Raw genomic sequence first — 115,343 nt, 5'->3', positions numbered from 1 at the left:
CTGTTCTTCACGATCAGCGCCCTCGGCATCGGCGTCACCATGATTCCGCAGGCCATCTCGCTCTACGTGCTGAATCTGCGGGTGCCGCATGTGGATCCGGTGGTGCAGGCGGTCGCCAACTTCGTGTCCGGGCAGATCCTCGGCGTGCTGCTGGCGATGGCGTTCCGCTTCTGGGCGTTCCGCCGCTACGTCTTCCCGGACGACCTGCGCGAAGCCGAACTGCACAGCATCCAGGGCTGAGCTGTGTCCTCGGCGGCTGGTGCCGCGGGTTCTCGGCCGCCTAATGCCTGCGCTCGGCGTGCTCGAGCGCGGTGATCACCAGGTCGATGAACGCGTCCACTTCCTCGCGGGAGTACCCGCGGGTGCCCAGCCGGGTGTCGGTGAACCGGACGCCGCGCACGTCTTCCGAGGTCAGGCTGCCCGGGCCGTTGTGGGCCAGCGTCGCAGCGACCAGATCGAGGAACGCGTCGACCTCTTCCTCGTGGTAGCCGCGCCTGCCGACCGCCGACTGGCTGAACCGCATGCGGTGCACGTCGTCGGGAGTGAGCATCTCCGCGACGTCGTCGCCGAGCCGGGCCGCGGGCACCGGGGCGCCGCCCTTCTGGCGGTATTCGAGCTCGGTCCTGACCCGGTCGAGGAAGTCGTCGACCTGATCGGCCTGATAGCCGCGGCCGCCGAAACGCGGTGCGCCGAAGTGCACGTGACGAATGTCGTCGGCGGTGAGGGCGCCCTGGCCGTCGAGGGTGGCCGAGACCAGTTCCAGGAACGCGTCGACCTCGTCCGCGTGGTAGCCGCGATGTCCCAGGGTCGGCATGGCGAAGTGGGTGCGGCTCACGTCGTCGGGCGTCACAGCGGTCATTGTGTCAGGATTGCCCTTCTATCCCACGGGTTTTCGTCATCGCGCAGCAACTCGAACGCCCTCGATGAACAGCCGCCGTACCGCGTGACTGTACACCGCCAGCAGCGCCGGATCCGGGGTTCGCATGCCGTGCACGATGCCGGCCACCACCATCCCCATCGCCGCTTTCGCTGTCGTGGCGGTATCCAGGTCAGGGCGCAGATAACCCAGTCGGACACCGTGGTCCAGATAGCCGGAGATGACGATCTCGGTGCTGTCGACCAGACCGAACACCCGGGCGGTGAGCTCGTCGTCTATGCCGGTCGCGTGGAACAGCAGCAACTGCGGTACCCGTGGGTCCTCGAGCAGCACGCGGTTGAGCGCGTCGCCGATCCGATCCAGCAGTTCGGCGTACTCGTCGAGGGTGGTCGCGGTCTCGGGGCTCAGCTCGTTCTCCAGTGAGGTGAAGATGCGGCTGGTGATGTCGTCGATGACGTGGTCGATGATGTCGCGTTTGTTGGCGAAGTACCGGTAGAAGGTGCCGTGGCCGATGCCGAGGCGCACGGCGATGTCGGCGATGCCGGTGGCGTGATAGCCCTTGTCGGAAAAGCAGTCGAACGCGGTATCGATGATCTCCTTGCGCAATTCGGCTTTGCGCTGTTCGACGCGGGCGGATGGCTTCGTCACCTCGCCGATGTTACTGTCGCCGCAAGCGGAATGATGTGTCATTCTGTAACAGACACCTGATGTATGTGGAGGTTCGGCGTGGCACCTCAGTTGGACGCGGTCGTGGTCGGGGCGGGATTCGGCGGCATCGGCGCCGCCATCGAGCTCGACCGGCTCGGACTGCATGATTTCGTCATCCTCGAGCGTGAGGACGACCTCGGCGGTACCTGGCATGTGAACCGGTATCCCGGCCTCGCGGTCGACATCGCCTCTGTTACCTACTCCTACTCCTTCGAGCCGAATCCGCACTGGACCCGGCTGTTCGCCCCCGGCGCCGAGCTCAAGAAGTACGCCGAGCACGTCGCCGACAAGTACGACCTGCGCAGGCGGATGCGGTTCGGCACCACAGTCGACGGCGCGCGCTGGGACGAGGACAACCAGCAGTGGGTGGTCTCGATCGCCGGCGGGGAGACCGTCACGGCGCGCTACCTGCTCGCGGCGACGGGGTTCCTGTCCCAGCCCTACACTCCGCCGTTCCCCGGCATCGAGTCCTTCGCCGGCAAGATCATCCACACCACCGACTGGGACGCCGGCTACGACCTGACCGGGCGCAAGGCCGCCATCATCGGCACCGGGGCCACCGCGGTCCAGCTCGTGCCCGAGGTGGCCAAGAAGGTCGACGCGCTGACCGTCTTCCAGCGCACGCCCATCTGGGTGGTGCCCAAGGTCGACGCCCCGATTCCCGGCGTCGTCCAGGAGATGTTCGCCAAGGTGCCGCTGACCCAGAAGGCGGCCCGGCTGGTCAACACGGGCATGCTCGAGGCGCTGATGGTCGTCGGCGTGCTGCACTACGCGCAGGCCAAGCCGCTGAACAAGGCGGCCGCCGCGCTGGCCAAGGCGCACCTGTTCGCGCAGGTACGCGACAAGGACACCAGGGCCAAACTCACCCCGCACTACGACTTCGGCTGCAAGCGCCCGACCTTCTCCAACCAGTACTTCAAGACGTTCAACGAACCGCACGTGCGGCTGGAGACGAACTCGATCGACCACGTCGAACCCGACGGCATCGTCACCGCGGACGGGCACAAGACCGAGATCGACACCCTGCTGCTTGCCACCGGCTTCAACCTGTGGGACGTGAACTTCCCGGCCATCGAGATCGTCGGCCGCGACGGGGTGAACCTCGGAAAGTTCTGGCGCGACAACCGTTTCCAGGCCTACGAGGGCATCACCGTGCCCAAGTTCCCCAACTTCCTGAGCCTCAACAGCCCCTACTCCTACAGCGGGCTGTCGTACTTCACCACCATCGAGGCGCAGATGAAGCACATGGGCAGGCTGTTCACCGAGCTGTTCCGGCGCGGGGAGCGGACCTTCGAGGTCACCGAGCGGGCCAACGCCGAGTTCCTGGACCGGGTCACCGGCAAGCTGGGCAGCTCGGTCTTCTACGGCGGTGACTGCGCCACCGCGCGCAGCTACTACTTCAACCAGCACGGTGAAGCGGCGCTGCTGCGCCCGACCAGCACCGCCAACGCGCACCGCGAGGCGGTCACCTTCCCCCTCGACGACTACACCTACGGCCGCGCCTGAGCGGCCACAGCGCACTGCCCGGCCCCGGATCGCGTCACCGCGGACCGGGGCCGTTTTCCCGCGCGCGTCGGTGTCCGGTGTGTCGCCGCGGCCGGGAACTGGCAGACTGTCAGGCGTACTTGCACGTCCACCACTGACTAGGGACTGACTTCGACGATGGACTTCCTGTTTCCGCTGCTGATCCTCGCCCTGCTCGTGCCGATGTTCTTCGGTATCCGCAAACAGAAGCGGGAGGCCGAGAAGGTCTCGAGCATGCAGGAGGGTCTGAAGGTCGGTGACCAGGTCATCACCACGTCGGGCCTGTACGGCACCGTCGTAGACCTCGACGACACCACCGTCGACCTGGAGATCGCCGAGGAGGTCGTGACTACCTGGCTGCGTCAGGCGATCCGTGAGGTGCGTGCCGAGGAGCAGGCGGCCGAGGAGACCACCGCCGCGACCGACGCCCCCGTCGAGGAGTCCGCGGATCAGACCGAGACCCGGCTGACCAAGGACTGATCACTCCCGTCATCGCCGGGTGCGCGCGCTCCGCGTCGCGCACCCGGCGCGGGCACTGCCGTGCCCACCGTTCCGACCTCGACTTCCGCCTAGGAGATGACCTGCTGTGCCACCTTCCCAGGGATCGGCGCATCCGTTCCGGCTGCTCGGCGTCTACGCCGCGCTGCTGGCCGTGATCTACGCGCTGGTGTTCTTCACCGGTGATCATTCCCCCACGCCCAAGCTCGGTATCGACCTGCAGGGCGGCACCCGCGTCACCCTGACCGCGCGCACCCCCGACGGCAGCAGGCCGAGCCAGGACAGCCTGAAGAAGGCCCAGGAGATCATCGAGAACCGGGTCAACGGTCTCGGCGTCTCCGGCTCCGAAGTGGTCATCGACGGCGACAACATCGTCATCACGGTGCCCGGCGAGGACAGCCAGCAGGCCCGCGCGCTGGCCACCACCGCCAAGCTCTACATCCGTCCCGTGCTGGCGGCCACTCAGCCGCAGGCCGGTGGCGCCCAGGTGCCCCCGACCCAGCCCGGCGCACCGCAGACCCCGGCGACGGATACCCCCGCGCCCGCTGAGACCACCGCTCCCGCGGCAGGCGAGCCGACCACCCCGGCCCCGCAGTCGCGGGTGTTCCCGGCGCAGGCACCGCCGACGCCGACCCCGGCTCCCGGTGGCGGCAGCATCCAGCAGCAGCAGGCCAAGGAGATCGCCGACGCCAAGGCGCTGCGGCAGAGCACCGATCAGGCCGTGCAGCAGGTCGCCGTGGCGAGCATGGACTGCACCAAGCCCGACCCGCTGGCAGGCAACGACGACCCGGCGCTGCCGCTGGTCACCTGCTCGCAGGACGGCACCGAGGTGTTCCTGCTCGGCCCCAGCCGCATCGATGGCCAGGAGATCGCCGACGCGACCTCCGGCCTGAACGCTCAGCAGGCCCGGCACGAGGTGAACCTGGAGTTCAAGTCCGCCGGTGCCGACGCCTGGTCCGATCTGACCGGTGAATACGTCTACAAGCGGGTCGCGTTCGTGCTCGACTCGAAGGTGGTCAGCGCCCCGCAGGTGCAGCAGGGTCCGCAGCTGGGCGGGCGCACCTCGATCTCGGGCAGCTTCACCGCCGACAGCGCGGCCGAGCTGGCCAACACGCTGAAGTACGGTTCGCTGCCGCTGTCGTTCCAGACCTCGGAAGCCGAGACCGTCTCGGCCACCCTCGGCCTGTCCTCGCTCAAGGCGGGTCTGCTGGCAGGCGCGGTCGGCCTGATCGCGGTGCTGCTGTACTGCCTGCTGGTGTACCGGATGCTCGGTCTGCTGGCCGGGTTCTCGCTGCTCGCCGCCGGTGCCGCCGTCTACGGCATCATCGTGCTGCTCGGGCGCTGGATCGGCTTCACCCTCGATCTGGCCGGTATCGCCGGTCTGATCATCGGTATCGGCCTCACCGCCGACTCGTTCGTCGTGTTCTTCGAACGCATCAAGGACGAGATGCGCGAGGGCCGCAGCTTCCGCTCGGCGGTGCCGCGCGGCTGGGCAAGGGCGCAGCGCACCAACCTGTCCGGTAAGACCGTCAGCCTGATCGCCTCGGTCGTGCTGTACCTGCTCGCCGCCGGTCAGGTGAAGGGCTTCGCCTTCACCCTCGGTATCACCACCGTCCTCGACGTGATCGTGCTCTACCTGGTCACCGCACCGCTGATGATGCTCGCCGCGCGCTCGCCGTTCTGGGCGAAGCCGTCGGTGAACGGTCTCGGCTCGGTGCAGCAGATCGCCAGGGAACGCGGTGCCGGCCAGGCTCGGCCGAAGGAGATGTCACGATGAGCAACACCCATCCCACCGCGGAATCGGTGTACCTGGACAAGGCCGAGCCGTCGCAGGGCCCGAAGCACGGGTTCTTCGAACGTCTCTACACCGGCACCGGCGGATTCCGGATCGTCAACCGGCGCAAGTTCTTCTACGCCCTGTCCGCGGCGATGCTGCTGATCTCGCTGCTCAGCATCGCCGTGCGCGGCTTCACCCTCGGCATCGACTTCGAGGGCGGCTCGCGCATCCAGATCCCCGCGGCCGACAACGTCAGCACCCAGCAGGTGGAAGACGTCTACGCCGAGACGCTGGGCCACGGACCGGTGACGGTGCAGAAGGTCGGTTCCGGCGCGGCCGCCACCATCCAGGTGCGCTCGGAGACCCTCGACGCGACCCAGACCGAGCAGGTCCAGACCGCGCTGTTCGAGGCGTTCCAGCCCAAGGACTCCAACGGTGAGATCAGCCGCAACGCCATCAGCATCGCCGAGATCAGCGAGACCTGGGGCGGGCAGATCACCCAGAAGGCCTTGATCGCGCTGGTGGTGTTCGTCGCGCTGACGATGATCTACATCGCGATCCGCTTCGAACGGGACATGTCGATCGCGGCGATCGTGTCGCTGTTCTTCAACCTGATCGTCACGGCGGGCATCTATTCGCTGGTCGGTTTCGAGGTGACGCCGGCCGCGGTGATCGGTCTGCTCACGATTCTGGGTTACGTGCTCTACGACAATGTCGTCGTCTTCGACAAGGTCGAGGAGAACACCCGCGGCGTGCTGCATCTGAACAAACGCACCTATGCCGAACAGGCGAACCTCGCCGCCAACCAGACCCTGATGCGCTCGATCAGCACGACCGTCATCGGCATCCTGCCGATCATCGGCATGCTGGTGATCGCGGTGTGGCTGCTCGGCGTCGGCACGCTGAAGGACCTCGCGCTGGTGCAGCTGGTCGGCATGATCGTCGGTGCCTACTCCTCGATCTTCCTCGCCGTCCCGGTGCTGGTGTCGATCAAGGAACGCTGGGGTCCGGTGGCCGCGCACACCAAGAAGGTGCTCGCCAAGCGGGCCGGCGGCGGGGTGGGCCCCCGGGTGCCGGTGGCCGCAGGCGCCACCCGTGGCCCGCGACCGACCGACGCGTCGGCGCCGCGTCCGGGCGCGCGGCCCAGCGGGAAGCGGCACAAACGAAGGAACTGACGGCGACAGCAGGGGGTCTCATCATGCGACGCGGCACGATTCGACTGATCACCGTGCTGGCCACGGCGGCCGTCACCAGCGGCTTGGTGGCCGGATGCTCGAGCAAGAACCAGGTGCCCTCCATCGGGTACGCCGTCGACGCGGCGGTCGCCAGCTACAACGGCGGTAGCACGCTCGGGGCGAGCAGCGGCGCCGCCGCGGTGTTCGGGCGGGTGCTGACCGGGTTCTTCTACACCGGACCCGACGGTCAGCAGGTCGCCGACACCGACGCGGGCACCGCGAAGGAAGTGCCGGGCGAGACGCAGACCGTGCAGTACCGGCTGAACCCGGACGGGGTGTACTCCGACGGGGTGCAGACCTCCTGCGACGATCTGGTGCTGGCCTGGTCGGCGCGCTCGGGCCGGTTCACCCGCCCGGGCGACCGCGGCCCGGTCCCGCTGTTCGACGCGGCGAGCACCGCGGGCTACGCCGATATCGAGCGGGTCGACTGCCAGCCGGGCTCCAAGGACGCCACCGTGGTGTTCCGCCCCGGCAGGCACTACCTGCCCTGGCGGACCCTGTTCACCGCGGCCGAGCTCATGCCCGCGCACGTGGTGGCGCAGGCGGTGGGCGTGCCGAACGTGGTGAACGCGCTGCAGACCGGTGACGGGGCCGTGCTCGGCCGGATCGCCGACTTCTGGAACTCCGGCTGGGCGATGAAACCGGGTGGGCTCGACCTCACCAAGTTCCCGTCCTCGGGGCCGTACCGGATCGAATCCTTCAGCGCGAAGGACGGTTTGGTGCTCGTCGCCAACGAGAAGTGGTGGGGGAGCGCGCCGGAGACCAGTCGGATCGTGGTGTGGCCCAAGGGCACCGACTATGCCGCCAAGGCGAAGGAGAACGCGCTCGGCGTGGTCGACCTGGGCGCCGGGTCGGTCTCGGACCTGAAGCTCGACGGTTTCGAGGAGCAGACGATCGCGAGCCGCAGCGCCGAGCAGCTCGTGCTCGCCACCGGCGGCGTCTTCGGGCCGCCGGAGGTGCGCCGCGCGTTCGCTCAGTGTGTGCCGCGGCAGGCGCTGTTCGACACGCTGGGCAAGGCGGGGGAGGTCCCGCAGAGCGGTCTCGGCGCAGGGCCGTTGAACGCCCATGTGGTGCAGCAGGATTCGCTGTACTACCCGGCGGTGATCGGCGCCGCCGACCGGTACCGGGGCACCGATATCCCGGCGGCCACCGCGACCCTGGCCTCGGCGCGCGCCGCGCAGCCGACCGTGCGGATCGGTTACCTGGCGCCGGATGCGCGCCGGGCCAAGACGGTGGCGATGATCGCCGAATCCTGCCGTGGTGCGGGCATCAGTGTGGTCGACGCGGGCGCACCGGACTTCAGCCCTGCCCGGCTGTCCGAGGGTGCGGTCGACGCGGTGCTCGGCGGCACCGCCGCAGTTCCCGGGCCTGCCGGATCGACCACCGGCGTCGCGGCGTTCGCGGCGTTGCGGACCGGTAGCGGCCTCGATGTCGGTGGCTTTGCTAATGGTCGCTACGATGCGATCACCGATCAGCTTGCGGGAGAGACCAACTCGACCGTGACGCTGAACCTGCTGACCGAGGCCGAGAACCTGCTGTGGGCGCAGCTGCCGAGCATTCCGTTGTTCGCGACGCCGCGCACCATCGCCTTCGGCAACGGCATGCAGAACGGGATCGCCGGGCCGACGCAGGCCGGTACCGGCTGGAACATGGATCGCTGGGTGTTGCAGCGATGAGTAGTAGTGGCAGTCACGCGGGGCGTGACCGTGACGGAGAGGTGTCGATGAGCAAGCACGCGGTGGTCGAATCCGACGACCAGGTCAGTGAGCGGACCAGCAGGGCCGCCGACGCGGTGTCGCGGCTGACCCGCTGGCACGACGACTTCCCCACGCCGGGTGTGCGTTTCGCCGATCTGACCCCGGTGTTCGCCGATGCCGAGGGCTTCCGGGCGGTCATCGACTGCTTCGCCGCCGTGGCACCTGAGGCCGATGTCGTCGCCGGTGTCGACGCGCGTGGCTTCCTGCTCGGTGCGGGTGTGGCCGCGACGCTGGGCACCGGCGTGCTCGCCATCCGCAAGGGCGGCAAGCTGCCCCCGCCGGTGGTGTCACGCGAGTACCAGCTCGAATACGGTTCCGCCGCACTGGAGATCCCGGCCGACGGTGTCGAGCTCGAGGGCAAGCGCATCCTGCTGCTCGACGACGTGCTCGCCACCGGCGGCACCCTCGCCGCCGCGGCCGCGCTGTTCAAGGAAGTCGGCGCCGAGGTGGTCGCGGCCGCCGTCGTGCTGGAACTCGAGTTCCTGAAGGGCCGCGAGCACCAGGGCGATTACCCGCTGACGTCCATCGTCAAGCTGTAGGCCTCAGCGGGGTGCCCGCCACATCGGCCACAGCGGCGGCCCGTCGGGAATGCGGAGCTCACCGGTGACGGTGAAGCCGAAGCGTTCGTACAGCGGGACGTTGTCGGGGTTGCTGGATTCGAGGTAGGCGGCGGCGCCCTCGGCATCGATGCGGGCGAGTCGCGAGCGCAGCAGGGCGCTGCCGTACCCGGCGCCACGGGCTTCGGGGGTGGTGCCGAGCATCGCCAGGTACCAGTGCGGGTCCTTCGGGTGGTGGTGTTTGATCAGGTCACCGACGGTCTTACCGGCCTGTACTCGCCGCCCGAACGCACGGATCAGCCCGGGCATGACGCGCAGGTCGGTGGCGATAGTGCTCTGCCAGCGGTTCGGCGGGGTCCACATCGCCACCCCGGCGACTGTCCCGTCCTCGTGCAGCGCCAGATCGGACGCGTCGAGCGGGAAGAAGACGTGCCGTGCCACCGCCCGGAAGAACCGGGGGAGTCCGGCGGCTCGCCTGCGCTCGTCCGGCAGGATCCAGCTCATCACCGGGTCGTGCCGGAAGGCCGCGCCGAGCGCGTCGGCGGCTGCCCGCACGTCACCCCGCTCGGCGGCACGTACTCGCTTCGGCTCCGACATCACAGTCCTCCGGCTTCACTGGTACGGCCATCGACGAGGGCCCGGTGCCCAGGTTAGCGTTCCACTCCGACAGGACCGGCGCTCACGACCACCGGTAGCGGACCGGTCCGAGCTGCCCGCCGCGCACGGTCGCCCGGCAGATCTGTTCCTTCAGCAGGGCGGCGCCGCCATGGGTGAGCACCAGCTGGGGGAGCGGACGGTCGGTGAAGTCGGTGAACTGGACGAGCGCGTTCTTGCGGCCCAGACTCACCGCCTGGCCGATGTACCTGCGGCGCAACGGTTTCGGTGAAAGTCCGGCGCGCAGCCGCAGGACCGTCTCGGCGGCGTGGATACCGGACGGGATGGCGGCCTGACAGCTCATGCGCAGCGGGTCGGCGCCGAGGGCGACACCGTCACCCGCCCCGACGATCGCCGGAGATGTTGTGCTGAGCAAGGTTTCGTCGACCAGCAGTGCGCCGGATCCGTCGACCTCCATGCCGCTGCCACGGGCGAGATCCGACGGGGCGAAGGCGGTGGTGGTGACGGCGAGATCGGTGGACAGCACCGTGCCGTCGGTCAGGGCGATCTTGCGGTCGCCGATCTCGGCGACCGCGACCTGTTCGACGACGGTGACGCCCAGTTCCGCCAGCGCGATGCGCAGCAGTACCCGCGCCGCGGCGGACAGGCTGTGGCCCAGCTCGCCGGTCACCAGATGCACACGCGCCGAACCGTTCTCGGCCAGCTCGGCCGCGACTTCGATCCCGGTGAGCCCGCCGCCGACGACGGTGACCACCGCACCGGATGGCAGCGCACGCAAGCGGTGCCGGGCTCGCTCGGCTTCGGTCCAGGTACCGAGGGAGACCGCGTGCTCGGCGGCCCCGCGGATATCGTGGGCGTCGGAATGGCTGCCCGGCGTGTAGACGAGGTGGCCGTAGGACAGTTCGCGCCCGGAACCGGTGTGTACCACGTGGTTTCGCTCGTCGATCACCGACACGGTGTCGATGGTCAGGTGCACGCGGGTGGGCAGGACCGCGCGCAGTGGCCGCCGCGCCGGATGGTTGCCGGCGACGTACTGGTGCAGCCGGATGCGCTCTACGAAATAGGGGCTCGGGTTCACCATCGTGACACGGACACCGTCGACAGCGGCCAGTCGTTTCGCGGCGCTGATCCCGGCGTAGCCCGCGCCGACGATGACGACGTCAGCGCTCATGTCCCTCCCCTTGTTCGCGATCGTCTTCCACGATTAGTGAGCCGCACCGCCCTCCCGGCCTTCGGGTGAGCGGGCTCACGGCGCCCTAAAAAAGGGGGTGGCGCGACGGTGCGCCCGAGTGTTATCAATGGATGGTCTTGTTCCCGGCGATCGGAGTCACGCGTTGATTTCTTGAGGTAGCGCTCCCGGACGGTCCGCATTCTGCGCACCGTGTTTTCCGTCGCACCTCCAGGGGATCCGCATGACCTCTCTTTCCTTTTCCGATCTCACCTTCCACTGGCCGGACGGCACCGTCGTGTTCGACGGCCTCGACGCCGTCGTCGGCCCCGGCCAGATCGGCCTCGTCGGCAGCAACGGCGCGGGCAAGTCCACCTTGATGCGGTTGATCACCGGTGCGTTGCGCCCGCTGCGCGGGTCGATCACGGCGCCGGGACGGATCGGCTATCTGCGCCAGGACCTGGGCATGCAGGCCGGGCAGCGGGTCGAGACGGTGCTCGGCATCGCCGAGGTGCGCGCCGCGCTGCACCGCATCGAAGGCGGCGTCGGCGAGCCCGAGGACTTCGACACCGTCGGCGTGCAGTGGCAGATCGAGGACGAGGCGATCGCCCTGCTCGGCAAGCTCGGCCTCGACTACGTCGCCGGTTCCGTCGCCGACCTGGACCGCACGCTCGACACCCTCTCCGGTGGCGAAACCGTGCTGCTCGGGCTCGTCGCGGAACTCCTGCGCGAACCCGATGTGCTGCTGCTCGACGAGCCGACCAACAATCTGGACGCGGTCGCGCGCGCCCGGCTCTACGAGGTGATCCGGCAGTTCGCCGGCACCGTCGTCGTGGTCAGCCACGACCGGGAACTACTGGATCGGATGGCCGGCATCGCCGAGCTGCGGGGCGGCGAGATCCGTTCGTTCGGCGGCAATTTCAGCGACTACGAACGGATCATCGACCAGGAGCAGGAGGCGGCGCGGGCGGCCGTGCGTGATGCGCGCAGCGATGTGCGCAAGCAGGCGCGCGAACTGGTCGACGCGCGGATCAAACTGGATCGCAGGCAGCGGTTCGCGCAGAAGATGCAGGACAACAAGCGGGTGCCGAAGATCGTGGCTGGACTGCGCAAGAACGCCGCCGAGGTGTCGGCGGGCAAACTGCGCACCTCGCACATCGAGAAGCTGGACACCGCGCGCGAAACCCTCGACCACGCCGCGGAATTGGTGCGCGCGGATCGCGAGATCAGGATCGAGTTGCCCGGCACCCGGCTGTATCCGGGCCAGGATGTCGTCACGCTCGAGCAGGCGCGGCTGTCCAACGGTCCGGTGGTGGATCTGCGGGTGAGCGGACCGGAGCGGATCGCGCTCACCGGCCGCAACGGTGCGGGCAAGACGACGTTGCTGCGCCGGATCGTGGCGGAGCAGCCGAAGGTGGCGTGGCGGCTGCTGCCGCAGCGGCTCGACGTATTCGACGAGCAGCGCAGCGTGTTCGAGAACGTGGCGGCGGCCGCACCACATGCCACTGCCGAGCAGATCCGGGGTCAGTTGGCGCGCTTCCTGTTTCGTGGTGGCGATGCGGATATCGCGGCCTCGGCGCTGTCCGGCGGAGAGCGGTTGCGGGCGGCACTGGCGACGTTGTTGCTGGCCGAACCCGCGCCGAAGCTGCTGATGCTCGACGAGCCGACCAACAACCTCGACCTGCCCAGTCTGGCGCATCTGACTCAGGCGCTGGCGAGCTTCGAGGGCGCGTTGATCGTGGTCAGCCACGATGCGCGGTTCCTCGACGACATCGGGGTGACGCGCACCCTCGAGCTCACTCCCGACGGGCTGGTCGAGTAGGACCCTGGAATCCGGCGGCCCGGCGCACGATCGCCGGGTAGCGGAGCATGGTGGGGCCCAGCCACAGCGCGACCGCGGTGATCGCGAGCCACGGCCGCAGGTGCGGGCGCAGGCGCTGGATCCGGCCGTCGGGGGCGAGGTCGAGCACCATCGCCTCGGTCATCCGGAACGGGCCGAGTCTGGCCTCGCCCAACAGGATTCGGGTGTCGTCCGAGCCGATGGTGTCGGTCCACCGCAGGTCGTTGATCGCGCGGTAGACGAGGGTCAGCAGTGGGGCGAGGTCGGCGCGGCCGCGGAACACGAGCCGTCCCGAGACCGGTGAGAAGAGCTCGGCGTCCTCGGTGAGTGTGTCCAGCAGTGCGGGGATGTCGTTGTCGGCGGTGGCGCGCCGGAATCGGGCGACGGTATCGGTGTCCTGCTCGCCTGCGAGTATGTCGGTCATATTCGCGTCCCTTCCCTTCGGACGGATTTCCGGACGAACCGACCGTATCCAGCTGTCTTGCAAAAAGCAATGGACTAGGATGGGCGACATGGCCAAAGTGGAACTCGCCGATATCGCGTGCTCGATCGCTCGCACGGTAGGCATCGTGGGGGAGCGCTGGACCCCGCTGATCCTGCGCGACCTGTTCCTGGGCATCACCCGTTTCGAGGACCTGCGCCGCGACCTCGGCATCGCCTCCAACGTCCTGACCGACCGGCTCCGCACCCTCCGCGAGCACGAGATCGTGGAAACCCGCGTGTATCAGGACAACCCGGTCCGCACCGAGTACATCCTCACCGCCCGCGGCCGCGACCTCTACCCGATCCTGACCATGCTCCTGGCTTGGGGCGACCGCTGGCTGTCCACCCCCGACGGCCCACCCCTGACCGTCGTCCACCGCACCTGCGACCACCCCACCGACGGCGTAGTCGTCTGCCGCCAGTGCGGCGACCCCATCACCGCCGACAACGTCACCTGGCACCCAGGCCCCGGCGGCCACCCCGGCCCCGGCGCAGCCCTCGTCGGCAACTACCTCACCCCCCTCCCGGATGGGCGGTAGCTACCTCCCGCGGTGGTCAGTCCAGAAGATCGGCAGCGCGGTTGACTTCGAGCGCCTTACGAAGCCAACGCTGCAGTTGATCGAGGTCATCGCAGCCGAGGATTCGTTCGCGGACCTCGGTGGGAACGGTGATACCGCGAGCGTCGAGCACCGTCAGCACGGACTTGGCCTCACCGCGAGCTTCCCCGCGGGCCTCGCCTTCCGCGAAGTACTTGCGGGCGAACTCGCTGCGGTATTCGTAACCTTGGAGCCCGGCGGCCATCAGTGCCTCCCACTCGGATCGCGCTGCGGCGGGCAGCGTCGACAGGATGAAGTCGTCGACAGGATGAAGTCATAGTACAGCGCGGCACGGTCGCCACCCAGGCTGCCGAGAGCCGCGAGCAGCGCCTTCCAGATCTCACGATGTTCGGGATGCTGCGCATGTGCCAGGGCGGACAGCACGGCCAGTTCGGGTAGATCCGCCGCCGCTTCGAGGTTGGTGACGACCGGAACGCCTGCCGGGTCCAGGACCAGCGGGCACAGTCCGACAGACGGGTTCCCGTAGCCGAGGTCGATGGGCTTCGCGGCCCATCGCGCGGTCCGGGCATCGGGGCACACGACCAGCAGTAGCGTCGGGCGGTGCAGGCGGGCTCGGAGCGAGGTGACATAGACCGGCCAGGACCAGCGCTTGTCCGGGTCCGGTCGCAGCTGTACCTCCACGACCACCGCCAGGATTCGCTCGCCGCCGCGATGAAAGGCAACTACGGCGTCGGCGTGGTACGCGGTCGGCGCCAGCACCGTGGCATCGCCCGGCACGGTGGTGATCGACTCGTATTCGGGTAGGGGGCAGCCCAATTCGGTGAGCAGCGGGGCGACGAGGGCCGGTTGCTGTTGGAAGAGATCGATCACCACTTCGTGCGAAGCCGATGGCATGTGCCAGAAGGTAGCCGACGGGACCGGCAATCGGCGAATCCGCTGGGGCTCTTGACGTTCGTTGTTTTAGTTGAATAGACTAAAACAACGAACGCGAGAGGGAGTGGTTCTGATGGGATATGGGCATTGGGATGACAGTGCTTATCGGGCGGGGAAGACGTTTCGGGCTCGGCAGGGGGTGGATGACTTCGGGTATACGGCGGAGATGCGGGAGCGGCCGTATGAGACGTGGTGTGCGCATCCGTTGCTGGATCCGTTCGGGGTGGGGGTGCGGGAGTGCCGGGATTCGGCCGAGCATGGGAACTCGTTGCCGGTGGCGGTGTTGTTCGACGTGACCGGGTCGATGGGGCGGGTGCCGCGGATCATGCAGGACAAGCTCGGGAAGTTGCACGGGCTGTTGAAGAGCAAGGGGTACGCGCAGGATCCGCAGGTGCTGTTCGGGGCGATCGGGGATGCCGATACCGATCGGGTGCCGTTGCAGGTGGGGCAGTTCGAGTCCGACAACCGGATGGACGAGCAGTTGCGGTCGATCCTGCTCGAAGGCGGCGGTGGCGGGCAGAAATCCGAAAGCTATGAGCTGGCTGCCTATTTCATGGCCGAGCACGTGGCGACCGATGCGTGGGACAAGCGCGGGAAGCGGGGGTATCTGTTCGTGATCGGTGACGAGCTGAACAAGCCGCGGCTGGCCGCCCGGCATATCCGGTCGGTCATCGGTGATCATGTGCGGCGCGATGTGTCGGTCGAGTCGATCTACCGCGAGCTCGCGCAGCGGTGGCACATCTACTACATCCTGCCGAATCAGTCGTCGTACTACCGGGATCCGGAGATCGCCGAGCACTGGCGCGGACTGCTCGGGCAGAACTTCCTGAAGCTCGACGATCCCGGCGCGGTGTGCGAGTTGATCGCGCTGACGATCGGGCTGGGGGAGGACCGGGTCGACGTCGACACCGGGCTGGCCGATCTGCGCGATGTCGGGTCGGTGGCCGAGGCCGACGCTGTCGGCAGGGCGCTGGGTGCGAAGGCCGCGCGCGATGTGCGGGCGCTGCCGCCCGGCCAGTGAGACACCAGAAGGGAAGGGGCGCTGCGATGTTCGGTGCCGGGCACATCGTCGTCGTCGACCTGGGATTCGGCGACGCGGGCAAGGGCGCGACTGTCGACTGGCTGTGCGCACCGGAGGCCGGCCTCGACGTGGCGGCGGTCGTGCGGTTCAACGGCGGTGCGCAGGCCGCGCACAATGTCGTCGCCGACGGCCGCCACCACACCTTCGCGCAATTCGGCGCGGGGACCTTCCATGGTGTGCCGACCCTGCTCTCGCGGCACATGCTGGTGGAACCGATCGCGCTCGCCGCCGAATCCGAGCAGCTGGCCGCGCTCGGCGTGCGCGATCCGCTGGGACTGCTCGCCGTCGACGGCCGCGCCCTGCTCACCACGCCGATCCACATCGCGGCGAACCGTGCCCGCGAGGACGCGAGGGGTTCCTCGCGGCACGGTTCCTGCGGTCGTGGCATCGGCGAAACGGCCTGGTATGCACTGGAACACGACGCGCCGACCGTCGCCGACTGCCGGACGCCCGTCGTCCTGCGCGCCAAGCTGGATCGGCTGGCCGCGCACTACGACGAGCTGATCGGGCCGAGCGCGCACGGCTACGAATCGATCGACGCCTTGATCGCGATGTACGGCGACTTCGCCAAGGCGGTGCGCATCACCGACGACGGTGAACTCGCGCGCGCCGCCGCGCGCGGCAGGCTGGTGTTCGAGGGTGCACAGGGCGTTCTCCTCGACGAATGGCGTGGATTCCACCCGCACACCACCTGGTCGACCGTCGAACCGCGCCATGCTCGCGCCATGGTCTCCGACATCGGCGGCACCGCAACGGTTCTGGGTGTCACCCGCACCTACATGACCCGGCACGGCGCGGGCCCGCTTCCGACCGAAGCGCCGCTCGGAAACCCGGAGCCGCACAACGGCACCGGCCCGTATCAGGGCGCGTTCCGGCAGGGCCACCTGGACCCGATCCTGTTGCGGTACGCGATCGAGGTCTGCGGTGGGATCGACGGGTTGGTCGTCAACCACCTCGACGTGCCCGGAACTCTGTGCGCCGCAGCGGCATACGAGACCGAGGCGGGCGTCGTCACCGACCTGATCCCGGGCCGATGGCGTGATCTCGAGCACCAGCAGCGGCTGACCGACCAGTTGTCCGAGGCGACCCCGATCGTCGAGCCGGTCCACGGTGACCCGGCGGACTGGCTCGCCGACCGCCTGCGCGTGCCGGTCGTGCTGACCGGCCACGGCCCGGATCGGCGTGACCGCGTCGTGCGTGATGAATCGGCGTTCGGTTCTGCTTCGACGCCTGCGCCGGTGGGCGCGGACGGCGGTATCGCGACTGCCGAACAGTCCGCATGAGTGAACGTGCGGTAGCGGGCCGCGAGGTGCGCGGGCAGGGGGCCCGCGCTGCGCACCGCGGGCACCGCAGCTTCGCATCCGGGGCGTGCTTGCGGCAGGATGGGATGACGTGGAGCAATCCGTTGTGTCGATCGATGTCGTGACGTTGCGGTGCTGGGATGCCGACAGCGGGGTGCGCATCGGGATCGCCGCGCGCGAGTTCGCACCGTTCACCGGTGAGCTCGCGTTGCCCGGTGTGCTGCTGGGGCGGGGTGAACGCCTGGCCGAGGCCGCCCGGCGGGCGGTGCACACCAAACTCGGCGTGCCGAGGGAGGCGATCGGCGCGGTCGGTCAGCTGGTCACCTTCGATGAGCCGCACCGTGATCCGCGCGGGCCGACGCTGTCGATCGCCATGTGGGCTGTCGTCGCCGAGCACGAAGGGCCCGCCGAGTGGGTCGGGTTCGACGAGGTCCCCCCGTTGGCGTTCGACCACAACCGCATCGTCGACACCAGCCGCGGGTTGCTCGCCGGGATGCTGTGGAAAGACCAGGCCCTCACCCGCGCACTCGCGGGCGAAGAGTTTCCCGCGACCCGCGCGGTCGACCTCAGCACCTCGTTGCACGGCACCCGCCCCGACCCGGCAAACCTCAACCGGACCCTCGCCGCGATCCCGGGTCTGGACCGCACCGGCGAACGGCGACGAGTGAAGGCCACCGGGCGTCCTGCCGTCGTGTGGGCGTTCAGCGACAACGAGGCATAGCCGCCGGCCGACGGTCGGCGGGCCGTTGTGTGGGCCTTCGGCGCGAGCGAGGCATAGCCCGACCGCCACCCGTGTTCGATGGCACTCGGCCGTGGTGAGTCGTCGCGCGGGCTAGGCCCGATCGGCGGGGAGGTCGTAGAGCGCGTAGGTGCGGCGCAGCACGGGGTACGAAACATTGCGCACGGGAACACCTCCCGTGGTCTGGCCGCACTCGCTCCCCGCGTGGGCGTGACCGTGCACCGCGAGCGTGGCGCGGCCCGCGTCGATCGCCTCGCCGATGGCGTGACAGCCCAGCCCGGGATAGATGGACGTGGGTTCGCCGGCGAGGGTGTCGACGATGGGGGAGAAGTGGGTGAGGGCGATCCGGGTTTCGCAGTCCAGGGTGTCGAGTGCCCGGCGGAGGCGCTGGGCGTCGATCGGGCCGCGGCGCATCCTGGCCCGATGCTCCGCCGACCCCGAGTCGGGATCGCCAGGGTGATCGGGGAATCCACCGGAACCGCCCATCACCCCGGCGATCCCGACCCGGTGCCCGCGCACCGTGAGCATCATCGAATCACCGTCCAGGACAATGACACCGGTTTCGGTGAGCCGCTGGGTGATCCATTCGCCGCGGTGCTCGTCGTGGTCGTGATTGCCCAGGACGGCGATCACCGGAACCGGTAGATCGGCGAGTTCGGCGCAGAGCAGCTCGGTGTCGGCTCGGGTACCGCCTTCGGTGAGATCGCCGGCCAGGAGCAACAGGTCGGCGTGGCGACCGAGTCGACGAAAGCCGGGCCGGAACTTGCCCGCGACGGCGGGTCGCATGTGCAGGTCGGCGGTGGCGGCGAGACGGATCGGCGCGATGTTCCCCACCTGCCAAGGCAGCCACAGCGGGGCGCGGCTGTCAATGCGATTCCGGCTCCACCAAGGGGGCGGGACAGCCCACCCTGAGGGTTCGGCGGGTGGCCCCTGAGGTCTCTTCCGGTGTGCGGCCGAGGAGCGCAGAGTAGTAGCTACGCCACCGACCTCCGAAGGAACCCACACTATGCACTCCAGCTACGTGCACCACGTCAGGCAGCAGTTTTCCCGGTATGCGGACACCCGTTCGTACATCTACCTGCGGGAATCCGGGCGGGACCTGGTGGAGGAGGTCGTCACCTACCGCGAGCTCGACCGCGATGGCAGGGCGTTTGCCCAGTGGTTGTCCGAGCGGCCCGAGTCGGCGCAGCCGGTGGTGTTGCTCTACCTCGACGGGATGGAGTTCCTGCGGGCCTTCCTCGGCTGCCTGTACGCCGGTGTCATCGCTGTCCCGGCGCCGTTGCCGCACGAGGAGCGGGCCGCGCAGCGGGTGGGCGGCATCATCGCCGACGCCGGGGCGCAGCTCGTGCTCACCACCTCCGACTTCGCCACGCTGGTCGCCGCCACCACCGACGCGACCGTCGTCGCGACCGATCAGCCGCTCGGCGACGCCGACGCCTGGCAGCTGCCCGACCTCGACCTGGGCACGATCGCCTTCCTGCAATACACCTCGGGATCGACGGGCACGCCCAAGGGCGTCGTCGTCACGCACCGCAATCTGCTGCACAACGAGGCGGCGATCGCCGCGGGCGGGCTGACCGCGGACTCGACCGGCGTCAGCTGGATCCCGCAATTCCACGACATGGGCCTGATCGGCATGCTGCTCGGTGCCGCCTACGCCGGCGCGAACCTGGTGTTCATGGCGCCGACGACGTTCATCAAGCACCCGGTGCGCTGGCTGCAGACCATCGACCGGTATCGGGCGACGTTCACCGGCGCCCCGAACTTCGCCTACGACCTGATCCTGCGCCGGGTCACCGACGAGCAGCTCGCCGAGCTCGACCTGAGCACCCTCGAGACCGCGCTGAGCGGCGCCGAGCCGGTGCGGGCCCGGACCCTCGACGCGGTCCTGGAAAGGTTCGCCCCTGCCGGGCTGCGCCCCACGGTGTTCCTGCCCGCCTACGGGCTGGCCGAGGTGACGCTGCTGGCCAGCGCCGCGACGATGGGCGCGCCGCTGGTGCGCTACGACCGGCCGGGCGATGCTCCGCTGGTCAGCTGCGGGCGCGCCGCCCGCGGCCTCGAGATCCGCATCGTCGACCCCGCGACCCGCGAGGAACTGCCCGACGGTGCCACCGGCGAGATCTGGGTGCGTGGGGACAGCGTCGCCGCCGGTTACTGGAACCGACCGGCCGAGACCCGCGAGGTCTTCGACGCCCACCTCGGCACGGAGGGCCCGTTCCTGCGGACCGGGGACCTCGGCCTGCTCCACGACGGCGAACTGTTCGTCGCGGGCCGCCTCAAGGACCTGCTGATCGTCAACGGCCGCAACGTCCATCCGACCGACGTCGAGGAACTCGTGCAGAACCTGCATCCCGGGCTGGCGGGCAACGCGGGTGCGGTGGTCTCGGTCGACGTGCTCGACCGGGAACGGCTCGTGGTGATGCAGGGCGTGAAACCGGACCTGCTCGGTGAGACCACGCTCGCCGAGCTGACCTCCGCGATCAAGATCGCCGTGGCCCGCGGATTCGATGTGCCCGCACCGAACGTCGTGCTCGTCGCCGCTCGATCCGCGCGCTCGGTGCACCGCACCACCAGCGGCAAAGTCCAGCGCGGCTCGATGCGCGAGGCGTTCCTCGCCGATCGCCTCGAACGGGTGCTGCACGAGGATCTCGAACCGGCGCTGAGCCGGGCACTGACCGTCTGATCGTCCCGTACCCAGCCAGGAGCCGACATGTTCCGCACTACCGCCCACACACCGACGACGATCCAGGACTGGCTCGTCGAGCGCGTCGCCGACTACCTCGACCGTGCCCCCCACCAGGTGGATCCGGCGACCCCGCTGGCCGAACTCGGGATGGACTCCGTCTCGGCGGTCTCGCTGTGCGGGGAGATCGAGGACCGCTGGTCCCGCGAGATCGACCCGACGCTGGTCTTCGACTATCCGACCGTCGCCGCCATCGCGACCTATCTCGCCGACGAGTTCGTTCCAGCGGCATGAGCGACATCGCGATCGTCGGTCTCGACTGCCGCTTCCCCAGGGCTGCCGATCCCGCCGCGCTGTGGCAGCTGCTGATCGAGGGCCGCGACGCGATCTCGGCGGTGCCTGCGAATCGCTGGCACGCCGAGGACTTCCACGACCCGGCGGGCAGCCCCGGCACCATCAATACCCACAGCGGCGGGTTCATCGACGACGCCGACGCCTTCGACCACGAGTTCTTCGGGATCACCCCGCACGAGGCCGAGGCGATGGACCCGCAACAGCGGCTGCTCCTGCAGGCGACCTGGCGCGCCTTCGAGGACGCGACCCTCGACCCCAGGGCCCAATCCGGTTCGCGCACCGGGGTGTACATCGGGGTGATGGCCAACGAGTGGGCCAACCTGCAGATGTCGGACTACGCCGCGATCACCCCGCAGCACGGCTCCGGTAACGGCTACTTCATGACCGCCAACCGGCTGTCCTACCAGCTCGACCTGAAGGGCCCGAGCCTGGCGGTCGACACGGCCTGCTCGTCGTCGCTGGTCGCGGTCCATCTCGCCTGCGCCGCACTGGCTTCCGGTGAATGTGATCAGGCCGTGGCCGGTGGCGTGAATCTGGTGCTCACCCCGGCGGTCGGGGTGTTCTACACCCAGGCGGGGCTGTCGGCGCCCGACGCGCGTTGTAAACCGTTCAGCGGCAACGCGGATGGGATCGTCCGGGGCGAAGGCGTGGCGGTGCTGGTGCTGCGTCGCCTGGCCGATGCGCAGGCGGCGGGCCTGCCGATCTACGCGGTGATCAAGGGCAGCGCGGTGAATTCGGACGGCCGCAGCAACGGCATCACCGCACCGAACCGGTGGGCGCAGCAGCAGGTGATCGGCGAGGCCTACCGCCGGGCCGGAGTCGAGGCGGGGGAGGTCGATTTCCTCGAGGCGCACGGCACCGGGACGGTGCTCGGCGACATGATCGAGGTCAAGGCGCTGGGTGGGCTGCACGGGCGCGAGCGCGCGAAGTTCTGCGGAATCGGTTCCATCAAAGGCAATCTGGGCCACACCGAGGGCGCGGCGGGTGTCGCCGGGATCATCAAGGTCGCGCTGAGCCTGCACCACGGCGTGGCAGCGCCGACCCGATTCGCCGACCAGGAGAATCCGCGGTTACAGCTGGAACGCAACGGGCTGCGCCTGCTCGCCGAACCGATGCCGCTCGACGGGCCGTCGCTGGCTGGAGTCAGCAGCTTCGGTATCGGCGGCACCAACGCGCACCTGGTGCTGGGTGGCGCGCCGGTGGCGGAGGATGCTCCGGCGGGTGGCGGCGGGGTGCTCACCGTGTCGGCTGACAATGCGAAAGGGCTGGAGCGCAACGTAGTTCGCCTGGCGCACATGCTGAACTCGGTGCCCGAGGATCGGTTCGCGCAGGTCTGCTGGACGAGCAATCGGGTGAAGTCGTCGGGTAGGCATCGGCTCGCGGTCGTCGCCGCCGATCCCGCGGAGGCGATCACGCGACTGCGCAACGGTGCGGAATCCGGTGTGGCGGGCCCGGTTCGGGTCGGCTGGATGTTCACGGGCCAGGGTTCGCAGTTCGCCGGAATGGCGCGGCCGCTGGATGCCGAGAGCGGGTCGTTCCACCGGGCGCTGCGGACTGTCGATGCGGCCATGACGGCGCACCTCGGCTCCTCGATCCGCGAGCTGCTGCTCGACGACACCGCCGCCGTCATCGATCGCACCGAACTGGCGCAGCCGGCGATCTTCGCCATGGAATACGCACTGGCACAGGCACTTGCCGACTCGGGGGTACGTCCGGCGTGGGTGATCGGGCACAGCATCGGGGAATTCACGGCGGCGGCCGTGGCCGGAGTCGTCGATCTCGAAGACGCCTGCCGTCTGGTCGTCGCCCGTGGCCGGTTGATGCAGCAATTGCCCGACGGCGGTGGGATGCTTGCGGTCCGTGCGACGCGCGCACAGCTCGCAGACCTGCTCGACGGCGAGCGCGACGTGGCCGTGGCGGCCGTGAACGGGCCCACCGATCTCGTGCTCTCCGGCGCCGCGACGGCGCTCGACCGGCTCCGGACGGTCCTGTCCGAGCGGCAGGTGGTCGCCAAGCCGCTCACCGTGTCGCACGCTTTCCACAGTCCGCTGATGGCGCCGATGCTGGAGAAGTTCGCGGTCGTCGCCCGGGAATGCACCTACCGGGCACCGGCTCTGCCGATCTACTCGACCGTGCGCGGGCGGCTGCTCGATCCGGCCGAGACGATGGACGCCGAGTACTGGGTCGAACATGTCGGTGCCACTGTGCTTTTCGGTGACGCACTGGCGGCGGCGGTCGAGGCCGATCCCACCCATGTCGTCGAGATCGGGCCGCGCCGGATGCTGACCCCGCTCGTCGGGCGGCTGCGCCCCGATCTGCTGCCGCGCTGCCTGACGCCGAGCCCGGGGCCCGGCGCGACCGGCCGCGAACTCGCGGAGACCGTCGCCGCGCTGCACCGCGACGGCCTCGACCCCGACTGGGACCACCTGTACGCCCCTGAACAGCGCGTCCGCCGTCGGCTGCCGGTCTACGACTTCTCGACCGAGCACCGCTTCTGGCTCGAACCGGCCACTCTCACCACACCTGCCACCCCGGCGGAGGACACCACCATGGACCAGATGATCGCGCTCTTCCGCGAACAGAACGCGCTGCTGGCGAGCATGGCGCCGGGCGCGACAGCGACCCGACCGCCCGGCGCCACCGGCTCCCTCGCGCCGGGGACAGCCACGACCCTCGCCTCGCCGCAGGCGGGTCCCGCGGTCGACCCCGCCGCGATCGCCGGCATCGTGCGCGCGGAGTGCGGCCGGGTCAGCGGGTACTCCGTCGACCGGCTTCGCGATACCGAAACCCTCACCGGCGAGCTCGGATTCGACTCGATGATGCTCTCGGACCTGTTCGGCGGCCTGATGCGCAAGCTGCCGGGACTGCAGGTCGACCCGTCCTGGCCGAGCGCAGCGACCACCCTCGGCGACGTCGTCGACTACGTCACCGGCCAGGTCGCCGGTACACCCGCTCCGGCCCCGGTCGTTCCCGGTCCCGCGCCGGCTCCCGAACCGGCGCCCGTGGCCGTCACGCCCGAGTACCGGATCGCCGACTTCCCCGAGGTGAAGGCGATCGAGGACCGGCTCGCCGGCGCGGTGACGCTGGGACTGGAGAACCCCTACTTCCTGGTCAACGACGGCGTCACCCGCGACACCTCGCTGATCGACGGCGTCCCGGTGGTGAATTTCTCCAGCTACAACTACCTGGGACTGTCCGGCCACCCGGCGGTCGTCGCGGCCGTGCAGGACTCCGTCGCCCGCTACGGCAGCTCCTGCTCGGCCAGCCGGGTGCTCTCCGGCGAGAAACCGGTCCACCGGGAGCTGGAGGCCGAACTGGCCGCGCTGCTGGGCACCGAGGACGCGATCGCGCTGGTCGGCGGCCACTCCACGAATGTCACCATCATCGGGCACCTCGTCGGTCCCGACGACCTGGTGATCCACGACAGCCTCGCCCACGACAGCATCCTGCAGGGCTGCGTGCTGTCGGGCGCCACGCGAAGGCCGTTCCCGCACAACGACCATGCCGCGCTCGACCGGCTGCTCGGCGAACTGCGCCCCCGCTACCGCCGGGTCCTGATTCTCATCGAGGGCGTCTACAGCCAGGACGGCGACATCCCCGACCTGCCCGCGATCATCGAGATCAAGAAGAAGCACCAGGCGCTGCTGATGATCGACGAGGCGCACAGCGTCGGCGTGCTCGGCGCGCACGGCGGCGGCATCGGCGAGTACTTCGACGTCGACCGCCGGGATGTCGAACTGTGGTCGGGCACCATGTCGAAGGCGCTGGCCGGATGCGGGGGATACGTGGCGGGCAGCGCGGAGCTGATCCGCTTCCTGAAGTACACGACACCCGGGTTCGTCTACAGCGTCGGCATGACGCCGATGAACGCCGCCGCCTCGGCGGAAGCGATCCGGCAGCTGCGGTCCGACGGCACAGCGCTGGAGCGGCTGCGGCACAACGCGCGCCTGTTCCTCGACCTGGCCCGCGCCGCCGGGATCGACACCGGCGACAGCCACGACACCCCGATCATCCCGTGCATCGTGGGCGATTCGCTCAAGACGCTGCGACTGTCGAACACGCTGCTGCGCCGTGGGATCAACGTCAATCCGATCATCTATCCCGCGGTGCCGGAAGACCTCGCGCGGCTGCGCTTCTTCGTCACCGCCTGCCACACCGAAGAACAGATCCGCGACACCGTCGCGATCCTCGCCGAAGAGCTCGCGACCACGAGCTAGCCTGCCGCCGTTGGCTTGTCGTTCAGCGGGGCAACCGGTGTGCGCGACACCGGTGAAACGTCGATGAACACCGTCGTGGCGGCCTCGCGGGGCCGTCCGCGCTCCCGCATCGTGAGGACATGCGCGAGCTGTCGGCCCCCGCGAAGGTCCTCGTGGCACTGGCCACCGCCCTGGTGACCATCCCGCTGCTGTGCTCGGCCGCCGGCTCCGACACCACCTTCGACGATCCGGGTGTCGCGATCGATCCGGCGGCCGCGTTCGGTGTTCCGCGCACCGGTGGCCCGGAGGCGAAGGTCGTCGTCATCGGGATCGACGGGCTGCTCTTCGACAAGGCCGACCGTACGCAGGCCCCGCGACTGCGGCACCTCGCCGCGCAAGGTCTGCTCTCGCTCGGCAGCATCACCGGGCATATCACCATCTCCGGGCCGTCATGGGCGAGTGTGCTGACCGGGGTGTGGGACACCGAACACGGCATCACCGGCAACGAGTTCGACGCGAGCCCGTTCCTGGCCCACCCCAGCGTCTTCACCCGGATCGAACGCGCCGACCCCACCCGGCACACCGTGTCGATCGGCACCTGGCACCAGATCGCGACCATCGCCGCGAGCGGTGACCGGCGCGCCGACGTCGCCCTCACCACCGCGCCCGACCCCCGCGACAGCGACGAGGCGCTCACCGACGCCACCACCGCGACCGAAGTGGTGGCCGCGATCGAGCGGACCGGGCCCGATCTGGTGTTCACCCACCTCGATCAGGTCGATCTGGCCGGCCATCAGCACGGTGGGGCATCGCGCGCCTATCTCGCCGCCATCCGCCGCGTCGACGTGCTGGTCGGGCAGATCGTCGCCGCCGTGGACCGCCGCGCCGCCGAGCATCCACGCGAACAGTGGACCGTGCTGGTCACCACCGATCACGGCCACCTGCCGACCGGCGGGCACGGTGGCCAGACACCCGCCGAGACGGCCAATTTCGTCATCGCCCGCGGCGCCGACTTCACCGCAGGCGCCACGACCAGCGCCTACACCCTGGTCGATATCACCCCGACCGTGCTCGACCTGCTCGGCGCCCCACCCGGCTGCCTCGACGGTCGCAGCCTGCGCACGCGGCAGGCACCGATCGACGAACGCTGATCGAACCGCAGGTCGGAGGCCGATTTCGGGCCGAGTCGGGACCGTCGCACGCCCGTGACCGCCGGGAATGGAACGCCTGGTCGGTGTGGGGACTAAAGTTGGTGGTCCGGGCGGTTGCAGCACTCGGCCGAAGGGTCCGAATGCAGCGTGAGAGGCGGTGGCATGACTCGACAACTCGGCGAGGCGAAGGTTGGGCAGGAGTCCACCGGCGCCCCGCGGACCGACGGTGCCCCGGCGACCCCCGAACCCGCCAAACAGTCCCCGACCGCGTCGGTGCCCAGCTCGGCATCGCGGCGCGTGCGGGCCAGGCTCGCGCGCCGGATGACCGGTCAGCGCGGCATCGCGGCGGTCAAGCCGGTCCTGGAACCGCTGGCCACCGTCCACCGGGAGTTGTACCCGAAGGCCAATCTGGCGCTGCTGCAGCGCGCCTTCGACGTCGCCGACGAACGGCACGCCAAGCAGTTCCGCAAGTCGGGCGACCCGTATATCACCCACCCGCTGGCGGTCGCCAACATCCTCGCCGAGCTCGGCATGGACACCACCACGCTGGTCGCCGCCCTGCTGCACGACACCGTCGAGGACACCGGCTACTCGCTCGAGCAGCTCAAAGAGGAGTTCGGGCAGGAAGTCGCCCACCTCGTCGACGGCGTCACCAAGCTCGACAAGGTCAACCTCGGCGCGGCCGCCGAAGCCGAGACCATCCGCAAGATGATCATCGCCATGGCGCGGGACCCGCGCGTGCTGGTGATCAAGGTCGCCGACCGGCTGCACAACATGCGCACCATGCGCTTCCTGCCGCCGGAGAAGCAGGCCAAGAAGGCCAAAGAAACTCTCGAGGTGATCGCGCCGCTGGCGCATCGCCTCGGTATGGCCACGGTCAAATGGGAGCTCGAGGACCTCGCCTTCGCGATCCTGCACCCCAAGAAGTACGACGAGATCGTGCGCCTGGTCGCCGACCGCGCGCCCTCGCGCGACACCTACCTGGCCAAGGTGCGCGCCGAGATCGTCAACACCCTCGCCGCCTCGCGCATCAACGCGATCGTCGAAGGCAGGCCCAAGCACTACTGGTCGATCTACCAGAAGATGATCGTCAAGGGTAAGGACTTCGACGACATCCACGATCTGGTCGGCATGCGCATCCTGTGCGACGAGGTCCGCGACTGCTACGCCGCCGTCGGCGTCGTGCACTCGCTGTGGCAGCCGATGGCCGGCCGGTTCAAGGACTACATCGCGCAACCGCGCTACGGCGTCTACCAGTCGCTGCACACCACCGTCGTCGGCCCCGACGGCAAGCCGCTGGAGGTGCAGATTCGCACCCAGGACATGCACCGCACCGCCGAGTTCGGCATCGCCGCGCACTGGCGCTACAAGGAGACCAAGGGCAAGCACTCCGGTGATGCCGCCGAGGTCGACGACATGGCCTGGATGCGCCAGCTGCTCGACTGGCAGCGGGAAGCGGCCGACCCGGCCGAGTTCCTCGAATCGCTGCGCTTCGACCTGAAATCGCCGGAGATCTTCGTGTTCACGCCCAAGGGCGACGTGATCACGCTGCCGCAGAAGTCGACCCCGGTCGACTTCGCCTACGCCGTGCACACCGAGGTCGGGCACAAGTGCATCGGCGCCAGGGTCAACGGCAGGCTCGTCGCGCTGGAACGGCAGCTCGAGAACGGCGAAGTCGTCGAGGTGTTCACCTCCAAGGCGCAGAACGCCGGACCCAGCCGCGACTGGCAGAACTTCGTCGTCTCGCCACGCGCGAAGGCCAAAATTCGCCAGTGGTTTGCCAAGGAACGGCGCGAGGAAGCGCTCGAAAGCGGCAAAGAGCAGATCTCCAAGGAGGTCCGCCGGGTCGGGCTGCCGCTGCAGCGGTTGATGAGCGTCGACGCCATGACCGCGGTCGCGCACGAGCTGCACTACTCCGACATCTCCGCGCTCTACACCGCCGTCGGCGAGCACCAGGTGTCCGCGCACCATGTGGTGCAGCGGCTCATGGCCCAGCTCGGTGGCATCGGTGACGTGGAGAACGAGCTCGCCGAACGGTCGACCCCGTCGACGACCCCGAGCAGGCAGCGGGTCACCGGCGACGCCGGCGTGCTCATTCCCGGCGCCTCGGGCACGGTGGCGAAGCTGGCCAAATGCTGCACGCCGGTGCCGGGCGACGAGATCATGGGCTTCGTGACCCGCGGTGGCGCGGTGAGCGTGCACCGCACCGACTGCACCAATGCCGGATCGTTGCAGTCACAGGCCGAACGGATCATCGACGTCGAGTGGGCGCCGTCGCCGTCGTCGGTGTTCCTGGTCGCCATCCAGATCGAGGCCCTGGATCGCACCCGGTTGCTGTCGGATGTCACCAAGGTGCTGGCCGACGAGAAGGTCAACATCCTGTCCGCGTCGGTGGCCACCCACGGCGACCGGGTGGCGATCAGCAAGTTCACCTTCGAGATGGGCGATCCGAAGCATCTGGGCCACCTGCTCAACGTCGTGCGCAATGTCGAAGGCGTGTACGACGTCTACCGGGTGACCTCCGCCGCCTGACCCCGAAATTCCGGCCCGGGCACCCTCGTTCGCAAGGGTGCCCGGGCCTTTTTCCGCGCCTGCCCGATCGCCAGAAGATTGCTGAGACAACGGGGTTTGCCGGGGGCAGTGAAAGGGCCACTTTGGGCAGCGGTTGGGGGTCCCGGAATCTGTTACGGTTTACTGCGTTTCAACGCTCCACTGGTCAGCCGAAACGGACTGTGATGCGGATCGATATGGCTCGGTGCACGACACGACTCACGGCGACGATGATCGCGTTCGCCGTCGCTTCGGTGACGGCATCGACAGGCGTCGCCGCCGCCGACGAGGGTGCGCCCGCCGCTCCTTCCACGCAGGTGTCGATCTCGGCGTGTCCGGCACTGTACGCCTTGGGGATTCAGGGCACAGGCGAATCGTCACCAGACGCGGCGCCGAGTACCGACACCGGCATGCTGTCCACGGTGTTCCGGCCGCTGCTGGCCAAAGCCGCGGAGCCGGGACTCGTCGACCGGGCCTACGTGCCCTACGAGGCAGGATTCGGTGGCGCGGTGCCGGGTGGGGCGGTGCCCTACACGGAATCGGTCGACGGTGGACTCGAACGACTGCGGTCGATGACCACCCAGGTGCTCCAGCGCTGCCCGAACTCGCGGGTCGCGGTGGTCGGGTATTCCCAAGGCGCCCACGTGGCCTCGCTGTTCGCCCAGGAAGTGGGGTCGGGGCGGGGCTCGGTGCCCGCGGACAAGATCGCCGCGGTCGCCCTGTTCGCCGACCCGACCCGTAGTGCGAACGCGCCGCTGTTCCCCGGCGCGCCCGACCGGACGACGCCGACGGCGGCGCCGGGAACCTCCGGCGACACGCTCGACGACGTCGCCGCGGTCCGGCAGGCCGTCGCGCCCGGTGGCGGCCTCGGCACCCAGACCGACCAGGCCGCCGACTTCGGCAAGCTCACCGGGCGCGTCGCAAGTTTCTGCGCGACGGGTGATCTCGCGTGCGACGCGCCGCAGGGCGCGCCGATCCTGCGCGCGGTGACCAACCTGGTCAGCCAGGTGAAACTCTCCGGCGGCGACCCGATCGGATCGCTGGTCTCGATCGCGCAGGCACTGGCGTTCACGTCCATCAAGACCGCGTCGACCGTGGTCAACGAAGACATCTCCGGCAGCACGCTCGCGGATCTGTCGCTCTCGCCGAAGAAGTCGATCTCCCAGCGCCTGGCCGACGCCTCCGACCCGCGCAGCCAACTCGACGTGAACGCCGCCTTCCAGGCGCTGCTGAAGGTCGGCATGATCGGCCTCAACGCGGTCACCACGGTCGTGAAGACGGTGCTGAACCCGGCGAGCATCACCGAATTGGCCACGGCGACACTGTCGAATCCGCTGGCCGGGCTGACTCTGCTCGGCACCAAACTCGTGGGGGCTGTACCGCAGCTGGTGCCGCCGACCACCGGAGTCAGGCTCGTCAACGAGGCGTACACGGCCGTGCAGCAGAACATCACCGACAACTCCGAACTCCTCGACGTCACCACCTGGGTGCGCTACTGGGACTCGGTGCAGCGCCACGATGCCTACTCGCGCATGAGCGTCGGCGCCGACGGCGCGACCCCGACTCACTACGTCGCCGAGTGGTTCGCCGCCGTCGCCCGCGATGCGGCGGGCGCCTCGGGGCAGGGTGCGGTGCCGGTCGGCGGGTCGGACCAGCGCAGTGCCGGAATCTTCACCAGCCCGACCGGCGAGTCTACGACACCCACACCCTCCGGTGGGGGACAATTTCCGTTCGGGACAGGAGCCGATGGCGCCTCATCCGGCGGCGCGACGACTCCGCCTGCCGCGTTACCCGGAACCACCGCTCCCACCACCCGCCCGTTCTCTGTGAACTGATCACCGAGAGGTCTGCAATGCGAATCCATGTGCCCGGCGCCGCGGAAAGGGGGGAATGTTGAAGTCGTACAACGAACTGTCGCGCTGGTATTCGGCGCTCGAGCCAGAGACCGACGCAGCCGACCCTGCGCGCCAGGACACCGCCGACCCGGCGGCGGGCGAGGACGACGGCCTCGACCGATATTCGCAGCGCCCCGAGCGCGCCCCTTCCGCCGACCAGGCAGCCGAGCCCGCCGGGCCCGAGCTGTTCACCGCGGCAGGGGACCACTCGGACCGTACGACCGGTGTCGACACCGATCGCCGGGACACCGACTACGGCTTCGCCACCGGCTACGACAACTCGGCCTACGGCGCCCAGCCGTACCCGGCCGAGCCAGAGCCCGAACCGGAGCCGGCGCCGCCTGCCGAACTGGCCGCGCGTCGCAGCGAATTCACCGGCGGCTGGTCGGACTGGGTCGCCGAACCCGCACCGGGTCCCGACGACGACTACGACGCCGAACTGGTCCAGTTCCCCTGGCCCGACGCCGCGGCCGACGATTACGAGGAGGCGCGGGTACTCCAGCCGTCCGGCGCGCTGCGCGCGAAAACCCGGCGCAACCGCACCTGGATCGTGCTCGTCATCTCGGTTCTCGTGCTCGTCCTCGCCGCGACCGGCGTGTTCTTCCTGCTCTTCGGACGCGGCGGCGACAACGCCGAACACGCTGCGCCCCTGCACTTCGTGGCGGGCAACCTGGCCGCCCCGCAGGACCCCTGCCCGACCGAACGCACCGAGACGGTGGTGCGCAGCGCCGAAGCGGGCGGCACCGGCTCGGGCCCCGACGCCGTGCTGGCGTTCCAGTACGCCTACTACGTGAACCGATCGGGGGAGCAGGCCAGGGCGATGGTCGCCCCCGACGCCGATGTCTCGCCGGCCGCCGTGATCCAGCGCGGTATCGATTCCATCCCGGTGGGGACCACCCACTGCGTGCGGATCACCACCGTCGCCGTGGACCGGTACACGGTCGAGGTCACCGAGTTCCGGCCCGCCGGCGCACCGGCCACCTACACCAAGCAGTCGGTGCGGACCGCGCTGATCGGCGATCGCACGCTCATCACGGGCATCGCGGCAGGGTAAGGAGCAGAGCGATGACAGACGACTGGAGCCGATGGCTCGACGAAGCCCCCGAGGGGGAGCCGTCGGGTGAGGTGGCGCGTGATCCGGCTCCGGTGGTGCGGTTGCGGCGCAAGAGCGGCGAGCGCGCCGAGGGCAGGCGAAGGCCGATCCTGGTGGTCGGCGGTTGCGGCGGCGCGGGCACGACGACGACGGCGCTCGGGCTGGCAGGCGAACTGGTCACCGAGGGCTCGACGGTCGCGGTCGACGCCACCGCGGCGGGCAGTGATCTGGCCCTGCGCGGCGCCGACAAACACTTGCATCCGGTGAACCTGCAGTCGTGGGTCTACGGCCGCGGCGACGACGAACCGGCCCCGCTCGAGGACTGCCTGTCCCGGTCGACCTCCGGGTTCGGACTGCTCTGGCGCGACGCGACCCCGCTGCGACGGCGCGCGACATATCTCACTGTCGCCAGGGCTTTGGACTCCGGCGGGTACACCGCGGTCTACGACGGTGGCAACCCGATTGCCGGTCGGCAACTGCGCCCGCTGCTCGACGACGCCGATATCGCACTGGTACTGGCGATTCCGGCGCGCGTGGACGCCGCCAACCGCCTGCGGGTGACCCTGGAATGGCTCGACGACCACTACGGTGACGACGGCGCCGGTGTCGTCGCCGACACCACCATCGTTGTCTCACACCAGTATTCGCACGACGACTCGCGGGTTGCCGAGCATTTGCGCGAGCATCTGTCGGGCTGGGTACGCGAGGTCGTCGAGATCCCCTACGACCCGCATCTGGCCCGCGGTGAGCTGGTTCGGCACAGCGAACTGGCCGAGCCGACGCGCGCAGCATATGGGCGGTTGCTCGCCGGGGTGGCATCATGACGGCCGCTATGAATCTTCGTCGTCGTCGTGAACCGGCGCCCGCCGGAATCGGTGTCGTCGCGCCGCCCGAATCGCTGCGCGCGCCGATCTGGGAGCGGCCGGTGCCCGGGGTGGGCCGGGCGCCGCTGGTGTGGCTGCTCGGCGTGCACGGTGGCTCCGGTGCCACCACCCTCGCCCACGTGCTCGCCCCCGCCGCCGACGCCCGCGGCCGGTGGCCCGGTGTGTTCGAGCGGGAATCCCCCTATGTCGTCCTGGTCGCGCGAGAAACCATCTCCGGCCTCACCCGCGCGCACGACCTGCTGCGCCAGCACCACGCCGGCCTCGCCGGTCCGTCGCTGGTGCTCGGGCTGATCACGGTCGCCGCGCGCCCGGGACGGGTACCACCGGAGATCCGGCGGTACCGGGACGTGGTCGGCTCACTCGCCGGGCACGTCTGGCAGGTGCCGTGGATCGAGGAATGGACCCTGGTCGAGTCCGAGGCGCTGCCGGTGTGGTCACCGGGCGACGACGTGGCGCCGCGCAAGCGCCGGGTCGACCCGCTCGACGAGGTGCCCACCGAGATCGGTGAGCTCGGAACCGATCTGGTCGCCGCGATCCGGGCGAGTATCGACGGGCCCGCCCCGGGGGAGGGTCGATCGTGAACGCCGGGCGGTCGGGCCGCCGGTGGTGTACAAACGTGTGTCGGCGTCGAAGTGTTTGTGGCACAACACCTTTACAGTGGGAGAAAGGCACCCGATGAGCATGATCCTCCTCGCCGTGCAGGACACGTACGGCACCGTCCTGGCCCAGGTGGGTAATCCGACACCGGAAGCTCCTCCCGGCTCGGAGAAGATCCTGCAGCTGGTGCGCTACCTCACCTGGTTCGTGCTGCTGTCGGGCATCTGCGGCATCACCTACGCGGGCGGCAAGTTCGCCTGGGAGCGCTGGACCGGCGGTGGCCTCGAGTCGCCGAAGATGGTGGCGGGCGCCATGATCGGCGGTGTGGTCGCGACCAGCGCGGGCACCATCATGAATGCGGTCATCGGTACGTGATCACCGTGCTCGCCTACAAGCAGATCCCGGCCGATGTGCTGGCGCCGCTGATGCAGCTGCTGAACTGGCTGCTCTGGTTCGTCTTGCTGTCGTGCCTGGCCTGGATGATCCTGTCGGCGGGTCGGCTGTGGATCGCGTTCCGCTCCGACCTGGCCGTCAACGATGCCTCGCACGGCGTCCTGATGAGCCTGCTCGGCGCGGCGGTGGCCAGTACCGCGTCCGCGATCGCGCTGGCCTTCCTGCCGGCGTGAGGGTGCGGACGGAAAAGACCTGCAGATGAATTCCACAGTGACACGGCCGGTCGCGGTCGGTATCGCACTGCTGGCCGCGGCGGTGGGCTGCGGCAGCGGCGACGATGTGGGCCCCGACCTGTCCGCCGCACCGACCGGGGTGCGCTGGCAGGACTACCAGGGCATCGCCCTGCCCCAGTCCGACCAGGGCCCCGCGACGGTGACCCAGGGCGCCGCAACGGGTTTCGAGCATTCCCCGCGCGGGGCAGGGCTGGCGGCGCTGACCCACACCATCCGGCTGTCGGTGGCGCCCGACAACCAGTGGGCCACCGTGGTGAACCAGGAACTCGTGCCGGGTCCGGCCCGCGACGAGTGGGCGATCAACCGCGTGCAGCTGTCGATCACCGGGCCCGCCGCGCCGGAGTACGCGCCGAGATTGTTGGGTTACAAAATCACCGAATACCGTGACGAACAGTCCCGGGTCGATGTCTACACCGAGTATTCGGACAGATCCAGGGCGGTGAACCACACCACGGTCAGCTGGTACGGCGGAGACTGGCGACTGCAGTTACCCGATCCGCAGTCCACCGACCGGCCCGTCGACGCGATCGACGAATTACCCACCGACATCGTGACATTGGAGGCACCGACGTGAGCGAGAAGGAGCCGGGCGCGCGCGACCGCGCTTCTTTCGGCATGATCGCCTCGGGTGCCCTGCTCGCCCTGATCCTGGTCGTCGGCGCGGTCGTGTACTTCACCAGCAGCGACGCGGAGACCGACAGCGCGCCGCCGCCCGCACAGGCCGCGGGCGGAACGGGTTTCGCCGATCCCGAGATCGACCTGCTCGGCAGGCGCGTGGACGTGCCGAACAACCCGGCGGGTCAGCCGCTGGCGCAGGTACCGGGAACCCAGCGCACGCCCGTCGATTCGGACTGGCTGACCGGGGCGCCGGAGGGTACGACGAAACCGCATGGCTGGCAGCGGGTGTACGGCGCCTCGGTGCCGTTCTCCACCTCCGACGGGCCGACCAGGATCGAGGACGGCCTGGCCGTCGGCTACGCGCGGACCCCGCAGGGCGCCGCGCTGGCCGCCGCGCAGATCACCTACCGGCTCAACGCCAGGCCCGCCGATCGCGACCTGTACGTCACGCAGGTTCGGGTCAGTTCGGCGCAGCTGGCCGCCTACGACTCGGCGCTGTCGAGCGACCGGCTGCCGAAACAGCAGCCGGAGAAGGTGACCCGCTACTTCGTGGCCTCCGACGCGTTCAAGATCGACGATTACGCCGACGACATGGCCATCGTGCGACTCGCGTCGCGCGGACCGGTCATCGACGGTAAGCAGTTGTACGCCGCCATGCGGATGATCGTGGTGTGGGACGAGGGTGACTGGCGGCTCAAGCCGTCGACCTCGAACAACACCCAGACCGAATATGTGGAATCGCTGGCGGGGTGGACGAAATGGTGAGCATCGGTGTACAGCACAGCCCGGATCGATTCCCTGCGGACCATCGAGGGGTGCCAACAATGCTGAGGCGAATCCTCACAATATTCGCGGTGATCTTCACCGTGATGATCGCGACGCCGACGGTGGCCTACGGCCAGACCTACGGCTTCGACCAGGCATGCAACGAGCTGCACGACACACTCGACAGTGTCGCCATTCCCGGTGTCTCCCTCGGCGACGCGGCCTCGGCGGTGTGCAAGGCGGGCAATGCCGCCACCCATCCCGGTGACGCGGCGACCGCGGTCAAGGACAAGGCGTGGGACTCCACCTTCGGCAAGGTGGTCGACTCGCTGATGAAGGGTCTCGGCGAGGCGCTGATCCTGGCGCTGACCTTCTGGATGAAGGTGCCCAACGAGGCGGTGAGCGACTCGGGCGCCCTGTTCACCAAGATCAACGACTACACCTATCAGATCCAGATGTTGTTGCTGATCGCGTCGGTGATCATCACCGGCGGCAGATTGGCCGAGGCCAGACGCGGGGCGGCCGTCAGCGAGGCCGCCGAATCGTTCCGGCTCTTCGCCAGGGTCGTGTTCAGCTCCTGGATGCTCGGCGCGGTGATCGTCGCCGGCACGCGGGCTTCGGACAAGTTCTCCGAGTGGATCATCGAGGACGCCACCGGCGGCAATGCCAAGAACATGGCCGAGCTGATGGTGAAAACGTCCAAGCTGCAGGCATTCTCGCCCGGCCTGGTGCTGATCATCGCGATCGTCGGCCTGCTCGGCGCGCTCGCCCAGATCGTGCTCGCCATCGTCCGGCAGGGTCTGCTGGTGGTCGCCGCGGGCGTGCTGCCACTGGCCGCGGCCGCGTCGGCGACGGGGACCGGTAAGCAGTCGTATCAGAAACTGGTCGGCTGGATCATCGCGTTCATGCTGTTCAAACCGGTCGCGGCGATCGTGTACATGATCGCCTTCACCACCGCGGGGCACGTCGACGAGACCACGGCCTCGGCCGGTCTGCCGGAAGGTGAACAGGCACAGCGGATGCTGGTCGCGCTGGTGCTGCTGTGCAGCGTGGCGTTCGTGCTGCCCGCGCTGATGCGCCTGGTCGCGCCCGCGGTCGCCACGGTCGGCACCGGTGGTTCCGGTCTGATGGTGGCCGGTGGTACCGCGGTCGGTGCGATGGCTCTCGGCGCGATCGGCACCAAGGCGGTCGCCTCCCGGCCCGCCGCGGCGCCCGGTTCGGCCGGCTACTTCGGCAGCGGCGGTGCGGGTCCGCGTCCCGGCGGTGCAGGCCCCGGCGGCGGTGCCCCGCGCGGCCCGGCGCCGACGCCACCACCGCGCGGCGGTGGTGCGGCGGCGACGCCCAGTTCTGGCTCGGTGCCCTCGGGGGCGGCCCGCAATGTCATGGCCGCGCGCACCGGGGCGGGCAGCGCGGCGCGCGCAGACCAGTCGGCGGGCGATCTCGCCGGTGACCGCTGGGCGAATCGTTCACCCGACCTCGGCAGGAGCACGATACCGCGATGACCACCACCTCGACCGACACCTACGAGCGGCGCTCGTACGGGCTGTGGCAGAAGCCGCGCAGCGCGGGCCTTTTCGGCCTGCGCTGGGAAGAGACCGTGATCGGTTTCGTCGTGGTGATCACCGCCCTGATCAGCGCCATGGTCGGTGGGTTCAAATGGGGTTTCGTCGTCGGCGGCCTCGGCGCGCTGGTGATGGTGCCCCTGGTGTGGCGGACGGGGGGCCGCTCGGGCTACGAGACGGGATTGATGATGTTCAACTGGATGCGCTCGCGCAAGAACGGCGAGCACGTGTATCGCGGCGGCCGGTTCTCCCGGATCCCCGGCGGCGTCACCAAGCTGCCGGGGCTGCTCGCGCCGTCGAAGCTCTACGAGGGCATCGACGCGGGCGGCTACCACTTCGGGATGATCCACCTGCCCGCGTTCGCGCAGTACACCGTGGTGTTGCGGGCCTGGCCGCAGGGCCACGAGGCGGTGGACCAGCCGGTGATCGACCGCTGGGTCGCCGCCTGGGGTACCTTCCTCGCCTCGGTCGGCCAGACCTCCGACATCGTCGCGGTGGTGCCGGTGATCGACACCGTGCCCGAGACGGGTAACCGGCTGCTCAACGAGGTCTCCACGATCACCCGGCCGGAAGCGCCCGAGCTGGCGCAGCAGGTGATGTACGAGCTGGCCACCGAGCTGCCGCAGGAGCGCGTGCAGCTGCTGCCGCGCGTGGCGATCACGTTCAAGGCCACCACCGCCGAACGTCGGAAGAACCCGGCCGAGGAGGCCGTGGAGATCGGGCGCAGGCTGCCCGGCATCTGCGCGGCGCTGGCCGAGGCCGGCGTGCGCGCGCAGCCGATGTCGGCCGAGGAGGTCATCTCCTTCATCCGCCGCAGTTACGACCCGGCCGCGCAGGCCGACCTCGAGGTCGCCGCCGCCGATCCCGGCGGGCACGGCCTCGGCTGGGACGACGCGGGCCCGGTCTCGCACGACGAGAAGTGGGACCACCTGATCCACGACGGTGGCCGCTCGGTCACCTGGGAGATGGACGCGGCGCCGGAGGGCGCGGTCGACGAGCGGGTGCTGCAGCGGCTGCTCGCGCCGAATCCCGAAGTGCCGCGCAAGCGGATCGCGATCGTCTACCGGCCGCACTCGGCCGCCGACGCCGCCGAGATCGTCGACGACGACTTCAAGAACGCGCTCGTCGCGCAGCAGAGCGAACGCGGTGTCGTCTCGGCCGCCGCGACACTGCGGGTCGGTGCGACCCAGCAGGCTCGTGAGGAACAGGCCCGCGGGCACGGTGTGACCCGCTTCGGCGCGCTGGTGACGATCACCGAGCCGCTGCGCGGTGACCTGCCGCGCATCGAGGCCATCACCCGCGACCTCTCGACGCAGGCCCGGCTCAAGATCCGGCGTTGCTACCGCTACCAGGCCGCGGCATTCGCGGCTTCCCTCGGTTGTGGCGTCATCCTGCCCGAGCACGCGACCATTCCGAAGGCATTGGCGGGGTGAGGCGATCATGGGACGCGACTTCGACGACATCGCGCTACGGCCCGTGCACCGGCCGCCCCGCATCCGCGGGGAACGCGAGCCACGACCGGTCGGGAGTTCGTCGCGCGTGAGCGACGACGTGCTCGGCCTGGAGGAGCGCACCGAACGCGGCGAACGGGAGTCGGCGCGCGGTACGGCCGTGGCCGACGAGCACGCCGAACGCGAACGCACGTCGCGGGAGGGTAGGTCGCGCGGCGCGGAACCGGGCGCCAGGCCGCGTGCGGACGAGCCACGTCGTCCGGCCGCCGAGCGCGGGCCGCAGGGCGAGGACACCCGCAGGCCGCGCACGGACGACGAGCACCGCAGGCCACGCGAGAACCGCAGGCCACGCGAGGACGAGGCGCGGGGCAGGCGCGGTGACGAGGCACGTGGCGGCAGGCCCGCCGCGGGGGAGCGGCGTCCGCGTGGCCCGCGGCCCGACGCCGACCGCGCCCCCAAGCCCCGCGTCGAGCGCGGGCTCCGCGCCGAGGATCACGGCCCGCGGCTCGATCACGCGCGCGCGATGGATCCGCACCGCAAGAAGCGTCCGACCGAGTCGGCCAAGCTCGCCAAGGCGCCGCGCCCGGTGAAGGCCGACCGGCCCGACGAGGTCGCCGATCGGGCGATGGGCACCGGCCGCTCGGCCAAGTCGCGCAACAAGGCCGACCGGCGCGCCCAGTCCGGCCCGTCGCTGCTCGACGACGCCACCCGCGCCCGCTACGAGATGATCGCCCGCGAGCAGTCCGGACTGCGCGCGGCCTGGGCGACCTTCCGCATCCACACCGACGACCTGCGCCGCAACAACGCGCAGGCGCGCACCGAGGCCGTCGTCAGCGACGGATTCGACCGCACCACCGCCGAATTGACCGACCGCGGCTACTCCGGCCCCGGCGGCGGCAAGATGAACGTGGTCGGCCGCCCGGTCGAGTACCGGGCCACCACCGCCCAGGTCGCCGGCCTGTGGCCGTGGTCGGTCGGCGCCGGCGCGCCGCTGATCGGCACCCCGCTCGGCTCGCACCTGCACACCGGCGCGCCGGTCTGCTTCGACCCGATGAACTGGTTCATGCGCGGCAGCTTCATCACCGCGCCCAGCCTGTTCGTGCTCGGCCTCAACGGTTTCGGCAAGTCCTCGCTGGTGCGCCGGATCGTGCTGGGCGGCATCGCCCAGGGCATCACCCCGCTGATCCTGGCCGACGTGAAACCCGACTACCGCAAGATGGTCGAGCTCGTCGGCGGTCAGGTGATCGACCTCGGCTACGGCCACGGCAAACTGAACCCGCTCGCCGCCGGTGTGCTCGGTTCGGTGGTGCCGCGGCTGGAGGAGTTCCCCGCGCTGCAACGTCAAGTGCTGCAGGACCTGCGGGCCAGGCAGGTGACGCTGATCGCCGGCCTGGTGGAACTGGTGCGTGGCGCCAGGGTCGCCGACTTCGAGGAGACGCTGATCGCGACCGCGCTGCGCATCCTGTACCAGCCCGGCAGCGACTACGCCCCCGACAAGCCGCCCATCATGGAGAACCTGCTCGAGGTGATCGTCGGTGGCGGCGCGGAACTGATGCTCGACGCGGGCGCCGACAACTTCGACGAATACCAGCACGCGATCAAGAACCTGCGCCGCTCGCTGCGCGCGCTCACCCAGGGCCCGTTCGGCGCGATCTTCAACGGGCAGACCAGCGTTCCCATCGACACCGGCGCCGTCGCGGTGTGCATCGACGTCTCGCACATCCCCACCGGCGACAAGAAGCTCAAGGCCGCGGTCATGCTGGCCTGCTGGGCCGACGGCTTCGCTTCGGTCGAGGCCGCGCACGTGCTGGCCGACGCGAAACTCGGTCCGCAGCGCTACTTCCAGGTGGTGATGGACGAGCTGTGGCAGGTACTCGGGCTCGGTGACTTCATGGTCGACCGCGTCGACGAGCTGACCCGTCTGCAGCGTGGCCTGGCCACCGCGCTGATCATGATCAGCCACACCATCAAGGACCTGCAGGCGCTGGGTTCGGACGCCGCGATCGCCAAGGCGATCGGCTTCCTGGAACGTGCCCGTGCCAAGATCTTCGGCGCACTGCCCGCCGAGGAGATCAGCAGGCTCGATTCCACCGTGCCCTTCACCTCCGCCGAGCAGGAGATGGTGACCGGCTGGTCGGCGCCCCAGGCGCTCACCGGTGAAGCGCTGCGCCCCGGCCAGCAGCGGCCGTCGCCGCCCGGCACCGGAAAATTCCTGCTCAAGATCGGTGAGGATCGCCGTCCCGGCATCCCCTTCCACATGGAGTTCACGGTGTCGGAGAAGGAAAGCGGAATCCACGACACGAATCAGCGGTTCAGCGAATTCGGCGACAACCCGCGCGCCACGCCTGCCCACGGCGGGCCGGAGGCGTCGACGACACCGCCCGAACCGCCGACACCGAACGGAGGCCGGCAATGATGCCGCACCGGTCCTACCGCCGGGTCTCGCCCGAGGTCCGCAATGCCGCCGTCGAGCAGGTCGTCGCCCTGACCGACAAGTTGCGCAGTGAGTCCGAGGCCTGCCGGGTGGTGGCCGAACAGATCGGCGTGCACGCCAATTCGGTGCGCAACTGGGTGCGCGCGGCCGAGGGCCCGAGCCTGGACCGGATGGACGCCACCGCGCTACGCCGCAAAGTGGTGCTGCTGCAACAGCAGCTGGCCGCCGCCGCCGAGATGAACCGCACGCTCGCCGACACGCTCAACGAAACCCGGCGCCGCACGTGATCACCGCCGCGGCGGACCCGGATCCCGGCGCCCGGCGCGGAACGCATGGAGGCGGCCGGTGAACGCCCGCACGATGCTGATGTCCGCGCTCGGCTCCGTCATCGGGTTGATCGCGCTCGTGCTGGTCATCGTGCTGCCCTCCTCGGACGAGACCTGCGAAACCTCCGGCGTGCTCGACGGTTCGTCGGCGCCGACGCTGCCGCCGCTGGGTGGCCAGTCGCCCGGTGACGCCCGGGCTGCCGCATCCGTGACGCCGACAACCAACGCCGCCGTCACGGGGACTCCCTCGCTGGCCGCGGGCGTCGGTCCGCTGCGCCGTACCCTGCCGCTGGAGATCGGCACCTTCACCGTGTCCGACGTGTTCGGTTCCCGCGGTGGCGATCACAAGGGCATCGACATGGCGGCCACCGACGGCACGACGATCTACTCGGTTTCCGACGGCCGGGTCGTGGCCGCCGGTCCGGCGTCGGGCTTCGGCAACTGGATCGTCGTCGACTCCGTCGACACCAACGGGCGCGCGTACTCCGCCGTCTACGGGCACATGTGGGATCACGGTGTGAAGGTGCGGACGGGACAGACCGTCACCGCGGGCCAGCCGATCGGGATGGTCGGCTCCGCGGGCGAATCCAGCGGCCCGCACCTGCATTTCGAGATCGTGCCCGGCGGCCGCTTCACCGGTGGCCGCCAGATCGACCCGATGCCGTGGCTCGACGGCGCGCCGACCCCGGATGTCGGTGGCGCGCGCGCGTTCTCGGTCGACCCGAACTGTGTGCGCGGATTCGGCAGCGCCGGTGGCGCGCTCGCCGACGGCAAGGTGCCCGCGGAACTGGAGATCTGGTATCGCCGGGCGGGCACCGTCTGCCCGGAGATCTCCTCGTCGCTGCTGGCCGCACAGGCCAAGCAGGAGTCCGGTTTCCGGCGCGGGCTCACCTCGCCCGCAGGCGCGCAGGGTCTGGCGCAGTTCCTGCCGGGCACCGCGGTGAGCATCAATCCCGACGACGGCTTGCCCTATGTCATCGACGCCGACGGCAACGGCACGGCCAGCGTCTGGGACGACGGCGACGCGATCATCGGCCAGGCCCGCTACATGTGCGCGATCGCGCACAAGATCGCGGGCTGGATGGCGGCGGGCAAGGTCTCCGGCGACCTGACCGCGCTGACCCTGGCCGGGTACAACGCCGGTGAGGGCGCGGTGCTCACCTCCGGCGGCATGCCCAATCAGGTTGCGGCGCACTACTCCGAGACCCAGCCCTACGTCACCAACATCCTGTCGATGGAACCGCAGTACCGCGCGCCCGGCGCGCAGGGGCGGTTCACCCCCGAACCCGGTGGCGGCGGCGCGCAGATCGTCGAGGCGGCACACGACTGGCTCGGCGCGCCGTATGTCTGGGGTGGCGGTGGCGCGCAGGGCCCGAGCAACGGCGGATTCGACGGGCCGGGACTCACCGCCGCCGCGGTGTTCGCGGCGTCCTCGGGCGCGGTGACGTTGCCACGCACCGCCGAACAGCAGTGGGAGTCCGGCCGGGAGGTGCCCCTCGCGAAAGTCGCGGCGGGTGACCTGGTGTTCAGCGATTTCGGGCCGAAAGGACCGGCGAAGGTGGGGATCTACGCGGGCAACGGTCAGGTGATCCAGGCGGTGCCGCCGTCGAGCGGCGGGGCAGGCGGTGGCGTCGTCGAGGTGGCGGTGCCGGGTGACGCGCGGGCGAGGAGGGTGTTGTGACCACACGGCGCTGCGTAGCAGGGATAACCTGGTGGGAGAGAACACGAATCCGCACCATTCCGGCGGTGATGCTCGTGGCGGCCCTGACCTCGGTCGCCGCTTGCGGCGGCGACTCCGATACCGCGCGCCAGGACGGCGCCGCGTCGACCACCCGGCTGCTCGAGGCAGCGGCAACCACGGTCGACCCGACGACGCCCGACGGCGTCGCGGTCGTCGCCCTGCGCGAGGTCTACACCTGGAACCCGGCGACCGAGCAGCAAGGTGATTCGCTGCAGCGGGCGCGAAAATGGCTGGGGCCCAGCATGATACGTATGCTGGACAGTTCGGCCGGGACCACCGACACGCCGAAACCGACGCTGCAGTGGGCGGACTGGGGCAAGGCGAAGGCCCACGTCGAGGCGTTCACCTTCGCTTCGGGGGAGCAGGCGCCGCCGAGCGCGGATCCCACGGTGGCGCAGTACAAGATCGGCATCGAGCAGACGGTCGTCTACCCGAACGGGCGGACCGAGGCCCTACCGCCGAGCACGGTCATCGCGACCGTGGTGCAGACGCCGCAAGGCTGGCGCCTCGACGCGTTCCGCTGAGACACCCACCCACCATCCGACAAGGTCCACAAGGAGGCACACGTGGCGAAGAAGAAGGTGACGGATCCGGCCGCGATCGGACCCGACACGACGCTGATCCTGATCGTGTTCGGCTTTGCGACGCTGATCACCCTCGCCGTCGCGCTGCACCTGGGCAACGCGATGTCGGTGGTGCCGCAGAACGTTCCGGTGAACCCGATCGCGGTGGTCGCCGACCTGGCTCGCGGGAAACTGCACTGGCCGCGGGCGTCCACGGTGATCGTGCTGCTGGTCATCGCCGCGGTCATCGCGTATGTGGTGATCCGCAAGCAGCTGAAGAAGCGCGCGGGCGCGGGCCGGTTGTCGATCGACGACAAGGCCGATCACATGGGCAGCGGCAGCGCCATCGCCTCGATCACCGAGGACGGGGTGCGGACCAAGGCCAAGGAGCTCGGTGTGCGCCTGGGTACCCACGACGCGCCCGGTGTGCCGATCGGCATCGCCGTCGCCGACGGCACCCCGCTCTACGGTTCCTACGAGGATCTGCACCTCGACATCTGGGGTCCGCGCCAGGGCAAGTCCACCTCGCGCGTGATTCCGGCGATCCTGTCGGCCATCGGACCGGTGCTGACCACGTCGAACAAGCGTGACGTGGTCGACGCGACCCGGAATGTGCGCGAGGCCAAAGGCAGCGCGACCTTCGTCTTCGACCCGCAGGGCGTCGCGGGCGAACGGCCGACGTGGTTCTGGGATCCGCTGGCCTGGGTCGATCACCGCAAGGAGGGCTGCGAGATGCGCGCGGCCCGGTTGGCTGGTCACTTCGCCGACGCCGAGAGCGGCGGCGCCGACACCACCGACAGCTTCTTCGATCCGGAAGCCGAGGACCTGCTCGCCGGGCTGTTCCTGGCCGCCGCGATCGCCGGTAAGCCCATCACCCAGGTGTGGGAATGGGTGACCAACCCGCAGAACAGCGAGCCGATCGAGCATCTGCGCGGCGCGGGCCACGACTTCACCGCGGCCGGCCTCGCCATGCAGTACAACGCCGAACAGCGCACCAAGAGCGGCATTTTCGGCACGGCCAAGAAGATGGTCCGCTGCCTGCAGATGTCGAACGTGCATCCGTGGATCACCCGTGGCAGCAGCGACCGCCTGCAGTTCGACGAGCTCGAGTTCATCGAGCGCAACGGCACGCTCTACTGCCTGTCGCTGGAGGGCCGTGGGTCGGCCGCGCCGCTGGTGAGCGCGCTCACCGAGGCCGTCATCGACGTGGCGATGCGCAAGGCTTCGCTGTCTTCCGGTGGCAGGCTGCCGATTCCGCTGCTCGCGGTGCTCGACGAGGCGGCCAACGTGGTGCGCTGGAAGGATCTGCCCAAGCAGTACAGCCACTTCGGGTCGCGCGGCATCGTCGTGATGACCGTGCTGCAGTCGTGGGCTCAGGGTGCGCGCTGCTGGGGCGACGCGGGGATGAGCGCGCTGTGGTCGGCGGCCAATATCAAGGTGCTCGGCAGCGGTGTCGACGACATGGCGTTCCTGCGTGACCGCTCCGAGGCGATCGGTGAGTACGACTCGATCTCGCAGTCGATGTCGCAGTCGGGCAACAGCAAGAGCTACTCGCGCTCGCTCAGTTCCTCGGTGACGTTCACCGCGCAGGGACTGGCCACGCTGCCGCGCGGCCGGGCGGTGGTGTTCACCTCGGGTCAGCCCGCCGTGCTGGTCCGCACCGTGCCCTGGTGGGAATCCGAGTACTCCGAGGCGGTCAAGCAGTCGATCGAATACAACGATCCCACCCGCAAGACCCGCATCGACGATCTCATCGGGACGCCGGTGCAGTCGAGTTCCACTCCGCCGGATCAGATCGGTGACATCGAGGAGGTCAAGCCACTGTGAACGAACAAACGCAACCCGCGCGCGACATCGCCAACGGGTACGGCAATGTCTTCGATTTCGTCAACGACTACCTGAGCAGGGTGTACAGCAGGCAGGTCACCGATATCAGCGACACGGTGTGGTGCCCGGAATGGTGGCGCCATCCCGAGGCGGCCGTGCGACTGCACGCGCTGTGGCAGGCGTGGGAGCATTTCCGGTTGCAGGGCGGACCGGGAATCAGTGTCTGGTTCCTCGATCACGCGGACCCGCATATGGCGAAACTGTTCGATCCGCGTGGGCCGTTCAAGTACTGCAGCGTACGCAACGGACACAAGAAGATGCTCGATCCACTGCCGTTGGAGGAGCAGGTCGGGGCGGATCGCGATCAGTTCACCGACCCGGACGTCATGCGGACGATGGGGAAGACCAAGCCGTTCTAGTCGGCGGGGGGGCGGTGGAGCCGCCCCCTTGCCGGTGCTCACCGATTCGGTCAGCGGCCGCGTTCGATGCCGCGCGGATCGATGCTGCGTTCGATGCCTGCCCGCCGCGCGCCCGCGTTCGTGCGCCGGATCGCCTCGTCCGGCGAAATGCCCTGTCCCATCTCGACCAGCATCCGCACCTCGGCCAATTCCGGTGCAACGCCTGCCCGTTCGAGATGCGCCGCGATGGCCGCGCGCCGCTCGACGGAGTCGTAGCCCACCTGCGGCGCATTCGAGCCGGCCGAGGCCGCGGTGCTCGCGAACGGTGAGGACGGGTCCTTCTCGAGGGTGAGTCCGCGCGCCTGTGTCGCCTTGGTGCCGACCGACATCATCTGCACCAGTTCCAGATTGCGCGGATCCTTCGCCTTCAGATCGCGGGCCTCGCGGACCTGGAGTTCCCTGGCTTCTTTCAACTTGGCCTCGACCGCCTTGGCGCGGGCCTCGGCTTCTTTCTGGCCGTGCTCACGCGACTTGAGGGCGACCAGGGTGGCCATCTGCAGCATGATTTTCATCATGGACGCCGTTTCGCTGCCGATGTCGTCGAGTTCCGCCATGACTGCTCCCCGATGCTGCTGTGGAAGTGGACATCTGAGCCTACCGCGCGAAGGACACGACTGTATGTCTGGCGGAGCCACGCAAGGGAGGTGTCGAGAAGTTTCGGTGGACACGGAGTGGCGGGGGAGAAAATACGGAACGCGCTGGCATCGGCCGGACGATCCATAGGATTGCCTTGCCTCTGATGATCTTCCGTCGGTGTCGGGGCCGATTCACCGGAAACGGGCCGGACACCGTCGCGGTGTCCGGCCCGTTCGGCGCCGTGTTCGGGGGTTGTCAGCCCACCTTGACGGTGGTGAAGCTGATCGGCATCTTCGGCTTGCCGCCGCCCGCCGACATTGACCCGTCGTCGCCCGCGGCGCCGACCTTCGCCAGCGTCTTCAGGCCCGCCTCGTCGATGGTGCCGAAGATCGTGTACTTCGGCGGCAGGATGGTGTCGCCGTAGACCAGGAAGAACTGGCTGCCGTTGGTGCCCTCGGGGGTCAGGCCCGAGTTCGCCATCGCGATCACGCCACGCTGGTACTTGATCGGGCTTTCCAGGTTCGGATCGTCGGCCGGGTACTGATCGGTCGGGTACTCGTTGGCGAAGCTGTAGCCGGGGCCGCCCATACCGGTGGCGGTGGGGTCACCGCACTGCAGCATCTCGAAGCCGGTCTCGGCCGAGATGCGGTGGCAGCTGGTGTTGTCGAAGTAGCCCTGCTGGGCCAGGCTCACGAAACTGTTGACCGTGCACGGCGATGCGGCACTGTCGAGCTCGAGGCCGATCGGGCCCTGGGTGGAGTCGATGGACACCTTGGTCTTCGGCGCGTCCGGTCCGGAGGCGACCGTGGTGGTGCTCGGCGGCGCCACCGGCTTGGACGCGGGCTCGGCGCCGACCGGGTAGGCGCAGTCGACGGTGGCAGGCTTGGCCGCGACCGCGGGTGCGTCCGCGGCGGGCGGCAGTTCGCGCTTGCTGGTGGTCGTCGCGCTCGCCGTGGCCGAGGATTCCGGCTCGTCGCCGCCCTTGGTGAGGAAGTACACGCCGGTCACGGCGGCGGCGACCACGATGACACCGAGTACCGAGCCCGCGATCACGAGGCGCTTGCGCTTCTTCTCCTGCTCGGCCCGTCGTTCCAGCTGGCGCTCCAGCTTGCGCTTGGCCGCCGCCCGTCGCTGTTCGTTACTCGGCACTACCGCGTTCCTCCCGTGTCGTCAGGTTCGTCTAGAGGGTAACCGGTTGGACGCGAGGGGCGCCCGTGGGGAAAACTGGATGATCGTGACCAAGACCAGCAGCTTCACCGCCCCGAAGGGGGTCCCGGATTACGTGCCCCCCGGCTCGGCCGAGTTCGTCGCCGTGCGCGACGGCTTGATCAACGCCGCCCGACTCGCCGGGTACGGGCACATCGAGCTGCCGGTATTCGAACAGACCGCCCTGTTCGCGCGTGGCGTCGGCGAGTCGACCGACGTGGTCAGCAAGGAGATGTGGACCTTCGCCGACCGCAACGGCGAGAGCTTCACCCTGCGCCCCGAAGGCACCGCGGGCGTCATGCGCGCGGTGATCCAGCACGGCCTGGACAAGAGCGGGCAGCTGCCGCTCAAGCTGTGCTACGCCGGTCCGTTCTTCCGCTACGAGCGTCCGCAGGCAGGCCGGTACCGGCAGCTGCAGCAGGTCGGCATCGAGGCGATCGGCGTCGACGACCCCGCGCTCGACGCCGAGGTCATCGCCATCGCCGACGCCGGATTCCGCGGCCTCGGCCTGGACGGGTTCCGGCTCGAGATCACCTCGCTCGGCGACGAGACCTGCCGCCCGCAGTACCGGGACCTGTTGCAGGAGTTCCTGCTCGGCCTCCCGCTCGACGAGGAGACCCGCCGCCGCGCCCAGATCAACCCGCTGCGCGTGCTCGACGACAAGCGTCCCGAGGTGCGCGAGCTGACCGCGAACGCGCCGCTGATGATCGATCACCTCTCCGAATCGGCCAAGACGCACTTCGAGCAGGTGCTGGCCCACCTCGACGCGCTCGGCGTGCCGTACGTGGTGAACCCGCGCATGGTCCGCGGCCTGGATTACTACACCAAGACCACCTTCGAGTTCGTGCACGACAAGCTGGGCGCGCAGTCCGGCATCGGCGGCGGTGGCCGCTACGACGGGCTGATGGCCGAACTCGGCGGGCAGCCGCTGTCGGGCATCGGCTTCGGCATCGGCGTCGACCGGACCGTGCTTGCGCTCGCGGCCGAGGGCAAGGCGGCGGCCGATCCGGCGCGCTGCCAGGTCTACGGCATCGCCCTCGGTGACGCGGCCAAGGCACGGCTGGTCGCGCTCGCCGGCGATCTGCGCGGCGCGGGAATCAGCGTCGACCTGGCCTACGGCGGACGCGGGATGAAGGGCGCCATGAAGGGCGCCGACCGTTCCGGCGCGAAATACACGTTGGTGCTGGGCGATCGCGATCTCGAGGAGCACTCGATCGGGGTCAAGGAGATGGCGACCGGCGAGCAGCGGCAGGTGCCCCTCGGTGAGGTCATCGGCGTGCTGCGCAGCGCACTCGGCAACTGAGCCAGGCGGGTCCGGGGCGCGGTAGTCTGACCGCGCCTCGGACCGGACGGGCCGGTACGGGTGGAGAGGGACATCGTGGACGGGGAGTCCGGGCGGGCGGCGACGGAACCGATCGGCATCGACCTGGTGGCGCCCGAAGTGTTCGCGCCGATGTTGCGCAGGCTCGCGCTGGCCGCGCTCGGCGTCGGCGTCGGCGTGACGCTGCTGTCGGCGGTGTGGGTGAGCTGGCCGTACGCCATCGCCCTCGGGCTTGTCGTCGCGGTGCCGACCATCGGCTATGTGTTCGCGTTCCGGCGCAGGCGGATGTGGTTGAGCGGCACCGAGATCCGCGCGCACCGGCTGCTCGGCGAACAGCGCATCGATCTCGCGGACGCGAGCGGCGTACAGCTGCTGGTGTTTCCGGGCAGGCTGAACCGGATCGTGCTGAAGGTGACCGCGGGCGCCGACATCCAGCTGGTGCCGCTGGCGATGTACACCGACGCGGGCAGCGGGCGGGAACTGCACCTGCTCGGCTTGCGCAAGCTCGCCGACGCGCTCGCGGCCAGCGAACTCGCCGCCGCCGTCGTGGTCTCGGAGGTGCTGATGCAGCAGCTGCGGGCCGAGGCACGCGATGCCGGACTGGGGGAGCGCCCGCTGTATCGCGGGGTGCGGCTGGTGCGCGAGAAGGACGCCGTGTCACCGGTGGTGCTCACCGATTCCGAGGTCGCCTCGCTCGTGTGAGCGGCGGGCTCAACCGAACAGCGCGAGCTGCGGATTCGGTGGGACCGGCGTCGGTGGCGTAGGTGTGGTGCGGCCCTGGGGACGGCGCAGATCATAGGCGACCAGCAGTGGATCGACACGATCACGAAGCCATGCGCTGTAGGTGGAAGTGACATTGCCGCCGCGGCCGTAGAGCTGGCGATAGCGCCGCAGCAGCGCCGGGTGTTCGGTGGCCAGCCAGCTCAGGAACCAGCCGCGGGTGCTGCCGCGCAGATGCAGGGGGAAGGCCGTGGCGCTGTCGGCGCCCGCGTCGGCGATCGCGGCGAACAGTGCGTCGAGGTGGGCGCTGCTGTCGGTGAGACACGGGATGATCGGTGCCGCCATGACGTGGACGGCGAAGCCCGCGTCGGCGAGCGCGCGGACGAGGTCGAGGCGCGCGCGAGGAGTCGGCGTGCCCGGTTCGAGGCTGCGGTGCAGGTCGGGGTCGAGGATGGCGATCGACACCGCGACGCTCACCGCCACCCGCCGCGACGCCTCGGTGAGCAGCGGTAGATCGCGGCGCAGCAATGGACCTTTGGTGAGAATCGAGAACGGCGTGCCCGAGTCCGCGAGGGCGCCGATGATGCCGGGCATCAGGCGATAGCGGCCCTCGGCACGCTGATAGGGGTCGGTGTTGGTGCCCAGCGCCACCGGTTCGCGCTGCCAGGACCGGCGCGCCAGTTCCCGGCGCAGGATCGCGGCGACATTGGTCTTCACCACGATCTCGGAATCGAAATCCTCGCCGGCGTCGAGGCCCAGATACTCGTGGCTGCCGCGCGCGAAGCAGTACCGGCAGGCATGCGAACACCCGCGCATGGGGTTGATCGTCCAGCGGAACGGGAGCGAGGAACTCTCCGGCATCTTGTTCAGCGCGCTCTTGCAGAGCACCTCGTGGAAGGTGATGCCGTCGAACTCGGGTGTGCGGACGCTGCGAACCAGCCCTGCCCTGGTCAATCCGGGCAGGGCGCCGTCATCGGCGTCGAGGGTCTGGGCTTGCCACCGCACTCCATGAGTCGAACATGTGTTCGATGTGGTGTCAAGCTCGACTCACTACAATCGGGCGGAGTGGCTTCCTCGACGAACAGGGGAAACGGCATGACGGCGGCAGAGAAGATTCTCATTGTCGGCGGGGTGGTGACGCTCGCGTACGGCGTGCTTCTCGGCTATCCGATGACGGCTTTGCGCATGCGATCGGGCGCTCCGCCGACGCCGCGCTATCTCACCGTCGCGCATGTCGGCGCGGTCATCCAGGGCGTCGTGCTGCTCGGCCTGGTCTGGCCCGCGCGGATGTCGACGTTGCCGGACGGATGGAACATCGCCGCGGCCTGGCTGGTGGTGGCCTCCGGGGTGTTCATCGCCGCCCTCTGAATGGGGCCCCAGAGACCAGACTGGACGGCCGCTTTTTAGCTGGTGTGCGCGTAAAATTGCTGGTGGCGGACCGTAGGGCCCGGCGTCCGGATGTGGGTTTCTCGGTAAGAAGTGTTCGATGGAAAGACCGTTGTTTGCCGCGGTCGTCGCTCAGCTCGTCCTCGGGCTGCTGTTTCCGGCTGCCGTTTCGGCGCCCCCGGTGTCGTATGTCGCGATCGGTGACTCCTATACCGCCGCGCCCGGCCTGCTCGATCCCGCTCCCGGCAGCCCGCCGCTGTGCACGCGATCGGCGCAGAACTATCCGCATCGGCTGGCCGCGGCGACCGGGTGGGAGCTCACCGATGTCAGCTGTGCCTCGGCGGCGACCGCGCACATGAGCACCGCCCAATATGTCGATCAGCCTGCGCAATTCGACGCGCTGTCGCCGCTGACGAGGGTTGTCACCTATCAGGTCGGCGGTAACGACGGCAATCTGTTCCAGACCATGGTTCTCTCGTGCATATCGCTCAATCTCGGTAATGCCGCCGGGGTCGGGGCACCGTGTCGCGACACCTGGGGATCGCGGTTCAGCGACGACATCGCCGCCTACGAGCCCGCGATAGGTGCGGCCATCGGGCGCATCGGGACGCTGGCGCCGAACGCACGCGTGTACGTCGTCGGATATCCGGCGGTGCTGCCGGAATCGGGCAGCTGTTATCCGCAGGTTCCGCTCAGCGCGGGCGATATCGCCTACGCGCGGGATGTCGAGAAGCAGCTCAATGCCGCCTTGCGGCGGCAGGCCGAAGCCAACGGGGCGAGCTATATCGACATCTATACCCCGGGTATCGGACACGACGCCTGCCGTGACCTCGCGACTCGGTGGATCGAGCCGCCGGTGCCCGGCCAGCCCAATGCCACTCCGGTGCACCCCAACGCCGCCGGGCAGCAGGCGACGGCCGACGTCATCCGCGCGGTCGTGGCGGCGTAGGGGCGTCGGGGTCAGGCGTTGCGCGGTGCGCGCAGCAGGTCGACCAGGTCGGCGACGGTCTCTTCGGTCGGGCGCGGCCGGTAGCCGAGCTCGCGTTCGGCCTTGCCGTGATCGACGACCGGCGCCGACAGAATCGCGCCGAGCGCCGCCTTGGACAGGATGTCGGAGCCCAGACGCTTGCTGATCGGCTCGACCACCGGCAGCACGGCGCCGAGCGCCTTGGCCGGGATCGCGAACCGCGGGCCCTTGGCGCCGGTGCGGGCCGCGGCCATCCGGCACAGGTCGATCAACGCGGTCATGTACCCGCCGAGCAGGTAGTTCTCGCCCGTGCGGCCCTTCTCGCCCGCCAGGATCAGCCCATGGGCGACATCGCGCACGTCGACCAGGTCGAACCCGCCGCCGATCATCACCGGCACGCGCCCGCGCATCGCGTCGGCGGCAATGCGGTTCAGCCGGGACAGCCGCTCCGGGTAGTCGACCGGGCCGTAGACGCCGGTCGGGTTCACGATCACCGCGTCGAGACCGCGCTCGATCACCGAGCGCAGCGCCTGCTCACCCGCCCACTTGGACCGGTCGTACACCGGCAGTGCGGGATCGGTGGAGCGGACGGTGGTCTCATCGATATGCCCGCCCGCGCGGTACTGGTCGAAGGCATGGATGGAACTGGTGTGCACGAACCGGCGCACGCCGACCTCGAGTGCCGCCTCCGCGGTGACCCGGACACCCTCGGTGTTGACCCGCCATGCCAGATCGTTCTTCTCGGCGAGGGTGATCAGCGCGACCAGGTGGTAGACAACCTCGGCGCCCGCCAGCGCCGTGCGCATCGACGCCGGATCGAGCACGTCACCGGAGACCCAGGTGACGGCCGGATCGGACGTGGTCGGTGCGGCACGATCGATGGCCACCACTTCGTGGCCACGCTCGACGAGCTGCGGGATCAGGTTGGTTCCGAGGTAGCCGGCTGCGCCGGTCACTGCGACCTTCATTTCGCCGAGGATATAGAACATGTTCTAGTTTTGAAAGCGAATCCCGCAGATCGGAGCCGACACAGCTCGATAGAGGTCGGGGTGTTCGGTTATATTTGGCGCACTGCGCCCTCGGGCGGCCTCGACGGGAGTTTCGCGGCCACCGATCGCGGTCTCAGGGCAGGCTTTTCACGACGAGTTGGGGGATTCGCATGACCGATCTCTCGGTGCAAACCGATGCCGTCACCGCGTTCGCGGCGACGAACGCCGCAGTGGCGGGGGACATCGCCGCGGCGGGAATCACCGACGCGGCGGGCAATGTCGCCGCGATGACCCCGGTGTTCGGGCTCATCGGCGCCGACTACCTGGCGATGTTCGCGGCCGCGCAAGCCTTGCAGGCCAAGGACATCAACGATCTGTCCGCCAAGTTCTCCAAGCTCTCCGACGCCGCGTTCAAGTCCTCGGTGACCTTCGACGCGACCGATGCCACCAACGCCGCCGACCTGGCGCGTCAGGCCGCCGGGATCGGAGGCATCGCATGAAGCCGCTGAGCGGCGATGCGGGCGTCATCACGCCCGACACCGCCCTGGCCGCCGCCGACGCCGCGACCGAGTCCGCGCTGGGCGCCGTTCCGGTCGACTACAGCGCCCAGGCCATCCTCGACGTGCCCCTGATGCAACTGCCCGAGGACATCGCGACCAGCGAGGATCCGGTCTTCACCCTCGCGCAGAAGATCACCGAAGAGACCCAGAACGGCGCGGTCTCCCCGGCCGGGCTGTCGGGTCTGTCCGGGCTCGGCACCGGCGGCACCGTCGACGCGCAGGACATCCTGTCCGGCGTCGCCACCGACGCGTCCGCGGCACTGAGCGGCGTGCAGAGCACGTTCACCCAGGTCGCCGGGCCCGCGCTGGCCACCGGGCAGACCGCGTTCGATTCGGCCAAGAGCGCGCTCACCGGCACGGCGGCCTCCGGCGCGGCGAGCACGGGCAACGGAGCGAGCTCGGCCGCCGCGACCTCGCTGACCGAGGATCCGGTTTCCGCGCTGCTCAACGGGGTGTCGATTCCTGCCCTGCCCGGCATCGACTCGCTGTTCGACCCGATCCTGCAGCTGCTGAGCAGCTTCGGCACCGGCGTCTTCGGCTCGCTCGATCCGACCACGCTGCTGAGCAATTCGTCGACCCTGATCGACTCGGCGATGAGCGTGGCCCAGGGCGGCCTCAAGACGGTCCAGCAGCTGTGGGAGGGCGAGGCCTCCGACGCCGCGAGCACGGCGAGTCAGCAGGCCCAGGTCGAAGGCCAGGACACCAGCCAGCGCGGCTTCGACATCGCCGCCCTCACCGAGCAGGCCGCCGCCGTCGTCCAGTCGGGCAACGCGCAGCTGTCGGCGATCGCGACCACCTTCGCCGCGCAGGCCACCGCGCTCGCGCCGACGATCATGCTGCCGCCCACCCAGGCCACGCTGATCGGCCTCGCGACCGAACACCTCGGCTCGGCGGTGACCGTCGTCAACTCCACCCGCGGCCAGCTGGCCGGGCACACCGCCCAGCTCGGCGGCGTGGTGCAGCAACTCGTCGGCCAGAGCGGCCTGCCCTCCCCGGAGGAAGTGCTCAGCGCCGCCTCCGAGAACATCGCCGAACCGCTGCTCACCCAGGCCGAGGACGCACTGTCCGGCACGGGCGGCGATTCCACCGCCGCCGCGAGCGCTTCGCCGACCGCGACCACCCCCACGCCCGGCGCGACCACGCCGTCGGGCCTCGGCTCCGGTGGTACGGGCGGCACCGGTGGTACCGGCGGTGCGCTCGGTGCGCTCGGCACCGCCCGCGGCGGATCGGGCGGCTCCGGTGGTGGCACCCCGAGCACGGGGACCCCGAAAGCCACGACGGCCGTGCCTGGTTCGGCACTGCCCGGCGGTCGCGTCATGACCACCGCGATGGGTGGCACCGGTCTCGGCAACACCACGACCGCGGGCACCAGCGGCTCCGGCTTCATGGGCGGTGGCGCCGGCGCGGGCGCGGGCCAGCGCAGCAACGACGAGGAACACGGCCGCACCGTGCAGCCCTACCAGAGCCGCACCGGCAACGACGATCTCACCGGCCCGCTCGGTGAATCGACGCCGGAGGTCATCGGCGCGGTCCACGAGGACGAACGCGACGCCGACGAAGACCGGTTCTGAGATCGGACGACACCGCCCCGGACACCGTGCTCGAGTGTCCGGGGCGGCGTTGTCGTCAGCTCAGCGCTTTTCCTTGAAGGCGTCGACCAGCTTCTTGCAGAGGTCGGTGAAGCGCTTGCGGGCGGCCTGCTGGTCCGGGTTCAGGCCGTCGGTGGAATCGGGGGAGTAGACGACGAGGTGGGCATCGCCGACCAGGTCCTCCGGCATCAGATCGATGATCGTGGTGCCCTTGCCCTCGCCGGACGGGATGCCGAAGTCGACCTCCTGCAGGGCGCTGATCTCGTCACGCGCGGCCGAGATCACGTCCGCGGCAACGGTTCCCGTCACCTGCTTGGCCGCGGTCTCGGGCTTGCGGTCCTTGCTCACCGCGTCCGGGGAATGCACGGCCTTGCCGTCGGCGAAGACCTGCAGCACCGGCCGCAGGTCGGTGCGCTGGGACCAGCCGTCGGGGATCGTCGTCACGCTGATCAGGGGTAGCGGCGCCGGCTCGGCGTTGGCGACGGCGCTCACGCCGGGCAGGGCGAGAGCGCAGACGAGCAATCCGGTCATGGTCAGGCGCATGGGGTCCCCTCGGTCGAAAAACGATGTGTCGGTGTCGCGTCGGGGTCAGCGTAGCCCGGGCGGGTTGTTCAGGTCACCCGCGGAATAGGTATCGCACGCCTGCACCGAACCGGTCTTGTAGCCGGTGAGGAACCACTTCTGGCGCTGCTCGGACGATCCGTGCGTCCACGATTCGGGGTTGACGCCGCGCCCGGCGGAGCGCTGGATGCGGTCGTCACCGACGGCATTGGCGGCCGAGAGCGCGTCGCGGATGTCGTTGTCCGACAGCGGCTTCAGGAACGGCTGGGTGTTGCCCGGCGCGGGCTGCTTGTCGGCGAAATGGGCCCAGATGCCCGCGTAGCAGTCGGCCTGCAGTTCGGTGCGGACCGCGCCGGACTTCGCGCCCTGCGGGTCGCGCTGGGCCCGGCCGATGTCGCCGAGCTGGTTCTGGAGGTGGTGGCCGACCTCGTGCGCCACCACGTATTCCTGGGCCAACGGGCCCGCGCTGGCGCCGAATCGGTCGGTGAGATCCTGGAAGAAGGCGGTGTCGAAGTAGGCGGTCTGGTCGGCGGGGCAGTAGAACGGGCCGACATCGCTGGTGGCATTGCCGCAGCCGGTCGACACGGCGCCGGAGAACAGCACCAGCGCGGGCTCGACATAGCGGGTGCCGGTCTGCTTGGGCAGCTCCTGCGACCACACCCCGTCCAGGCTCTGCGCCGTCGCGACCACCCGGCAGTCGACGTACTTGTTCGCGTCGGCGCCGGTCTTGCAATGGCTCGGAGTGCCCGCGGTGCCCGGCTGACTCTGCTGGGTCTCCTGCACGCCGGTGAAGTTGCCGAGCACCGAGCCGGGATCGCCGCCGAGGAGCAGCGTGATCACGAGCAGGATCAGACCACCGGCGCCGCCGCCGACGGCGAGCTTGCCGCCCATACCGGGGCCGCCGCCGGAAGAAGCCCGGCCGGGATCGATCTCCATACCTTCGTTGAAGGTCATCGCGGTACTCGCCTTCGCTCGGTTGTCCTGCAGCGCGATTCACCGCAGACGGACCCTCGCCGGCGGGCATGCGTCACAAGCTTGACACGGCGAGGTGAGATATCGGTTTTCCCTCGGGGATCGTGTCTCACTACGATGGCAGTGCACCTGGTCGTCTCGGCCGGTGCGACGAGTCGTCGAAAGGAATATCGTGCTGCGCACCCACTTGGCTGGTTCGCTGCGAAGCGAGCACGCCGGTCAGACCGTCACCCTCACCGGCTGGGTGGCCCGGCGTCGTGACCACGGTGGCGTGACCTTCATCGATCTGCGCGACGCCTCCGGTGTCGCGCAGGTGGTTTTCCGCGAGGGCGAAGCCGCCGAACAGGCCCACAAGCTCCGCGCGGAATTCTGTGTGCAGGTCACCGGTGTGGTGGAGCAGCGTCCCGACGGCAACGAGAACCCCGAGCTGCCGACCGGGCAGATCGAGGTCAACGTCACCGACCTGGTCGTGCTCAACGAGAGCGCCCCGCTGCCGTTCCAGCTCGACGAGACCCCCGGCGACGAGGTCCGCCTCAAGCACCGCTACCTCGACCTGCGCCGCGAAGGACCCGGCCACGCCATCCGGCTGCGCTCCAAGGTCAACGCCGCCGCCCGCGACGTGCTGGCCCGCCACGAGTTCATCGAGGTGGAGACCCCGACGCTGACCCGCTCGACCCCCGAGGGCGCCCGCGACTTCCTGGTTCCCGCGCGCCTGCAGCCGGGCAGCTTCTACGCCCTGCCGCAGAGCCCGCAGCTGTTCAAGCAGCTGCTGATGGTCGGCGGCATCGAGCGCTACTACCAGATCGCGCGCTGCTACCGCGACGAGGACTTCCGCGCCGACCGTCAGCCCGAGTTCACCCAGCTCGACATCGAGATGAGCTTCGTGCGCCAGGAGGACGTGATCCTGCTGGCCGAGGACATCCTGGTCGCGCTGTGGAAGCTGGTCGGCCACGACATCACCACCCCGATCCCGCACATGACCTACGCCGAGGCGATGCGCCGCTTCGGTTCGGACAAGCCCGACCTGCGCTTCGGTGTCGAGATCACCGAGCTCACCGACTACTTCGCCAACACCCCGTTCCGGGTGTTCCAGTCCGAGTACGTCGGCGCGGTCGTCATGCCGGGCGGCGCGAGCCAGCCGCGGCGTCAGCTCGACGCCTGGCAGGAATGGGCCAAGCAGCGCGGCGCCAAGGGCCTGGCCTACATCCTGATCAACGAGGACGGCACCCTGGGCGGCCCCGTCGCCAAGAACCTGTCCGACGCCGAGCGCGAGGGCCTGGCCAAGCAGGTCGGCGCCGAGCCGGGCGACTGCGTGTTCTTCGCCGCGGGCGCGACCAAGTCGAGCCGGGCCTTGCTCGGCGCCGCGCGCGGCGAGATCGCCCGCAAGTGCGAGCTCATCGACCCGAACGCCTGGGCCTTCGTCTGGATCGTCGACGCCCCGATGTTCGAGCCCACCGCCGAGGCGACCGCCAGCGGTGACGTCGCCCTGGGCTACTCGGCTTGGACCGCGGTGCACCACGCGTTCACCTCGCCCAAGCCCGAGTCGATCGACACCTTCGACACCGACCCGGGTTCGGCGCTGGCCTACGCCTACGACATCGTCTGCAACGGCAACGAGATCGGTGGCGGTTCGATCCGTATCCACCGCCGTGACGTGCAGGAACGCGTGTTCGAGGTGATGGGCATCGGCCACGACGAGGCGCAGGAGAAGTTCGGCTTCCTGCTCGACGCGTTCGCCTACGGCGCCCCGCCGCACGGCGGCATCGCCTTCGGCTGGGACCGCATCACCGCGCTGCTGGCGGGCGAGGACTCGATCCGCGAGGTGATCGCGTTCCCGAAGACCGGTGGCGGCGTCGACCCGCTCACCGACGCCCCGGCCCCGATCACCGCGCAGCAGCGCAAGGAAGCGGGCATCGACGCCAAGCCCGAGGTCAAGGGCGACGGCAAGGCCGCCGCCGACGCGCCGAAAGCCGTTGCCGCCGAGAAATAGCGGTCGCCGACCGTAGCCGGTACCTTCTGGTCAGTTCCTGTGTCGCCCCCGGCGGCACCGACCAGAAGGGCCACCGGTGCTGCATCTGCGTGTGATCAGTCCGCCCGAGCAGACCGACGCCCTCGTGCGGGCGCTCGAAGCCGACGCGGGGGTCACACATCTGACGGTCGCGCGCGGGATCGCCGTCCAGCCGTACGGCGATCTCGTGCAGGCCGACGTGGCGCGCGAGGCAGCCAACAAGGTCCTCGCCGACGTCAAGGCGCTCGGGCTCGAGCAGACCGGCGGCATCACGCTCGGTCCGGTGGACTCGGCGCTCTCCGACGCCGCCGACCGCGCGGTCAAGGCCGCACCCGGTGACCCGAGCGACGCCGTGGTGTGGGAGCAGCTGCTCGAGGAGACCCACGAGGAATCTTCGCTCAATGCCTCCTTCGTCGCGTTCCTGACCATCGCCTGCCTGCTGGCCTCGATCGGTGTGGCGACGAACTCGCCGGTCACCATCGTCGGTGCGATGGTGGTCGGTCCCGAGTTCGGTCCGCTGGCGGCGCTGTCGGTGGCGCTGGTGCGCCGCAACTGGCGGCTGGCCCGGCGCTCGGTGATCGCGCTGGCCGTGTCCTTCCCGGTGGCGATGGTCATCACGCTGGCCGCGACCCTGCTGTGGGAGCGGCTCGGCTGGATCACCACCGAAGGCGTCGTCGACGCCCACGATGTGGACTTCATCTACCAGGTCGGGCCGTTCTCACTGGTCGTGGCGATCCTGGCCGGAGCGGCCGGCATGTTGTCGCTGGTGACGGCGAAATCGGCGGCCCTGATCGGCGTGTTCATCTCCGTCACCACGGTCCCGGCCGCGGGGTACGCGGTGGTGGCGGCGACGATCGGCCAGTGGCATCGCGCGTTCGAGTCGGTGGGTCAGCTGGCGGTGAACCTGCTCGGCATCGTCGTCGCGGGCGTCCTCGTGCTCGAGCTGCGGCCGCGCGCGGGCGACGAGGCGGGTCCGGTCGGCCGGTTCAAGCGGGCCATCGGGATGCGCACCCCGCTGCAGCACTGACCCCGGGGTTCAGACCCGGGCGACCGGCCCCGCGGTGAGCATCCGGTAGGAGTACGTCACCGCGATCGCGGACACCGGACCGGCGACGAACAGTCCCAGCCCACACAGCGCCATACCGACGATGGTGACCAGCACGACCGTCAACGCGAGCAGCAGCGAGGCCCACAGATTGGCCAGCACCAGCATCGCGCTCGCCTTGATCGCCTCCAGCGGACCGTAGTCCTGATCGATGACGAAGTGCAGCGAGAACATGCACAGGAAGCCTACGACCAGGCCGGGCAGCAGGCACAGCGACGAGGCGAGCAGCGTCGCGGCGAAGGCAAGCAGCGCCGTCAGCAAGACATTGCCCGCGTTCACGAATCGGAAGAACGACCCGAAAGCCGGTGGGTAACCGTCGGTTTCGTAGAGCGCGCCGCGGATCATCACCGCCTGCAGCAGCCACAGCCCCACCGCGACCATCAGGAACAGGAACAGCACGGTGAACAGCGAGGTGGGATCGAAGATCTGGACGATCGCGAGGATGCCCAGATAGATGAGCACTCCGACCGCGGTGACGCCCAGCCACGGACCCGGATTGGTGCGGAACCGCTCCCAGCCGTAGCTCAGCGAGCGGCCGATATCGAGCGCTTGTGCTCCCGTATGGTAGTAACCCGGCGTCTGCCCGCCGCCGGTGCCCGACACGCCGGGCGCGGGGGCGGCGGCGTACCCGGCACTGTCCGGTTTCGCCTGCGGCGCGGCGTAACCGGGACCGGTGCCCGCCGGCCCGTACTGTGGTGTGCCGGTGGCCGGTCCGGCAATCGGCGGCGCGGGGTCGAGCGGCTCCTCGCCGTACTGCGCGGCGCCGGGCCCCTCGAATTGCGGATAGCCTGCGCCACCGGCCATTCCGTGCCTGCTCGGTCCGGAACCGGACGCGGGCGGCTGCCCCTGTCCCTCATGGCGGCCGGTGCCCTCGGCGAACTGTCCGCCACCGCCGGATCGCGGCGACCCACCCGGTGAATCGCTCGATGCGGCGTACGGTGTGTCGGTCACTGTGGTAGACCTTTCGACTCAACCGGTTTGCGGTGTGGCGCACAGCAGTTGACGATGAGAAAACCCGACGACAGTCGGGTGTGTCAAGCGAACAGTCACACTCGCGCAACCTCGGTGCCAACACGCCGGGCGACGCGGAAAGGTTGTGTAACCGCTCGCTAGAAGTGACCAGGTACGAGTAGCTTGAGAGGCGATGACCGCACTATTGGCCGAACGCGCCGCCGACGTCGTGTCCGCAGCACAACAGTTGCTCACAAAGCGAATGGGTGCTGCGGTGAAACTGAGTGATCCGATGGAGCTCAGTGGCAGTGGTAGGACGACAGTCCTACGCGTGCGTGTTGCGGAAAACGCTTTCTCGCTGCCGCGCACGCTGATCGTGAAGCAGGTGCGCGGTTCCGCTCAGGACCGCCGCACCGGTGGCATGGCGCCCGGAGTCACCAGCATCGACGCGGCATTCCTCCGTGAGGCGGTGTCCTACCAGTTCACCACCGCGCTGAGCCGCGAGCAGCGCCCCGGCGCCTACCTGATCGCGCACAGCGTGCCCGACCGGCTGCTGGTGCTGTCCGATCTGGGCGACAACGCGCTGCTCACCTCCGTGCTCCAGACCCGCGCCGAGCCGAACACCCGCAACGCGCTGATGGCCTTCGCGCAGGCGCTGGGCCGGATGCACGCGGCGACCGTCGGGCGGGAGCCTGACTTCGTCGCCCTGATGCGCCGCGTCGACTCGGTGCATCGCGTCGACGGGATCGCCCAGCAGGCCCAGGCCGCGATCGCCGACGTCCCCGGGCTGCTCGAGGCCGAACTCGGCATCGAGGTGCCCGGCGAGATCGCCGAGCGCATCGTGCACGGCAACCGCCTGTTCACCGGCGGCCGGTACCGCGCGTTCAGCCCGTCGGACCTGTGCCCCGACAACGTGATCATGAACGACGAGGGCGCCCGGTTCCTCGACTACGAGTGGGGCGGTTTCCGCGACGCCACCCTCGACATCGCCTACGCGCTGGTGTCGTTCCCCGGTTGCCTCTGCGATTTCGAGCTCTCGCGCAGCCGCGCCAGGGAGATGGTGGAGGCCTGGCGCTCGGTCGTGGTCGGGGTGTGGCCGTCGCTGGCCGACGACACCGTGCTGGCCGAGCGGATCCTCGAGGCGCGCCTGATCTGGGTGTGGCTGTCCACGTACTGGTTCCTGCCCGCCGATCACACCCGCATCGCCACCGCGCGCGAACACGGCCTGTCCGTGCCGCGCTCGGAGGCGCTGATCAACCGCTGGTCGGCGCTGGCCGAGGACGCGCGCGTCACCGGGGACGACGCGGTCGGTGACTTCGCCGAGCAGGTGTCGGCGATGCTGGAAGAGCGCTGGGCGGAGTAACGGGCCACGCCATACGAACGCAGGGGGGATGCGTGTATTCAAGCTACGGCGCAATGCCTGAACCGATCGACGTAGCTGCGCAAGGATTTCCATGGACGACCGATCTGTTGCCGCACCTTCGCCTGAATCGCGCCGGGATTCGGCAGCTGATCCCTCGCCGGAATTGGATCGGTGTGTCGATTTCCTGCGTGCGGTGTCGATACTTGTTGTCTGCGTAGGCCACTGGCTCGTCATCGCACCGGAGTACACGGACGGCGAGCTCGTCGTGCCGGAGATTCTCTTACTGATTCCCTGGACGCAGTGGCTGACACTCGGGATGCAGGTGATGCCGCTGTTCTTTCTCGCCGGCGGATTCACTGCAGCCCATTCGTGGACCAGGAGGAAACGCGAATCCGCGGAGTGGGCGCACAGCCGGGCGCTTCGCCTGCTCCTGCCCACCGCCGTGTACGTCGGGATCGCGGTCCCGATTCTTGCTCTCGCCGGTGCGCTCGGGCTGAATGCCGACATTCGCGGCGATGTCGGCTGGTTGCTGGCGTCGCATTTCTGGTTCCTGCCGGTCTATCTGGTCGTCTCGACCTTGACGCCTTGGCTGTTCGTCGCACACACGCGATGGGGGTTGTGGCTGCCGATCGCGCTCGGTGGTGCCGGGGCCGCGATCGACTATGCCGCCGTTCGCCTGGATGTGTATGCGCTGGGGCTGATCGGCGGCCTGATGGTCTGGGGGGCGATCTTTGCCCTCGGCTTCTCGTGGTACCAGCGGCGGCTGAGCGTTGCCCACCTGGCCGGGATGGCGATTCTCGGCGCGACCGCCTACACCGCGCTCGTCTGGTTCGACGTGTTTCCGTTGTGCATGCTCATGGTTTCCACCCAGGAAGTCAGCAACACCAACCCGCCGTCGGCGGCGTTTCTCTTCTTCGCCGTCGCTCAGATCGGGGTGGTTCTGCTGATCGCGCCTGCGCTGCGCGGGCTGCTGGCTCGTCCGGCGGTGTGGGCGAGAGTTCGCGCGGTCTCGGCCTCGAGTATGACCGTGTACCTGTGGAACTTCGTCCCGGTCGTCGCGGTGGGAACGCTGCTGTTCTCGACCGGAATCGCGCCTGATTTCACCGTCGGTTCGGGTAGCTGGTGGTGGCAGCGGTTCGTGTGGCTCGCTGTGCTGGCCGTCGTGATGATGGTTGTGCTGGCAGCTGTTCGGCCCGTGCAGAATCGATTCGTGGGTGCTGTCTACCGGGGCGATGGCAGTGATACCCGCGTGCGTCCAGGCCTGGTATTGCTGGGCTGGATGACAGCCTTCTTTCCGCTGTGTTTCTGGACGTTTTCCGGGCTCGGATATTCCGGTGTGCTGACTGTGCCGGCGTTGCTCATGTTCGCGTCGGGAATGGTGATCCTGGGCCGGCTGTCGATCCAGCGAGACGCCGCCGGGTAGACCTGCTCAGTGCAGCGGAGTCGGTCTCGGTTCGATGCGCCCACCCGCCGGGACGGCGAACGATACGCCGTGCCGCACGCCGGTCGCCGGGTCGGTGACGTCGGCGACGTAGAACCAGTCCATCTGCGCCTGCGCCGGGGTCACCTCGAGCACGCCGAAACCGTGCGAGTCGAGCTCGGTGTAGCGCAGGTGGTGATTGGCCGCCTTGATGGCCTCTTCGGCCGGGACCGACGTGGTGCGCGGCGGCATCTTCAGCAGGTCGCCGACACTGGAGGAGCTCACCGACGGGATGACGAACTCCGCGCCGACCGTCGGACCACCGGGATAGTCGGCCGCGTTGAGCGGCAGATCGGCCGCCCAGGAGGTGTGGATGTCGCCGGTGAGGAACACGACATCGCCCACCTCGTTGTCGGCGATCGTCCGGAACAGGGTGCGCCGGTCGGCGGTGTAGCCGTCCCACTGGTCGCCGTTGACGGTCAGGCCGCCCTGCGGGATGCCGAGCGCCTCGGTGATCGCCTGGGTGGTCGCCGGTTCCAGCGGCGGGAACACCAGCGGCGCGACCATCACCGAGTTGCCGATCAGCTTCCACTGCGCGGGGGAGGAGGTCAGGCCCGCGGTCAGCCAGTCCATCTGGGCACGGCCGGTGATGGTGCGGGCCGGGTCGTCGGCGTTGCGCCAGCCGGCGCCGGGGCCGGCCTCGTGGTCGCGGTAGCTGCGCAGGTCCAGCATCGACAGCTCGGCCAGGGTGCCGAACCGCAGCCTGCGGTAGATCTGCACCTCGGTGCCGGTGCGGGTGGCGCGCACCGGCATCCACTCCAGGTAGGCCTGCGCGGAAGCGGCGCGGCGGGCGCTCCACGGACCGTGCACGGCGGGATCGTGGTTCTCCGAGCCCTCACGCCAGGAGTTGTCGGCCGACTCGTGGTCGTCCCAGGTGCAGATGAACGGCACCGACGCGTGCAGCGCCATCAGGTCAGGGTCGGTCTTGTACTGGCCGTGCCGGGTGCGGTAGTCGGCGAGGGTGACGATCTCGTTGGCCGGCTCGTGCGCGCGCACCGCGCCGCTGCGTCCGGTGTACTTGCCGCGGCCGTACTCGTAGAGGTAGTCGCCCAGGTGCACGACCGCGTCCAGGTCGGTGCGGGCGGCCAGATGCCGGTAGGAGCCGAACCAGCCCGCTTCCCAGTTGGAGCAGGAGACCAGGCCCAGACGCAGGCGCTCGACGTCGCTGTCGTTCGCGGGCGCGGTCCGGGTGCGGCCGACCGGGGACGTCTCGCCGAGGGCGGTGAAGCGGTAGAAGTAGTCGGTGGCGGGCGCCAGGCCGGTCGCGTCGACCTTCACGGTGTGATCGGTGTCGGCGGTGGTGGTCACCGTGCCCGAGGCGGAGATACCGGCGAAGGACTCGTTGGCGGAGATCTCCCAGTGGACCGTCGCGGGTGCGCCGAGGCCGGAGCCGGGGGTCGCGTCGTCGGCGACGCTGACCCGGGTCCACAGGATCACCGCGCCGGGGAGTGGGTCACCGGAGGCGACACCGTGGCGGAACACCGCGCTCGCCGCGTGCGCCGTCCCGGGACTCAGCACCACCACCGCGGCCGCCGCCGTCCCGCCTTTGAACAGGGTGCGCCGGGCGAACTGCCCTGTCGCGGAGGCGATGACGCCGTTGTTTTCGACCACGAGGAGCAATCTCATCTCACGGACCGGTTTACGCGCAAGTCTTGTTCGTAATGTTGGTCAATCGTTCAATTTTGCGTCGGGCTGTCTCCGCAGGCGTGGACTTGTCCGACCGCGCCGGTACCCTGCTCGACGTGAGCGAGAGCCTGTTCGACGTGCCCGGAGAACGCGCCGCGCCCGAGCACGGACTCGACGCGGTGGTCCGGCGTGACCCCGGCGCCCCGCTGGCGGTCCGGATGCGGCCGCAGTCGCTCGACGAGGTGATCGGCCAGCAGCATCTGCTCGGCCCCGGCTCGCCGCTGCGCCGCCTGGTCGAGGGCTCGGGTGCGGCCTCGGTGCTGCTCTACGGCCCGCCGGGCACCGGCAAGACCACGCTGGCCTCGCTGCTGTCGCAGGCCACCGGTCGCCGGTTCGAGGCGCTGTCGGCCCTGTCGGCGGGGGTCAAGGAAGTCCGCGCCGTCATCGACGTGGCGCGTCGCAGGCTGTCGGTGGGGGAGCAGACCGTCCTGTTCATCGACGAGGTGCACCGGTTCTCCAAGACCCAGCAGGACGCGCTGCTGGCCGCGGTGGAGAACCGGATCGTGCTGCTCGTCGGCGCGACCACGGAGAACCCGTCGTTCTCGGTGGTGTCGCCGCTGCTGTCGCGCTCGTTGGTGCTGCAACTGCAGTCGCTCACGCCCGAGGACATCCGGCAGGTTCTCGATCGCGCGATCGCCGACCCACGCGGGCTGGCGGGTGAGTACGCGGTCACCGACGACGCGCTCGACCACATCGTGCGCATCGCGGGCGGTGACGCGCGGCGCGCATTGACCGCGCTGGAAGCCTCGGCCGAGTCCTCGCTCGACGGCACGGTCGACGTCGAACTGGTCGAGGCCAGTGTCGACAAGGCGGCCGTGCGCTACGACCGCGCCGGCGATCAGCACTACGACGTGATCAGCGCCTTCATCAAGTCCATCCGCGGCTCCGACGTCGACGCCGCCCTGCACTACCTGGCGCGGATGCTCACCGCGGGCGAGGACCCCCGCTTCATCGCCCGCCGCCTGATGATCCACGCCAGCGAGGACATCGGCATGGCCGACCCGATGGCGCTGCAGACCGCCACCGCCGCCGCCCAGGTGGTGCAGCTGGTCGGCCTGCCCGAGGCCAAGCTGGCCCTGGCCCAAGCCACCATCCACCTCGCCACCGCGCCCAAGTCCGGCGCGGTGACCTCGGCGCTGGGCGCCGCGATGGCCGACATCGCCGCGGGCAAGGCGGGCGCGGTGCCACCGCATCTGCGCGACGGCCACTACGCCGGTGCGGCCGCTCTCGGCAACGCGCAGGGCTACAAATTCCCGCACAACGCCCGCGAGGGCGTCCTCGCCCAGCAGTACCCGCCCGACGACCTGGTCGGCACCGACTACTACCAGCCGACCGACCACGGCTTCGAGCGCGAGGTCGGCGGCAGGCTCGGCAAACTGCGCCGCATCATCCGCGGGAAGTAGCCCCGCGCGCGGTGTCGCCGAGACCACGGACTCCGGCGGAAAACAGGTGGAATGCAGGCGGTAAGCTGGACTGCTGTGCAGACCCACGAGATTAGACGGCGTTTCCTGGACCATTTCGTCCGTGCCGGACACACCGAGGTGCCCAGTGCCTCGCTGATCCTGGCCGACCCCAACCTGCTGTTCGTCAACGCGGGCATGGTCCAGTTCAAGCCGTATTTCCTGGGGCAGGAGGCGCCGCCGTACTCGCGCGCGACGAGCGTGCAGAAGTGCGTGCGCACCGGTGACATCGACGAGGTCGGCGTCACCACCCGGCACAACACGTTCTTCCAGATGGCGGGCAACTTCTCCTTCGGCGACTACTTCAAGGAGGGTGCTATCACCCTCGCCTGGGAGCTGATCTCCAAGTCCCAGGAGGAGGGCGGCTTCGGTTTCGATCCCGAACGCATCTGGGTGACCGCCTACGAGTCGGACCCGGAGGCCGCCGAGATCTGGCACCGCGTCGCCGGAATCCCGAAGGAGCGAATCCAGTTCCGCGACGGCAAGGACAACTACTGGGACATGGGCGTGCCCGGTCCCGGTGGCCCCTGCTCCGAGATCTACTACGACCGCGGCCCCGCCTACGGCAAGGAAGGCGGCCCGGTCGCCGACGAGGATCGCTACCTCGAGATCTGGAACCTGGTCTTCATGCAGGACATCCGCGGTGAGCTGAGCCCCAAGCTGGGTCACCCGCCGGTCGGTTCGCTGCCGAGGAAGAACATCGACACCGGTATGGGCGTCGAGCGCGTCGCCATGCTCCTGCAGGGTGTGGAGAACGTCTACGAGACCGATCTGCTGCGCCCGATCATCGACAAGGCCGAGGAGCTGACCGGCCGTTCCTACGGCGTCGAGCACGCCGACGACGTCCGGTTCCGCGTCATCGCCGACCATGTCCGCAGCTCGGCGATGCTGATCGCCGACGGCGTGAACCCCGGCAACGACGGCCGCGGCTACGTGCTGCGCCGCCTGCTGCGCCGCATCGTGCGCTCGGCCCGCCTGCTCGGCGCCGAGAAGCCGGTGATGGCCGAGCTGATGAAGGTCGTCTCCGAGCTGATGTCGCCGTCCTACCCGGAGCTGGCCACCGATTTCTCCCGCATCGAGACCGTCGCGGTGGGCGAGGAGACAGCCTTCCTGAAGACCCTGAACACCGGTGAGACCCTCTTCGACAACGCCGCCACCGCGGTGAAGTCCAAGGGCGGCAAGCAGATCGCCGGTTCGGACGCCTTCGCGCTGCACGACACCTACGGCTTCCCGATCGACCTCACCCTCGAAATGGCCGCCGAGGCGGGCCTATCGGTGGACGAGGAGGGCTTCCGCTCGCTCATGGCCGAGCAGCGCAAGCGCGCCAAGGACGATGCTCAGGCCCGCAAGCACGCGCACGCCGACTTGACCGTCTACAAGGAACTGGTCGACCGCGGCGCCACCGAGTTCACCGGTTTCGACGAGCTCACCTCCGAGGCGACCGTGCTCGCCCTGATCGCCGACGGCGTGCGGGTGCCCGCCGCACAGGCCGGTGAGAACGTCGAGGTCATCCTCGATCGCAGCCCGCTCTACGCCGAGGCCGGTGGCCAGATCGCCGACCGCGGCACCATCACCGCCTCGGGCCTGAAGCTGCGCGTCAACGATGTGCAGAAGATCGCCAAGAAGCTGTGGGTGCACAAGGCCACCGTCGAGCAGGGCCAGATCACCGAGGGTGATGTCGTGCTCGCGCAGGCCGACCCGGCCTGGCGGCGTGGCGCCACCCAGGGCCACTCCGGAACGCACATGGTGCACGCCGCGCTGCGGCAGGTCCTCGGCCCCAACGCCGTGCAGGCCGGTTCGCTGAACAAGCCCGGTTACCTGCGATTCGACTTCAACTGGCAGGGCGCGCTCAGCGAGCAGCAGAAGGCCGATATCGAGGCCGTCTCCAACGACGCCGTCGGTGCCGACTTCCAGGTCAACACCTTCGTCACCGACCTGCCCAAGGCCAAGGAGATGGGCGCGATGGCCCTCTTCGGCGAGAACTACGGCGACGAGGTGCGCGTCGTGGAGATCGGCGGCCCGTTCTCGATGGAACTGTGCGGCGGCACGCACGTCGAGCACTCCTCGCAGATCGGCCCGATCACCGTGCTCGGTGAGTCCTCGGTCGGTTCGGGTGTGCGTCGCGTCGAGGCCTTCGTCGGTCTGGACTCCTACAAGTACCTCGCCAAGGAGCGCGCGCTGCTGGCCGGTGTCGCGTCCTCGCTGAAGGTGCCCTCGGAGGAGGTGCCCGGGCGCGTGGAGCAGCTCGTGGAGCGGCTCAAGGTGGCCGAGAAGGAACTCGAGCGCACCAAGATCGCCGCGGTGCTGTCCTCGGCGGGCACGTTCGTCGAGCAGGCCGAGCGGATCGGCTCGCTGCTGCTGGTCGCCGCCGCGGCGCCCGAAGGCGTCGCCGCGGGCGACCTGCGCACCCTGGCCACCGACATCCGTGGCCGGTTCGGCAGCGACCCCGCGGTGGTCGTGCTGCTCGGCAACACCGACGGCAAGGCGCCGTTCGTGGTGTCGGTCAACAAGGCGGCCCAGGATCTCGGCATCAAGGCCGGCGATCTGGTCGGCAGCTTCGGCCCGAGCATCGCCGGTCGCGGCGGTGGCAAGCCGGAGATGGCGCAGGGCTCGGGTTCGGATCCGTCGGGTATCCCGGCCGGTCTGGCCGCGGTCCGCGCCCGGGTGGCCGAACTCGCCGGCTGATGCCCGCCACTGCTGGTCCAGCCGAACAGGACCCGGCCGACCGCCCGGACGCGGCGACCGACCCCGGCCGGGGCCGTCGCATCGCCGTCGATGTCGGCAGCGTGCGGATCGGGGTCGCCTCGAGCGACCCCGACGGTATCCTCGCGACTCCGGTGGAGACCGTGCCGCGCGCCAAACCGGCGAAATCCGGTGGGCGCGCGGCCGGTCCACCCGCCGACATCAAAAGAATTGCCGACATCGTGCAGGAGTACGAAGCCGTCGAGGTGATCATCGGGCTCCCGCGCACGTTGCGCGGCGAAAACGGGACAGCGGCCACCATCGCGCGTAAGTTTGCCCGTGAGTTGCGCCGGGTGATCGACCCGATTCCGATACGCCTTTCCGACGAACGTTTGACTACGGTGTCTGCTGCACGTGCGCTGCGCGACAGCGGAGTTCGCGCACGTGGCCAGCGGCAGGTGATCGACCAGGCGGCAGCCGTGTCGATTCTGCAAGGATGGTTGGACGAGCGGAGTTCGGTGTTGAAGGACGCAGCAGACACGGCAAGCGTGGTCGGAGATGATGCATGACCGACCGATGGGCCAGGGCCGAGGAACGCTACCGGGCAAGGGAAGCTGATCGGCGCTACCCCCGGCGTGACGACTGGGGCCTGGATCCCCGCACGGCGCGCGACGAGCCCCCCGCGGCCGAGCCTCCCGGCTGGGACGACGATGACGACACCAATGTCATCCCGCGCTACGAGGACGAGGTCTACGACGACGAGCCCGAGCCGGAACCCGAACCGGCCGCTGTCGCGCCCCGCCGCGTCGGCCAGCGTCCGCCCGCGGGCCGGGCAGGCGCCGACGGACGTGCCAAGCCCGAGCGTGGGCGTGGCAAGGAGGCCGCGGGCCGGGGCAAGGAGGCCGCGGGCCGCGGCAAGGCGCCGTCGGGCCGGGGCAAGCGATCCCGGATCGCCTCGCGCAAAGCGGCCGAGCGGCAACGCCGCCGCCGCAACCTCTGGGTCGTCGGCGCGGTCCTGGTCGTGCTGTTCGTCTCCGCCGCCGGTTTCGCCGGCTACAAGCTGATGAGCAGCTTCGCCCCGCCCGCGGATTTCGCGGGCCCGCCCGGAGCGCTCGTCGTCGTCCAGGTGCATTCCGGTGACACCGCGACGCAGATCGCCGGTGCCATGCACGATCGGGGCGTCGTCGCCAGCCGCGAAGCCTTCTACGAAGCGGCCGTGCGGAACGCGGGAATGAACAGCGTGCAGCCCGGGTACTACGCGGTCGGCGTGAACAGCCCGGCCGCCGACGCCGTCGCCACGCTGGTCGGCGGGAAGTCGCGAGTCGGCAACGTGACCGTCTCCGAAGGCCGGTTGCTGCACGACAAGCACGACGCGAGCACCGGTGGGCGCTACGACGGCATCTACCGCAAGGTCGCCCAGGCAAGCTGCTACGGCGCCGACAAGAAGTGCGTGACGTACGAACAGCTCGACGCCGCGGGCGCGAGCATGGACCTGGCCGGACTAGGCGTGCCCGAATGGGCGATGAAGGGCGTGCGGGAATCCCCGGACCGGTCCCGGCAGCTCGAAGGTCTGATCGCGGCGGGCAACTGGGACTTCGACCCGAGCGGCACACCGCAGCAGATCCTGCGGCAGTTGGTGACCTCGAGTGTGCAGCGCTACGAGTCGACCGGACTGCTCCAGTCGGGTGCCACCACGAGCCTGACGCCGTACCAGACCCTGATCGCCGCCTCCCTGGTGGAGCGTGAGGCGAAGCCGCAGGACATGGGCAAAGTGGCCAGGGTGATCGTGAACCGGCTCGAGGTCGACCAGATGCTGCAGTTCGACTCGACGGTGAACTACACCCTCGACACCACCGAGGTGGCGACCACCAACGCCGACCGCGCCACGGAAACCGCGTGGAACACCTACGCGATGCAGGGCCTGCCCGTGACTCCGATCGCGGCACCGTCGCTGGAGGCGTTGCGGGCCATGGAGAATCCGGAGCCGGGGGCGTGGCTGTACTTCGTCACCGTCGACAAGGAGGGCACCACCCTGTTCACCGACAGCTATCAGGAACACCTGCGACTGGTCACCCAGGCGCAGCGCAGCGGCATCCTCGACAGCTCCCGGCCCTACGGTGGCTGAGGTTCGCAAGGCGGCGGTGCTCGGCAAGCCGATCGCGCACTCGCGTTCGCCCCAGCTGCATCTGGCCGCCTACCGCGCGCTCGGCCTCGACTGGTCCTACGAGCGCATCGAATGCGATGCCGCGCAGCTGCCCGGCCTCGTCGGCGGCCTCGGCCCGGAATGGGTCGGGCTGTCGGTGACCATGCCGGGGAAGGAAGCGGCGCTGGCCTTCGCCGCCGAGCGCACCGAGCGGGCCGTGCTGGTCGGCTCGGCCAACACCCTGGTCCGCACCGAGTCCGGGTGGCGGGCGGACTGCACCGACGTCGACGGCGTGCTCGGCGCGCTGCGCGGCGGCGGTGTCGAGGCGATCGACGAGGCGGTGGTGCTCGGTGCCGGCGGTACGGCACGGCCCGCGCTGCTCGCGCTGTCGGAACTGGGCGCCAAGACGGTCACCGTGGTCGCGCGCGATGCCGGCCGGGCCCGCAGTGCGGTGGCGCTGGCCGAACAGCTCGGCATGCGGCCGTCGGTCGTGCCGCTCGACGCGGAGCGGGTGCGCGCGGTGTGCGCGTCGGCGGGGGCCGTGGTGAGCACCGTGCCCGCCGAGGCCGCTGCCGTGATCGCCGAGGCCGTCGCGGTCGCGCCGGTCGTCCTGGACGCGATCTACAACCCGTGGCCGACCCCGCTGGCCGTCGCGGTCGAGGCGGCCGGGCACACGGTCGTCAGTGGCCTGCAGATGCTGCTGAACCAGGCCTACGGTCAGGTCGAGCAGTTCACCGGCCTGCCTGCGCCGCGCGCGGAGATGGCCGCGGCACTCGCGAACGCCTGATCCGCAGAATTGATACCTGTTCTAGTTTTTACCGGTTAAGGTGTTGCTCATGACCGCTTGGGTGTTGCGAGCCACCGTTCTCGGCGCGTTGGTCGTCGCCTTACGGCTGCTGCTCGGATTCGCGATGGCGTCCGCGCCGACCTACGGCACGATCTGGCGGGCGGGCTGCCTCGTGGTGATCGTGGCCGTCGTCGTGGCCTGGGGCATGCGCGACGGCCGTTCGGGCACTGCCGCCGATCTCACCGTGCGCTGGCTGGCCGCGGGCGCCGTCGCCGGGCTCGCCAGCGGCGCGGTGTGCTGGGTGCTCGATCAGGTGCCCGGGATCGAACTCGGCGATGCCGGGGCGCTGTTCGAACTGACGTCCGCGGCCTCGTTCATCATGCTGCTGATCTTCCTGCCCGCGCTCGTCGGTGTCGCGTTCGGTCGCCGCCGCGCGCGGCGCACTCCCGAATCCGCTGCTCGGGTCTCCGAGCCGGAGTTCGCGCCCGCCACCTGAGCCTCGTTGGTGATCGTGCCCGGCAGGTTTCCTGCCGGGCACGACTCGTCTCAGAGCAGGATCGGACCGCCGGTGGAGCCTTCGCGGGCGATCGCCGAGTAGGCCGCCGCCAGCAGCGACGGATCCGGTCCCTCGAGACGACCCGGCTTGGCCAGGCCGTCGAGCACCACGAAACGCAGTACACCCGAGCGGGTCTTCTTGTCGGTCTGCATCGCGTCCATCAGCTGTGGCAGCGCGTCACCGTCGTAGGTGACCGGCAGGCCGACGCTCTCCAGGATGGTGCGGTGCCGGTCGGCGGTGGCGTCGTCGAGACGACCGGCCAGCCTGCCCAGCTCGGCCGCGAAGACCAGGCCGACGGACACGGCGGCGCCGTGACGCCACCGGTAGCGCTCGCGGCGCTCCACGGCGTGTCCGAGGGTGTGCCCGTAGTTCAGGATCTCGCGCAGGCTCGACTCCTTGAGGTCGGCCGCGACGACGTCGGCCTTGACCTGGATGGCCCGCCGGATCAGTTCCGGCAGCACGTCACCGGTGGGGTCGAGCGCGGCCTCCGGGTCGGCCTCGATGAGGTCCAGGATCACCGGGTCGGCGATGAAACCGGCCTTGATGATCTCGGCCATGCCCGCCACGATCTCGTTGCGGGGGACCGTCTCCAGGGTGGCGAGGTCGACCAGCACGGCGCTCGGCTCGTGGAAGCTGCCGACGAGGTTCTTGCCCGCCTCGGTGTTGATGCCGGTCTTGCCACCGACCGCCGCGTCGACCATCGCCAGCAACGTGGTCGGCACGTGCACGATGCGCACGCCGCGCATCCAGGTGGCGGCCACGAAGCCGGCCAGGTCGGTGGCCGCGCCGCCGCCCAGGCTGACGATGGCGTCGTTGCGGGTCAGCCCGATCCGGCCGAGCACCTCCCAGCAGAACCCGGCTACGGCCAGATCCTTGCCGTCCTCGGCGTCGGGGATCTCGATGCGGTGCGCGTCGATCCCGGTGTCGGCCAGTGCTTTGCGCACCACCTCGGCGGTCTCGGCCAGCGGCGGCTGATGGAAGATCGCCACGGTCCGCACGGCGTTGCCCGCGGTGACCGCCTCGACGAGGTCGCCGAGCAGCCCGCGGCCGATGATCACCGGGTACGGGTCGGCGGTGCGGACCTGGATGGTGGTCGGCTCTGTCACGTGCGCTGCTCCGATTCTTTCTGGTCGTTGTTCTTGCGTCTGCCGCCGCGTCGCCGCGGCCTGTTGCGCCGCGTGCGATCGGCCTGCGTCGCCGCGCGGTCCGCCTCGCCGGTCTGGCCAGCTCCGGCCCGCTGCCCGGTCGTCGCCGGTGTGCCGCGCTGACCCGCCGGGCGCTCCGGCGATGCCGCACCGGACTGCTCGGTGCCCGCCGCGCGCGTTGCGGCCCTGCTGTCGGCGTCGCGGTTCGTCGCGGCGGCCGAGCGGATGCGGACACCGCCACGACGGGATCTGGTCCGCCGTGACCGTCGGGTACCGGTCGTCCGTGCACCGGCGGCCTCACCTTGCGGCGTGCCGCTGCGAGTGCTCGCGGCGTCGCCGGTCGACGCGGTGTCGGTCCCGGATCGTGTTGTCGCCGAACCGGTCCGTTCGATCGTGTTCTGCTCGTTCGCCCTGCGGGCGGCCGCGGCGCGCGCCCTGGCCCGTCGCCGCGCCCTGGACCGGTTGCTGCCGATACCTGGCCTGCTGGTGACCGAACCCGAAGCGGCAGAGCCGGTTCCGCCGGCGGTGCGCTCGGCCTCGCGGTCGGTGCGCACCGATTCCAGGCCGAGTTTGGCCAGGATCATCCGCACCACCCGGCCGGGACTGCGCCCGTCGGTGCGCACCCGGACCGTGGCGACCTCGCGGTAGAGCGGTCGCCGGATGCGCATCAGCTCGCGGTACTTGGCGCCGGGATCGGCGCCGTTGAGCAGCGGCCTGGCATTGCTCGAACCGGTGCGCCGAAGTCCTTCGCCCACACTGATTTCCAGGTAGACCACGGTCGCCGCGCGCAACACCTCGCGGGTCTGCGCCGACAGCACCGACCCGCCACCGAGAGAGACGACGCCGTCGTGTTCGAGCACGGCCCGGCGCACCACTTCCTCCTCGATCCGGCGGAACTCCGGTTCGCCGTCGGTGGCGAAGATCTCGGGGATGGTACGGCCGGTGTCGGCCTCGATACCCGCGTCGGTGTCGTAGAGCTCGACACCGAGTTCCCTGGCCAGCTTGCGCCCGATCGTCGACTTGCCCGAGCCGGGCGGCCCGACCAGCACGACGCGCGCGCGAGGTGTGCTCACCTGCTCGGCGTCGACGGCCGCGTCGACGGCGTCGGACGAGTCACCGGCGGACCCTTCGGTGCCGACGCTCGATGGGGGGCCCGCGTCGTTGTCCTCCGCGGCCCCCTCCTGCCCCTGCCTGGTCACGACGTGCGGCTGTCCGCGGGCACGTGCGGGCGGTTGCCGATCCGCTTGACGTAACTGGTGATGTTGTCGAGGGTCTCGGTCAGCGAGTCGCCGCCGAACTTCTCCAGCGCGGCCTGAGCCAGCACCAGCGCCACCATCGATTCGGCGACCACGCCCGCCGCGGGCACCGCGCACACGTCCGAGCGCTGGTGGATGGCGACGGCTTCCTCGCCGCTGGACATGTCGACGGTCGCCAGCGCGCGCGGCACGGTCGAGATCGGCTTCATCGCGGCGCGCACCCGCAGGGCTTCGCCGTTGGTCATGCCGCCTTCGAGGCCGCCTGCCCGGTTGGTCGAGCGCAGCACGCCGTCGGGGCCGGGACGCATCTCGTCGTGCGCCTGGCTGCCCCGCCTGCGCGCGGTCTCGAAACCGTCGCCCACCTCGACGCCCTTGATCGCCTGAATGCCCATGAGGGCGGCGGCCAGGCGCGAGTCGAGGCGCTGCTCGCCGCTGGTGAACGAACCGAGCCCGATGGGCAGACCGGAGACGATCACCTCGACGACGCCGCCGAGGGTGTCGCCGTCCTTCTTGGCCGCCTCGATCTCGGCGATCATCGCCGCTTCGGCGTCGGCGTCGAACGCGCGGACCGGGCTGGCATCGATCGCGTCGAGATCGTGCGGGCCCGGGATGACACCGGTGGTGTTGGCCGCGGTGCCGATGGAGACCACATGCGAGATCACCTCGACGCCGAAGGCCTGGCGCAGGAAGTTGCGGGCGATGGTGCCCGCCGCGACGCGGGCCGCGGTCTCGCGCGCACTGGCCCGCTCGAGGATCGGCCGGGCATCGTCGAAGTTGTACTTGAGCATGCCGGAGTAATCGGCGTGCCCGGGGCGCGGACGGGTGAGCGGCGCGTTGCGCGCCATGCCGGCGAGCTCGGCCTCGTCGACCGGGTCGGCCGACATCACCTCGGTCCATTTGGGCCACTCGGAATTGGCGATCTCGATCGCGACCGGACCACCCATGGTCCGGCCGTGGCGCACGCCACCGACCAGGGTGACCTTGTCGGCCTCGAACTTCATGCGGGCGCCGCGCCCGTATCCGAGCCGGCGGCGCGCGAGCTGTGCGGAGACATCGTCCGATGTCACCTCGACTCCGGCGACCATCCCTTCCAGGAGGGCAACGAGAGCGGGACCATGGGATTCTCCGGCAGTTATCCAGCGCAACACGCCGACCATCTTCCCACGTCGACGCGCGTGGGCGGGCACGCGGTCCGACGTGACGAGCGGCACGTCGGTGGTGTGCTGGGCCGCGTGGTGGCGGCCACCGGGCCGATCGTGCTGCACCGACCCGCTCCGGCACGTCACCGGGACCCCGCGCCAGGTGCGTGCTCGGCTCGGCGCGTCGCGGTGCTCATGCCAGCGCCATCGCGGTCACGGTGGCCAGGCACATGGCCGGACCGTGCGGCACGACGCGCCGGGACGACGCCGACCGCATGCCCTCGGCCGGTTGTCCCAGCGTCGAGCGCAGCCAGTGGTTGCCGAGCACCACCGCCGCGGCCGTCGCGGTGAGCAGCGGCGCGGCGATCGCGGCCCACACCCAGGCGGGTGGCCCGGCGAGCGCGGCGGCGGCGCCCAGTCCCACCGCGAGTTTCACGTCACCGGCGCCGAGCGCGGTGGGCGAGAGCAGATGGGTGACCAGGTACGGCATCGTCAGCAACGCGGCCCCGATCACCGCCGTCCCCAGGTTGTCCGTCCACAGGGCGTACAGGAACACCGCGGCGGCACCGGCGCCGGTGAGCGCGTTGGGGAGCCGACGGGCATGGATATCGAGGACGCCGAGCAGCAGGCACCAGGCGATGAGCAGGCAGAACGCGGCAGTGGTCATGGCATCGATCGTGCTGCGCCCTGGCCACCGGATCGAGACCCCGACCGCGAATGTGGACAACTCCGGGCGATGTGGACAACACCGTCTCCAGTTACGGCGCCGGCGAACGCGACCACGCTGCGAAAAGTGCCGGGGTTCGGTGCCGACGTGTCGCTCGTTCGGCGGTAGCGTTGACCCATGTGTGCTGACTACACGGGTCCCGATCACGCGGCACGACGCGGCGCCCTGCGTAACCTGCTGGTGGAGAACGGCGTCGACGCGCTGCTGGTGACCGATCTGGTCAACATCCGCTACCTGACCGGCTTCACCGGATCCAACGCCGTGCTGCTCGTGCACTCCTGGGACATGCGTGGCGCGGAAGACCGCACCGTCATCGGCACCGACGGCCGCTACTCCGCCCAGGTGGCCCAGCAGGTGCCCGATCTGCGGGCCGAGATCTCCCGGGCCACCGCGCGCCGGATCCTCGAGCTGGGCGGGGAATGGCAGCTCGGCCGGGTCGGCTTCGAGAGCCATGTGGTGACCGTCGCCGAACACCAGTCGTTCCTGGAACAGCGGACCGGGCTGCAACTGGTGCCGACCAACGGGCTGGTCGAGCAGCTGCGCATGGTCAAGGACCCCTACGAGATCGCCCAGCTGCGCGCGGCCTGCGCGGCGGCCGACGCGGGCCTGGCGAGCCTGCTCGAGCGCGGCCTGATCCGGCCGGGCCGCACCGAACGCCAGGTGGCCCGCGACCTCGAGTGGGCGATGTTCGAGCACGGCGCCGAAGCCGTCTCGTTCGAGACGATCGTCGCCGCCGGCGTGAACTCCGCCGTTCCGCATCACCGTCCGACCGGCGCGGTGCTGGCCACCGGCGACTTCGTGAAGCTCGACTTCGGCGCCGTCGTCGACGGCTACCACTCCGACATGACCCGCACGCTCGTGCTCGGCACGCCCGCGGACTGGCAGCGCGAGATCTACGAACTGGTCGCCCGCTCGCAGGCGGCGGGCCGGGAGGCGCTGAAACCGGGCGCCGAGACCGCCGAGGTCGACGCGGCCGCCCGGGTCGTCATCGAGGACGCGGGCTACGGCCCGCAGTTCGTGCACGGCCTCGGACACGGGGTCGGGCTGCAGATCCACGAAGCGCCGGGAGTGGCGAAAACGAGTACCGGTACACTTCTTGCTGGCGTGGCGGTGACCGTCGAACCAGGTGTGTACCTTCCCGGCCGCGGCGGGGTCCGGATCGAGGACACGCTCGTGGTGCGCGAAGGGGTCCCGGACCTGCTCACCCTCACCAGCAAGGACCTGACCGTCGTCGAGTGACGCCGGTCCCCCAGAGACCGCAGTAAACGAACGAGGAGATCCGAGGACAGTGGCGGACACCAGCGACTTCAAGAACGGCCTTGTGCTGAAGATCGACGGTCAGCTCCAGCAGATCGTCGAATTCCAGCACGTGAAGCCGGGTAAGGGCCCCGCCTTCGTGCGGACCAAGCTGAAGAACGTCGTGTCCGGCAAGGTCGTCGACAAGACCTTCAACGCGGGCGTCAAGGTCGAGACCGCGACCGTCGATCGTCGCGACATGACCTACCTGTACCACGACGGCACCGACTACATCTTCATGGACGGTGACACCTTCGACCAGATCTCCATCCCGGAGGCCACCATCGGTCAGGGTGCGCGCTTCCTGCTGGAGAACATGGGCGTGCAGGTCGCCGTGCACGAGGACTCGCCGCTGTTCGTCGAGCTCCCCGTCACGATCGAGCTGGTCGTGCAGCACACCGACATCGGCCTGCAGGGCGACCGCTCCACCGGCGGCACCAAGCCCGCCACCCTCGAGACCGGCGCCGAGGTCCAGGTCCCGCTGTTCATCAACACCGGTGACAAGCTGAAAATCGACTCGCGCGACGGCAGCTACCTCGGCCGCGTCAACGCCTGATCGTGACGGACTCGCCGGCAGACAAGAAGGGCTCGTTCAAGAAGCTGGGCGCGCGCCACAAGGCGCGCCGCCGCGCCGTCGACCTGCTGTTCGAGGCGGAGGCGCGCGATGTCGACGTCTCCGACCTGCTCGCGGAACGCGCTGACCTCGCGACCCGCGACCAGAGCGTGGCTCCCGTGCACGCCTACACCTCGGTCCTGGTCGAAGGCGTCGCCGACGACCTGGACCGCGTCGACGGCACCATCGAGGGCTACCTGCAGGACTGGACGCTGTCCCGCCTGCCTGCCGTCGACCGGGCGATTCTGCGGATCGCGGTGTGGGAGTTGTTCCACGCCACCGACGTTCCCCCGGTGGTCGCGGTCGACGAGGCCGTCGAGCTGGCCAAGGAGCTGTCCACCGACGACTCGCCGTCGTTCGTGAACGGCGTGCTCGGCCAGGTCGTGCAGGTGGCACCGCAGGTGCGCGCCGCCGCGGCCGCCACCAGGGCAGCGCGTCCCGCGCCGGAGGACCGGTCGTGACGAACAAGTACCTTGTAATGGTCATGCGCACACCGAATTTCGACCAGTCCGTGGTCGAACCGCACCGCGCGTTCCTGCAGGAGCTGCTCGCCAAGGGCCAGCTGCAGGAGAGCGGCCGGTTCACCGACGGCACCGGTGGCGCCTACGTCGTCCTGGCCGAAAGCCTCGACGCCGCAACGGCAATCGCGCACGCCGACCCGGTGCACACCACCGGAGCGTCGGAACTGACGATCTACGAATGGGAGATCGCCGTCTCGGCGTGAAGCCTTCCGACGACAGCCGCGCATCCTCGAGGGATGCGCGGCTGTCGCCGTTTCGCGCATGAGCATTGGCGACGGTAGAACGTGCCGCTGTATGGTTAGCTTCTGCTGCGGAAGGAGGTCGTGATGACCGAAGCCTTGCTCAAGATCGGTGAACTCGCCGCCCGCGCCGAAGTCAGTACGCGCACGATCGACCACTACACCAGCATCGCTCTGCTCGCACCGGCCCAACGCAGCGCAGGCAACTACCGCCTCTACAACCCCGCCGACGTCGACCGTATCCACCTGATCCAGCGCCTCGAGGCTCAAGGGATTCCGCTGGAGGAGATCGCGACCGCGCTGAACAGCAGCCCCCGGGATATGAACGAGGTCCTCGCCCGCCTCGACGAAGACCTGAGGAACCTGCAGACCGTCACCGAGACCGCGCCCGTCGAGATCCACGGACTGCTCAACATCATCGCCACCCGCGTGCACTCGCTGGTCGCGGTCGCCATGCAGCTTCCACCGGACCTGCCGATCCTCTGATCAGTCGCCGACGGCGACATCGGCGACGATGACGGTGACGTTGTCGGGGCCGCCGTTGAGCAGAGCGAGTTCGACCAGCTGGTCGGCGCACTCGGCCACGGTGGCGGCCGAACGCAGGAACTCGCCGATCTTCTCCTCGGTGACCACGTCGGACAATCCGTCCGAGCACAGCAGGTATCGGTCGCCGGGTTCGGCTTCGCCGAGCACCAGCGTCGGGGTGACCGGATCACCGGTGAGCGCGCGCAGGATCAGCGAGCGGCGAGGATGGGTTCTGGCCTGTTCGGCGGTGATGTGGCCTGCCTCGACGAGGCTTTGCACGAAGGTGTCGTCGCGGGTGATCTGGGCCAGTTCGCCGCCGCGCAGGAGGTAGGCGCGGGAGTCCCCGACATGGGCCAGCCCGTACCGGGTGCCGTCGAACAGCATCGCGGTGAGCGTCGTCCCCATGCCGTTCAGCTCGGTCGAACGGGCAGCCTGCTCGGCGATGGCGCTGTTGCCGCGCAGGACAGCCTGTTCGAGACGGTCGAGCAGTTCTCCCTCGTGTTCGTGTTCGAGGGGCAGGAGCGCGGCGATCATCAGTCCGGAGGCGACTTCGCCCGCGGCGTGGCCACCCATCCCGTCGGCCAGCGCCAGCAGACGGTGCCCGGCGTGGACGGAGTCTTCGTTGCCCTCCCGGACCAAGCCGCGATGAGTGCGCGTGGCGCAGGTCAGCTGTGTGTTCACGAGGCCACCTTCGTTCGGTATAGAGGGATCAGATCTCGGCCGCGGACTGCAGCAGCCGCTCCAGGACATCGGTGATGGTGAGCAGGCCGACCAGCTCCGCACTGTCCGGACTGGTGACCAGGCTCAGGTGGCTACGGGTTTCGCGCATCGTGCGCAGCGCCTCGTATACCGGCACGGTCGTGGCGATTTCCAGCACCGGCCGCATGAGCTCGCCCGCGGTGGTGCCGGGTGCGGCGGTGAGGCTGTCGCGCACGTGGATCACACCGCGCACGCCGTCGCGGTCGCGGACCAGCAACCGCAGGTGCCCGGTGGCGCGGGAGGCAGCCTGGATCGCGGCGGTGTCGGCGTCCGGCGGCACCGAGTTCGGCGCGGTGTTCGGTGCGACGATGTCGCCGACGGTCAGCTGTTCCAGTTCCAGTGCGCTGGTCAGGTTTCCGCGGTATCGCTCGTCGAGGGTGCCGACGGTCGCCGAGTGTTCGACCAGGTGTCGCAGGCCTGCCGGGTTCTGCCCGGCGTCGACCTCGTCGACCGGGGTGACGCCGACTGTGCGCAGGCACCAGTTGGCGGCGTGGTTCAGCGAGACGAGCACCGGTCGGGTGAGGGTCATGAACAGCTGCATCGGCAGCGCGAGCAGCGTGGCCGACTTCTCGGGGTGCGCGATCGCCCACGACTTCGGCGCCATCTCGCCGACCACCAGGTGCAGGAAGGTCACCACGATCAGCGCCAGCACGAAGCCCGCGGCATCGGCCACCCACAGCGGTGCCCCGAGATGCTCGATCAGCGGGGTGATCCAGTGGTGCACAGCGGGTTTGGTGACCGCGCCCAGCGCCAGCGTGCAGACGGTGATGCCCAGCTGGGAACCGGCGAGCAAAACCGGCAACTCGGCCGAACCGCGCAACGCGGCCCGTGCGGCCCGGCTGGTCGGCGCGGCGTCTTCGAGCCGATGCCGACGGGCGGCGATCAGCGCGAATTCGACGGCGACGAAGAACGCGCTGGCCGCGATCAGCACGATGGTCATCGCGACGACGACCCAGGGATTACTCATCGCCGCCTCGCTCGGATCGGACGGTCAGCGACACCGACGACGGAACGTGTTTACCGATTGCCCGTACCTCGGCGAGAACCGTCCGCGCCGCCGGCGGCTGCTCGGCGAGGAAGTCGGCGCCGCTGGGCGGCACCGCGATGTCCACCCGATCGCCCACCTGTGGCAGTCCGCCGAACACGCTGATGACCAGACCCGCGATGGTCTCGTAGTCACCGTGCGGCAATTCGAGGTCGAGCAGCCGTTCGGCTTCGTCCAGATGCAGGTCACCGGCGACGAGCCAGCCCTCACCGTCGGCGATGATCTCGGCGGTACCGGTGTCGTGTTCGTCGGCGATCTCACCGACGAGTTCCTCGGCGATGTCCTCGACGGTGACGATGCCGGCGAACCCGCCGTATTCGTCGACGACGAGGGCCATCTCCTCTTTCGCGGCACTGAGCCGGGTGAACACCTCGGGCAGCGGCAGCGACTCGGGGACCAGCAGTGCCGGACGCATCCAGTCTCCCGCGGTGCCCGTCACCGGCCCGTCGAGCAGATCGTGCAGATGGATGACACCGCGCAGGTCATCGCTGCTGGTGCCGACTACCGGGTATCGGGTGTGTCCAGAACCCATGCGCGCCAGGACCTGTCCGGCCGGTTCGTCCACCGGCACGGTGTCGACCTGGGCCCGCGGAATCATCGCGTGTTCGGCGTTGGCCGAGGGGAAATCCAGGATCCGGTCCAGCAGCGTCGAGAGCTCCCTGGGCAGTTCGCCCGCCTCGCGCGAGGCGGCGACGATGTGCTCGAGGTCGCGTGGGGTCGCCGAATGTTCCACATCGTGGACCGGCTCGATCCGCAGCAACCTCAGCAAGATGTTCGCCGACTGATCGAAAAGCCAGATCAGCCAGCCGAATACGCGAAGGTAGGCCGTCGTCGAGCGGGCCAGCCTGCGCGCGACCGGCTCGGGCCGGGCGATCGCGAGATTCTTCGGGAACAGTTCGCCGAACAGCATCTGCACCAGGGTGGAGAACACGATGGCGAGCACGGTGCCGACCGCCACACCGATCGCCACCGGCACACCGACCCCGCCGAGCAGCTCGCCGAGCCCGCGCCCGATCAACGGCTCGGCCACATAGCCGACGAGCAGACCCGTCACGGTGATACCGAGTTGGGCGCCCGACAGCATGAACGAGGTCCGCCGGGTCACGGCGAGCGCGCGCCCCGCCGCACTGTCACCGGTCTCGGCGCGCGCCTTCAGTCGCGACCTGTCCACCGCCATGTACGCGAATTCCTGGGCAACGAAGTACCCCGTCAGTGCGGTGATGAGCAGGACGACGGCGATACCGGCGGCGACGCTCAGGACGGTCAGCATGCGCCGACCTCGTCGGAGGGGCCGCGGCGGAATCGCTCAGCGGCAGAGTGCTCGGGAGGACGAGGTTCACGCGCGCCGCGAGATCCCTCCTGGTCTGATTCACCATCCGGCATACGCATCACACTAACACGTGCCACTGTATGGTTGCCCGAGCCGATTCCTTGCCTCGGCTGTCACGACACGTCTCGCCAATTCGCCTATCCGTCAGACAGTTTCGGGCCTTGGCGCTGCCGACGTTCCGGTAAACCAGACAGTGGCACGTGCTAGTGTGCGAATGGTCGGTACCTTTCGTGCCGCGACGATCGATGGGAGATATCGGTATGGGTGTCAGTTTGTCCAAGGGTGGCAATGTCTCACTGACCAAGGCGGCGCCGAACCTCACCGCGGTCGCGGTCGGCCTGGGCTGGGACCTGCGGACCACCACCGGGACGGATTTCGATCTCGACGCCAGCGCGATCGGGCTGGGCGCCGACAAGAAGGTTGCCTCGAGCGGGCACTTCGTCTTCTTCAACAACCTGAAGTCGCCGGAGGGTGCGATCGAGCACGCCGGTGACAACCGGACCGGCGAGGGTGAGGGCGACGACGAGGTGATCAACGTCGATCTGGCCGGCACTCCGGCGACGATCGACTCCATCGTGTTCCCGGTCTCGATCTACGACGGCGCGAACCGCAGCCAGTCCTTCGGGCAGGTGCGCAACGCCTACATTCGCGTGGTGGATCGCAGCAACGGCGAGGAACTCGCCCGCTACGACCTGTCCGAGGACGCGTCCACCGAGACCGCGATGGTCTTCGGTGAGCTGTACCGCAACGGCGCGGAGTGGAAGTTCCGCGCCATCGGCCAGGGTTACGCGTCCGGTCTGGAAGGCATCGCCCGGGACTTCGGCGTCAACCTCTGACGTCGATCCCGACGGCCTCCGCCGGTGGGTGTACGGGAAACCGGCGGAGGCGCGACCGACGCCGGGTGGCGCGGTGTCGGGTGTGCGCGGGGCACGACGGTGATCTTGCTACCTCGAGTGCACTCGAGGTCAACTCGGTTCAGCGGTCGGCGCGGACCAGTGGTGCGAGGAAGCCGGTGACCTGCGCCGTCGACGGCTGGCCGAGGCGGCGGCCGAGGACGTCCGGGGCATCGGCGGCGGCGCGGCATCGGTCGGGATCGGTGTTCGCGGGGTCGGCCGAATAGCGTTCGCCGATCATGACGGCCCGCCCGGCTTCCCGTCCGGTGCGCAGTTCGTAGACGGTGATCTCGTAGGTCGCCCGGAACAGGTTGACGGTGCGGCCGATGGGAGTGCCTGGGGCAGGCGGGAATTGGCAGGTCTGGACGAGGTCGCCCAGGCTCACCTGCTGCATGCATGCGATGAGCTGGACCGACGACGTGTCGCTCGGATGCCAGGCGCTCGAATCGCTGGTGGCGACCATCGTGGCGAGTTCGCCCGACAGGTAGATCGGCCGCACGCCGTCGCGCTGGTATTCGGCGGCATTCGGGAACGGCTTCCGGTCACCGCACATCCGGTCGTAGTCCGCCATCTCGAACCGGCTCGCCTGTACCGCGGTGATCGCGAAGAACGCCACCCCGAACAGCACGATGAACAGGATCAATCCCACACCGGGACCGATCCGGATCCGGCGCTGTCTGCGTTCGCTCCGCTCCCGCACGGGGGTGCTACGCCACCGTTCGAGCAGCGACGGCCCGGCCGATTTGTGCTGTACCCGCTCCCGCAGCCGGCTCGGCGCGGCCGGCCGCACCGAGGTCTGGTCGCGTTCCATCCAGTCGGTCCAATGGTCGGATCTGTCGAAGTGCTCCGCCGATGGCGCGTCGCCCCGGTGTGCCGGATCGGGGTCCGGCGACGAACTGGACGACCATGCTGCGGCAGCCCCGGCTACGCCGGCGGCGGCCCCGACCGCGGCTGCTGCGGCGGGCGCTGCGTACTCAGCGTGCGGCGCTTCGAGACCCGAGTATTCCGGATCCTCGTCCACGGGCCATGGCTCGTAGTCCGAATCGTCGTATTCCTGCGATTCGTGTTCGTCGGCGGGATCGTTCGCGGGCGGAATCTCCCTGCTCACAACCTGGCTCGCGGCGGAGCGATTGTCAGCCGGTGTACTGGCCGAGCCGTCGTCGGTGTCCGCTGAGGGTTCGGCGGGGGACTCAGCGGCCGACTTCGTCAGTGACACAACACTTGCCGATTCGACACCGGTCGGCGGGGCGGTGGCAGTCGTTTGTTCGTCTGTGACGCCTTCGCCCGGGTCCGCTGTGGGAGCGGTAGTTTCGTCGGGTGACGTATTCGCGTCGTCATCTCCGTCGACTGCTTCGCTGTCGACACCCTCGCCACGGAGATCGCCAGCGGCGCCGGAATTCGCGCCGGCACTCGAATTCGACTCTGTCACTTCACTACCCGCTGCGTCGTCGGCACCAGAAGGCGCGGTTTCGTCGGCGCGCGTACCGGCCTCGCTTGCTGCCGCGTGATCCACCGGCGGGGTGGCGGTTCCGCTGTCATCGGTCTCTGTCGAGGATGAGGTGTTCTGCGAGGCGGCTTCCTGTGAAACCTCTGCTGCGGCAGGCACGCTCACCAATCCCGCCAAGGGCGAAACGGCATCGGCCGGATCGCTGGGCGCCTCTGCACTTCCCGGAGTCGAAGTCTCGGATCGCTCGTCGGCACCGGATTCTTGTTCGGGGGAGCGCTGTTCGGGACGGTGCGTTGTCTCGGGCACCTCGGCCGATGCCGCCGACGCGCGCGGCCGATGCGCGAGCCGATCGATCGCGGCGAGAAACGCGGGCGTACTCGCCTGCGCGAGCCGCGTACTCACCCGCGACGAACCGGTCGCCCCGGAACTCACGGCAGTGTCCGTTTCCTCGGTGTCACCGAGTTCGATCGAGGTCCCGGATGGGGGTCGGCTGGTGGTCGACGGATCGAGCCGCGCGGGAAAACCCTGATCCGCCAAAGCGACCCGGCTGGGCAGCAAGTGGCTGAGGTTCAGCGCCGCGAACACCCGGCGCACATCGTTGACGCTGAGCCGGACCGTGCGCCCGGTCTCGGCGTGGAAATAGTCGTGCAGGGCCGTCGAGTCGTCGCGATGGACGAGGACGGCCCGGTATCCGTCGGCGATGCGGGCCTCTTCGAGGGTGATCTGCGATCCGGGCTGGGGGACCAGCGCGACCACCGCGTTCACCCACCCGAAGATCCCGGACTGCTGCAGCAGGTTCTTCGCCGCGAACACCTGCCGACGCACCTGGACGAACGGATTCGGCACCCGCACCGCGTGATAGAGCGCGGCCTCCTCGCCGCCGACCGTCCACGGCCCGTTGGGTGGGGTGGCGAGCGTGCCGTCCTGGCGGACGGTGAACCCCTTCACCTCCACCACGGTGGCGCCTTGCGGCGTGCACACCAGCGCGTCGACTTCGACCGATCCGCCCCGGCTCTCCGGCACATGACACCGGAACACCGCGACGCCACCCACCGCGGACGCCCAGTCGCGGATCGCCGCGCCGACGACCTCTTCTGCGCCTTCGAGTTCGGTTTCGTCCGCGACAACGACGATCACCACGACCCCCTGTGCAACCGATTGCGGACCTCTACCAGGATACGGCTTACGTGAGCGACATCGAAACCGAATCTCGTTGCCGAGCAACGGGATCGGCAATCGCGATTACCGCTCTCACCGCGGGGCGCCGGGGAACCGCCCCGGCGCGGGTTCCGCGGCTGTGGGCCGAACCCACTCCAGTGGTGGCCGGGTGACCTGACCTGCGACGATGGCCAGTCCCGTCGGCCGGTCCACCGCGACGAATCCGAAGGGCCGATCGATGCGCACCGAGGTGATCGTCGACGAAGTCCGCCGCCGGGCGCCGCTGCGTGTCATGGCGACCGCGGAGATAGCGGCAGCTTCGAAGCCGGTGGCATCGAAGCGGGCGACGACATTCTGGCCCGCGGCCTCCACGGCCAGCGGCGCCGGGCTGAGCCCGGGGAAATGGCCTTGTTGCCGGTCGAGCGCGGCGGAGAGGCCGAACAGCGCGGCATGGTCGGTGAGGTCGTGGGTGGCCGCGACCTCGAACGGTGGCATGGTCAGCGCCACGGAATCCTGGCCACCATAGGTTTCCCGCCGCATCACGGTCAGGCAGGGCGCGGTCGTGCCGACGGGGAGGTCGGTGCGCACCGGGACAGCACCGTCGAACGCGGCGAGACCTGCGGCGACGGCCTGCTGTGGACTGCCTGCGCCGATGAGCAGGTGGACGTCGAGTTCGCCACGGCCGGTGACGATCACCCGCGTCACCTCGTCACCCAGAATCGCAACGCTGCCGTCGGGAGAGGTGCTGCGGTACAGACCGGGGCCACGATGCCCTTGCCACGGTCCGGATTCGGGGGTGTACAGGATCTCGTCGAACGGCGTCGCCCAGCGAGTCCGCGCCAGCAGCGCGGTCGCCAGCGCGAAGAGGGTGTTCTCCGTGATCGGGACCGGGAACTTCTCGATCAACCCGTCGGTCTTCTCCCGTGCCCACTTGTCCAGTGCGGCAGGGTCGTCGAGCGTCCCCACGGTGCCCGCGGGCAGGGAGGCGACCCAGTCGTCGCGCAACGGCAGTCCCGGCTGTACCCAGGCACCGATCGCCGTCGACACCTCCCGCGACGCGTCGAGCGAGGCCAACATCGCCAGCCCGGCCGCGTGCGCCTGCTCCGCCGGAACCCCTACCGCGGCGGCCAGCTCGGCCCTGGCCTGCCCGCTCGCAGCGTCGGCCAGCACCGCGAGCAACGGCCACAACCCCGCCGCCGACACCACCGCGTCCTCGCCCCCGAACGTCCGGCACCACCGCGCGGTCAGCTCGTTCGACGAACGGACATGCGCCATCAGTGAACTCCCCATGCCCGGATCCTACGACCAGACCCCGACACCCCGCAGCCCCCGTCGCGCGGTGGGTCAGTCCCGCACGATGCCCAGCCACACGTAATCCCTGGCCCGCGTCACCGCGACGAACTGCTGACGCATGGTCAGCTCGTAGCGTTCCCGCTCGGCCTCGGTGGTCGGCGGCGCGGGCTCGGTGCAGGGGTGGATGACCGCGCGGAAGTCCAGACCTTTGGCGCGGTAGACGGTGCCGACCTTGACGCCGGTGTCCTGTTCGGCGCAGCGGTAGTCGACCAGGTGCTGCGCGGGCAGCCCCCATCGGCGCAGCAGGCCGAGCAGGTACTCCGCCTCGGCGTTCGTGATCGTGATGATGGCGGTGTCCGACAACGAGATTCCCTCGGCGACGATGCGATCCAGCTGGCTGCGAACCTGGTCGCCCACCTCGGCACGGGTGCAGACCCAGTGTTCGGCGTAGCCGTCCGGCAATACCGAGTCGGTGAGGTCGATCGCCTGCGGTTCGTGCGTCTCGGCGTCCTCGACCGGCCGGGCTCCGGGCAGGCTCGCCGCCAGTTTCAGGATCGCGCGCCGGTTGCGGTAATTTCTGGTGAGCCGTTCGCTGCGTCCGACGATGTTGATGCCGGCGTCGGCGAACCGCCAGCCGCCCGCGTAGATCTGCTGCTGCCGGTCGCCGACGAACAACAGCGAGTTCGGTTCGCCGCCGGTGAGCGCATGGACCAATCGCACGCTCTGCACGGTCATGTCCTGAACCTCGTCGACGACGACCATCGCGTAGGGCCGGTCCAGTGGTTCGGTGCGCAGGGCATCGAGCGCGGCGGAAATGATGTCGTTCCCGTCGAAGCACTGCCGCTCGGAGCGGATCGACTCGTACTCCTCGTACAACGCCCACACGTGCCTGCGCTGGCTGGTGCGCAGTCCGACGCGCCGACCACGCCGATCCACTGCGGCGTACTCGTCGAAGCCTGCCTCGGTGGCGGGCAGGCCGCGCCCCTTGATCACCCGATCGATCTCTTCCCGCCAGTAGCGGCGATCGGATTCGATGGCGACCAACGGACCAGGTCGACCAACGTGCATCCACGCCAGGTTGAACGCCGTCTCGGTGCGGGGGAGCTCCATCACCCGGCGAATACCTCGGCCCGACAAGAACTCCTGCGCCCAGGAATGCAGATTCGTGAAGGTCGCGCGCCCCGCCGCGTCGGGGAGCAGCCGCGCGAAGGCGGATTCCTGACAGGGCGGCAGGTTCTTCACAAGTGTCGTGAACAGCAGCGGCCCGGTGCTGCGCCGGGCGCGATGGGCCATGCGGTGCAGCGCAAGCACGGTCTTCCCGGTTCCCGCAGGCCCGACTATCCGCGCCGGACCGTTGTAGTTCCGGCTGACCAGCGCATTCTGTGCGGGGTCGAGGAACGCTGTCCATGTCGGGAACGGTTTGGCCAGCGCACCGGCGAGATGGTCGGTGTGCAGCGACTCCACCTCGAGCAGACCCGCCACCTCGACCGGCTCCGGCTCCGGAACGAGCTGCGGAATCGGTCGATAGTCGGAGTTGCGCCGGGCGGTGTGCTCGGCGAGCTCACCACCCAGCCGGGCGGGCATCACCGAACGCCGTCCGGCCAACTGGTGGACGGTCGTGTCGGTGCACACGACGAACCGGCCGTCGACGCCCGCGGACCGTCCCGGCGGCAGCACGAATACCAATTCGACTGTCTCCCGCACGAACTCGTTGCGATTCGGCCCGATCACCACCCCGGTGAACAACTGCTCGGCATGCGCCCGCAGCCGCCGCACCTCTGCTTCGCCGGGCAATTCGTCGACCACATTGAGAGCAAGCACACCACCCTGCCCGATCAGCAGCGCGTCACACCGCCCCGCCGGCGCCGGCTGCGTACGGTGCAGCAACAGCCGCCACCGCTGCCGCCCCGCCATCAGCAACGCGGTGTAGACATTGCGCGAGCGCCCCGCCAACTCCCCGATGGTGTCCGCGAGCATCTGCTCGCCGCGCCGCCGCAGAATTTCCCGATCATTGCTGGACGTCATGTCGACCACCCCCGCTTGGTCCGCGTACTCCGCCCCTTCGAGTATGAGCGAATCACCCAGTAACAGAAGCGGTTTCGCCGGAGACGTCCCGCAACGGCCGACCGGTGACGGGAGCAACGCGGCGCACGGCTACGCCGCCGACGGTCGCAACAGCACTGCGGTCCGCTCCTCGGGCTTGCGATGCCGAGACGGTGGACTCCGCGTCGTGCACGGTTGTTCCGGCGCGGGGATTACCGCACGTTGCGCGGGCGGAACTGGATGCTGATGCGCGGGCCGACCGGCCGGGACGTCTTGGGTACCGCGTGCTCCCAGGTGCGCTGGCACGCGCCGCCCATCACCAGTAGATCGCCGTGGCCCGCGGTGAATCGCACGCTGGCGCCGCCGCCGCGTGGCCGCAGCAGCAGTGCGCGTGGTGCGCCGACCGAGACGATCGCGACCATGGTGTCGTGGGTGGCGCCGCGGCCGATCGTGTCGCCGTGCCAGGCGACGCTGTCGCGGCCGTCGCGGTAGAAGCACAGGCCCGCGGTGCGGAACGGCTCGCCGAGTTCGGCGGCGTAATGGCTGGTCAGGGTCTCTCGTGCCGCGACCAGGATCCGGTCGGGGAGTGGGTCGTTCTCGCCGAAGAACGACACCAGCCGGGGCACGTCGACGACCCGGTCGTACATGGGCCTGCGCTCGGCGTGCCACGGGACGCGTTCGGCCAGGCGCTCGAAAAGAATGCTCGCGCCGCTCAGCCAGCCGGGGAGGACATCCACCCAGGCCGTCGCGTCGAGCTGGGTGCGCCGGATCGTCTCGATCGAACCCAGCGCAACCGCATCACCGTCGAACAGTGAACCTTGCAGGGGCAGCGACATGCCAGCCAGTCTAGCGCCTGTTCGAATGTATGTTCGATAGCGTGGCGGGGTGAATCAGTCGGCGGGCTTGCCGAACCAGCGCGCGAGGTGGTCGTCGAGATCTTGCTGGTGCTCGCCGATCCAGGCGACGTAGCCGTCGGGCCGGAGCAGGAAGGCCGGAACATCCAGTGCCGCAGTGGGATCCGCGAGAAGGTCGACCCGGTCCGTCCAGCCCTCGACGGTCAGGCGTTCGGTGCGATCGAGCACCAGGCCGCGGCCGCGGTGCAGTCGCTCGTAGAGACGTCCCTTCTTCAGGTCGATATCGCGCAGGCGGCGTCCGAGCAGGTCAGGGCCTTCGCCGAAGTCGTAGCGGATGCCGGTCGCGGCGATCTTCTCGATCAGATGGCGGTTCACCTCGTCGAAGTCCATCAGTTCGGTGAGCAGTCTGCGCACGGCCCGCGCGCCCGGTTCGGTGGACGACAGCTGCACCTGGGCGCGGGTGTTGTCCAGTACATCTGCGGCGACCGGGTGACGTTCGCTCTGGTAGGTGTCGAGCAGTGTTTCCGGCGCCCAGCCGCGGATCTGCGCGGCCAGCTTCCAGCCGAGGTTGACCGCGTCCTGAACGCCCAGATTGAGGCCTTGACCGCCGGCGGGCGGGTGGATGTGCGCCGCATCGCCGGCCAGCAGCACCCGCCCGACCCGATACCGCTCCGCCAGCCGGGTGGCATCGCCGAAGCGGGACAACCAGCGCGGGGAGTGCACACCGAAATCGGTTCCGGCGATCGCGCGCAACCCCTGCTGGAAATCCTCGAAGGTGGGCTCCGCGCGACCCTCGCTGACTCCCACGGCGGGGACGACGACGCGATAGATCCCCTCGCCGAAGGGTCCGAGGCTGAATGCCGGAGTGGTCGCGCGGATTTCGGTCACCTTGGCGGCGATCTCCTCCAACGGCATACCCACTTCCATCTCGCCCATCAGCGTCTCGGTCCGCGAGGGCTCGCCGGGGAAGCCGACGCCGAGCAGTTTGCGCACCGTACTGCGCGCGCCGTCACAGCCGACGAGGTACCGCGTCCGCAGCCGCTCCCCGTCGGCCAGTTCGACGGTCACGCCCTCGTCGTCTTGCTCGAAACCGGCCACCGCACAACCGCGCCGGATCTGCGCACCCAGTGCGATCGCATGCTCTGCGAGCAGATGCTCGGCGACCGGCTGCGGGATCCCCAGCTGGTAGGCGTGGGTGGAATCCAGGCCGTCGGGCGCGGGTGTGGCGATGGCGGCGAAGATGCCGCCGACCGGACGCTGACGTCCGCGTTCGAGAAAGCGATCCAGCAGTCCACGCATCGCCATCAGCTCGAGACTGCGCATATGCAGGCTGACGATGCGGACGAACGACGACGCCGGCTCGGGCTCCTTCTCCAGGACGAGGACCCGCATATCGTGCAGCCGCAGCTCTGCGGCCAGCATCGCACCGGTGGGCCCGCATCCGGCAATGATCACGTCGAACATGAACCACCTCTTCGCTGAATCCGGATTTCCGCAGGTCCGGGCATCGGCTGCCCATTGTGCGGGAGCCCCGGGTCCAGCCACAAGCGATATTTCGAGGGGTGTTCTGTGAACCGCGAATTCGGCGACGGCCGCGTCGCGCAGGAGAAGGGGAATCGGAACGTCCAGCGCTCCTTGCCCCTTCCAAGGTATAGCCCACCCGGGGGCTTGCGGCAAGGCCCCGGGTGTCCTGCACAATCGCACGTCGATGTTCGGACCAGCGAAATACGGGAGTAACGCAGTGCGTGAGATGAAGACCGACGTGATCGTTGTCGGCGCGGGCCCTGCCGGACTGATGCTCGCCGGGGAGCTGTCCCTGGCCGGTGTGCGGCCCGTGGTGCTGGAGCGGCGTGCGGAGCCGGGCACCGCACACAAGGCCAGCGGCCTGGGCGGCCGCATCCTGGATGTGCTGCGATACCGCGGCCTGCTCGACCGCTTCGCCGCGGTGGGCAGCCCGATCCCGGCGCCGATCTTCCCCTTCGGCGGCATGCAAGTCGATTTCACCAGCCTGGCCGACGGCCCCATGGACGCGATGGGGATTCCCCAGGCGCGCGTCGAGGAGCTGCTCGCCGAGCGCGCCGTCGAACTCGGCGCCGAGATCCGCCGCGGGCACGAGGTGGTCGCGGTGAGCCAGGACGACAGCGCGGTGACCGTGGACGTCGAGGGTCCCGATGGGCCGTACCGCGTGAGCGCGCAGTACCTGGTCGGTTGCGACGGCGGGCGCAGCCGGATCCGGGAACTGGCCGCGATCCCGTTCCCCGGCAACACCTTTCCCGAGGTCAACCGCCTCGGCGTGGTCGCGGTGCCGGACTCGGTCACCGTCCTCGACGACGGCGGCCTCGACGTGCCGGGCCACGGCCCGATCAGTCCCGGTTTCACCCGCACCGGTCGCGGCGTCTTCGCGATAGGCCCGGTCGACCCGGCGGTGCGCACGATGTTCTTCCAGACCACCGAGGACGACCTCACCGAATACGACAACGACGACCCCATGACCCTCGCCGAACTCGGTGACAGCGCCCGCCGTGTGCTCGGCGCCGAGCTGCCGCTCGGCGAGCCGATCCGGTTGTCCCGCTACCAGTTCCAGGCCCGGCGGGCCGATCGCTACCGGGCAGGCCGGATCCTGCTCGCCGGTGACGCCGCCCATCTACTCCCCGCCACCGGCACCGCGCTCAATGTCGGCATGCTCGATTCGGTCAACCTGGCGTGGAAACTGGCTGCCACCGTGCAGGGTTGGGCGCCGACCGGGCTGCTCGACACCTACCACGACGAACGGCACGCCGCGGCAGGCCGGGCGCTGCAGCAGACTCGCGCTCAGGCGGCGCTGCGCCGCGGCCAGGACGAGGCCACCGACGCCCTGCGCGCGGTGTTCCAGGAGCTGCTTGCCGACGAACCCGCGCTGCGCCGCCTGGCGGGCATGATCTCCGCGGGCGACGTCCGCTACCCGATGCCCGGCGCCGACCCGCACCCGCTGGCAGGCGCCTTCGCCCCCGACCTCACGCTGTTCACGGAGGCAGGCACGACCAGCGTCGCGGAACTCCTGCGCACCGCCAGGCCCGTCTTCCTCGACCTCGCCGATCGCGCGGACCTGCGGGAACTCGCCAGGGCGCGGGAGCCGCGGATCGAGATCGTCACCGCCAAGACCGAGGATCGTCCGGCCGACGCGCTGCTCATCCGGCCCGACGCCTTCGTCGGCTGGGCCGCGGCCGTCGACGAAGCCGCCGACACCGCGACCCCGGCCTTGCGGGACGCGCTCGACCGCTGGGTAGGACAGCCCTGACGAAGCGGTCGCGGATCAGCGGGCGACGGCGGTCGCCTGTTCGATCCGCGACAGCTTCTCGGGATTGCGCACCACATAGAGACCGGTGATCGACCGTCGTCGATCCGCGTCGCGACGACGCTGTCGACGACCCCGTCGATCCGGATGACCAGTGCGGGAGCGCCGTTGATCTGCGCCAGCTCGGTCGACACCTGGCCGCCGACCCGGGGCAGCCCGGCAGCCATCAGCCGGGCGACCCGGTCGGCGCGTCACGAATGCCTCGGTCGCTGGGTCCATTCCTTCGGTCATGGGTGGTCCTGTCTGTCGATGGCTGTTGTGCCCATGAGACGCCGCGCCGCGCCGTCGTGTGACATTTCGGGGGAGTGGGCTGGGTCACGTCCCGTTCTCGCGTTGAAATCCTGAATCGGCTGTGGATTACTCCTGGAGTGAGCGCGATCTCTGCGACCGAGCGGCCCAGCCGTGCCGTGCTGCCCGGCTGGTCGGTGCCGCTGGTGTTCGTCGTCGCCGCGACGTCGCAGTATGTCGGTGCGGCACTGGGCGTTTTCCTGTTCGACACCACCGAACCGGCGACCGTCGCGTGGCTGCGCGCCGCGGCCGCCGGCGTGGCGCTGCTGGCCTGGCGGCGGCCGTGGCGCAGCCGGTGGACGCGGCGGGGGATCGCGGTGGCGGCCGGGTTCGGCATCGTCACCGTGTCGATGAACATCGTGTTCTACGAGGCTATCGCGCGGATTCCGCTGGGCACCGCGGTCGCCATCGAATTCCTCGGTCCGGTGGCCGTGGCCACGCTCGGCTCGCGCCGGGCCAGGGATCTGCTCGCGGTGGTACTGGTCGCCGTTGGGGTGGTGTTGCTGGCCGGGGTGCAACTCGATGTCGAGCCGGTCGGGGTGGGGTTCGCGGTCGCCTCGGCCGTGCTGTGGGCCGGCTACATCCTGGTCGGCAAGCGGGTGGCCGACGCGGGTGACGGCCAGGATTCGCTCGCCGTCGGCATGGCGGCCGCGGCGGTGCTGCTGGCCCCGGTCGTGCTGATTCCGCAGGTGGCGATCGACGCGTCGGTCTTCGCCGATCCCCGCACCTGGCTGCTCGGGCTCGGCGTCGGCGTGCTGTCGAGCGCGGTGCCCTACGCGCTGGATCAGGTGGTGCTGACCGCGGTCGGACGGGCGCGGTTCGCGTTGCTGCTCGCCCTGCTCCCGGCCACCGCGGCCGTCGTCGGCGCCCTCGCGCTGAGCCAGCGGCTCACCGTGCCGGAGCTGGCGGGTATCGCGCTGGTCATGCTCGCCTTGACGGTCAGCGCCCTGCCCACCCGTCAGCCCGCGCCGGAACCGCCCGCGCCGCTGTAGCGCGGAAGAGGACTTGACCCTTACGTTGCGTGAGGGTCGACGATGCCCGTATGAATACACCGTTTCCCGCATTCGAGATCAGCCCGGTCCCCGTTCCCGGCCCCGATGCCGTGGCTCCCGAACCGTTCCACGGCCTCTACGGCATGCCGATGTTCGTCACCGTGCCGTCGGCCGATCTGACCGTGTCGACGGACTTCTGGGTCCGCGCGCTCGGCTTCTTCGACCTGTTCTCCGTCCCCGGTCAGTTGACCCATCTGCGCCGCTGGGCCTTTCAGGATGTCCTGCTGGTCGCGGGCGAACAGCAGGACGACACACCCGCCATAACAGTGAGTTTCTCCTGTGTACTCGGTGAGATCGACGCGATCGCCGCCGCGTGCGACGCGGTGTCACCCGGCTGCACGACCGGACCGAGGCTGATGCCGTGGAACTCGATCGAACTGGAAGTCCGCACCCCGGAGAACATCCGGGTCGTCATGACGGCCGCGCGGCCATGGGACCCCGACAGCCCGGAAGCCGCGCACCTGCGCTCGATCGGCATCGACGCGCCCGAGCAGTGACGGTCATCGGGCACGGCACACTGGACGCCGTGTCCGAACCGCTCACCGTCGGCGCCGCCGCCGAACTGCTCGGCGTCACGACGCGCACGCTGCACCATTGGGACGCGGTCGGGCTGGTGCACCCGTCCGACCGCACCGCCGCCGGCTACCGCCTGTACACGGCGGTCGACCTGGCCCGCGCCCAGCGCGTGCTCGTCTACCGGGAACTGGGCGTGGCACTGGACGAGATCGGCGACCTGCTGGACGCGCCCGCCGCCGACGCCATGGCCACCCTGCGCCGCCAACGCGAGGCACTGCACGCCAAGACACTGCGCCTGCAGCGGATGACCGCGGCCATGGACCGGATGATCGAGGCCAGAGAATCGGGCATCCTGCTGTCCGCGCAGGAACAGGTCGCGATCTTCGGTGCGGACTGGCAGCCGTCCTGGGTGGACGAGGCTCGCGAACGGTGGGGTGACACTCCTCGGTGGGCCCAGTACGCCGAGCGCGCCGCGGCCAGGTCGGCGGGAGAGTGGCAGCGCATCACCGACGATACCGCCGCCCTGCACGCCGACTTGGCCGAGGCTCTGCGCGCGGGCGTCACCCCCGGCAGCCCCCGCGCCGACGCACTGGCCGAACGGCATCGCGCTTCGATCGCCGTCTACTTCGACTGCACCCACGCGATGCAGGTCTGTCTCGGGCGGCGCTATGTGGCCGACCCGGACTACACCGCGTTCTACGACGCCATCGAGCCTGGGTTGACCGCCTGGCTGAGTGCGCTCATCGACGCCAACGCGCGGGCGCACGGTATCGACCCGGAGACTGCGACCTGGGCGTAGTGCGCCGAATGAGCTGTCACAGTGATGATCCCGTGGGTTGTCTATGAAGTGGGCTGCGGCTGTCGCACCGGAGTTCGTAGACGACGCTCCTCGGCGATGACCTCGTCTGAGGTGGACCAGCTCGGGTAGCCCGTGGCGGCCGCACGGCCGGATGTCGCGCCGTCACCCGGTGAAGCCGAACAAAAGCGCGGCGACGACCAGCGCGGCGAGAGCGCCCACGTCGACCCGTGCCACCCGCTTGGTCGGGGCGCCGAGATCACCGAGGCCGACCACGGCGGCGAGCACGAGAAACGAACTGGTGCTGATGATTCCGGCCGCGATGGTCACCCCGCGCACCGACGGCACGAACGCGCCGACGATCAATCCGATCCCGACCAGGGCGAGCAACACCGCACGATGGCGCAGCAACAGCTCGAGATCCCGGTTCGTGATCGCGGTGCCGTAGACCGCCGCCGCGCGCCCCGGCGCCAACGCGACCACACCCGGCACCACATGCACCAGGCCCACACCCACCAGCAGCACCCCGCCGACAATTTCTCCGACCATGTCCCCGCCTTCGTTCGACACCTGTCGTGCAAGCATTGCGGGCATGGGCGCAGCGCCACTTCCGGAAACGTGCCGTCCTCCGGCGACGGTGTGGCTGGGGGCCGGGCACGCCCTCTACCTCGGCCCGTCGCTGCGACTTGACCGGCATTCCGGATCCGTGGCGTGCCTGGCGGTCGGGCTCGACACACCGTTCACGGTGCACGCCGACGCGATCGGCGCCCGGACGGTCCGCACTGTGCTGGTCCCACCGCGCACTCCGCACCGCATCGTCGCCGACGGGCGAATGCTGTTCTGCTACCTCGACTCCGGCTCACCACGCGCCGCCGCCTGCCGGGACCGGATGCTCGAACAGACAGGCGGTTTCGGCTTCGACCACGTCGAGGAGACCACACTGATCCGCCGTGCCGCCGACTCCGCGCCCGCCGCCGTCCTCGATCTCGCCTGCGGCGCGCGCACACCCGACATCGATCCACGGATCGCCACAGCGACTGCCATCCTGTGCGCCGATCCCGCCGCCGCGATCTCCGCAGATCAGCTCGCCGCCGCGGTCCACCTGTCGAAATCCCGCCTGCTGCACCTGTTCTCGGCCCAGGCAGGAACCACCTTCCGGCGCTACCGGGTGTGGGCCCGCATGCTCGCCGTCGGCCGGGCGGTCGCCGACGGCGCCGATCTCACCACCGCCGCCGCGAATGCCGGTTTCGCCAGCCCCTCCCACTTCAGCGACACCTTCCACGCCATGTTCGGCCTCACCGCCGCCGACCTGCTCGGCGCCGGCGCCCGCATCATCGTCGACGATCCGGGCTTGCTTCTCCCCCAAGAGGAGACGGCACGCTGAGCGCCACGGACACGCTGTTCACGATCGGGGAGATCACGCCTCAGCTTCCCTGGGTCAGATAGTTGTGGATCTCGTGGATGGTGACGGTGGGCTGGGTGGTGATGCCGACCTCCTGGGACAGCGGCCCGATGGTGTTCTGGGCGAACTCCTGGAACTGGCCCGCGGACTCCCACACATCGGTGACATGAAACCCGTCGTCGGTCTTCCTGGCCAGATGAAAGATCAATCCCGGCCCGCCGGTACCTCCGGGCTTGAACCCCATCTTCGCCAAGATTTGGTCATACTGCTCCATCGTCGTGCCGGGGAAATCGAGTTCGACAGCAACAGCCATCACGTCATCTCCTTGCCGAAAGGTGCGGAAGATTCCGCGAAATCGCCCGCCCGCGGTCAAGATCCAGCGGTCGAGCAGGAGAGGAGCGACTGACAGGGCCCGGCTCATCGAGAGGGGGTCGCGATAGAGCACCGTGACCCGGCGCTCCGATCGGGCCACGCTTGCGCTGAACGGCGGCACCACATCCGCTCTACCGGCTGTGGTGCGCATCACAGTGTAGTCGGCGCTCCGGTGGCCGACAAGACGGAGCCGATCGCACCGTGGCTGGAAACCGCCGCGCTCGCAGGGCTTTCGATCGGCCTGTGATCGCCGCCGCACCCACGCTCGCCATGCGGGGTCCGTGGCGGCGCTCACAGGCGGGACGACCTGGTCAGAGGTGGGTTCGGACGCTGATAAGGTGGAGCCCGAGTTAGGCATCCTTTAACGGACCGTCCGGTGAGGCGGGGAAGGAGGTCGGCATGGCTGTGCCCGAACGGGCGGCCAAAACCGGCGCGGGCGAAACATCGCAGCGGCACACTCCCGAGTGGGTGGCAGCCGGGCGCGAGCTGTTGTCGCCATCGGACGTGCACCGGACCGTCGCGCGCATCGCGCATCAGATCATCGAGAAGACCGCCCTGGATTCCGGCGATGCCGACGCACCGCGGGTGGTTCTCATGGGCATCCCGACCCGCGGCACCACGCTGGCCAACCGGCTCGCGGCCAAGATCGAGGAGTTCTCCGGCGTGCGGCCCGCGCTGGGCTCGCTCGACATAACCCTCTACCGCGACGACCTGCGCAGCCGTCCGCACCGCCCGCTCGAGCGCACCTCGGTGCCCGACGGCGGCATCGAGAACGCCCTGGTCGTCCTCGTCGACGACGTGCTGTTCTCCGGCCGCACCGTCCGCTCGGCCCTCGACGGCCTGCGCGACCTCGGCCGCCCCCGCGCGGTGCAGCTGGCGGTGCTCATCGACCGCGGCCACCGCGAACTGCCGATCCGCGCCGACTACGTCGGCAAGAACGTGCCGACCTCGCGCGCCGAGGACATCTCGGTCCTGCTCACCGAACACGACGGACACGATGGTGTGTATCTGCACCAGGAGGCGCAGGCGTGAAACACCTACTGACGGTCGCCGATCTCGATCGAGGCACCGCCACCGAACTCCTCGACGAAGCCGAGCGCTTCGAACAGGCCCTGCTCGGGCGCGAGGTGAAGAAGCTGCCGACCCTGCGGGGCCGCACCGTGATGACGGTGTTCTACGAGAACTCCACCCGCACCCGGGTGTCCTTCGAGGTCGCGGGTAAGTGGATGAGCGCCGACGTGATCAACGTCAGCGCCTCGAGCTCCTCGGTCTCCAAGGGCGAATCGCTGCGCGACACCGCGCTGACCCTGCACGCGGCAGGCGCCGACGCGCTGATCGTGCGCCACCCGGCCTCCGGCGCCGCGCACCAGATCGCGCGCTGGATGGAACAGTGGGCGCGCGAGGAGAACCGCGCCGCGCCTTCGATCATCAACGCCGGTGACGGCACCCACCAGCACCCCACCCAGGCGCTGCTCGACGCGCTGACCCTGCGTCAGCGCCTCGGCGACATCGAGGGCAAGCGGATCGTGCTGGTCGGCGACATCCTGCACAGCCGGGTCGCCCGCTCGAACGTCTTCCTGCTCGACACCCTCGGCGCCGAAGTGGTGCTGGTCGCGCCGCGCACCCTGCTGCCGGTGGGCGTGGAGAGCTGGCCGTGCCGGGTCGCCACCTCCCTCGACGCCGAACTGCCCGGCGCCGACGCGGTCATGATGCTGCGGGTGCAGGCCGAGCGGATGAACGGCGGCTTCTTCCCGTCGGCCCGCGAATACTCGATCAACTACGGACTGTCCGAGCGCAGGCTCGGCGTGCTCGGCGACGACGCGGTGGTGCTGCACCCCGGTCCCATGCTGCGCGGCATGGAAATCGCCTCGGCGGTCGCCGATTCGCCGAAAGCGGCGGTCCTGCAACAGGTGACGAACGGAGTGCACATGCGGATGGCCGTGTTGTTCCGGCTGCTCGTCGGCACCCAGGAGGTGGCGGCGTGAGTGAACTGCTGATCAAGAATGTGAAGCCCTACGGTGAGGGCGAGCCGGTCGACGTGCTGGTGCGCGGCACCGTCATCGCCGAGATCGGCACCGGCATCGAGGCGTCGGCCGACGCCGAGGTGATCGACGGCAACGGCCAGATCCTGCTGCCCGGCTTCGTCGACCTGCACACCCACCTGCGTGAGCCCGGCCGCGAAGACACCGAGACCATCGAAACCGGTTCGGCCGCAGCCGCACTCGGCGGTTACACCGCGGTGTTCGCGATGGCCAACACCAACCCGGTCGCCGACTCGCACGTCATCACCGATCACGTGTGGCGGCGCGGCCAGGAGGTCGGCCTGGTCGACGTGTTCCCGGTCGGCGCGGTCACGGTCGGACTCGAAGGCAAGCAGCTCGCCGAGATGGGCACCATGGCCGCAGGTGTCGGCCAGGTGCGGATGTTCTCCGACGACGGCCACTGCGTCTACGACCCGCTGATCATGCGCCGCGCCCTCGAATACGCGAACTCCCTCGGCGTGCTCATCGCCCAGCACGCGGAGGAGCCGCGGCTGACCAAGGGCGCCGTCGCGCACGAGGGCCCCAACGCCGCCCGCCTCGGCCTGGCCGGGTGGCCGCGCGCCGCCGAGGAGTCGATCGTCGCCCGCGACGCGCTGCTGGCTCGCGACGCCGGCGCCCGCGTGCACATCTGCCACGCCTCCACCGCAGGCACCGTCGAACTGGTGAAATGGGCCAAGTCCCAGGGCATCTCGATCACCGCCGAGGTCACCCCGCACCACCTGCTGCTCGACGACTCGCGCCTCGAGACCTACGACGCGGTCAACAAGGTCAACCCGCCGCTGCGCGAGTCCGCCGACGTCGCCGCCCTGCGTCAGGCACTGGCCGACGGTGTCATCGACTGCGTCGCCACCGACCACGCCCCGCACGCCGAGCAGGACAAGTGCTGCGAGTTCGCCGCCGCCCGCCCCGGCATGCTCGGCCTCGAGACCGCGCTGTCGATCATCGTCCAGACGATGGTCCAGCCCGGCCTGCTCGACTGGCGCGGTGTCGCGCGGGTGATGAGCGAGAAGCCCGCCGCGATCGTCGGCCTCGACGACCACGGCCGCCCGATCGCCGTCGGTGAACCGGCCAACCTGACGCTGATCGACCCCGACGCCGAGTGGACGGTGCACGGCGCCGAACTGGCGAGCATCTCGAACAACACGCCGTTCGAGGACATGACGTTCCCGGCCCAGGTGTCAGCCACCGTGCTGCGCGGCCGGGTAACTGCCCGCGAGGGCAAGGCTGCCGGGATCTAGGAGGGCCAGGAACGTGGAAAGAACTCTGTGGGTATTGGGGTGTCTGGCCCTGTTCCTCCTGTGCCTGTGGCTGATGTACCGAGCCTGGCAGAAGAAGGCCGCGCGACAGCAGGCACGGATCGGCGAACTGCCGACGGTGCCCGCCGAGCTGGGCGCGCAACTACTGGAACCGACCACCGGCCTCTACCTGGGCAGCACCATCGCGCCCAGCTGGCAGGACCGGATCGCGGTCGGTGACCTGGGATTCCGGGCGACCGCCGAACTGACGCGGTTCGAACGCGGAATCCTGCTCGAACGCGACGGGGCGACGCCGATCTGGATTCCGCAGGAATCCGTCACGGCCGTGCGCACCGAACGCGGACACGCGGGCAAAGTGATGACAGAGAATGGTGTGCTGGTAATTCGCTGGACACTGCCGACCGGAACCGAGATCGATACCGGATTCCGGGGCGACGACAAGACGGTGTACCCGGCATGGACCGCGGATGCGACCAGGGCGACGACGGGAGACGACGAATGAGCAAGACCAAAGCAGCTCTCGTGCTGGAGGACGGCCGCGTGTTCCGCGGTACCGCCTTCGGCGCCGAGGGCCAGACCCTGGGCGAGGCGGTGTTCTGCACCGCGATGACCGGGTACCAGGAGACCCTGACCGACCCCAGCTACGACCGCCAGATCGTGGTGGCCACCGCCCCGCAGATCGGCAACACGGGCTGGAACGACGAGGACGACGAGTCCGGCAAGATCTGGGTCGCCGGCTACGCCGTGCGCGACCCCTCGCCGATCTCCTCCAACTGGCGCGCCACGGGCACGCTGCAGGATCAGCTCGACAAGCAGAACGTGGTCGGCATCGCCGGCATCGACACCCGCGCGGTCGTGCGCCACCTGCGCACCCGCGGCTCGATGAAGGCGGGCATCTTCTCCGGCGCCGCCCTCGCCGGTGACGACGAGCTGCTGGCCCGGGTCAACGGCCAGCCCTCCATGCTCGGCGCGGACCTGGCCGAAGAGGTCAGCACCGACGGCATGTACACGATCGAGCCGGTCGGGGACCACCGCTTCACCGTCGTCGCGGTCGACCTGGGCATCAAGACCAACACCCCGCGCATGTTCGCCGAGCGCGGTGTGCGCACCCACGTGGTGCCGTCGAACACCTCCCTCGACGACATCCTGGCGCTGAACCCCAACGGTGTGTTCCTTTCGAACGGCCCCGGCGACCCGGCCACCCAGACCGGCGCGATCGCGCTAACCCAGGGTGTGCTCGAGCGCGGGATCCCGCTGTTCGGAATCTGCTTCGGCAACCAGATCCTGGGCCGGGCGCTGGGCCGCGACACCTACAAGATGAAGTTCGGTCACCGCGGCATCAACATCCCGGTGGTCGAAGAGGGCACCGGCCGCATCTCCATCACCGCGCAGAACCACGGGTTCGCGTTGGAAGGCGAGAAGGGCGAGGTGTTCGACACCCCGTTCGGCAAGGCCGAGGTCTCCCACATCTGCGCCAACGACGGCACCGTCGAGGGTGTGCGACTGCTCGACGGTCGCGCCTTCTCGGTGCAGTACCACCCCGAGGCCGCCGCAGGCCCGCACGACGCCGCATATCTGTTCGACCGTTTCGCCGGTCTCATGGAAGGAGCCTGATGCCTCGCCGCGAGGATCTGAAGCACATCCTGGTGATCGGCTCTGGCCCGATCGTGATCGGCCAGGCGTGCGAGTTCGACTACTCCGGTACCCAGGCGTGCCGAGTGCTGCGGTCCGAGGGACTGCGCGTATCGCTGGTGAACTCCAACCCGGCGACCATCATGACCGACCCCGAGTTCGCCGACTCCACCTACGTGGAGCCGATCACCCCGGAGTTCGTCGAGAAGGTCATCGACAAGGAACGCCCCGACGCCATCCTGGCCACCCTCGGCGGGCAGACCGCGCTCAACACCGCGGTCGCCCTGCACGAGCGTGGTGTGCTGGAGAAGTACAACGTCGAGCTGATCGGCGCCGACTTCGACGCCATCCAGCGTGGTGAGGACCGGCAGAAGTTCAAGGACATCGTCGCCAAGGTCGGCGGCGAAAGTGCCCGCAGCCGTGTCTGTTACACCATGGACGAGGTCCGCGAGACCGTCGCCGAGCTCGGCTTCCCGGTCGTGGTGCGCCCGTCGTTCACCATGGGTGGCCTGGGTTCGGGCATGGCCTACAACGACGAGGACCTCGATCGCATCGCCGGTGGTGGCCTGGCCGCCTCGCCGACCGCGAACGTCCTGATCGAGGAGTCCATCCTCGGCTGGAAGGAATTCGAGCTCGAGCTCATGCGCGACGGCCGCGACAACGTGGTCATCGTCTGCTCGATCGAGAACGTCGACCCGATGGGTGTGCACACCGGTGACTCGGTCACCGTCGCCCCCGCGATGACGCTCACCGACCGCGAATACCAGAAGATGCGCGACCTCGGCATCGCCATCCTGCGCGAGGTCGGCGTCGACACCGGCGGCTGCAACATCCAGTTCGCGGTCGACCCGAAGGACGGTCGCCTGATCGTCATCGAGATGAACCCCCGCGTCTCGCGCTCCTCGGCGCTGGCATCGAAGGCCACCGGCTTCCCGATCGCCAAGATCGCCGCCAAGCTGGCCATCGGCTACACCCTCGACGAGATCGTCAACGACATCACCGGCGAGACCCCGGCCTGCTTCGAGCCGACCCTGGACTACGTCGTCGTGAAGGCGCCGCGGTTCGCGTTCGAGAAGTTCCCCGGCGCCGACGCCACCCTGACCACCACCATGAAGTCGGTGGGCGAGGCGATGTCGATGGGCCGCAACTTCTCCGAGGCCCTCGGCAAGGTGCTGCGCTCGCTCGAGACCAAGGCAGCCAGCTTCTGGACCACCGACGACGGTCAGTGGGCGCCGAAGGACCCGAGCGATCCCGCGTCGGTGCGCGAGGCGATCGAGGCCATCCTCGCCGACCTGCGCGTGCCCACCGAAGGCCGCATCTACCAGGTCGAGCGGGCCCTGCGCTACGGCGCGAGCATCGAGGAAGTCGCGCTGGCCTCCGGCGTGGATCCGTGGTTCGTCGCCGAGGTCGCCGGACTGGTCGCGCTGCGTCAGGAAGTCCTGGACGCGCCGGTCCTCGACGAGGACCTGCTGCGCAACGCCAAGCACTACGGCCTGTCCGACCGTCAGCTCGCCGCCCTGCGGCCCGAGCTCGCGGGCGAGGCGGGTGTGCGCTCGCTGCGCCACCGTCTCGGCGTGCGCCCGGTGTACAAGACCGTCGACACCTGCGCCGCGGAGTTCGAGGCCAAGACGCCGTACCACTACAGCTCCTACGAGCTGGATCCCGGCGCGGAGTCCGAGGTCGCGCCGCAGCGTGAGCGCGACAAGGTGATCATCCTCGGCTCGGGCCCCAACCGCATCGGTCAGGGCATCGAGTTCGACTACTCGTGTGTGCATGCGGCGCAGACCCTGTCGGCCGCGGGCTACGAGACCGTCATGGTCAACTGCAACCCCGAGACCGTCTCCACCGACTACGACACCGCCGATCGTCTCTACTTCGAGCCGCTCACCTTCGAGGACGTCCTCGAGGTGTACCACGCCGAAACCGAGTCGGGCACCGTCGCCGGTGTGATCGTGCAGCTCGGCGGCCAGACCCCGCTGAGCCTGGCGCAGCGGCTCACCGACGCCGGCGTGCCGGTCGTCGGCACCTCCGCGGCCGCGATCGACCTGGCCGAGGACCGTGGCGAGTTCGGTGACGTGCTCGTCGCCGCCGGACTGCCCGCGCCCAAGTACGGCACCGCCACCACGGTCGAGCAAGCCAAGAAGATCGCCGCCGAGATCGGCTACCCGGTGCTGGTGCGCCCGTCCTACGTGCTGGGCGGCCGCGGCATGGAGATCGTCTACGACGAGACCTCGCTCGAGGGCTACATCTCCCGCGCCACCGAGCTCAACCCCGAGCACCCGGTGCTGGTCGACCGCTTCCTGGAAGACGCCATCGAGATCGACGTCGACGCCCTGTGCGACGGCGAGGAGGTCTACCTCGGCGGCGTGATGGAACACATCGAGGAAGCCGGTATCCACTCCGGTGACTCCGCCTGCGCGCTGCCCCCGATCACCCTGGGCCGCAGCGACATCGAGGCCGTGCGCCGCTCCACCATCGCGCTGGCCAAGGGCATCGGCGTGAAGGGCCTGCTCAACGTGCAGTACGCCCTCAAGGACGACATCCTCTACGTGCTCGAGGCCAACCCCCGCGCGAGCCGCACGGTGCCGTTCGTCTCCAAGGCGACCGCGGTGCCGCTGGCCAAGGCGTGCGCGCGCGTCATGCTCGGCGCCACCATCGCCGACCTGCGCAAGGAAGGCATGCTGCCGCCCGAGGGCGACGGCGGCCACGTGCCGCTGGACGCGCCGGTCGCGGTGAAGGAAGCCGTGCTGCCCTTCCACCGGTTCCGTCGCGCCGACGGCTCCGGCGTTGACTCGCTGCTGTCGCCGGAGATGAAGTCCACCGGCGAGGTCATGGGCATCGACGCCGACTTCGGCACCGCCTTCGCCAAGAGCCAGGCCGCCGCCTACGGCTCGCTGCCGACCGAGGGCACCGTGTTCGTCTCCGTCGCCAACCGCGACAAGCGCGCCATGGTGTTCCCGATCAAGCGCCTGCACGACCTGGGCTTCCGCATCCTCGCCACCGAGGGCACCGCGGAAACCCTGCGCCGCAACGGCATTCCGTGCGAGCAGGTGCGCAAGCACTCCGACCCGGAAGCCACCGATCCGGCGACGGGCATGCCGGAGGCCTCGATCGTCGAGCAGATCCGCGACGGCGAGATCGACATCGTGTTCAACACCCCCTACGGCAACTCGGGTCCCCGCGTGGACGGCTACGAGATCCGCACCGCCGCGGTGGGCGCGAACATTCCGTGCATCACCACCGTGCAGGGCGCGGCCGCGGCGGTGCAGGGCATCGAGGCGAGCATCAACGGCGGCATCGGCGTGCGCTCGCTGCAGCAGCTGCACTCGGTGCTGCGTGGCTGACGTGCACAGCTTCGGTCACCGGTTGCAGCACGCCATGCGGGAATTCGGCCCGCTGTGCGTCGGCATCGACCCCCACCCCGGCCTGCTCCGGGCGTGGGGGCTCACCGAGGACGTCGACGGGCTCGAGGCGTTCGCCGAGATCTGCGTCGAGGCCTTCGACGGCCGCGTCGCCCTGGTCAAGCCGCAGGTCGCGTTCTTCGAGACCTACGGCTCCGGCGGTCTCGCGGTGCTCGAACGCACCATCGAGGTGCTGCGCGCCTCGGGCACCCTGGTGCTGGCCGACGCCAAGCGCGGCGACATCGGCTCCACCATGGACGCCTACGCCCACGCCTGGCTCGGTGACGGGCCACTGGGTTCGGACGCGGTGACGGTCTCGCCGTACCTCGGTTTCGGGTCGCTCGATCCGGCGCTGAGCCTGGCCCAGGCCAACCATCGCGGGGTGTTCGTGCTCGCGGCGACATCGAATCCCGAAGGGGCGCAACTGCAGCGGATCACCGCCGCGGACGGGCGCACGATCGCTCAGACGATGGTCGACCACGCGGCGGCGCGCAACGCGGGCCACGGTTTCGGCTCCGTCGGCGTGGTCGTCGGCGCGACGCTCACCGAGGCGCCGGACCTGTCCTCGCTCAACGGGCCGATCCTGATGCCCGGTGTCGGTGCGCAGGGCGGGGGAGCGGACTCCATCCGCGCCCTGGTCCCCGAAGCGAACCTGGCCGCCGTGGTGCCCAATGTGTCGCGCGAGGTACTCAACGCGGGCCCGTCGGTGACGGCGCTGTGCGACAAGATGGCTCAGCTGCAGGAGGAGTTCGCCTTCCTGCAGGGCTGACGACAACGCGACAGGCCGGGGTAGCGAAACGCTGCCCCGGCCTCGTCGTTTTCACTGGTCGCGTCCCACGATCAGGCAAGACAGTACGTCGCCGTGACCGTGGCGAACAGCGACAACGCGTCCGACGAAGCCGCCGAGCCAAGGACCATCGTCAGCGAACGGCCGTCGGTCGAGCGGAACGCATACGAGACGTAGCCGAGCAGCTCACCGCCGTGACCCCACAGATCGGCACCGCACGGTGGGGCGAAGCGCTGCAGTCCGAGGCCGTAGTGGAAGCCCATGCCCATCGGGACGGTCTCGCGCATCCGGTCCAGCGAGGCGGGGCTGATCAGCCGGCCACCCAGCAACGCGGCGAAGAACGCGTCGAGATCGGCTGTGGTGGAAATCATTTCGCCTGCCGCCCAGTCCAGCGCCGGGTTCATCTCGGTCACGTCCACCCGGCCCGCGCCGTCGATATCCCGATGTGCGGTGAGGGCGGGTGCGGGGATGCGGGGGTCGTCGCCGGGCACGGTGGTGGCGGTCAACCGCAGGGGAGTGAGGACGCGGTCGCGGATCTGGTCGCCGTAGCGGTGCCCGGTCACGTGCTCGATGAGCAGGCCGAGCGCGATGTAGTTGGTGTTCGAGTACCGGAAGCGGGCGCCCGGCGCGAAATAGGGGTCGTGGCGCACCGCGGTGGCGAGCAGGTCGCGGGGAGCGTGACTGCGAAAACGGTCGGCGCCGCGCCACCGGTTCGTCGACATGCCGGGTTCCTTCATGTAGTCGTAGAGCCCGCTGGTGTGATTCATCAACTGCCGCACCGTGATCCGGTCCCCGCCGGGAATCGGGTCGGGCAGCTGTGCGGCGATCGAACCGTCCAGGTCGACCTTGCCTTCGTCGACCAGTTGCAGCACGACGGTGGCGACGAAGGTCTTGGTGATGCTGCCGATCCGGAATCGGCTGTCCGGGTCCGGCGTGGACTGCCCGCTGCCGCCGTACTGCCACCGGCGCTGTCGCTCCCCGTCGGAGACCCGCAGCACCACGTCGGTGTCGTTCCAGCGCGCACTTGCCTCGACCGTGTCCCCGACGACTTGCCAACGCGCCGTCACGAGGACGGTGGCGGCCACCGACGTGGCCGTCAGTACGGTGCCCAGAACGACCACAGAGGAACGAAACAGTTTCTGTCGCATAGGTTTCGACGCTAGGCACGCTCCGCGGCGACCACGAGGGTGCACGCCCCGCAGTCGGGGTGCGGAAAACCCCACCCCTCGACTGCGGTCGAACCCCGCCGACCGGGTGGTTGACGCTACTGATCGCCAGGCGCCCGGTTCCTAGCGTCGAAAGCATGGAAACGACAGGCACTTCGACCGAACTCACCGGCATCGCGGGATGGGCGGTCGAGCTGATGGAACAGCTCGGCGGCCTCGGCGCAGGCATCGCCATCGCCCTCGAGAACCTCTTCCCGCCGCTGCCCAGCGAGGTTATCCTGCCGCTGGCGGGCTTCACCGCGAGCCGCGGCCGGTTCAGCCTCGCCGAGGTCCTGCTGTGGACGACACTCGGCTCGGTCGTCGGCGCCCTCGCCCTCTACGGCTTCGGCGCAGCCCTCGGCCGCGACCGCCTGCGCCGCATCGTCGACCGCCTGCCCCTGGTTCGCCTGTCCGACCTGGACCGCACCGAAGACTGGTTCGCCCGCCACGGCGACAAGGCCGTGTTCTTCGGCCGGATGATCCCCATCTTCCGCAGCCTGATCTCGATCCCCGCCGGCATCGAACGGATGCCCCGCGCCCGCTTCACCCTGCTGACCACCGCGGGCAGCCTGCTGTGGAACACCGTGTTCGTGCTCGCGGGGTTCGCTCTCGGCGAGAACTGGCACCTCGTCGAGACCTACGCGGGCATCCTGCAGAAGGCCGTGCTCGTCGCCGTGCTCGTCGCCGTGTCCGTGTTCGTCATCCGGCGTCTGCGTCAGCCGCGGGCGCAGTCGACCGCCGGGCGATGAGATCCCCGCGCAGGCCGAACCGGCCCGACCGCGGTGTGACTACCTGTCGTCGGGTCCAGATGGTCGGTGTGGCCGGGGCACGCGAGAATTAGGCGATGAGCACATTCCCGGCGCGACCTTCGCACGTCGATGTGGGTGTGGCCCGGGAGGATCGGATATGAGCTCTACCTCTGCGCGATCGCCGCGCGCCGCTGCGGCGATCGCGGGGTATCTGCTCGGCGTGGTCACCGTGCCCCTGGACCTGTTCGGGGTGCTCGCCGCCCCGATCTCGCCGGCCCTGACCGACCGGATCGCCTCGATGGAGCAGCGGCGGCTGACCCGGCTGCTCGGCGTGCGCTCGAACGGGGTGCCGAGTGGGCCGCGGGCCGTGGGATATCTGGCTGTCCGCACGCTGGTCGGCACGCTCGGCGCGCTGGTGCTGGCGTTGTCCGTTCTGGGTGTTGTCGTCGCTGTGGCCGTGGTCTACGGCGCGGCCACCGGTGCCGCCGTGCCGATCATCGACGCCACCGAACCCGGGCAGGTCAGCTGGGCGAGCGTCATGGTGCTGGCACTGCCGGGAGCAGTGCTGTGCTTTCTCGCCGTGCAGGGGTTGCTCGGAGTCGTACGCGCCGAGACCTGGTGTCTGCGTCGGAGCACCCGCCCTGGTCAGGACGAACTCGCGCAGCGGGTCGCGCAGCTGACCAGCACGCGCGCCGAGGTGATCGAGGTGATCGACGACGAACGGCGACGCATCGAACGCGACCTGCACGACGGCGTGCAGCAGCGGGTGGTCGCGCTGTCGATTCTGCTCGGCCGGGTGGAGCGGGAAGCCGACGAGGACCGGCGCGGTGAGCTACAGCGGCGCGCGATCGTCGAGACCGGCCACATCCTCGACGAACTGCGCGAGGTGTCGTGGCGCATCTACCCGGCCATGCTCGCCCGCGACGGACTCCACGCCGCACTCGAAGCACTGGCCGACCGGACCCCGCTGCCGACCCGGCTCGACTACGCGCTCACCGAGCGTGCCCCGCGCCCGGTCGAATCGGCCTGCTATTTCACCGCCAGCGAGGCCATCACCAATGCCATCAAGCATTCCGGGGCCGAGACCATCGCCGTCGTCGTCGAACGCGACGGGCCGCTCGTGCGCCTGCGCGTGCGCGACGACGGCAACGGCGGCGCCGACCCCACCGGGCACGGGCTGGCCGGCATCGCCACCCGCGTCACCGCGCTGGACGGCACGATGAGGGTGGACAGCCCGCCGGGCGGTCCGACCATCGTCTCCGTGGAGGTTCCGTGCGGATAACCCTGGCCGAGGATTCCGCGCTGCTGCGCGAGAGCTTGGCCCAGCTGCTGACCGCCGAGGGGCACGAGATCGTGGACTCCGTCGGCACCGCGACCGAACTGCTCGCCGCCGTGCGGGTCCGGCCGCCCGACCTGGTCATCGCCGATGTCCGGATGCCACCCGACCATGTCGACGAAGGCATCAGGGCGGCGCTCGAGATCCGCCGGAACCAGCCGGGGATCGCGGTTCTGGTGCTCTCGCAGTACGTCGAGCGCAGGCACGCGGCCGAATTCCTGACCGGCACCGGCGGCATCGGCTACCTGCTCAAGGACCGGGTCGCCGCGATCGGCGCGTTCCTCGACGCGGTCGAGCGGGTCGGCGCGGGCGGCACCGCGTTCGACCCGGAGGTGGTGCGCCAGCTGCTGCTGCACAACCGCGCCGACTCACCGCTGCACCGGCTCACCGAGCGTGAGCGTGCCGTGCTTGAACTCATGGCGCAGGGCCTGAGCAACGCGGCGATCTGTCAGCAGCTGTTCGTCACCCGCAGCGCCGTCGAGAAGCACATCAACGCGATCTTCACCAAGCTCGATCTCCCCGCGGGCGAAGCGCACAACCGGCGTGTTCTCGCCATCCTGCAGCATTTGCGTGCGGGCGCGGTCGACGGCCAGCCGGGGTGATCGGCCCGGTCAGGCCCCGGCCGACACGGGCGCCCGCCCCCGCCACCAGCCCAGCGCGCCGACGCCCAGCGGCACCAGCAGGGTGAGGAATCCCGACACCGGCATGTACGCCAACCCGACAACCGTCGTCACGGCCAGCGCGACGAGCACCGATCCCGGCACGAAACCGCGCGCTCGCTCCAGCTCGATCATGGCCACCCCGAGACCGATCGCGGCCACCCCGAACGTGGTGAACCAGAACGAGAGCTCGGTGTCCTGATCGCCTGCCGCGAAGAGCGCGACACCCATGATCGTGTGGACGGTGGCGATGAACACCACAGCGGCGCCGGCCAGCGGAAATCTAGTTTTTGAATTCATATTCATAAACTGTGCCATTAGGCTGAGCCGGTGGCAAGACCCCGTCTCTTCACCGATGATCAGGTGCTCGACGCGGCCCGCGACCTCCTGGTCGACCCGGCGATCACCCGGCCCGCGATCACCGCGATCGGCAAGGCCGCAGGCGTGCACACGGGGTCGATCTATGTGCGCTTCGCCTCACGTGACGAACTGCTCGCCCGACTGTGGTTGCGCTCGATCCGGCGCTTTCATGTCGGCCTGCTCGCCGCGCTGGCCGGGCCGTCACCGCTGCTCGCCGCTGCCACCTATCTGCCGCGTTACTGCCGCGCCAACCCGACCGAGGCCAGGGCGATGAAGATGTTCCATCGCGACGAACTGCTCGATGTCGGGCCCGAGGATCTGCGGGCGCAGATCGCCACCGTGAACGACGCCATGAACGCGGCCCTGCTCGCCGCCGTCGTCACCGAATTCGGGACCGCGGACGAGCGCGCGACGGCGCTCGCCGAGGCTGCGGTGAAGGCGATTCCGTACGGTTTGGTTCGCGATTACATCGCCCGCGCGGCACCGATTCCGGACTGGATCGACGAGGTGACCGCGACCGCCACCGGCGCGGTTCTGGAGCGGTTCCGTTCCCGATCTTGACGACACGCGGTACGAAATCCAGCGACACGCGGGGAATTTCGGGAAAGTCCCTGGTCGGACATCACCGGGTTTGCCGTGCCGATGACCACACCGCACGCTACCTGATGGCTAACATCGCCCATATCGGTAAAACCGCTGGTAGGGGTGCATTTTTCGATTTCGGCGGTACGATCGGTGCGGAGGAATCGGTGGTTACCGCATCGGGCCCGCGCGCCCCATACGGCATCCGTAATCCTGCCCTGACCTGGGGGTCGGGTTCGCAATCGGCGGGCGTCGTGGGTACGGTCGCACAGACCGTCCGGGTAACCGGCGGTAGATCTAGCAATGAACGATGAGACGGAGGAACCGTGGCCCTTCCCCAGCTGACTGACGAGCAGCGCGCCGCTGCTTTGGAGAAGGCGGCTGCCGCTCGCCGTGCTCGGGCGGAGCTCAAGGAGCGCCTGAAGCGTGGCGGTACCAACCTGAAGCAGGTCCTCACCGACGCCGAATCCGATGAGATTCTCGGCAAGATGAAGGTCTCTGCGCTGCTCGAGGCTCTGCCGAAGGTGGGCAAGGTCAAGGCTGCCGAGATCATGACCGAGCTGGAGATCGCCCCTACCCGGCGTCTCCGTGGCCTGGGCGACCGTCAGCGCAAGGCGCTGCTGGCTCGCTTCGACTTCGACGCCTGATTCAGGTGGTCGAACACACGCGGAAGGGTCGGCTGGTTGTACTGGTCGGCCCCTCGGCCGTGGGTAAGTCCACGGTCGTGCGGTGCGTGCGGGAACGCCTGCCCGAACTGGTCTTCAGCGTGTCGGCGACGACCCGGGCCCCCCGGCCCGGGGAAGTCGACGGCCGTGACTACCGTTTCGTTTCCCGAGCGGAATTCGACGCCATGATCGAGGCGGACGAACTGCTCGAATGGGCAGACATTCACGGGGGGTTGCAGCGATCGGGCACCCCCGCGGCTCCGGTGCGTGAAGCACTGGCCGCCGGACATTCTGTACTGATCGAAGTCGACCTGGCCGGTGCACGGTCGGTCCGGCAGGCGATGCCGGAAGCGCTGCTGGTGTTTCTCGCCCCGCCGAGCTGGGAAGAACTGGTCTCGCGGCTGCGTTCGCGCGGCACCGAGACGCCCGAGGTGATCGAGCGCAGGCTCGAGACCGCCCGGGTCGAATTGGCGGCCTGTGACGAGTTCGACACGGTGATCGTGAACGCCGAGGTGACGACCGCCTGCGAGCAGTTGGTATCGTTGTTCGTTAGCACAAATTCGAGTTCTTGACCCACTAACCCCGCAGGAGCCTCCCCTAGTGAGTACGGACATCACCGCAGCGCCCGCGTACGACACCCCGATCGGCCTCACCAACCCCCCGATCGACGAGCTGCTCGAGCGCACCTCGTCCAAGTACGCCCTGGTGATCTACGCGGCCAAGCGGGCTCGCCAGATCAACGACTATTACAACCAGCTCGGCGACGGCATCCTCGAGTACGTCGGCCCGCTGGTCGAGCCGGGTCTGCAGGAGAAGCCGCTGTCGGTCGCCATGCGCGAAATCCACTCCGACCTGCTCGAGCACACCGAGGGCGAGTGACTATCTCTTTTCCGGAGGCGTAGAGACCATGCGGATCGTCGTCGGGGTCGGCGGGGGCATCGCCGCCTACAAGGCGTGTGCCCTCGTTCGCCGGTTCACCGAGACCGGCCATCAGGTGCGGGTGATTCCCACCGAGTCGGCCCTGCAGTTCGTCGGTAAGGCGACCTTCGAGGCACTGTCCGGCCAACCGGTGCACACCGGTGTGTTCGCCGACGTGCCCGAGGTGCCGCATGTCCGGATCGGCCAGGAGGCCGATCTCGTCGTCATCGCCCCCGCCACCGCGGATCTGATGGCGCGCGCCGCACACGGGCGCGCCGACGATCTGCTCACCGCCACCTTGCTGACGGCTCGATGTCCGGTGCTGTTCGCGCCCGCGATGCACACCGAGATGTGGGAGCATCCGGCGACGGTGGCCAATGTCGCGACGCTGCGAGCGCACGGCGCCAATGTCATGGAACCCGCCTCGGGCCGGCTCACCGGCACCGACACCGGTCCGGGCAGGCTGCCCGAGCCGGAGGAGATCTTCGGACTGGCCTCGCTGCTGCTCGAACGCCCCGACGCGCTGCCCCGCGACCTGACCGGTCGCCGCGTGGTGATCACCGCCGGTGGCACCAGGGAACCGCTCGATCCCGTGCGTTTCCTCGGCAACCGCAGCTCGGGCAAGCAGGGCTACGCCCTGGCCAGGGTCGCCGCCCAGCGTGGCGCCCAGGTGACGCTGATCGCGGGCAACACCATCGAACTCGCGCCGCCCGCCGCCGTGGACCTGGTCCACATCACCACCGCCGACCAGCTCAAGACCGCGGTCGACAAGCACGCGCTCGGCGCCGATGCGGTGATCATGGCGGCCGCGGTGGCCGATTTCCGGCCCACCCACGTCGCCGCGGCGAAGATCAAGAAGGGCGCTGACGAGCCCGACGTGATCCCGCTGACCAAGAACGAGGACATCCTCGCCGGCTTGGTCGACGCCCGCACCGACGGCAGGCTCGCGGGCACCGCGATCGTCGGCTTCGCCGCCGAGACCGGGGACGACAACGGTGACGTGCTCACCCACGCCCGCGCCAAACTGGCCCGTAAGGGCTGCGACCTGCTCGTGGTCAACGCGGTCGGCGAGGGCAAGGCGTTCGAGGTCGACACCAACGACGGCTGGTTGCTCGGCGCCGACGGCACCGAACAGGCCCTGGACCACGGTTCGAAG

General features: G+C 69.5%; 105 protein-coding genes and 2 pseudogenes (2 of these 107 only partly in view). 75 read left to right on the top strand and 32 right to left on the bottom strand.

Annotated elements, in window-relative coordinates; genetic code table 11:
• A protein-coding gene (locus IEY60_RS03830; RefSeq protein WP_229739522.1) for a GtrA family protein crosses the window boundary here: on the top strand, positions 1-240 show its end. 273 nt of this gene lie to the left of the window's left edge; 240 of the gene's 513 nt are visible here — the last part of the coding sequence; the start codon falls outside the window, past its left edge; its stop codon occupies positions 238-240.
• A 40-nt stretch (positions 241-280) separates the two neighbouring features.
• On the opposite strand, the gene IEY60_RS36340 is transcribed toward IEY60_RS03830, so the two are convergent.
• Both IEY60_RS36340 and IEY60_RS03820 read right to left on the bottom strand, forming a co-directional pair.
• The gene (locus IEY60_RS36340) at positions 281-859 is read right to left on the bottom strand and encodes a DivIVA domain-containing protein (protein WP_189023811.1); all 579 of its coding nucleotides are present in this window, start codon (positions 857-859) and stop codon (positions 281-283) included.
• A 36-nt stretch (positions 860-895) separates the two neighbouring features.
• Complete coding sequence (locus IEY60_RS03820) at positions 896-1,525, bottom strand: TetR/AcrR family transcriptional regulator (RefSeq protein WP_229739521.1); 630 nt, start codon at positions 1,523-1,525, stop codon at positions 896-898.
• Positions 1,526-1,603: 78 nt separating this feature from the next.
• Here IEY60_RS03820 and IEY60_RS03815 point away from each other — a divergent pair, with 78 nt between their 5' ends.
• The 6 genes from IEY60_RS03815 (at position 1,604) to IEY60_RS03790 (ending at position 8,915) form a co-directional block, all read left to right on the top strand.
• On the top strand, positions 1,604-3,091 hold the full coding sequence (locus IEY60_RS03815; RefSeq protein WP_189023807.1) for a flavin-containing monooxygenase: 1,488 nt from the start codon (positions 1,604-1,606) through the stop codon (positions 3,089-3,091).
• A 156-nt stretch (positions 3,092-3,247) separates the two neighbouring features.
• Positions 3,248-3,589 (top strand): preprotein translocase subunit YajC, encoded by a 342-nt coding sequence (gene yajC / locus IEY60_RS03810; protein ID WP_189023805.1) that lies wholly within the window; start codon positions 3,248-3,250, stop codon positions 3,587-3,589.
• A 106-nt stretch (positions 3,590-3,695) separates the two neighbouring features.
• Positions 3,696-5,384, top strand: coding sequence for a protein translocase subunit SecD (gene secD, locus IEY60_RS03805; RefSeq protein WP_189023803.1), 1,689 nt, complete (start codon positions 3,696-3,698; stop codon positions 5,382-5,384).
• Positions 5,381-6,559, top strand: coding sequence for a protein translocase subunit SecF (gene secF, locus IEY60_RS03800; RefSeq protein WP_189023801.1), 1,179 nt, complete (start codon positions 5,381-5,383; stop codon positions 6,557-6,559). The genes secD and secF overlap by 4 nt, the downstream gene beginning before the upstream one ends.
• Before the next feature lie 23 nt (positions 6,560-6,582).
• Positions 6,583-8,295: an ABC transporter substrate-binding protein gene (locus tag IEY60_RS03795; protein WP_189023799.1), complete on the top strand. Its 1,713-nt coding sequence runs from the start codon at positions 6,583-6,585 to the stop codon at positions 8,293-8,295.
• Positions 8,296-8,342: 47 nt separating this feature from the next.
• Positions 8,343-8,915, top strand: coding sequence for an adenine phosphoribosyltransferase (locus IEY60_RS03790; RefSeq protein WP_189023797.1), 573 nt, complete (start codon positions 8,343-8,345; stop codon positions 8,913-8,915).
• A gap of 3 nt (positions 8,916-8,918) precedes the next feature.
• Here IEY60_RS03790 and IEY60_RS03785 read toward each other — a convergent pair whose 3' ends face one another.
• Positions 8,919-9,530, bottom strand: coding sequence for a GNAT family N-acetyltransferase (locus IEY60_RS03785; RefSeq protein WP_189023795.1), 612 nt, complete (start codon positions 9,528-9,530; stop codon positions 8,919-8,921).
• A gap of 82 nt (positions 9,531-9,612) precedes the next feature.
• On the bottom strand, positions 9,613-10,719 hold the full coding sequence (locus IEY60_RS03780; RefSeq protein WP_189023793.1) for an NAD(P)/FAD-dependent oxidoreductase: 1,107 nt from the start codon (positions 10,717-10,719) through the stop codon (positions 9,613-9,615).
• Positions 10,720-10,960: 241 nt separating this feature from the next.
• Between IEY60_RS03780 and IEY60_RS03775 the strand changes: the two genes are divergently transcribed.
• Complete coding sequence (locus IEY60_RS03775; protein WP_189023791.1) at positions 10,961-12,538, top strand: ABC-F family ATP-binding cassette domain-containing protein; 1,578 nt, start codon at positions 10,961-10,963, stop codon at positions 12,536-12,538.
• Here IEY60_RS03775 and IEY60_RS03770 read toward each other — a convergent pair.
• Positions 12,513-12,980 (bottom strand): nuclear transport factor 2 family protein, encoded by a 468-nt coding sequence (locus tag IEY60_RS03770; protein ID WP_189023789.1) that lies wholly within the window; start codon positions 12,978-12,980, stop codon positions 12,513-12,515. The genes IEY60_RS03775 and IEY60_RS03770 overlap by 26 nt on opposite strands.
• 88 nt (positions 12,981-13,068) lie before the next feature.
• On the opposite strand from IEY60_RS03770, the gene IEY60_RS03765 reads away from it, so the two are divergent.
• On the top strand, positions 13,069-13,578 hold the full coding sequence (locus IEY60_RS03765; protein WP_189023787.1) for a winged helix-turn-helix transcriptional regulator: 510 nt from the start codon (positions 13,069-13,071) through the stop codon (positions 13,576-13,578).
• Positions 13,579-13,594: 16 nt separating this feature from the next.
• Here the strand turns inward: IEY60_RS03765 and IEY60_RS35490 are convergent, their stop codons facing one another.
• Both IEY60_RS35490 and IEY60_RS35485 read right to left on the bottom strand, forming a co-directional pair.
• Positions 13,595-13,840: a hypothetical protein gene (locus IEY60_RS35490; RefSeq protein WP_229739520.1), complete on the bottom strand. Its 246-nt coding sequence runs from the start codon at positions 13,838-13,840 to the stop codon at positions 13,595-13,597.
• Positions 13,840-14,490, bottom strand: a complete 651-nt coding sequence (locus tag IEY60_RS35485) for a hypothetical protein (protein WP_229739519.1) — start codon at positions 14,488-14,490, stop codon at positions 13,840-13,842. The genes IEY60_RS35490 and IEY60_RS35485 overlap by 1 nt, the downstream gene beginning before the upstream one ends.
• A 112-nt stretch (positions 14,491-14,602) precedes the next feature.
• Between IEY60_RS35485 and IEY60_RS03755 the strand changes: the two genes are divergently transcribed.
• From IEY60_RS03755 to IEY60_RS03745, 3 genes are all read left to right on the top strand, one after another.
• On the top strand, positions 14,603-15,550 hold the full coding sequence (locus IEY60_RS03755; RefSeq protein WP_189023785.1) for a hypothetical protein: 948 nt from the start codon (positions 14,603-14,605) through the stop codon (positions 15,548-15,550).
• Between the two features lie 26 nt (positions 15,551-15,576).
• Positions 15,577-16,893 (top strand): adenylosuccinate synthetase, encoded by a 1,317-nt coding sequence (locus tag IEY60_RS03750; RefSeq protein WP_189023783.1) that lies wholly within the window; start codon positions 15,577-15,579, stop codon positions 16,891-16,893.
• 109 nt (positions 16,894-17,002) lie between these two features.
• A complete protein-coding gene (locus IEY60_RS03745; RefSeq protein ID WP_189023781.1) occupies positions 17,003-17,632 on the top strand; it encodes an NUDIX hydrolase in 630 nt (209 codons plus the stop codon).
• 111 nt (positions 17,633-17,743) lie between these two features.
• Here IEY60_RS03745 and IEY60_RS03740 read toward each other — a convergent pair whose 3' ends face one another.
• Positions 17,744-18,484 carry a metallophosphoesterase family protein gene (locus IEY60_RS03740; RefSeq protein ID WP_189023779.1) on the bottom strand — a complete coding sequence of 247 codons (741 nt, stop codon included), beginning with the start codon at positions 18,482-18,484 and terminating at the stop codon, positions 17,744-17,746.
• Between the two features lie 172 nt (positions 18,485-18,656).
• Here IEY60_RS03740 and IEY60_RS03735 point away from each other — a divergent pair, with 172 nt between their 5' ends.
• The 21 genes from IEY60_RS03735 to IEY60_RS03635 all read left to right on the top strand — a co-directional run bounded on the left by IEY60_RS03735 (position 18,657) and on the right by IEY60_RS03635 (position 45,445).
• The gene (locus IEY60_RS03735; protein WP_189023777.1) at positions 18,657-20,333 is read left to right on the top strand and encodes a fatty acyl-AMP ligase; all 1,677 of its coding nucleotides are present in this window, start codon (positions 18,657-18,659) and stop codon (positions 20,331-20,333) included.
• 27 nt (positions 20,334-20,360) lie between these two features.
• Positions 20,361-20,627, top strand: a complete 267-nt coding sequence (locus tag IEY60_RS03730; RefSeq protein ID WP_189023775.1) for an acyl carrier protein — start codon at positions 20,361-20,363, stop codon at positions 20,625-20,627.
• Positions 20,624-24,904: a type I polyketide synthase gene (locus IEY60_RS03725; protein WP_189023772.1), complete on the top strand. Its 4,281-nt coding sequence runs from the start codon at positions 20,624-20,626 to the stop codon at positions 24,902-24,904. The genes IEY60_RS03730 and IEY60_RS03725 overlap by 4 nt, the downstream gene beginning before the upstream one ends.
• Positions 24,905-25,023: 119 nt before the next feature.
• A complete protein-coding gene (locus IEY60_RS03720) occupies positions 25,024-26,034 on the top strand; it encodes an alkaline phosphatase family protein (RefSeq protein WP_189023771.1) in 1,011 nt (336 codons plus the stop codon).
• A gap of 162 nt (positions 26,035-26,196) precedes the next feature.
• Positions 26,197-28,566: a RelA/SpoT family protein gene (locus IEY60_RS03715; RefSeq protein ID WP_189023761.1), complete on the top strand. Its 2,370-nt coding sequence runs from the start codon at positions 26,197-26,199 to the stop codon at positions 28,564-28,566.
• Between the two features lie 272 nt (positions 28,567-28,838).
• Complete coding sequence (locus IEY60_RS03710) at positions 28,839-30,419, top strand: cutinase family protein (protein WP_229739518.1); 1,581 nt, start codon at positions 28,839-28,841, stop codon at positions 30,417-30,419.
• A 55-nt stretch (positions 30,420-30,474) separates the two neighbouring features.
• Positions 30,475-31,533, top strand: a complete 1,059-nt coding sequence (locus IEY60_RS03705) for a DUF8176 domain-containing protein (protein ID WP_189023757.1) — start codon at positions 30,475-30,477, stop codon at positions 31,531-31,533.
• Positions 31,534-31,544: 11 nt separating this feature from the next.
• Complete coding sequence (locus tag IEY60_RS03700; protein ID WP_189023755.1) at positions 31,545-32,396, top strand: MinD/ParA family ATP-binding protein; 852 nt, start codon at positions 31,545-31,547, stop codon at positions 32,394-32,396.
• Positions 32,393-33,037, top strand: a complete 645-nt coding sequence (locus IEY60_RS03695; RefSeq protein WP_189023753.1) for a hypothetical protein — start codon at positions 32,393-32,395, stop codon at positions 33,035-33,037. Before IEY60_RS03700 ends, IEY60_RS03695 begins: the two co-directional genes overlap by 4 nt.
• 94 nt (positions 33,038-33,131) lie before the next feature.
• Positions 33,132-33,428 carry a hypothetical protein gene (locus IEY60_RS03690; RefSeq protein ID WP_022566424.1) on the top strand — a complete coding sequence of 99 codons (297 nt, stop codon included), beginning with the start codon at positions 33,132-33,134 and terminating at the stop codon, positions 33,426-33,428.
• Positions 33,425-33,679, top strand: a complete 255-nt coding sequence (locus tag IEY60_RS03685; RefSeq protein WP_189023751.1) for a hypothetical protein — start codon at positions 33,425-33,427, stop codon at positions 33,677-33,679. The genes IEY60_RS03690 and IEY60_RS03685 overlap by 4 nt, the downstream gene beginning before the upstream one ends.
• Positions 33,680-33,704: 25 nt before the next feature.
• A complete protein-coding gene (locus tag IEY60_RS03680; RefSeq protein ID WP_229739517.1) occupies positions 33,705-34,313 on the top strand; it encodes a DUF8175 domain-containg protein in 609 nt (202 codons plus the stop codon).
• A complete protein-coding gene (locus IEY60_RS03675) occupies positions 34,310-35,122 on the top strand; it encodes a DUF8175 domain-containg protein (protein WP_189023749.1) in 813 nt (270 codons plus the stop codon). The genes IEY60_RS03680 and IEY60_RS03675 overlap by 4 nt, the downstream gene beginning before the upstream one ends.
• An 89-nt stretch (positions 35,123-35,211) precedes the next feature.
• Positions 35,212-36,624, top strand: coding sequence for a hypothetical protein (locus tag IEY60_RS03670; RefSeq protein ID WP_229739516.1), 1,413 nt, complete (start codon positions 35,212-35,214; stop codon positions 36,622-36,624).
• Complete coding sequence (locus tag IEY60_RS03665; protein WP_189023745.1) at positions 36,621-38,117, top strand: SCO6880 family protein; 1,497 nt, start codon at positions 36,621-36,623, stop codon at positions 38,115-38,117. Before IEY60_RS03670 ends, IEY60_RS03665 begins: the two co-directional genes overlap by 4 nt.
• A 7-nt stretch (positions 38,118-38,124) precedes the next feature.
• Positions 38,125-40,551 (top strand): hypothetical protein, encoded by a 2,427-nt coding sequence (locus IEY60_RS03660; protein WP_229739515.1) that lies wholly within the window; start codon positions 38,125-38,127, stop codon positions 40,549-40,551.
• Positions 40,548-40,856 carry a transposase gene (locus tag IEY60_RS03655; protein ID WP_189023742.1) on the top strand — a complete coding sequence of 103 codons (309 nt, stop codon included), beginning with the start codon at positions 40,548-40,550 and terminating at the stop codon, positions 40,854-40,856. Before IEY60_RS03660 ends, IEY60_RS03655 begins: the two co-directional genes overlap by 4 nt.
• A gap of 58 nt (positions 40,857-40,914) precedes the next feature.
• Positions 40,915-42,576, top strand: a complete 1,662-nt coding sequence (locus tag IEY60_RS03650; RefSeq protein WP_189023740.1) for a peptidoglycan DD-metalloendopeptidase family protein — start codon at positions 40,915-40,917, stop codon at positions 42,574-42,576.
• 68 nt (positions 42,577-42,644) lie between these two features.
• Positions 42,645-43,160, top strand: coding sequence for a hypothetical protein (locus IEY60_RS03645; RefSeq protein ID WP_189024884.1), 516 nt, complete (start codon positions 42,645-42,647; stop codon positions 43,158-43,160).
• A gap of 42 nt (positions 43,161-43,202) precedes the next feature.
• The gene (locus tag IEY60_RS03640) at positions 43,203-45,026 is read left to right on the top strand and encodes a TraM recognition domain-containing protein (protein WP_189023738.1); all 1,824 of its coding nucleotides are present in this window, start codon (positions 43,203-43,205) and stop codon (positions 45,024-45,026) included.
• Positions 45,023-45,445 (top strand): DUF4913 domain-containing protein, encoded by a 423-nt coding sequence (locus IEY60_RS03635; RefSeq protein WP_189023729.1) that lies wholly within the window; start codon positions 45,023-45,025, stop codon positions 45,443-45,445. The genes IEY60_RS03640 and IEY60_RS03635 overlap by 4 nt, the downstream gene beginning before the upstream one ends.
• A gap of 50 nt (positions 45,446-45,495) precedes the next feature.
• On the opposite strand, the gene IEY60_RS03630 is transcribed toward IEY60_RS03635, so the two are convergent.
• Both IEY60_RS03630 and IEY60_RS03625 read right to left on the bottom strand, forming a co-directional pair.
• A complete protein-coding gene (locus IEY60_RS03630) occupies positions 45,496-46,038 on the bottom strand; it encodes a hypothetical protein (RefSeq protein WP_189023720.1) in 543 nt (180 codons plus the stop codon).
• 277 nt (positions 46,039-46,315) lie between these two features.
• Positions 46,316-47,209 (bottom strand): peptidylprolyl isomerase, encoded by an 894-nt coding sequence (locus IEY60_RS03625; protein ID WP_189023718.1) that lies wholly within the window; start codon positions 47,207-47,209, stop codon positions 46,316-46,318.
• An 85-nt stretch (positions 47,210-47,294) separates the two neighbouring features.
• Here IEY60_RS03625 and hisS point away from each other — a divergent pair, with 85 nt between their 5' ends.
• Both hisS and IEY60_RS03615 read left to right on the top strand, forming a co-directional pair.
• Positions 47,295-48,569 carry a histidine--tRNA ligase gene (hisS, locus tag IEY60_RS03620; RefSeq protein ID WP_189023716.1) on the top strand — a complete coding sequence of 425 codons (1,275 nt, stop codon included), beginning with the start codon at positions 47,295-47,297 and terminating at the stop codon, positions 48,567-48,569.
• Between the two features lie 75 nt (positions 48,570-48,644).
• The gene (locus IEY60_RS03615) at positions 48,645-49,289 is read left to right on the top strand and encodes a hypothetical protein (RefSeq protein ID WP_229739514.1); all 645 of its coding nucleotides are present in this window, start codon (positions 48,645-48,647) and stop codon (positions 49,287-49,289) included.
• A gap of 9 nt (positions 49,290-49,298) precedes the next feature.
• Here the strand turns inward: IEY60_RS03615 and IEY60_RS03610 are convergent, their stop codons facing one another.
• The gene (locus tag IEY60_RS03610) at positions 49,299-50,312 is read right to left on the bottom strand and encodes an Rv2578c family radical SAM protein (protein ID WP_189023712.1); all 1,014 of its coding nucleotides are present in this window, start codon (positions 50,310-50,312) and stop codon (positions 49,299-49,301) included.
• Positions 50,313-50,372: 60 nt separating this feature from the next.
• On the opposite strand from IEY60_RS03610, the gene IEY60_RS03605 reads away from it, so the two are divergent.
• Together IEY60_RS03605 and IEY60_RS03600 are read left to right on the top strand one after the other, a co-directional pair.
• Entirely contained in the window at positions 50,373-50,675 is a 303-nt protein-coding gene (locus IEY60_RS03605; protein ID WP_189023710.1) for a hypothetical protein, read from the top strand.
• Positions 50,676-50,793: 118 nt separating this feature from the next.
• Positions 50,794-51,642 (top strand): SGNH/GDSL hydrolase family protein, encoded by an 849-nt coding sequence (locus IEY60_RS03600; RefSeq protein ID WP_189023708.1) that lies wholly within the window; start codon positions 50,794-50,796, stop codon positions 51,640-51,642.
• 11 nt (positions 51,643-51,653) lie between these two features.
• Here IEY60_RS03600 and IEY60_RS03595 read toward each other — a convergent pair whose 3' ends face one another.
• Positions 51,654-52,628, bottom strand: coding sequence for an NAD-dependent epimerase/dehydratase family protein (locus tag IEY60_RS03595; protein WP_189023706.1), 975 nt, complete (start codon positions 52,626-52,628; stop codon positions 51,654-51,656).
• Between the two features lie 191 nt (positions 52,629-52,819).
• On the opposite strand from IEY60_RS03595, the gene IEY60_RS03590 reads away from it, so the two are divergent.
• On the top strand, positions 52,820-53,149 hold the full coding sequence (locus IEY60_RS03590; RefSeq protein ID WP_189023704.1) for a type VII secretion target: 330 nt from the start codon (positions 52,820-52,822) through the stop codon (positions 53,147-53,149).
• The gene (locus IEY60_RS03585; protein ID WP_189023702.1) at positions 53,146-54,780 is read left to right on the top strand and encodes a hypothetical protein; all 1,635 of its coding nucleotides are present in this window, start codon (positions 53,146-53,148) and stop codon (positions 54,778-54,780) included. Before IEY60_RS03590 ends, IEY60_RS03585 begins: the two co-directional genes overlap by 4 nt.
• A 60-nt stretch (positions 54,781-54,840) precedes the next feature.
• Here the strand turns inward: IEY60_RS03585 and IEY60_RS03580 are convergent, their stop codons facing one another.
• Positions 54,841-55,341, bottom strand: coding sequence for a hypothetical protein (locus IEY60_RS03580; RefSeq protein ID WP_189023700.1), 501 nt, complete (start codon positions 55,339-55,341; stop codon positions 54,841-54,843).
• Positions 55,342-55,386: 45 nt separating this feature from the next.
• Positions 55,387-56,313 (bottom strand): KPN_02809 family neutral zinc metallopeptidase, encoded by a 927-nt coding sequence (gene ypfJ / locus IEY60_RS03575; protein WP_189023698.1) that lies wholly within the window; start codon positions 56,311-56,313, stop codon positions 55,387-55,389.
• Between the two features lie 190 nt (positions 56,314-56,503).
• On the opposite strand from ypfJ, the gene aspS reads away from it, so the two are divergent.
• Both aspS and IEY60_RS03565 read left to right on the top strand, forming a co-directional pair.
• Positions 56,504-58,321 (top strand): aspartate--tRNA ligase, encoded by a 1,818-nt coding sequence (gene aspS / locus IEY60_RS03570; protein WP_189023696.1) that lies wholly within the window; start codon positions 56,504-56,506, stop codon positions 58,319-58,321.
• 76 nt (positions 58,322-58,397) lie between these two features.
• Positions 58,398-59,366, top strand: coding sequence for a DUF389 domain-containing protein (locus tag IEY60_RS03565; protein WP_189023694.1), 969 nt, complete (start codon positions 58,398-58,400; stop codon positions 59,364-59,366).
• Positions 59,367-59,375: 9 nt separating this feature from the next.
• Here IEY60_RS03565 and IEY60_RS03560 read toward each other — a convergent pair whose 3' ends face one another.
• Entirely contained in the window at positions 59,376-60,395 is a 1,020-nt protein-coding gene (locus IEY60_RS03560; protein ID WP_189023692.1) for a DUF2189 domain-containing protein, read from the bottom strand.
• Between the two features lie 193 nt (positions 60,396-60,588).
• Here IEY60_RS03560 and IEY60_RS03555 point away from each other — a divergent pair, with 193 nt between their 5' ends.
• Positions 60,589-61,758: a phosphotransferase family protein gene (locus IEY60_RS03555; protein WP_189023690.1), complete on the top strand. Its 1,170-nt coding sequence runs from the start codon at positions 60,589-60,591 to the stop codon at positions 61,756-61,758.
• A gap of 91 nt (positions 61,759-61,849) precedes the next feature.
• Positions 61,850-63,181, top strand: a complete 1,332-nt coding sequence (locus IEY60_RS03550; RefSeq protein WP_268241450.1) for an acyltransferase family protein — start codon at positions 61,850-61,852, stop codon at positions 63,179-63,181.
• Positions 63,182-63,187: 6 nt separating this feature from the next.
• Here IEY60_RS03550 and IEY60_RS03545 read toward each other — a convergent pair whose 3' ends face one another.
• On the bottom strand, positions 63,188-64,864 hold the full coding sequence (locus IEY60_RS03545) for an alkaline phosphatase D family protein (RefSeq protein WP_189023686.1): 1,677 nt from the start codon (positions 64,862-64,864) through the stop codon (positions 63,188-63,190).
• An 86-nt stretch (positions 64,865-64,950) separates the two neighbouring features.
• Here IEY60_RS03545 and IEY60_RS03540 point away from each other — a divergent pair, with 86 nt between their 5' ends.
• From IEY60_RS03540 to IEY60_RS03515, 6 genes are all read left to right on the top strand, one after another.
• Positions 64,951-66,327 carry a replication-associated recombination protein A gene (locus IEY60_RS03540; protein ID WP_189023684.1) on the top strand — a complete coding sequence of 459 codons (1,377 nt, stop codon included), beginning with the start codon at positions 64,951-64,953 and terminating at the stop codon, positions 66,325-66,327.
• A 75-nt stretch (positions 66,328-66,402) separates the two neighbouring features.
• Positions 66,403-69,069: an alanine--tRNA ligase gene (gene alaS / locus IEY60_RS03535; protein ID WP_189023682.1), complete on the top strand. Its 2,667-nt coding sequence runs from the start codon at positions 66,403-66,405 to the stop codon at positions 69,067-69,069.
• On the top strand, positions 69,069-69,635 hold the full coding sequence (gene ruvX, locus IEY60_RS03530) for a Holliday junction resolvase RuvX (protein ID WP_189023680.1): 567 nt from the start codon (positions 69,069-69,071) through the stop codon (positions 69,633-69,635). Before alaS ends, ruvX begins: the two co-directional genes overlap by 1 nt.
• The gene (locus tag IEY60_RS03525; RefSeq protein ID WP_189023678.1) at positions 69,632-71,191 is read left to right on the top strand and encodes an endolytic transglycosylase MltG; all 1,560 of its coding nucleotides are present in this window, start codon (positions 69,632-69,634) and stop codon (positions 71,189-71,191) included. Before ruvX ends, IEY60_RS03525 begins: the two co-directional genes overlap by 4 nt.
• Complete coding sequence (locus tag IEY60_RS03520; protein WP_189023676.1) at positions 71,184-71,996, top strand: shikimate dehydrogenase; 813 nt, start codon at positions 71,184-71,186, stop codon at positions 71,994-71,996. Before IEY60_RS03525 ends, IEY60_RS03520 begins: the two co-directional genes overlap by 8 nt.
• Before the next feature lie 49 nt (positions 71,997-72,045).
• Positions 72,046-72,492, top strand: a complete 447-nt coding sequence (locus IEY60_RS03515) for a B-4DMT family transporter (RefSeq protein ID WP_229739513.1) — start codon at positions 72,046-72,048, stop codon at positions 72,490-72,492.
• Between the two features lie 50 nt (positions 72,493-72,542).
• Here the strand turns inward: IEY60_RS03515 and aroB are convergent, their stop codons facing one another.
• The 4 genes and pseudogenes from aroB to IEY60_RS03495 form a co-directional block, all read right to left on the bottom strand.
• The gene (gene aroB, locus IEY60_RS03510) at positions 72,543-73,658 is read right to left on the bottom strand and encodes a 3-dehydroquinate synthase (RefSeq protein ID WP_189023672.1); all 1,116 of its coding nucleotides are present in this window, start codon (positions 73,656-73,658) and stop codon (positions 72,543-72,545) included.
• Between the two features lie 605 nt (positions 73,659-74,263).
• Positions 74,264-74,770: pseudogene (locus IEY60_RS35480) on the bottom strand (shikimate kinase); the annotation flags it as partial.
• 122 nt (positions 74,771-74,892) lie between these two features.
• Positions 74,893-76,101, bottom strand: a complete 1,209-nt coding sequence (gene aroC / locus IEY60_RS03500) for a chorismate synthase (RefSeq protein ID WP_189024880.1) — start codon at positions 76,099-76,101, stop codon at positions 74,893-74,895.
• A 184-nt stretch (positions 76,102-76,285) separates the two neighbouring features.
• Entirely contained in the window at positions 76,286-76,759 is a 474-nt protein-coding gene (locus IEY60_RS03495) for a prepilin peptidase (RefSeq protein ID WP_189023670.1), read from the bottom strand.
• Positions 76,760-76,936: 177 nt separating this feature from the next.
• On the opposite strand from IEY60_RS03495, the gene IEY60_RS03490 reads away from it, so the two are divergent.
• From IEY60_RS03490 to IEY60_RS03470, 5 genes are all read left to right on the top strand, one after another.
• Positions 76,937-78,058 carry a M24 family metallopeptidase gene (locus IEY60_RS03490; RefSeq protein ID WP_189023668.1) on the top strand — a complete coding sequence of 374 codons (1,122 nt, stop codon included), beginning with the start codon at positions 76,937-76,939 and terminating at the stop codon, positions 78,056-78,058.
• Positions 78,059-78,107: 49 nt separating this feature from the next.
• Positions 78,108-78,671 (top strand): elongation factor P, encoded by a 564-nt coding sequence (gene efp / locus IEY60_RS03485; protein WP_189023666.1) that lies wholly within the window; start codon positions 78,108-78,110, stop codon positions 78,669-78,671.
• Positions 78,672-78,673: 2 nt separating this feature from the next.
• Positions 78,674-79,189: a transcription antitermination factor NusB gene (gene nusB, locus IEY60_RS03480; protein ID WP_189023664.1), complete on the top strand. Its 516-nt coding sequence runs from the start codon at positions 78,674-78,676 to the stop codon at positions 79,187-79,189.
• Positions 79,186-79,452: a YciI family protein gene (locus IEY60_RS03475; protein ID WP_229739512.1), complete on the top strand. Its 267-nt coding sequence runs from the start codon at positions 79,186-79,188 to the stop codon at positions 79,450-79,452. The genes nusB and IEY60_RS03475 overlap by 4 nt, the downstream gene beginning before the upstream one ends.
• 123 nt (positions 79,453-79,575) lie before the next feature.
• On the top strand, positions 79,576-79,974 hold the full coding sequence (locus tag IEY60_RS03470) for a MerR family transcriptional regulator (RefSeq protein WP_189023662.1): 399 nt from the start codon (positions 79,576-79,578) through the stop codon (positions 79,972-79,974).
• Positions 79,975-79,989: 15 nt separating this feature from the next.
• Here the strand turns inward: IEY60_RS03470 and IEY60_RS03465 are convergent.
• From IEY60_RS03465 to IEY60_RS03455, 3 genes and pseudogenes are all read right to left on the bottom strand, one after another.
• A pseudogene (locus IEY60_RS03465) lies at positions 79,990-80,694 on the bottom strand (PP2C family protein-serine/threonine phosphatase); the annotation flags it as partial.
• A 28-nt stretch (positions 80,695-80,722) separates the two neighbouring features.
• Positions 80,723-81,739 carry a hemolysin family protein gene (locus tag IEY60_RS03460; protein ID WP_189023658.1) on the bottom strand — a complete coding sequence of 339 codons (1,017 nt, stop codon included), beginning with the start codon at positions 81,737-81,739 and terminating at the stop codon, positions 80,723-80,725.
• Positions 81,732-83,087, bottom strand: coding sequence for a hemolysin family protein (locus IEY60_RS03455; RefSeq protein ID WP_189023656.1), 1,356 nt, complete (start codon positions 83,085-83,087; stop codon positions 81,732-81,734). Before IEY60_RS03455 ends, IEY60_RS03460 begins: the two co-directional genes overlap by 8 nt.
• A gap of 320 nt (positions 83,088-83,407) precedes the next feature.
• Here IEY60_RS03455 and IEY60_RS03450 point away from each other — a divergent pair, with 320 nt between their 5' ends.
• Complete coding sequence (locus IEY60_RS03450; protein WP_189023654.1) at positions 83,408-83,983, top strand: TerD family protein; 576 nt, start codon at positions 83,408-83,410, stop codon at positions 83,981-83,983.
• Between the two features lie 139 nt (positions 83,984-84,122).
• On the opposite strand, the gene IEY60_RS03445 is transcribed toward IEY60_RS03450, so the two are convergent.
• From IEY60_RS03445 to rox, 5 genes are all read right to left on the bottom strand, one after another.
• The gene (locus IEY60_RS03445; protein WP_189023653.1) at positions 84,123-86,624 is read right to left on the bottom strand and encodes an NERD domain-containing protein; all 2,502 of its coding nucleotides are present in this window, start codon (positions 86,622-86,624) and stop codon (positions 84,123-84,125) included.
• Between the two features lie 114 nt (positions 86,625-86,738).
• Positions 86,739-87,935, bottom strand: coding sequence for a serpin family protein (locus IEY60_RS03440; protein WP_189023652.1), 1,197 nt, complete (start codon positions 87,933-87,935; stop codon positions 86,739-86,741).
• 54 nt (positions 87,936-87,989) lie between these two features.
• Positions 87,990-89,963 carry a UvrD-helicase domain-containing protein gene (locus tag IEY60_RS03435; protein WP_189023651.1) on the bottom strand — a complete coding sequence of 658 codons (1,974 nt, stop codon included), beginning with the start codon at positions 89,961-89,963 and terminating at the stop codon, positions 87,990-87,992.
• Between the two features lie 230 nt (positions 89,964-90,193).
• The gene (locus tag IEY60_RS03430; protein WP_189023650.1) at positions 90,194-90,817 is read right to left on the bottom strand and encodes an alpha-ketoglutarate-dependent dioxygenase AlkB; all 624 of its coding nucleotides are present in this window, start codon (positions 90,815-90,817) and stop codon (positions 90,194-90,196) included.
• A 54-nt stretch (positions 90,818-90,871) separates the two neighbouring features.
• Entirely contained in the window at positions 90,872-92,299 is a 1,428-nt protein-coding gene (rox, locus tag IEY60_RS03425) for a rifampin monooxygenase (RefSeq protein ID WP_189023649.1), read from the bottom strand.
• Positions 92,300-92,585: 286 nt separating this feature from the next.
• Here rox and IEY60_RS03420 point away from each other — a divergent pair, with 286 nt between their 5' ends.
• The 4 genes from IEY60_RS03420 (at position 92,586) to IEY60_RS03405 (ending at position 96,824) form a co-directional block, all read left to right on the top strand.
• Positions 92,586-94,112, top strand: a complete 1,527-nt coding sequence (locus tag IEY60_RS03420; protein ID WP_189024871.1) for an FAD-dependent monooxygenase — start codon at positions 92,586-92,588, stop codon at positions 94,110-94,112.
• Between the two features lie 425 nt (positions 94,113-94,537).
• Complete coding sequence (locus IEY60_RS03415) at positions 94,538-95,449, top strand: EamA family transporter (RefSeq protein WP_189023648.1); 912 nt, start codon at positions 94,538-94,540, stop codon at positions 95,447-95,449.
• 50 nt (positions 95,450-95,499) lie between these two features.
• Positions 95,500-96,006 (top strand): VOC family protein, encoded by a 507-nt coding sequence (locus IEY60_RS03410; RefSeq protein WP_189023647.1) that lies wholly within the window; start codon positions 95,500-95,502, stop codon positions 96,004-96,006.
• A 29-nt stretch (positions 96,007-96,035) separates the two neighbouring features.
• Positions 96,036-96,824: a MerR family transcriptional regulator gene (locus IEY60_RS03405; RefSeq protein ID WP_229739511.1), complete on the top strand. Its 789-nt coding sequence runs from the start codon at positions 96,036-96,038 to the stop codon at positions 96,822-96,824.
• A 162-nt stretch (positions 96,825-96,986) separates the two neighbouring features.
• Here IEY60_RS03405 and IEY60_RS03400 read toward each other — a convergent pair whose 3' ends face one another.
• On the bottom strand, positions 96,987-97,370 hold the full coding sequence (locus IEY60_RS03400) for a phosphopantetheine adenylyltransferase (protein WP_189023645.1): 384 nt from the start codon (positions 97,368-97,370) through the stop codon (positions 96,987-96,989).
• 43 nt (positions 97,371-97,413) lie between these two features.
• On the opposite strand from IEY60_RS03400, the gene IEY60_RS03395 reads away from it, so the two are divergent.
• Positions 97,414-98,205: a helix-turn-helix domain-containing protein gene (locus IEY60_RS03395; protein ID WP_189023644.1), complete on the top strand. Its 792-nt coding sequence runs from the start codon at positions 97,414-97,416 to the stop codon at positions 98,203-98,205.
• A gap of 40 nt (positions 98,206-98,245) precedes the next feature.
• On the opposite strand, the gene IEY60_RS35475 is transcribed toward IEY60_RS03395, so the two are convergent.
• Entirely contained in the window at positions 98,246-98,746 is a 501-nt protein-coding gene (locus IEY60_RS35475; protein ID WP_229739510.1) for a hypothetical protein, read from the bottom strand.
• Positions 98,747-98,994: 248 nt separating this feature from the next.
• On the opposite strand from IEY60_RS35475, the gene pyrR reads away from it, so the two are divergent.
• Genes pyrR through pyrF form a run of 7 tightly spaced genes read left to right on the top strand, consistent with a single transcriptional unit; the run spans position 98,995 to position 107,695 of the window.
• A complete protein-coding gene (gene pyrR, locus IEY60_RS03385; protein ID WP_229739509.1) occupies positions 98,995-99,627 on the top strand; it encodes a bifunctional pyr operon transcriptional regulator/uracil phosphoribosyltransferase PyrR in 633 nt (210 codons plus the stop codon).
• Positions 99,624-100,580, top strand: a complete 957-nt coding sequence (locus IEY60_RS03380) for an aspartate carbamoyltransferase catalytic subunit (protein WP_189023643.1) — start codon at positions 99,624-99,626, stop codon at positions 100,578-100,580. The genes pyrR and IEY60_RS03380 overlap by 4 nt, the downstream gene beginning before the upstream one ends.
• Positions 100,577-101,875 (top strand): dihydroorotase, encoded by a 1,299-nt coding sequence (locus IEY60_RS03375; protein WP_189023642.1) that lies wholly within the window; start codon positions 100,577-100,579, stop codon positions 101,873-101,875. Before IEY60_RS03380 ends, IEY60_RS03375 begins: the two co-directional genes overlap by 4 nt.
• 13 nt (positions 101,876-101,888) lie before the next feature.
• A complete protein-coding gene (locus tag IEY60_RS03370; protein WP_189023641.1) occupies positions 101,889-102,395 on the top strand; it encodes a PH-like domain-containing protein in 507 nt (168 codons plus the stop codon).
• Positions 102,392-103,507, top strand: a complete 1,116-nt coding sequence (gene carA, locus IEY60_RS03365; protein WP_189023640.1) for a glutamine-hydrolyzing carbamoyl-phosphate synthase small subunit — start codon at positions 102,392-102,394, stop codon at positions 103,505-103,507. The genes IEY60_RS03370 and carA overlap by 4 nt, the downstream gene beginning before the upstream one ends.
• Positions 103,507-106,869 (top strand): carbamoyl-phosphate synthase large subunit, encoded by a 3,363-nt coding sequence (gene carB, locus IEY60_RS03360; protein ID WP_189023635.1) that lies wholly within the window; start codon positions 103,507-103,509, stop codon positions 106,867-106,869. The genes carA and carB overlap by 1 nt, the downstream gene beginning before the upstream one ends.
• 1 nt (position 106,870) lies before the next feature.
• Positions 106,871-107,695: an orotidine-5'-phosphate decarboxylase gene (gene pyrF, locus IEY60_RS03355; RefSeq protein ID WP_189024865.1), complete on the top strand. Its 825-nt coding sequence runs from the start codon at positions 106,871-106,873 to the stop codon at positions 107,693-107,695.
• A 71-nt stretch (positions 107,696-107,766) separates the two neighbouring features.
• On the opposite strand, the gene IEY60_RS03350 is transcribed toward pyrF, so the two are convergent.
• A complete protein-coding gene (locus IEY60_RS03350; RefSeq protein ID WP_229739508.1) occupies positions 107,767-108,834 on the bottom strand; it encodes a serine hydrolase domain-containing protein in 1,068 nt (355 codons plus the stop codon).
• A gap of 182 nt (positions 108,835-109,016) precedes the next feature.
• Between IEY60_RS03350 and IEY60_RS03345 the strand changes: the two genes are divergently transcribed.
• The 3 genes from IEY60_RS03345 to IEY60_RS03335 all read left to right on the top strand — a co-directional run bounded on the left by IEY60_RS03345 (position 109,017) and on the right by IEY60_RS03335 (position 111,605).
• Positions 109,017-109,667 (top strand): DedA family protein, encoded by a 651-nt coding sequence (locus IEY60_RS03345; RefSeq protein WP_189023626.1) that lies wholly within the window; start codon positions 109,017-109,019, stop codon positions 109,665-109,667.
• A 157-nt stretch (positions 109,668-109,824) separates the two neighbouring features.
• Positions 109,825-110,949: a sensor histidine kinase gene (locus tag IEY60_RS03340; protein ID WP_189023624.1), complete on the top strand. Its 1,125-nt coding sequence runs from the start codon at positions 109,825-109,827 to the stop codon at positions 110,947-110,949.
• Positions 110,940-111,605, top strand: a complete 666-nt coding sequence (locus IEY60_RS03335) for a response regulator transcription factor (protein ID WP_189023622.1) — start codon at positions 110,940-110,942, stop codon at positions 111,603-111,605. Before IEY60_RS03340 ends, IEY60_RS03335 begins: the two co-directional genes overlap by 10 nt.
• Positions 111,606-111,614: 9 nt before the next feature.
• Here IEY60_RS03335 and IEY60_RS03330 read toward each other — a convergent pair whose 3' ends face one another.
• Positions 111,615-111,962, bottom strand: a complete 348-nt coding sequence (locus IEY60_RS03330) for a DUF6463 family protein (protein WP_229739507.1) — start codon at positions 111,960-111,962, stop codon at positions 111,615-111,617.
• Between the two features lie 30 nt (positions 111,963-111,992).
• Here IEY60_RS03330 and IEY60_RS03325 point away from each other — a divergent pair, with 30 nt between their 5' ends.
• The 5 genes from IEY60_RS03325 to coaBC form a co-directional block, all read left to right on the top strand.
• Complete coding sequence (locus tag IEY60_RS03325) at positions 111,993-112,583, top strand: TetR/AcrR family transcriptional regulator (protein ID WP_229739506.1); 591 nt, start codon at positions 111,993-111,995, stop codon at positions 112,581-112,583.
• A gap of 347 nt (positions 112,584-112,930) precedes the next feature.
• Positions 112,931-113,251 carry an integration host factor, actinobacterial type gene (mihF, locus tag IEY60_RS03320; protein WP_043653536.1) on the top strand — a complete coding sequence of 107 codons (321 nt, stop codon included), beginning with the start codon at positions 112,931-112,933 and terminating at the stop codon, positions 113,249-113,251.
• A gap of 5 nt (positions 113,252-113,256) precedes the next feature.
• Positions 113,257-113,841 (top strand): guanylate kinase, encoded by a 585-nt coding sequence (gene gmk, locus IEY60_RS03315; protein ID WP_189023620.1) that lies wholly within the window; start codon positions 113,257-113,259, stop codon positions 113,839-113,841.
• Positions 113,828-114,148 (top strand): DNA-directed RNA polymerase subunit omega, encoded by a 321-nt coding sequence (gene rpoZ / locus IEY60_RS03310; RefSeq protein WP_373291674.1) that lies wholly within the window; start codon positions 113,828-113,830, stop codon positions 114,146-114,148. The genes gmk and rpoZ overlap by 14 nt, the downstream gene beginning before the upstream one ends.
• A gap of 28 nt (positions 114,149-114,176) precedes the next feature.
• Positions 114,177-115,343: the 5' portion of a bifunctional phosphopantothenoylcysteine decarboxylase/phosphopantothenate--cysteine ligase CoaBC gene (coaBC, locus tag IEY60_RS03305; protein ID WP_189023618.1), read on the top strand. 51 nt of this gene lie beyond the right edge of the window; 1,167 of the gene's 1,218 nt are visible here — the first part of the coding sequence; its start codon is at positions 114,177-114,179; its stop codon lies beyond the right edge, outside the window.

It is taken from the genome of Nocardia rhizosphaerihabitans (assembly GCF_014646295.1).
Taxonomy (GTDB): Bacteria; Actinomycetota; Actinomycetes; order Mycobacteriales; family Mycobacteriaceae; genus Nocardia; species Nocardia rhizosphaerihabitans.
The sequence above is the reverse complement of the archived record's forward strand: the minus strand, read 5'-3'. Positions and strand labels throughout refer to the sequence as shown.

Coding starts and splice junctions, on each gene's coding strand:
- IEY60_RS03735 (WP_189023777.1), top strand. CDS start 18,657: ATGCACTCCAGCTACGTGCACCACGTCAGGCAGCAGTTTTCCCGGTAT.
- IEY60_RS35475 (WP_229739510.1), bottom strand. CDS start 98,746: ATGCGCACCACAGCCGGTAGAGCGGATGTGGTGCCGCCGTTCAGCGCA.
- IEY60_RS03440 (WP_189023652.1), bottom strand. CDS start 87,935: ATGGGGAGTTCACTGATGGCGCATGTCCGTTCGTCGAACGAGCTGACC.
- IEY60_RS03345 (WP_189023626.1), top strand. CDS start 109,017: ATGGAAACGACAGGCACTTCGACCGAACTCACCGGCATCGCGGGATGG.
- IEY60_RS03435 (WP_189023651.1), bottom strand. CDS start 89,963: ATGACGTCCAGCAATGATCGGGAAATTCTGCGGCGGCGCGGCGAGCAG.
- ruvX (WP_189023680.1), top strand. CDS start 69,069: ATGCCCGCCACTGCTGGTCCAGCCGAACAGGACCCGGCCGACCGCCCG.
- IEY60_RS03770 (WP_189023789.1), bottom strand. CDS start 12,980: ATGACCGACATACTCGCAGGCGAGCAGGACACCGATACCGTCGCCCGA.
- IEY60_RS03630 (WP_189023720.1), bottom strand. CDS start 46,038: ATGGCGGAACTCGACGACATCGGCAGCGAAACGGCGTCCATGATGAAA.
- IEY60_RS03470 (WP_189023662.1), top strand. CDS start 79,576: ATGACCGAAGCCTTGCTCAAGATCGGTGAACTCGCCGCCCGCGCCGAA.
- IEY60_RS03790 (WP_189023797.1), top strand. CDS start 8,343: ATGAGCAAGCACGCGGTGGTCGAATCCGACGACCAGGTCAGTGAGCGG.
- ypfJ (WP_189023698.1), bottom strand. CDS start 56,313: ATGACCTTCAACGAAGGTATGGAGATCGATCCCGGCCGGGCTTCTTCC.
- IEY60_RS03795 (WP_189023799.1), top strand. CDS start 6,583: ATGCGACGCGGCACGATTCGACTGATCACCGTGCTGGCCACGGCGGCC.
- IEY60_RS03725 (WP_189023772.1), top strand. CDS start 20,624: ATGAGCGACATCGCGATCGTCGGTCTCGACTGCCGCTTCCCCAGGGCT.
- IEY60_RS03595 (WP_189023706.1), bottom strand. CDS start 52,628: ATGAAGGTCGCAGTGACCGGCGCAGCCGGCTACCTCGGAACCAACCTG.
- IEY60_RS03525 (WP_189023678.1), top strand. CDS start 69,632: ATGACCGACCGATGGGCCAGGGCCGAGGAACGCTACCGGGCAAGGGAA.
- IEY60_RS03655 (WP_189023742.1), top strand. CDS start 40,548: ATGATGCCGCACCGGTCCTACCGCCGGGTCTCGCCCGAGGTCCGCAAT.
- IEY60_RS03460 (WP_189023658.1), bottom strand. CDS start 81,739: ATGAGTAATCCCTGGGTCGTCGTCGCGATGACCATCGTGCTGATCGCG.
- IEY60_RS03400 (WP_189023645.1), bottom strand. CDS start 97,370: ATGGTCGGAGAAATTGTCGGCGGGGTGCTGCTGGTGGGTGTGGGCCTG.
- IEY60_RS03785 (WP_189023795.1), bottom strand. CDS start 9,530: ATGTCGGAGCCGAAGCGAGTACGTGCCGCCGAGCGGGGTGACGTGCGG.
- IEY60_RS03780 (WP_189023793.1), bottom strand. CDS start 10,719: ATGAGCGCTGACGTCGTCATCGTCGGCGCGGGCTACGCCGGGATCAGC.
- IEY60_RS03395 (WP_189023644.1), top strand. CDS start 97,414: ATGGGCGCAGCGCCACTTCCGGAAACGTGCCGTCCTCCGGCGACGGTG.
- IEY60_RS35485 (WP_229739519.1), bottom strand. CDS start 14,490: ATGCCATCGGCTTCGCACGAAGTGGTGATCGATCTCTTCCAACAGCAA.
- IEY60_RS03705 (WP_189023757.1), top strand. CDS start 30,475: ATGTTGAAGTCGTACAACGAACTGTCGCGCTGGTATTCGGCGCTCGAG.
- IEY60_RS03730 (WP_189023775.1), top strand. CDS start 20,361: ATGTTCCGCACTACCGCCCACACACCGACGACGATCCAGGACTGGCTC.
- IEY60_RS35490 (WP_229739520.1), bottom strand. CDS start 13,840: ATGGCCGCCGGGCTCCAAGGTTACGAATACCGCAGCGAGTTCGCCCGC.
- IEY60_RS03755 (WP_189023785.1), top strand. CDS start 14,603: ATGGGATATGGGCATTGGGATGACAGTGCTTATCGGGCGGGGAAGACG.
- IEY60_RS03750 (WP_189023783.1), top strand. CDS start 15,577: ATGTTCGGTGCCGGGCACATCGTCGTCGTCGACCTGGGATTCGGCGAC.
- IEY60_RS03495 (WP_189023670.1), bottom strand. CDS start 76,759: ATGACCACTGCCGCGTTCTGCCTGCTCATCGCCTGGTGCCTGCTGCTC.
- IEY60_RS03450 (WP_189023654.1), top strand. CDS start 83,408: ATGGGTGTCAGTTTGTCCAAGGGTGGCAATGTCTCACTGACCAAGGCG.
- IEY60_RS03715 (WP_189023761.1), top strand. CDS start 26,197: ATGACTCGACAACTCGGCGAGGCGAAGGTTGGGCAGGAGTCCACCGGC.
- IEY60_RS03515 (WP_229739513.1), top strand. CDS start 72,046: ATGACCGCTTGGGTGTTGCGAGCCACCGTTCTCGGCGCGTTGGTCGTC.
- IEY60_RS03645 (WP_189024884.1), top strand. CDS start 42,645: ATGCTCGTGGCGGCCCTGACCTCGGTCGCCGCTTGCGGCGGCGACTCC.
- IEY60_RS03690 (WP_022566424.1), top strand. CDS start 33,132: ATGAGCATGATCCTCCTCGCCGTGCAGGACACGTACGGCACCGTCCTG.
- IEY60_RS03720 (WP_189023771.1), top strand. CDS start 25,024: ATGCGCGAGCTGTCGGCCCCCGCGAAGGTCCTCGTGGCACTGGCCACC.
- IEY60_RS03600 (WP_189023708.1), top strand. CDS start 50,794: ATGGAAAGACCGTTGTTTGCCGCGGTCGTCGCTCAGCTCGTCCTCGGG.
- IEY60_RS36340 (WP_189023811.1), bottom strand. CDS start 859: ATGACCGCTGTGACGCCCGACGACGTGAGCCGCACCCACTTCGCCATG.
- IEY60_RS03695 (WP_189023753.1), top strand. CDS start 32,393: ATGACGGCCGCTATGAATCTTCGTCGTCGTCGTGAACCGGCGCCCGCC.
- IEY60_RS03550 (WP_268241450.1), top strand. CDS start 61,850: ATGGACGACCGATCTGTTGCCGCACCTTCGCCTGAATCGCGCCGGGAT.
- secF (WP_189023801.1), top strand. CDS start 5,381: ATGAGCAACACCCATCCCACCGCGGAATCGGTGTACCTGGACAAGGCC.
- IEY60_RS03430 (WP_189023650.1), bottom strand. CDS start 90,817: ATGTCGCTGCCCCTGCAAGGTTCACTGTTCGACGGTGATGCGGTTGCG.
- IEY60_RS03765 (WP_189023787.1), top strand. CDS start 13,069: ATGGCCAAAGTGGAACTCGCCGATATCGCGTGCTCGATCGCTCGCACG.
- IEY60_RS03545 (WP_189023686.1), bottom strand. CDS start 64,864: ATGAGATTGCTCCTCGTGGTCGAAAACAACGGCGTCATCGCCTCCGCG.
- IEY60_RS03330 (WP_229739507.1), bottom strand. CDS start 111,962: ATGAATTCAAAAACTAGATTTCCGCTGGCCGGCGCCGCTGTGGTGTTC.
- carA (WP_189023640.1), top strand. CDS start 102,392: ATGAGCAAGACCAAAGCAGCTCTCGTGCTGGAGGACGGCCGCGTGTTC.
- IEY60_RS03455 (WP_189023656.1), bottom strand. CDS start 83,087: ATGCTGACCGTCCTGAGCGTCGCCGCCGGTATCGCCGTCGTCCTGCTC.
- IEY60_RS03590 (WP_189023704.1), top strand. CDS start 52,820: ATGACCGATCTCTCGGTGCAAACCGATGCCGTCACCGCGTTCGCGGCG.
- IEY60_RS03775 (WP_189023791.1), top strand. CDS start 10,961: ATGACCTCTCTTTCCTTTTCCGATCTCACCTTCCACTGGCCGGACGGC.
- IEY60_RS03580 (WP_189023700.1), bottom strand. CDS start 55,341: ATGCGCCTGACCATGACCGGATTGCTCGTCTGCGCTCTCGCCCTGCCC.
- IEY60_RS03660 (WP_229739515.1), top strand. CDS start 38,125: ATGGGACGCGACTTCGACGACATCGCGCTACGGCCCGTGCACCGGCCG.
- IEY60_RS03665 (WP_189023745.1), top strand. CDS start 36,621: ATGACCACCACCTCGACCGACACCTACGAGCGGCGCTCGTACGGGCTG.
- IEY60_RS03680 (WP_229739517.1), top strand. CDS start 33,705: ATGAATTCCACAGTGACACGGCCGGTCGCGGTCGGTATCGCACTGCTG.
- IEY60_RS03340 (WP_189023624.1), top strand. CDS start 109,825: ATGAGCTCTACCTCTGCGCGATCGCCGCGCGCCGCTGCGGCGATCGCG.
- IEY60_RS03420 (WP_189024871.1), top strand. CDS start 92,586: ATGAAGACCGACGTGATCGTTGTCGGCGCGGGCCCTGCCGGACTGATG.
- yajC (WP_189023805.1), top strand. CDS start 3,248: ATGGACTTCCTGTTTCCGCTGCTGATCCTCGCCCTGCTCGTGCCGATG.
- IEY60_RS03700 (WP_189023755.1), top strand. CDS start 31,545: ATGACAGACGACTGGAGCCGATGGCTCGACGAAGCCCCCGAGGGGGAG.
- IEY60_RS03555 (WP_189023690.1), top strand. CDS start 60,589: ATGACCGCACTATTGGCCGAACGCGCCGCCGACGTCGTGTCCGCAGCA.
- rox (WP_189023649.1), bottom strand. CDS start 92,299: ATGTTCGACGTGATCATTGCCGGATGCGGGCCCACCGGTGCGATGCTG.
- pyrR (WP_229739509.1), top strand. CDS start 98,995: ATGGCTGTGCCCGAACGGGCGGCCAAAACCGGCGCGGGCGAAACATCG.
- carB (WP_189023635.1), top strand. CDS start 103,507: ATGCCTCGCCGCGAGGATCTGAAGCACATCCTGGTGATCGGCTCTGGC.
- IEY60_RS03410 (WP_189023647.1), top strand. CDS start 95,500: ATGAATACACCGTTTCCCGCATTCGAGATCAGCCCGGTCCCCGTTCCC.
- IEY60_RS03490 (WP_189023668.1), top strand. CDS start 76,937: ATGTGTGCTGACTACACGGGTCCCGATCACGCGGCACGACGCGGCGCC.
- IEY60_RS03585 (WP_189023702.1), top strand. CDS start 53,146: ATGAAGCCGCTGAGCGGCGATGCGGGCGTCATCACGCCCGACACCGCC.